General features: G+C 54.3%; 102 protein-coding genes, 1 tRNA gene and 1 pseudogene (1 of these 104 only partly in view). 56 read left to right on the plus strand and 48 right to left on the minus strand.

Annotation, left to right across the window (positions count from 1 at the left end; all coding sequences use genetic code 11):
- The first annotated feature begins 144 nt into the window (after nt 1-144).
- From OSC10802_RS0106715 to OSC10802_RS49030, 5 genes are all read left to right on the plus strand, one after another.
- Nucleotides 145-876 (plus strand): FkbM family methyltransferase, encoded by a 732-nt coding sequence (locus OSC10802_RS0106715; RefSeq protein ID WP_017716014.1) that lies wholly within the window; start codon nt 145-147, stop codon nt 874-876.
- A gap of 351 nt (nt 877-1,227) precedes the next feature.
- Complete coding sequence (locus OSC10802_RS0106725) at nt 1,228-1,437, plus strand: hypothetical protein (RefSeq protein WP_017716016.1); 210 nt, start codon at nt 1,228-1,230, stop codon at nt 1,435-1,437.
- Between the two features lie 330 nt (nt 1,438-1,767).
- A complete protein-coding gene (locus OSC10802_RS49025) occupies nt 1,768-1,950 on the plus strand; it encodes a hypothetical protein (protein ID WP_155968685.1) in 183 nt (60 codons plus the stop codon).
- Between the two features lie 265 nt (nt 1,951-2,215).
- Complete coding sequence (locus tag OSC10802_RS0106735) at nt 2,216-3,775, plus strand: phytoene desaturase family protein (protein WP_026098227.1); 1,560 nt, start codon at nt 2,216-2,218, stop codon at nt 3,773-3,775.
- A gap of 422 nt (nt 3,776-4,197) precedes the next feature.
- Nucleotides 4,198-4,398 carry a hypothetical protein gene (locus OSC10802_RS49030; protein ID WP_155967425.1) on the plus strand — a complete coding sequence of 67 codons (201 nt, stop codon included), beginning with the start codon at nt 4,198-4,200 and terminating at the stop codon, nt 4,396-4,398.
- 329 nt (nt 4,399-4,727) lie between these two features.
- On the opposite strand, the gene OSC10802_RS0106745 is transcribed toward OSC10802_RS49030, so the two are convergent.
- Nucleotides 4,728-5,483, minus strand: a complete 756-nt coding sequence (locus OSC10802_RS0106745) for a COG4705 family protein (protein WP_017716023.1) — start codon at nt 5,481-5,483, stop codon at nt 4,728-4,730.
- Nucleotides 5,484-5,756: 273 nt separating this feature from the next.
- On the minus strand, nt 5,757-5,921 hold the full coding sequence (locus OSC10802_RS49035; protein ID WP_155967426.1) for a hypothetical protein: 165 nt from the start codon (nt 5,919-5,921) through the stop codon (nt 5,757-5,759).
- Nucleotides 5,922-5,930: 9 nt separating this feature from the next.
- Between OSC10802_RS49035 and OSC10802_RS49040 the strand changes: the two genes are divergently transcribed.
- Nucleotides 5,931-6,203 carry a hypothetical protein gene (locus OSC10802_RS49040; RefSeq protein WP_198525073.1) on the plus strand — a complete coding sequence of 91 codons (273 nt, stop codon included), beginning with the start codon at nt 5,931-5,933 and terminating at the stop codon, nt 6,201-6,203.
- Between the two features lie 102 nt (nt 6,204-6,305).
- Here the strand turns inward: OSC10802_RS49040 and OSC10802_RS0106750 are convergent, their stop codons facing one another.
- Complete coding sequence (locus OSC10802_RS0106750; protein WP_017716024.1) at nt 6,306-7,040, minus strand: class I SAM-dependent methyltransferase; 735 nt, start codon at nt 7,038-7,040, stop codon at nt 6,306-6,308.
- A gap of 138 nt (nt 7,041-7,178) precedes the next feature.
- Here OSC10802_RS0106750 and OSC10802_RS49045 point away from each other — a divergent pair, with 138 nt between their 5' ends.
- Complete coding sequence (locus tag OSC10802_RS49045; protein WP_198525073.1) at nt 7,179-7,451, plus strand: hypothetical protein; 273 nt, start codon at nt 7,179-7,181, stop codon at nt 7,449-7,451.
- A gap of 102 nt (nt 7,452-7,553) precedes the next feature.
- Here the strand turns inward: OSC10802_RS49045 and fabG are convergent, their stop codons facing one another.
- Nucleotides 7,554-8,318 carry a 3-oxoacyl-[acyl-carrier-protein] reductase gene (gene fabG / locus OSC10802_RS0106760; RefSeq protein WP_017716026.1) on the minus strand — a complete coding sequence of 255 codons (765 nt, stop codon included), beginning with the start codon at nt 8,316-8,318 and terminating at the stop codon, nt 7,554-7,556.
- A 139-nt stretch (nt 8,319-8,457) separates the two neighbouring features.
- Between fabG and trxA the strand changes: the two genes are divergently transcribed.
- The 4 genes from trxA (at nt 8,458) to OSC10802_RS38980 (ending at nt 11,758) form a co-directional block, all read left to right on the plus strand.
- Nucleotides 8,458-8,775 carry a thioredoxin gene (gene trxA, locus OSC10802_RS0106765; RefSeq protein ID WP_017716027.1) on the plus strand — a complete coding sequence of 106 codons (318 nt, stop codon included), beginning with the start codon at nt 8,458-8,460 and terminating at the stop codon, nt 8,773-8,775.
- A 273-nt stretch (nt 8,776-9,048) separates the two neighbouring features.
- Nucleotides 9,049-9,777 carry a pentapeptide repeat-containing protein gene (locus OSC10802_RS38975; RefSeq protein WP_082218252.1) on the plus strand — a complete coding sequence of 243 codons (729 nt, stop codon included), beginning with the start codon at nt 9,049-9,051 and terminating at the stop codon, nt 9,775-9,777.
- A gap of 518 nt (nt 9,778-10,295) precedes the next feature.
- Nucleotides 10,296-11,096 carry a pentapeptide repeat-containing protein gene (locus tag OSC10802_RS0106775; protein ID WP_017716030.1) on the plus strand — a complete coding sequence of 267 codons (801 nt, stop codon included), beginning with the start codon at nt 10,296-10,298 and terminating at the stop codon, nt 11,094-11,096.
- 275 nt (nt 11,097-11,371) lie between these two features.
- The gene (locus OSC10802_RS38980) at nt 11,372-11,758 is read left to right on the plus strand and encodes a hypothetical protein (RefSeq protein WP_017716031.1); all 387 of its coding nucleotides are present in this window, start codon (nt 11,372-11,374) and stop codon (nt 11,756-11,758) included.
- A gap of 11 nt (nt 11,759-11,769) precedes the next feature.
- On the opposite strand, the gene prmA is transcribed toward OSC10802_RS38980, so the two are convergent.
- Both prmA and serA read right to left on the minus strand, forming a co-directional pair.
- Entirely contained in the window at nt 11,770-12,660 is an 891-nt protein-coding gene (prmA, locus tag OSC10802_RS0106785; protein ID WP_017716032.1) for a 50S ribosomal protein L11 methyltransferase, read from the minus strand.
- Between the two features lie 142 nt (nt 12,661-12,802).
- The gene (gene serA / locus OSC10802_RS0106790) at nt 12,803-14,386 is read right to left on the minus strand and encodes a phosphoglycerate dehydrogenase (RefSeq protein WP_026098228.1); all 1,584 of its coding nucleotides are present in this window, start codon (nt 14,384-14,386) and stop codon (nt 12,803-12,805) included.
- Between the two features lie 340 nt (nt 14,387-14,726).
- Between serA and OSC10802_RS0106795 the strand changes: the two genes are divergently transcribed.
- On the plus strand, nt 14,727-15,242 hold the full coding sequence (locus OSC10802_RS0106795; protein ID WP_017716034.1) for a hypothetical protein: 516 nt from the start codon (nt 14,727-14,729) through the stop codon (nt 15,240-15,242).
- Between the two features lie 61 nt (nt 15,243-15,303).
- Here the strand turns inward: OSC10802_RS0106795 and OSC10802_RS55465 are convergent, their stop codons facing one another.
- Nucleotides 15,304-15,432: a hypothetical protein gene (locus OSC10802_RS55465; protein ID WP_255349121.1), complete on the minus strand. Its 129-nt coding sequence runs from the start codon at nt 15,430-15,432 to the stop codon at nt 15,304-15,306.
- 768 nt (nt 15,433-16,200) lie between these two features.
- Here OSC10802_RS55465 and OSC10802_RS49050 point away from each other — a divergent pair.
- From OSC10802_RS49050 to OSC10802_RS0106810, 3 genes are read left to right on the plus strand one after another with little or no spacing between them, the layout of a single operon-like run.
- On the plus strand, nt 16,201-16,404 hold the full coding sequence (locus OSC10802_RS49050; RefSeq protein ID WP_017716036.1) for a hypothetical protein: 204 nt from the start codon (nt 16,201-16,203) through the stop codon (nt 16,402-16,404).
- Between the two features lie 18 nt (nt 16,405-16,422).
- On the plus strand, nt 16,423-16,587 hold the full coding sequence (locus tag OSC10802_RS49055) for a hypothetical protein (RefSeq protein WP_017716037.1): 165 nt from the start codon (nt 16,423-16,425) through the stop codon (nt 16,585-16,587).
- A 44-nt stretch (nt 16,588-16,631) separates the two neighbouring features.
- The gene (locus tag OSC10802_RS0106810; RefSeq protein WP_017716038.1) at nt 16,632-17,411 is read left to right on the plus strand and encodes a photosystem II electron transport protein, Sll1252 family; all 780 of its coding nucleotides are present in this window, start codon (nt 16,632-16,634) and stop codon (nt 17,409-17,411) included.
- A 173-nt stretch (nt 17,412-17,584) separates the two neighbouring features.
- Here the strand turns inward: OSC10802_RS0106810 and OSC10802_RS0106815 are convergent, their stop codons facing one another.
- The 4 genes from OSC10802_RS0106815 to cysC all read right to left on the minus strand — a co-directional run bounded on the left by OSC10802_RS0106815 (nt 17,585) and on the right by cysC (nt 20,499).
- Complete coding sequence (locus OSC10802_RS0106815) at nt 17,585-17,848, minus strand: RpnC/YadD family protein (protein WP_198525074.1); 264 nt, start codon at nt 17,846-17,848, stop codon at nt 17,585-17,587.
- Between the two features lie 52 nt (nt 17,849-17,900).
- Nucleotides 17,901-18,899 carry an RpnC/YadD family protein gene (locus tag OSC10802_RS0106820; RefSeq protein ID WP_017716040.1) on the minus strand — a complete coding sequence of 333 codons (999 nt, stop codon included), beginning with the start codon at nt 18,897-18,899 and terminating at the stop codon, nt 17,901-17,903.
- A gap of 151 nt (nt 18,900-19,050) precedes the next feature.
- Complete coding sequence (locus OSC10802_RS0106825) at nt 19,051-19,845, minus strand: SDR family NAD(P)-dependent oxidoreductase (RefSeq protein WP_017716041.1); 795 nt, start codon at nt 19,843-19,845, stop codon at nt 19,051-19,053.
- A 120-nt stretch (nt 19,846-19,965) separates the two neighbouring features.
- Nucleotides 19,966-20,499, minus strand: coding sequence for an adenylyl-sulfate kinase (gene cysC / locus OSC10802_RS0106830; RefSeq protein WP_017716042.1), 534 nt, complete (start codon nt 20,497-20,499; stop codon nt 19,966-19,968).
- A 429-nt stretch (nt 20,500-20,928) separates the two neighbouring features.
- On the opposite strand from cysC, the gene OSC10802_RS0106835 reads away from it, so the two are divergent.
- The 4 genes from OSC10802_RS0106835 to OSC10802_RS56330 all read left to right on the plus strand — a co-directional run bounded on the left by OSC10802_RS0106835 (nt 20,929) and on the right by OSC10802_RS56330 (nt 27,215).
- Nucleotides 20,929-22,266: a hypothetical protein gene (locus tag OSC10802_RS0106835; RefSeq protein WP_026098230.1), complete on the plus strand. Its 1,338-nt coding sequence runs from the start codon at nt 20,929-20,931 to the stop codon at nt 22,264-22,266.
- A 522-nt stretch (nt 22,267-22,788) separates the two neighbouring features.
- Nucleotides 22,789-24,732, plus strand: a complete 1,944-nt coding sequence (locus OSC10802_RS0106840; protein WP_017716044.1) for a serine/threonine-protein kinase — start codon at nt 22,789-22,791, stop codon at nt 24,730-24,732.
- A gap of 673 nt (nt 24,733-25,405) precedes the next feature.
- Nucleotides 25,406-26,752 (plus strand): protein kinase domain-containing protein, encoded by a 1,347-nt coding sequence (locus tag OSC10802_RS38995; RefSeq protein ID WP_052334294.1) that lies wholly within the window; start codon nt 25,406-25,408, stop codon nt 26,750-26,752.
- Nucleotides 26,742-27,215, plus strand: a complete 474-nt coding sequence (locus OSC10802_RS56330; protein ID WP_369797056.1) for a WD40 repeat domain-containing protein — start codon at nt 26,742-26,744, stop codon at nt 27,213-27,215. Before OSC10802_RS38995 ends, OSC10802_RS56330 begins: the two co-directional genes overlap by 11 nt.
- 166 nt (nt 27,216-27,381) lie before the next feature.
- Here the strand turns inward: OSC10802_RS56330 and OSC10802_RS0106855 are convergent, their stop codons facing one another.
- Nucleotides 27,382-27,861: a helix-turn-helix domain-containing protein gene (locus tag OSC10802_RS0106855; RefSeq protein WP_017716047.1), complete on the minus strand. Its 480-nt coding sequence runs from the start codon at nt 27,859-27,861 to the stop codon at nt 27,382-27,384.
- A gap of 371 nt (nt 27,862-28,232) precedes the next feature.
- Here OSC10802_RS0106855 and OSC10802_RS0106860 point away from each other — a divergent pair.
- Together OSC10802_RS0106860 and OSC10802_RS55470 are read left to right on the plus strand one after the other, a co-directional pair.
- A tRNA-Val gene (locus OSC10802_RS0106860) sits at nt 28,233-28,306 on the plus strand.
- A complete protein-coding gene (locus OSC10802_RS55470; protein WP_255349122.1) occupies nt 28,307-28,429 on the plus strand; it encodes a hypothetical protein in 123 nt (40 codons plus the stop codon).
- Nucleotides 28,430-28,909: 480 nt separating this feature from the next.
- On the opposite strand, the gene OSC10802_RS0106865 is transcribed toward OSC10802_RS55470, so the two are convergent.
- Nucleotides 28,910-29,644 (minus strand): alpha/beta fold hydrolase, encoded by a 735-nt coding sequence (locus OSC10802_RS0106865; RefSeq protein WP_017716048.1) that lies wholly within the window; start codon nt 29,642-29,644, stop codon nt 28,910-28,912.
- A 463-nt stretch (nt 29,645-30,107) separates the two neighbouring features.
- On the minus strand, nt 30,108-30,362 hold the full coding sequence (locus OSC10802_RS49060; protein ID WP_155967428.1) for a hypothetical protein: 255 nt from the start codon (nt 30,360-30,362) through the stop codon (nt 30,108-30,110).
- A gap of 210 nt (nt 30,363-30,572) precedes the next feature.
- Between OSC10802_RS49060 and OSC10802_RS0106870 the strand changes: the two genes are divergently transcribed.
- The 6 genes from OSC10802_RS0106870 (at nt 30,573) to OSC10802_RS0106895 (ending at nt 34,676) form a co-directional block, all read left to right on the plus strand.
- A complete protein-coding gene (locus OSC10802_RS0106870; protein ID WP_155967429.1) occupies nt 30,573-31,541 on the plus strand; it encodes a ParB/RepB/Spo0J family partition protein in 969 nt (322 codons plus the stop codon).
- Nucleotides 31,542-31,675: 134 nt separating this feature from the next.
- Entirely contained in the window at nt 31,676-31,873 is a 198-nt protein-coding gene (locus OSC10802_RS0106875) for a hypothetical protein (RefSeq protein ID WP_017716050.1), read from the plus strand.
- A 54-nt stretch (nt 31,874-31,927) separates the two neighbouring features.
- Nucleotides 31,928-32,785, plus strand: coding sequence for a TIGR04255 family protein (locus tag OSC10802_RS0106880; RefSeq protein WP_017716051.1), 858 nt, complete (start codon nt 31,928-31,930; stop codon nt 32,783-32,785).
- 5 nt (nt 32,786-32,790) lie between these two features.
- The gene (locus OSC10802_RS44050; protein ID WP_026098232.1) at nt 32,791-33,504 is read left to right on the plus strand and encodes a hypothetical protein; all 714 of its coding nucleotides are present in this window, start codon (nt 32,791-32,793) and stop codon (nt 33,502-33,504) included.
- A 10-nt stretch (nt 33,505-33,514) separates the two neighbouring features.
- Nucleotides 33,515-34,048 (plus strand): hypothetical protein, encoded by a 534-nt coding sequence (locus tag OSC10802_RS0106890; RefSeq protein WP_017716053.1) that lies wholly within the window; start codon nt 33,515-33,517, stop codon nt 34,046-34,048.
- A 373-nt stretch (nt 34,049-34,421) separates the two neighbouring features.
- Entirely contained in the window at nt 34,422-34,676 is a 255-nt protein-coding gene (locus OSC10802_RS0106895; RefSeq protein WP_017716054.1) for a hypothetical protein, read from the plus strand.
- 66 nt (nt 34,677-34,742) lie between these two features.
- Here the strand turns inward: OSC10802_RS0106895 and OSC10802_RS0106900 are convergent, their stop codons facing one another.
- From OSC10802_RS0106900 to OSC10802_RS0106920, 4 genes are all read right to left on the minus strand, one after another.
- Complete coding sequence (locus tag OSC10802_RS0106900) at nt 34,743-37,685, minus strand: glycerol-3-phosphate acyltransferase (RefSeq protein WP_017716055.1); 2,943 nt, start codon at nt 37,683-37,685, stop codon at nt 34,743-34,745.
- A gap of 433 nt (nt 37,686-38,118) precedes the next feature.
- Nucleotides 38,119-38,601 (minus strand): adenosine-specific kinase, encoded by a 483-nt coding sequence (locus OSC10802_RS0106910; RefSeq protein ID WP_017716057.1) that lies wholly within the window; start codon nt 38,599-38,601, stop codon nt 38,119-38,121.
- A 226-nt stretch (nt 38,602-38,827) separates the two neighbouring features.
- Nucleotides 38,828-39,463 carry a CheR family methyltransferase gene (locus OSC10802_RS39005; RefSeq protein WP_155967430.1) on the minus strand — a complete coding sequence of 212 codons (636 nt, stop codon included), beginning with the start codon at nt 39,461-39,463 and terminating at the stop codon, nt 38,828-38,830.
- A gap of 104 nt (nt 39,464-39,567) precedes the next feature.
- Nucleotides 39,568-40,629 carry a photosystem II reaction center subunit D1 gene (locus tag OSC10802_RS0106920; RefSeq protein ID WP_017715231.1) on the minus strand — a complete coding sequence of 354 codons (1,062 nt, stop codon included), beginning with the start codon at nt 40,627-40,629 and terminating at the stop codon, nt 39,568-39,570.
- Between the two features lie 582 nt (nt 40,630-41,211).
- Between OSC10802_RS0106920 and OSC10802_RS49065 the strand changes: the two genes are divergently transcribed.
- Entirely contained in the window at nt 41,212-41,421 is a 210-nt protein-coding gene (locus tag OSC10802_RS49065) for a hypothetical protein (RefSeq protein ID WP_155967431.1), read from the plus strand.
- A gap of 66 nt (nt 41,422-41,487) precedes the next feature.
- On the opposite strand, the gene OSC10802_RS0106925 is transcribed toward OSC10802_RS49065, so the two are convergent.
- A complete protein-coding gene (locus OSC10802_RS0106925; protein ID WP_017716059.1) occupies nt 41,488-41,838 on the minus strand; it encodes a histidine triad nucleotide-binding protein in 351 nt (116 codons plus the stop codon).
- 852 nt (nt 41,839-42,690) lie between these two features.
- Here OSC10802_RS0106925 and OSC10802_RS0106930 point away from each other — a divergent pair.
- On the plus strand, nt 42,691-44,220 hold the full coding sequence (locus OSC10802_RS0106930; RefSeq protein ID WP_026098234.1) for a YifB family Mg chelatase-like AAA ATPase: 1,530 nt from the start codon (nt 42,691-42,693) through the stop codon (nt 44,218-44,220).
- Nucleotides 44,221-44,335: 115 nt separating this feature from the next.
- Here the strand turns inward: OSC10802_RS0106930 and OSC10802_RS44055 are convergent, their stop codons facing one another.
- The 10 genes from OSC10802_RS44055 to OSC10802_RS0106980 all read right to left on the minus strand — a co-directional run bounded on the left by OSC10802_RS44055 (nt 44,336) and on the right by OSC10802_RS0106980 (nt 65,084).
- On the minus strand, nt 44,336-47,212 hold the full coding sequence (locus tag OSC10802_RS44055) for a response regulator (protein ID WP_198525075.1): 2,877 nt from the start codon (nt 47,210-47,212) through the stop codon (nt 44,336-44,338).
- 155 nt (nt 47,213-47,367) lie between these two features.
- A complete protein-coding gene (locus OSC10802_RS0106940) occupies nt 47,368-47,769 on the minus strand; it encodes a response regulator (protein ID WP_017716062.1) in 402 nt (133 codons plus the stop codon).
- A 17-nt stretch (nt 47,770-47,786) separates the two neighbouring features.
- On the minus strand, nt 47,787-53,723 hold the full coding sequence (locus OSC10802_RS0106945; protein WP_232731633.1) for a trifunctional serine/threonine-protein kinase/ATP-binding protein/sensor histidine kinase: 5,937 nt from the start codon (nt 53,721-53,723) through the stop codon (nt 47,787-47,789).
- Nucleotides 53,680-54,042 (minus strand): hypothetical protein, encoded by a 363-nt coding sequence (locus OSC10802_RS0106950; protein ID WP_017716064.1) that lies wholly within the window; start codon nt 54,040-54,042, stop codon nt 53,680-53,682. Before OSC10802_RS0106950 ends, OSC10802_RS0106945 begins: the two co-directional genes overlap by 44 nt.
- Before the next feature lie 88 nt (nt 54,043-54,130).
- On the minus strand, nt 54,131-56,116 hold the full coding sequence (locus OSC10802_RS0106955; RefSeq protein WP_017716065.1) for a hybrid sensor histidine kinase/response regulator: 1,986 nt from the start codon (nt 56,114-56,116) through the stop codon (nt 54,131-54,133).
- Nucleotides 56,117-56,364: 248 nt separating this feature from the next.
- Nucleotides 56,365-56,811 carry a response regulator gene (locus OSC10802_RS0106960; RefSeq protein WP_232731634.1) on the minus strand — a complete coding sequence of 149 codons (447 nt, stop codon included), beginning with the start codon at nt 56,809-56,811 and terminating at the stop codon, nt 56,365-56,367.
- Between the two features lie 22 nt (nt 56,812-56,833).
- Nucleotides 56,834-59,023 (minus strand): ATP-binding protein, encoded by a 2,190-nt coding sequence (locus OSC10802_RS44060; RefSeq protein WP_017716067.1) that lies wholly within the window; start codon nt 59,021-59,023, stop codon nt 56,834-56,836.
- Between the two features lie 149 nt (nt 59,024-59,172).
- The gene (locus tag OSC10802_RS54115) at nt 59,173-63,498 is read right to left on the minus strand and encodes a PAS domain S-box protein (protein WP_017716068.1); all 4,326 of its coding nucleotides are present in this window, start codon (nt 63,496-63,498) and stop codon (nt 59,173-59,175) included.
- Nucleotides 63,499-63,764: 266 nt separating this feature from the next.
- Nucleotides 63,765-64,619 (minus strand): PIN domain-containing protein, encoded by an 855-nt coding sequence (locus tag OSC10802_RS45375; RefSeq protein WP_017716069.1) that lies wholly within the window; start codon nt 64,617-64,619, stop codon nt 63,765-63,767.
- 15 nt (nt 64,620-64,634) lie between these two features.
- The gene (locus OSC10802_RS0106980; protein WP_017716070.1) at nt 64,635-65,084 is read right to left on the minus strand and encodes a helix-turn-helix domain-containing protein; all 450 of its coding nucleotides are present in this window, start codon (nt 65,082-65,084) and stop codon (nt 64,635-64,637) included.
- 508 nt (nt 65,085-65,592) lie between these two features.
- On the opposite strand from OSC10802_RS0106980, the gene purB reads away from it, so the two are divergent.
- On the plus strand, nt 65,593-66,888 hold the full coding sequence (purB, locus tag OSC10802_RS0106985; RefSeq protein WP_026098235.1) for an adenylosuccinate lyase: 1,296 nt from the start codon (nt 65,593-65,595) through the stop codon (nt 66,886-66,888).
- 85 nt (nt 66,889-66,973) lie between these two features.
- On the opposite strand, the gene OSC10802_RS0106990 is transcribed toward purB, so the two are convergent.
- Nucleotides 66,974-67,807: an SH3 domain-containing protein gene (locus tag OSC10802_RS0106990; RefSeq protein ID WP_017716072.1), complete on the minus strand. Its 834-nt coding sequence runs from the start codon at nt 67,805-67,807 to the stop codon at nt 66,974-66,976.
- Nucleotides 67,808-67,893: 86 nt separating this feature from the next.
- On the opposite strand from OSC10802_RS0106990, the gene OSC10802_RS0106995 reads away from it, so the two are divergent.
- Nucleotides 67,894-68,625 carry a M15 family metallopeptidase gene (locus OSC10802_RS0106995; protein ID WP_017716073.1) on the plus strand — a complete coding sequence of 244 codons (732 nt, stop codon included), beginning with the start codon at nt 67,894-67,896 and terminating at the stop codon, nt 68,623-68,625.
- Nucleotides 68,626-68,795: 170 nt separating this feature from the next.
- Here OSC10802_RS0106995 and OSC10802_RS0107000 read toward each other — a convergent pair whose 3' ends face one another.
- The 4 genes from OSC10802_RS0107000 to OSC10802_RS0107020 all read right to left on the minus strand — a co-directional run bounded on the left by OSC10802_RS0107000 (nt 68,796) and on the right by OSC10802_RS0107020 (nt 72,094).
- A complete protein-coding gene (locus OSC10802_RS0107000) occupies nt 68,796-69,497 on the minus strand; it encodes an SH3 domain-containing protein (protein WP_017716074.1) in 702 nt (233 codons plus the stop codon).
- A gap of 434 nt (nt 69,498-69,931) precedes the next feature.
- The gene (locus OSC10802_RS0107010; RefSeq protein ID WP_445727641.1) at nt 69,932-70,660 is read right to left on the minus strand and encodes a TIGR00266 family protein; all 729 of its coding nucleotides are present in this window, start codon (nt 70,658-70,660) and stop codon (nt 69,932-69,934) included.
- Nucleotides 70,661-70,715: 55 nt separating this feature from the next.
- On the minus strand, nt 70,716-71,405 hold the full coding sequence (locus OSC10802_RS0107015; RefSeq protein WP_017716077.1) for a TIGR00266 family protein: 690 nt from the start codon (nt 71,403-71,405) through the stop codon (nt 70,716-70,718).
- Between the two features lie 26 nt (nt 71,406-71,431).
- Nucleotides 71,432-72,094 (minus strand): TIGR00266 family protein, encoded by a 663-nt coding sequence (locus tag OSC10802_RS0107020; RefSeq protein WP_026098237.1) that lies wholly within the window; start codon nt 72,092-72,094, stop codon nt 71,432-71,434.
- 227 nt (nt 72,095-72,321) lie between these two features.
- On the opposite strand from OSC10802_RS0107020, the gene OSC10802_RS0107025 reads away from it, so the two are divergent.
- Nucleotides 72,322-73,791, plus strand: a complete 1,470-nt coding sequence (locus OSC10802_RS0107025; protein ID WP_232731635.1) for an NACHT domain-containing protein — start codon at nt 72,322-72,324, stop codon at nt 73,789-73,791.
- A 468-nt stretch (nt 73,792-74,259) separates the two neighbouring features.
- On the opposite strand, the gene OSC10802_RS0107030 is transcribed toward OSC10802_RS0107025, so the two are convergent.
- A complete protein-coding gene (locus OSC10802_RS0107030; RefSeq protein ID WP_017716080.1) occupies nt 74,260-75,459 on the minus strand; it encodes a LuxR C-terminal-related transcriptional regulator in 1,200 nt (399 codons plus the stop codon).
- A 156-nt stretch (nt 75,460-75,615) separates the two neighbouring features.
- Here OSC10802_RS0107030 and OSC10802_RS39025 point away from each other — a divergent pair, with 156 nt between their 5' ends.
- The 6 genes from OSC10802_RS39025 to OSC10802_RS0107060 all read left to right on the plus strand — a co-directional run bounded on the left by OSC10802_RS39025 (nt 75,616) and on the right by OSC10802_RS0107060 (nt 81,047).
- A complete protein-coding gene (locus OSC10802_RS39025; protein ID WP_017716081.1) occupies nt 75,616-75,966 on the plus strand; it encodes an NfeD family protein in 351 nt (116 codons plus the stop codon).
- Between the two features lie 330 nt (nt 75,967-76,296).
- On the plus strand, nt 76,297-77,130 hold the full coding sequence (gene rsmA, locus OSC10802_RS0107040) for a 16S rRNA (adenine(1518)-N(6)/adenine(1519)-N(6))-dimethyltransferase RsmA (protein ID WP_017716082.1): 834 nt from the start codon (nt 76,297-76,299) through the stop codon (nt 77,128-77,130).
- Nucleotides 77,131-77,212: 82 nt separating this feature from the next.
- Complete coding sequence (gene ispE, locus OSC10802_RS0107045; protein ID WP_017716083.1) at nt 77,213-78,184, plus strand: 4-(cytidine 5'-diphospho)-2-C-methyl-D-erythritol kinase; 972 nt, start codon at nt 77,213-77,215, stop codon at nt 78,182-78,184.
- Nucleotides 78,181-78,522: a DUF3082 domain-containing protein gene (locus OSC10802_RS0107050; RefSeq protein ID WP_017716084.1), complete on the plus strand. Its 342-nt coding sequence runs from the start codon at nt 78,181-78,183 to the stop codon at nt 78,520-78,522. Before ispE ends, OSC10802_RS0107050 begins: the two co-directional genes overlap by 4 nt.
- A 186-nt stretch (nt 78,523-78,708) precedes the next feature.
- Nucleotides 78,709-79,353, plus strand: a complete 645-nt coding sequence (locus OSC10802_RS0107055; RefSeq protein WP_017716085.1) for a class I SAM-dependent methyltransferase — start codon at nt 78,709-78,711, stop codon at nt 79,351-79,353.
- A gap of 215 nt (nt 79,354-79,568) precedes the next feature.
- Nucleotides 79,569-81,047, plus strand: a complete 1,479-nt coding sequence (locus OSC10802_RS0107060; RefSeq protein ID WP_017716086.1) for an amidase — start codon at nt 79,569-79,571, stop codon at nt 81,045-81,047.
- A gap of 230 nt (nt 81,048-81,277) precedes the next feature.
- On the opposite strand, the pseudogene OSC10802_RS56335 reads toward OSC10802_RS0107060, so the two are convergent.
- Both OSC10802_RS56335 and OSC10802_RS39030 read right to left on the minus strand, forming a co-directional pair.
- Nucleotides 81,278-81,391, minus strand: a pseudogene (locus OSC10802_RS56335) (RNA-guided endonuclease TnpB family protein); the annotation flags it as partial.
- 219 nt (nt 81,392-81,610) lie between these two features.
- Nucleotides 81,611-81,859, minus strand: coding sequence for a hypothetical protein (locus tag OSC10802_RS39030; RefSeq protein WP_017716087.1), 249 nt, complete (start codon nt 81,857-81,859; stop codon nt 81,611-81,613).
- A gap of 431 nt (nt 81,860-82,290) precedes the next feature.
- On the opposite strand from OSC10802_RS39030, the gene OSC10802_RS0107075 reads away from it, so the two are divergent.
- Together OSC10802_RS0107075 and OSC10802_RS55475 are read left to right on the plus strand one after the other, a co-directional pair.
- Nucleotides 82,291-82,524, plus strand: coding sequence for a DUF433 domain-containing protein (locus OSC10802_RS0107075; RefSeq protein ID WP_026098239.1), 234 nt, complete (start codon nt 82,291-82,293; stop codon nt 82,522-82,524).
- A 71-nt stretch (nt 82,525-82,595) separates the two neighbouring features.
- Nucleotides 82,596-82,727 (plus strand): hypothetical protein, encoded by a 132-nt coding sequence (locus tag OSC10802_RS55475; protein ID WP_255349207.1) that lies wholly within the window; start codon nt 82,596-82,598, stop codon nt 82,725-82,727.
- Here OSC10802_RS55475 and OSC10802_RS0107080 read toward each other — a convergent pair.
- The 3 genes from OSC10802_RS0107080 to OSC10802_RS0107090 form a co-directional block, all read right to left on the minus strand.
- Nucleotides 82,713-82,925 carry a hypothetical protein gene (locus tag OSC10802_RS0107080; protein ID WP_017716089.1) on the minus strand — a complete coding sequence of 71 codons (213 nt, stop codon included), beginning with the start codon at nt 82,923-82,925 and terminating at the stop codon, nt 82,713-82,715. The two genes, OSC10802_RS55475 and OSC10802_RS0107080, sit on opposite strands and share 15 nt — an antisense overlap.
- Nucleotides 82,909-83,184: a BrnT family toxin gene (locus tag OSC10802_RS0107085; RefSeq protein WP_017716090.1), complete on the minus strand. Its 276-nt coding sequence runs from the start codon at nt 83,182-83,184 to the stop codon at nt 82,909-82,911. Before OSC10802_RS0107085 ends, OSC10802_RS0107080 begins: the two co-directional genes overlap by 17 nt.
- Before the next feature lie 377 nt (nt 83,185-83,561).
- Complete coding sequence (locus tag OSC10802_RS0107090; RefSeq protein ID WP_198525076.1) at nt 83,562-84,761, minus strand: agmatine deiminase family protein; 1,200 nt, start codon at nt 84,759-84,761, stop codon at nt 83,562-83,564.
- Between the two features lie 331 nt (nt 84,762-85,092).
- Here OSC10802_RS0107090 and OSC10802_RS0107095 point away from each other — a divergent pair, with 331 nt between their 5' ends.
- Together OSC10802_RS0107095 and OSC10802_RS0107105 are read left to right on the plus strand one after the other, a co-directional pair.
- Nucleotides 85,093-86,610 carry a cryptochrome/photolyase family protein gene (locus OSC10802_RS0107095; RefSeq protein ID WP_017716093.1) on the plus strand — a complete coding sequence of 506 codons (1,518 nt, stop codon included), beginning with the start codon at nt 85,093-85,095 and terminating at the stop codon, nt 86,608-86,610.
- Between the two features lie 481 nt (nt 86,611-87,091).
- Nucleotides 87,092-87,322, plus strand: coding sequence for a DUF2811 domain-containing protein (locus OSC10802_RS0107105; RefSeq protein WP_017716095.1), 231 nt, complete (start codon nt 87,092-87,094; stop codon nt 87,320-87,322).
- Nucleotides 87,323-87,629: 307 nt separating this feature from the next.
- On the opposite strand, the gene OSC10802_RS0107110 is transcribed toward OSC10802_RS0107105, so the two are convergent.
- Entirely contained in the window at nt 87,630-87,980 is a 351-nt protein-coding gene (locus OSC10802_RS0107110; RefSeq protein WP_017716096.1) for a hypothetical protein, read from the minus strand.
- A 276-nt stretch (nt 87,981-88,256) separates the two neighbouring features.
- Between OSC10802_RS0107110 and OSC10802_RS0107115 the strand changes: the two genes are divergently transcribed.
- Nucleotides 88,257-88,442, plus strand: a complete 186-nt coding sequence (locus tag OSC10802_RS0107115) for a hypothetical protein (RefSeq protein WP_017716097.1) — start codon at nt 88,257-88,259, stop codon at nt 88,440-88,442.
- Between the two features lie 94 nt (nt 88,443-88,536).
- Here OSC10802_RS0107115 and OSC10802_RS44075 read toward each other — a convergent pair whose 3' ends face one another.
- The 4 genes from OSC10802_RS44075 to OSC10802_RS0107130 form a co-directional block, all read right to left on the minus strand.
- Nucleotides 88,537-89,394, minus strand: coding sequence for a lysozyme inhibitor LprI family protein (locus OSC10802_RS44075; RefSeq protein ID WP_017716098.1), 858 nt, complete (start codon nt 89,392-89,394; stop codon nt 88,537-88,539).
- A complete protein-coding gene (locus OSC10802_RS56340; RefSeq protein WP_369797057.1) occupies nt 89,388-89,594 on the minus strand; it encodes a peptidoglycan-binding domain-containing protein in 207 nt (68 codons plus the stop codon). The genes OSC10802_RS44075 and OSC10802_RS56340 overlap by 7 nt, the downstream gene beginning before the upstream one ends.
- Nucleotides 89,595-89,606: 12 nt before the next feature.
- Nucleotides 89,607-90,080: a lysozyme inhibitor LprI family protein gene (locus tag OSC10802_RS39040; RefSeq protein ID WP_017716099.1), complete on the minus strand. Its 474-nt coding sequence runs from the start codon at nt 90,078-90,080 to the stop codon at nt 89,607-89,609.
- A 532-nt stretch (nt 90,081-90,612) separates the two neighbouring features.
- Nucleotides 90,613-91,275, minus strand: a complete 663-nt coding sequence (locus tag OSC10802_RS0107130; RefSeq protein ID WP_017716100.1) for a class I SAM-dependent methyltransferase — start codon at nt 91,273-91,275, stop codon at nt 90,613-90,615.
- 217 nt (nt 91,276-91,492) lie between these two features.
- On the opposite strand from OSC10802_RS0107130, the gene OSC10802_RS0107135 reads away from it, so the two are divergent.
- From OSC10802_RS0107135 to OSC10802_RS0107150, 4 genes are all read left to right on the plus strand, one after another.
- Nucleotides 91,493-91,915 (plus strand): hypothetical protein, encoded by a 423-nt coding sequence (locus OSC10802_RS0107135; RefSeq protein ID WP_017716101.1) that lies wholly within the window; start codon nt 91,493-91,495, stop codon nt 91,913-91,915.
- 110 nt (nt 91,916-92,025) lie between these two features.
- Complete coding sequence (locus OSC10802_RS0107140; protein ID WP_017716102.1) at nt 92,026-92,346, plus strand: nucleotidyltransferase family protein; 321 nt, start codon at nt 92,026-92,028, stop codon at nt 92,344-92,346.
- The gene (locus tag OSC10802_RS39045) at nt 92,343-92,654 is read left to right on the plus strand and encodes a HepT-like ribonuclease domain-containing protein (RefSeq protein ID WP_017716103.1); all 312 of its coding nucleotides are present in this window, start codon (nt 92,343-92,345) and stop codon (nt 92,652-92,654) included. The genes OSC10802_RS0107140 and OSC10802_RS39045 overlap by 4 nt, the downstream gene beginning before the upstream one ends.
- 509 nt (nt 92,655-93,163) lie before the next feature.
- On the plus strand, nt 93,164-97,840 hold the full coding sequence (locus OSC10802_RS0107150; protein ID WP_017716104.1) for an nSTAND1 domain-containing NTPase: 4,677 nt from the start codon (nt 93,164-93,166) through the stop codon (nt 97,838-97,840).
- Nucleotides 97,841-97,911: 71 nt separating this feature from the next.
- Here the strand turns inward: OSC10802_RS0107150 and OSC10802_RS0107155 are convergent, their stop codons facing one another.
- Nucleotides 97,912-98,349 (minus strand): secondary thiamine-phosphate synthase enzyme YjbQ, encoded by a 438-nt coding sequence (locus OSC10802_RS0107155; protein WP_017716105.1) that lies wholly within the window; start codon nt 98,347-98,349, stop codon nt 97,912-97,914.
- Between OSC10802_RS0107155 and OSC10802_RS49070 the strand changes: the two genes are divergently transcribed.
- From OSC10802_RS49070 to lipP1, 3 genes are all read left to right on the plus strand, one after another.
- The gene (locus tag OSC10802_RS49070) at nt 98,336-98,551 is read left to right on the plus strand and encodes a hypothetical protein (protein WP_017716106.1); all 216 of its coding nucleotides are present in this window, start codon (nt 98,336-98,338) and stop codon (nt 98,549-98,551) included. The two genes, OSC10802_RS0107155 and OSC10802_RS49070, sit on opposite strands and share 14 nt — an antisense overlap.
- Before the next feature lie 1,635 nt (nt 98,552-100,186).
- Entirely contained in the window at nt 100,187-100,561 is a 375-nt protein-coding gene (locus tag OSC10802_RS0107170; protein WP_017716109.1) for an AbrB/MazE/SpoVT family DNA-binding domain-containing protein, read from the plus strand.
- Nucleotides 100,561-101,499: a LipP1 family hormone-sensitive lipase gene (gene lipP1, locus OSC10802_RS0107175; protein ID WP_017716110.1), complete on the plus strand. Its 939-nt coding sequence runs from the start codon at nt 100,561-100,563 to the stop codon at nt 101,497-101,499. The genes OSC10802_RS0107170 and lipP1 overlap by 1 nt, the downstream gene beginning before the upstream one ends.
- 216 nt (nt 101,500-101,715) lie before the next feature.
- Here lipP1 and OSC10802_RS0107180 read toward each other — a convergent pair whose 3' ends face one another.
- Nucleotides 101,716-103,194, minus strand: coding sequence for a CoA-acylating methylmalonate-semialdehyde dehydrogenase (locus tag OSC10802_RS0107180; RefSeq protein WP_017716111.1), 1,479 nt, complete (start codon nt 103,192-103,194; stop codon nt 101,716-101,718).
- Between the two features lie 587 nt (nt 103,195-103,781).
- Between OSC10802_RS0107180 and OSC10802_RS0107185 the strand changes: the two genes are divergently transcribed.
- Nucleotides 103,782-104,261 carry a hypothetical protein gene (locus OSC10802_RS0107185; RefSeq protein WP_017716112.1) on the plus strand — a complete coding sequence of 160 codons (480 nt, stop codon included), beginning with the start codon at nt 103,782-103,784 and terminating at the stop codon, nt 104,259-104,261.
- Between the two features lie 370 nt (nt 104,262-104,631).
- Here OSC10802_RS0107185 and OSC10802_RS45380 read toward each other — a convergent pair whose 3' ends face one another.
- Nucleotides 104,632-107,838, minus strand: a complete 3,207-nt coding sequence (locus OSC10802_RS45380) for a DUF4347 domain-containing protein (protein WP_017716113.1) — start codon at nt 107,836-107,838, stop codon at nt 104,632-104,634.
- A gap of 1,527 nt (nt 107,839-109,365) precedes the next feature.
- Between OSC10802_RS45380 and OSC10802_RS0107195 the strand changes: the two genes are divergently transcribed.
- The 5 genes from OSC10802_RS0107195 to OSC10802_RS0107220 form a co-directional block, all read left to right on the plus strand.
- Entirely contained in the window at nt 109,366-110,112 is a 747-nt protein-coding gene (locus tag OSC10802_RS0107195; protein WP_026098242.1) for a DUF928 domain-containing protein, read from the plus strand.
- Between the two features lie 55 nt (nt 110,113-110,167).
- A complete protein-coding gene (locus OSC10802_RS0107200; RefSeq protein ID WP_017716115.1) occupies nt 110,168-112,417 on the plus strand; it encodes a CHASE2 domain-containing protein in 2,250 nt (749 codons plus the stop codon).
- Nucleotides 112,418-112,419: 2 nt separating this feature from the next.
- The gene (locus OSC10802_RS0107205) at nt 112,420-113,379 is read left to right on the plus strand and encodes an MBL fold metallo-hydrolase (protein ID WP_232731637.1); all 960 of its coding nucleotides are present in this window, start codon (nt 112,420-112,422) and stop codon (nt 113,377-113,379) included.
- An 87-nt stretch (nt 113,380-113,466) separates the two neighbouring features.
- A complete protein-coding gene (locus OSC10802_RS44085) occupies nt 113,467-114,171 on the plus strand; it encodes a Crp/Fnr family transcriptional regulator (protein WP_017716117.1) in 705 nt (234 codons plus the stop codon).
- A 185-nt stretch (nt 114,172-114,356) separates the two neighbouring features.
- A protein-coding gene (locus OSC10802_RS0107220) for a CHAT domain-containing protein (protein ID WP_017716119.1) crosses the window boundary here: on the plus strand, nt 114,357-115,343 show its 5' end (the start). Its footprint extends 1,602 nt past the window's final position; 987 of the gene's 2,589 nt are visible here — the first part of the coding sequence; it begins with the start codon at nt 114,357-114,359; its stop codon lies off the right edge, out of view.

The raw sequence follows: 115,343 nt of genomic DNA on the forward strand, positions 1-115,343 counted from the left end.
TCAGAAGGGCAATATATAGCCTTTCTCATCCTTTTTGAGCTACTGAGAAACCCGGTTTCTTTAAGAAACCGGGTTTCTGGGCCAAGTTCATCCAACTGAGAGCCGCTAGAACTGTTAAACTAATGTCGGAAGTGAGGAGGGAGTGTGAGTTCAGGCTATAACGACCGCTTGATAGTTGATGTCGGGATGCATGTGGGGCAAGATACAGAGTTTTATTTAAAAAAGGGATTTAATGTTGTGGCGGTAGAAGCCAATCCGCTAGCAGTCGAAGAAGCAAACAAGAGATTAGCCGGCTATAGTGACAGCGGACAGCTGAAGATATTAAACGTGGGTGTGGGGACAGAGGAGGGCTATTTCCCCTTTTATGTGAATCACACAATAAGCGAGTGGAGTTCCTTTGTTCCAGCACGGGGGATGCGAGGCGGCGCGTATGGCGAAATCTGGATAAGTTGCGTCAAACTCGAAACAATTTTGAAAGACGCAGGCATTCCCTACTACCTCAAGGTAGACATTGAAGGGAAGGAGTTGGAGGCGGTTCACACGCTTTACTCTTTCCAAGAGCGCCCCCGGTATGTTTCTGTTGAGGGTGGTAATGGTGGCATCCTTGAGGGGTTGAGCGGTTTGGGATACGACAAATTTAAATTTATCAACCAGGCAACTGTTCCGCAGATGAAATGCCCTTACCCCCCTCGGGAGGGGAGCTATACAGAGCATTCCTTTGTGCTGGGGGCTAGCGGACTGTTTGGGGAAGAGACTGAAGGGGAGTGGAAAAGCTTTGAAGAGATTGCCAAAGAGATTGACGCTTATTGGAACAAGCCGGATCTAAACCCCATGCAAGATGGCTGGTTCGACCTCCACGCCAAGTTGCCGGGATAAGTTTGTTCAGGGCTGATTTATCCGCTCGTTTCCAGGCTTCCGTCTGGGAATGCCGGTCTGGAGCCTCCACCTCTTTTCTAGGGATAAGCAGCATTATTAGCGCCAGCAGCAAATTAACCCAGTAGCTCGCACAGCCTTAACCGTCACCCCGTATAACATAAGCAATCAACCGCATATTGCAAAATTTTTCTCTCCACCTCCCGGCTCAAGCTGTTTACAGCACTTCGATTGCCGGCACCCAACTGCCCGCAGAAGAAAATTGGTATCCGGGTGAATCGTCTGCAACTCCTCTTTGGGCGCCACCGGCACCCAGGGGAGTCACCTCTTGTAAAATAAGCAATCAACCGCAGATTGCAAAATCTTTCTCCCCAACCCCTGGCTCAACCCGCGCCCTGCACTTCGATTGCCGGCACCCAACTGCCCGCAGAAGAAAATTGGTATCCGGGGGAATCCTCCGCAAATCCCCCGGGGGCACCACCGGCACCTCGGGGCAGTTTCCAGCAAGTGCCCGCAAGCTATGTGCCGGTGAGGGAAAAGCCAATTTCGCCTCCAGGAGGCTAGGGGACTAACCGGCTTTTTTTTGCCAATACTCCCCCAACTTACTCTTTCACTATAGCACGAGCCGGTGCAATTTTATACATGTACTGACAGGATCGCTGCTGGCATGCCTTACAACAGCAGCACAGTGTAATGCGCTTGTGCTGCAACCGGCCTGAACCGGCTGTACGGTTGACTTTAGATTTTCTTAAGGGAAAAACGGCCAAAATCGGCTCTTTTGGTTCGGTAATCCCTACTCGCACCCAACCGATAAGGTTCGGTATCCGAGGAATTGATTGCGCTTTTTTTCGAGAGGCCGGTGGCTTGACAGGTGTGGGGCGGGTTTGGGGGAAAATGGCTGCAAGCTGGTGCCGGTGGGGGTTTGTGGCTTTCCTCTCTGGCGGGATTCTGGGGCTAGGTGCGTTTTGGCAAAACTTTCCCACCATTACATTTTCAGAATACCACAAGCAGGTGCCTTTTTATACCGTGTTGGTACAGTCGCAGTATTTTGTGCTGCGCTATTGCAGGACAATGTGATGAGGTTGTGTGGGGGGATGCGGTTTTGGGCGGGTTGGGGTTGCCTGCCAGACTTCCAGGCAATTGGCAATTGGCAATCTGAGATTTGGGGAGGGCCGGGATTGGGGGATTAGGGGATTTTGAGTTTGGGGAGGGGCCGGGATTGAGGGATTGGGGGATTTTGAGGGTTGATAAAATTCCTGCCGCCCCCTGTATGATTGCCAAAACAGCCAAGACAGCTGTACAATTAACTCGTCCCCCAGTGATAAAATTTCACAAACCGGCAATGGCCGCAGTTTCAGGCGCAACAGATGTAGTGGTAATTGGCACCGGCATTGGCGGGTTGAGCTGCGCCGCCCTGTTAGCGCGGTATGGCTTGGAAGTGATAGCCTGCGAGAGCCACTCGGCTGCCGGCGGGGCGGCGCACGCTTTTGAGCGCAACGGATATATATTTGATTCCGGTCCTTCGCTGTATTCCGGACTGTCTTACTGCCCGTCCTCAAACCCCTTGCGGCATGTGCTGGACGCTATTGGGGAAAAAGTGCCTTGCGCGACTTACGACACTTGGGGGTGCTGGCTGCCGGAAGGGAATTTCAGCACTGCTGTGGGTGCTGACCAGTTTTGTGAGGTCCTCGAAAGGCTGCGGGGGAAACAGGCGGTGGCGGAATGGCGCTCGCTGCAGCGGGCGATGGAACCTTTCGCCAAAGCTGCAACCGCACTCCCACCGGCAGCGGGGCGCTTCGACTGGGGGGCAATGCTGACGGTGGGCAAGTTTGTGCCGGCGCTGCTGCCGCACGCGGCTAGTTTTCCGATGCTGAGCGGACCGTTCAGCCGGATTGCAGATAATATTGTTAAAGATCCCTTTGTCCGCAACTGGCTTGACTTGCTGTGTTTCCTGCTTTCCGGACTGCCGGCAAATGGAACGAGCGCCGCTGAAATGGCTTTTATGTTTGCTGAGTGGTATCGCCCTGGCGTTTTGCTCGACTATCCCCTGGGGGGGAGTGGGGCGATTATTGACGCCCTGGTGCGCGGTTTGCAGAAACACGGCGGCGAACTGATGCTCAACGCTCATGTGGGAGAAGTGCTGGTGGAAGGGAACCGCGCGGTTGGGGTGCGCCTGCGGGGCGGTAGGGAAATCCGGGCGCGGCGGGCTGTGGTGTCGAATGCGTCGGTTTGGGACACGCTGAAACTTCTCCCACAAGGTTCGCTGCCGCAAAGGTTTCGGGAAGAAAGGCAGGCGACACCGGCATGCGACAGTTTTATGCACCTGCACTTAGGGATTGACGCGCAAGGTCTGCCGGAAGACCTCGCCTGCCATCACATTATTGTTAATGACTGGGAAAAAGGGGTGACGGCAGAGCAAAATGTGGTGGCGGTGTCGATTCCGTCCCTGCTGGACCCGTCTCTGGCACCGGCAGGGAAGCACGGGATTCACGTTTACACGCCGGCGACGGAACCTTACGCGCTGTGGGAGGGGCTCGACCGGCGCAGTGAGGCGTATGCCAAGTTGAAGGAAGAGCGGGCGAAAGTGATGTGGCGGGCGCTGGAGCGGTTTATTCCCGATATTCGCCGCCGGTGCGAACTGGCGCTGGTGGGAACACCGCTGACGCACGAGCGGTTTTTGCGCCGGCACCGGGGCTCCTACGGACCGGCAATTCCGGCAGGCGCAGGTTTCTTTCCCGGATCTGGAACGCCGGTAGACGGGTTGCTGTGCTGCGGCGACGGTACCTTTCCGGGGATTGGCGTGCCGGCGGTTGCGGCTAGCGGGATGATGGCGGCGAATACCATCGTGCCGGTGGGGAAACATTTGGAGATGCTGGAGGATATCCGGCGAGCTGGCTGTTAGTGATATTGCCGGTGGCTGCCCTCACATTACTATATATGGTTTGTTACATATGGCTGTAGGGGCGGGTTGATTCGAGAGGGTTGTGCCGTAACCAAGGGTGCCGGCGGGGAATTTTCCCGCACCCGTTTCCCAAATGTCCAAGTTATCTCCCAGTTAGGGAAGATATCTACAAACCCGCCGCTCCATCGCCTCCATCCTTAATGCCGGCGGGGAATGTTCCCGCACCCGTTTCCCAAATGCCCCTGCTGACAGAGGCAAGGCAAGTTCAAGAGCTGGCGGGTTTTGAACTTGCCTTTTCTCTATCTTCCGACATATCTAATTTACTTCTTTAGACAGAGGCGCGTCAAGAGGTTTTCCCCCTTTTTTCATAAAGAAATATTAAAATACTGTAACACAGTGTAAAGATATCAGGGGTTCGCAGTTTGCAAACCATGCCGTCGGATGGCATCACGCACCCCTCGCCCAAACCTGAAGTCACCGGCATGCCTCCAGCACCGTCTCTCTTCTGGATGCTTCCCACCGGCACCCCAACACCGGCACCCAACACCGGCACCCCAACACCGGCACCCCAACACCGGCACCCTGCAAGCAGCCGCGAAATATTGGCGATAATCTCCGCTTAAAGATAGCCTGTAAAAATGCCCCGTCAAGGTATCTGTGCTGGAAAAGCTTTGCGTTTACATCCAACGCCGGCATTTACAAGCGTTCGTCGAGAAAGGCGGAAAAACGGGAGTTGCAACGATTGTTGCCGGCGGGGGGAAGTTCCAACAGGAAAGAGTGCTTACAAACCGCCTCTTCAATCAGCATTTCTTGGTTTCTATAGCGTTTCTCAGTTGGATGAACTCTAACCCAGAAACCCGGTTTCTTTAAGAAACCGGGTTTCTCAGTACCTCACAAAGGATGAGAAACGCTATATCTGTTTTCTCTCAAAATAAAATGGCTATTGGACAAATTAATCCTCGTTAGACACTTTTGCCAAAGCCAATCTTCTCTGCTTTAGCGTTGTGATGGCGATACAGACTCCCAGTATTGATGCCAGGACTATAGATGAGCCGATCGTCCCAAAAGCGAGGCCACCTTTTTCGTGGGTTTTGGTCAGAACATCCCCCAGCGTTGCGCCAAAAGGTCGGGTGAGGACAAAGGCAACCCAAAATAGCATGACTGGAGAAATTGTGGTATAATAATGCGCTGCCAAAACCAGGGCAAGCAAACTAGCAATCAGGAGCGCTCCTCCTGCAAATCCAAGTCCCGAAGAATCGGCAAGGAAATCCCCCAAGGCAGTTCCCAGAGTATTTGAAAATAGAATGGCAGTCCAGTAAAGCAGCTCCACTTTTGGTGTCCTGACATTATTAACAGATAGAGTCCCAACAGTGAATCGCCAGAAGGCAAAAACAGCCAAGAGAATAGTGACTAAAATTGCAGAGCCTGTAGCGTAGCCAAGCCCTAAAGTGCGATCCATGAAATCTGACATCGTTGTCCCGGCTGTGCTGGTTGAAAGGATGACAGTCCAGTAAAGTAATGGGTGATAGCGTTTCGATATCAGTTGAGTCACAAGAGTTATCAAAAACACTCCAATCAATATCAGAGAGCTGATCGCATAGCCCACATTTAGCGTCATCGACAAAAGATCACCTGCCGTTTCTCCCAGAGTGGTCGCACAAATCTTCATAATCCAAAAAAAGGCAGTGATCTGTGGGAGTTTGTTCATAATTTATCCTGCTGGCTCTTGAGCTTATCTGAACGTGGAACTTCATCGCAGAGAGAAAAAGTCAACCTCTGAGAAATATCTGGCAGCAAATGAAAACCTCTGACCTTGTAAATATCTCTGCCGATATCGATGGGGTTGCTTTTTACCAGAAATGCCTTAGAATTCTTGATTAGCTGTATGTTACCTCCGCCGGCGCTTTACTTTTGTGACTAAAATCACTCTCATGTGCGATCGTCGTTACTGCACCAGAGCCTCAGAATGGTCGCACTTCGCTTAAGCGCTCCTCGCCAGCTGACAGCGTCCGGTTGGCGAAAGGTAGCCTCTAGCACTGTTTATGTTGCTGGATGCTTCCCACCGGCACCCTGACACCGGCATTTCCCCCGCCACTAGCAGCGGACAATTGCCGGCTGCCGGTGTAGGACCGGCAGGAAAAAACATAGCTGAAATTTGGCTTTGCCTAGAAAAGATATCCGCCACAAGAAAAAGCGCTCGTGCCGGTGGGGAGTGTTCAGACACGCTATCCCAAATGCCGGTAGGGGCGGGTTCGCCAAAAATATCTGCCATTCAGGGAAGATATTAATAAACCCGCCCCGGCACCGCCCGAATGCCGGTGGGGGGGTTTATGCAGGATATCTGCCGGTGGCAAAGGATATTGGCAAAACCGGCCCCTACAGATACTGCTGGCAGAAAGCCACCACCCGCACCCTCTGGACTCGCTAGCGGAGTCGCTAACGCACCCTACCAACTAAGTCCCTTGCGAACCCAATCCAAAATCCTGGCATCCAAAATCCTGGCATCCAAAATCCAAAATCGATTGCTATTTTACACCGGCTTGCGAGCGATAAATGCTGCGTGAGCTTTTGGCAGCTCGTACTGACCGTAACTGCGCACAATCTGAACCCCGAACCCTATATGCTGAAGAGTTTCAGCAATATCTGCCGCTTTGTGCAGTCGCAAATAGTGCACTTCCTCATCCCGCCTGTAGCAGTCTCCCACCTTGCGAAAAGTGATGATTCGCCGGCTCAACATTGCCCGCTCTGGATCTTCCTGTTTCTCAACAAGGACTGTCCAATCCTTGCCCTCAGTAAACCCTTTTACCGCCTCTCCCGGCACAATTTGTCCTGGCTCAGCAATATCAAAGATAAAAACACCTCCAGCAGCGAGTGCGCTGTAAATGCGGTGGAACAGTTCGAGCAATTTTATGCCGTCGCTCTCCGCATCAAACAGGTAGTTGAGACACTCACCGATTGAAGTAACGGCGTTGCAAGAGGGAAGATCGGTGTTGTACAGTGACTCAACTCGAAACTCAGCCTCTGGCACTCTGGTTCGAGCAATTGCAATTAGGGACTCAGAAACATCGACTCCAAGAATCTGATAGCCAGATCTCACGAACTCTAATGCTGACAGTCCGCTTCCGCAGCCCAAATCTATCAATAGACCTTCCCGTATGCCGTTTTTAGCCAGCAGGTTCAGGATGCCAGGAGCTGATTTGACAGCGTAATCACTGTAACCCACATCGTGAATATACGCGAGATCTTCCTTGTACCACTGGTTCATTTATTTATAGAATAAGATTAACAGCAGATTGCAGCTGAGTGAGGTGCAGGTATTCTATCACGTCAGGTTGAACGCCACTAGCAGCGGACAATTGCCGGCTGCCGGTGTAGGACCGGCAGGAAAAAACATAGCTGAAATTTGGCTTTGCCTAGAAAAGATATCCGCCACAAGAAAAAGCGCTCGTGCCGGTGGGGAGTGTTCAGACACGCTATCCCAAATGCCGGTAGGGGCGGGTTCGCCAAAAATATCTGCCATTCAGGGAAGATATTAATAAACCCGCCCCGGCACCGCCCGAATGCCGGTGGGGGGGTTTATGCAGGATATCTGCCGGTGGCAAAGGATATTGGCAAAACCGGCCCCTACAGATACTGCTGGCAGAAAGCCACCACCCGCACCCTCTGGACTCGCTAACGGAGTCGCTAACGCACCCTACCAACTAAGTCCCTTGCGAACCCAATCCAAAATCCTTGCATCCAAAATCCTTGCATCCAAAATCCTTGCATCCAAAATCCATCAAGCCATCACCATACCGCCATCCACATTAATTACCTGACCGGTGATATAACCGGCAGCGGGATCTGCAGAGAGAAAGCGAACCAAACCGGCAACTTCCTCAGCCTCACCATAGCGCCCCAGAGGAATAAACTTTAAAATCTCCTCAGACTTGAGGGATCTCGTCATATCCGTGGTGATAAATCCGGGCGCAACGGCATTGACAGTAATGCCGCGACTGGCTAATTCCTTAGCAATTGTTTTAGTAAACCCAATCACACCGGCTTTAGCGGCGCTGTAGTTCGCCTGTCCGGGGTTGCCCATTTGACCGGCAACCGAAGCAATGTTTATAATCCGACCGGAGCGCTGCTTGAGCATGACTTTGCTCACCGCGCGCGTGCACAGGAAGACACCGGTGAGATTGAGGTCAATCACCGCTTGCCAGTCTTCAGGCTTCATGCGCAGCAGCAGGGTGTCGCGGGTGATGCCGGCATTGTTCACCAGCACATCGACACGCCCCCACTTTTCCATTGTAGCGCTGAGCATTGCCTCAACTTGCTCAGCTTTCGAGACATCCGCCTGAACCGCAATTGCACTCCCACCGGCACCGGCAATTGACGCCACAACCTCCTCAGCCGCAGCGCTGGAGCTGGCATAGTTGACAGCAACCTTCGCTCCCTCCGCAGCCAGCGCCAAGGCGATCGCGCGACCGATCCCCCGCGAAGCGCCGGTGACAACCGCCACGCGATCGCGCAACCGCTGCAGATTCTCTGGCAATACTTCCATCCCAAAATTCCCCGATAAATGTGTCCAACTATACATCATACGGGAAAAGGGGCGCGCGGCGCGAGAGGGGCGGCGAGCCTTTCCGGATAGCTATCATAGAAATATTGAGGCTCAAATGGTACAATAGTGATTTAGTCCTATGGCAGTTAAAAAGCAATTCAACAGCTTTCAAGAATTACTCGCGGAATCCGACGTGCCGGTGCTGGTGGACTTTTACGCGCCCTGGTGTGGCCCGTGCCAGATGATGGCTACCATTCTCCAGCAGGTGAACACCCAGCTGAAGAACCGGCTGCGGGTAGTGAAAATCAACACCGACAACTATCCCGAGCTCGCCAGCGAGCACCGCATTCACGCGCTGCCGACCCTGGTGCTGTTCAGGAATGGCCAGCCGGTAGACCGCATTGAGGGGGTAGTGCAAGCCCCACAGCTGATTCAGCGCTTGCAAACCTTAATATAAAGGGCAGTTTGCCGCAACACCGGCTCCCACAGACAAGGGCTATCAACAAAGAGCACCAGACTCGCTCACCGGGGGAGACTCCCCCAAGAGCGCCAACAGTGCCGGCTTGAGCCTGCAGCCGAGAAAAGGAAAAAAAATTAAGAAAGCCGGTCAGCGCAGAATTTAGGCTCACAATAGATAGATAAGCGTGCAGATTTAGTAGGTCTGAATTTGCCGACCTACCACAAAGAAAGAAAAATCAGCAATAGCCGAAAAATCGGGGCAAGGAAGTAAATGAAGATAAAATTGGGAATACTAGCGCTCGCTACTGTTTTAACAACTCTGGGTTTAGCCTCTCAAGCCAGATCGCAAGATTCTTTGCTGCAACGGCTGAGGACTACAGGAGAATGTCGCGGATGCGACCTGAGGGGGATGTCCCTGAGGGGGCAGCGGTTTAATATTCCCCTAATATTTGAGAAAGCCGACTTGAGGGGAGCCAACCTGAGCGGTGCCATCTTTACATTCGCCGACCTGAGCAATGCCAATTTGGCCGGTGCCGACCTCAGCGGATCGGACTTGAGGGGGTCCCTGCTGGCCGGTGCCAACCTCAGCGGTGCCAATTTAGCCGGTGCCAACCTCAACGGTGCCAACCTTAACAGGGCGAATCTGGAGGATGCCTCTCTCGCCAATGCCAACCTGACCAACGCCCACCTGAGCGCTGTGATGCGGCGGGCGAACCTGAGCGGCGCTACACTGAAAGGGGCTCAAATGAGCAGCGCCACCCTGGAGATGGCCAATCTCAGGGGTGCCGATCTGAGTCCGTTCAAAGGACCCCAGCAAGCCGATATGGAAATTCCAACCAATTTGCGCTATGACCTGAGCACCTGTATTAAGCGCCCTAACAGGAGTGACTACAGTTCATGTACCGTTAGACCGGCGAATTTGAACGGTGCCGACCTCAGGGGTGCCAATCTCACCAGCGTGGACTTGACGGGCGTTAATATGCAAGGCGCAATGAAATAGGTAAATTTTTGCTGGAGATTTGTGAGTTCTAAATTATGTTTGCCAAACCCGAATTTAGAATTAAAAATTTCTCAAAGGTGAGCGTTCGATAAAAAGTGAAGTCACAAGAAACCGGCTTTCTTCTGGTGGCTCAGCCGGAAAAAAAAGCTGGGTCAAGATTCCCGGGTTATTGCCCCGGAGCCGTTAAAAAAATTACTTTATAAAGCCGGTGTAATTCTCAGGGCTGCCCGCTGACACCGGCACAGGAGAGCCGGTTCAAGGGACTCTCCCCCTCCCGCGTTTCCCCGCTAGGGAACGCCCCTGTTTTCTCTTGTGTCCCCCTCAGAGACCGGCGCTGCGGATTCAGAAATATTTGTTTGGGAAAATGTTCCCGATCCGTCTGAAGCCTCAAGTAAAGAGGGAGTAATTTGACGCTCTGGAGTTCTGGCCGGCGGAACGCCCGGTTCAGGGCTAGGAGCGGTAAGCGTTCCAAGTTTCCCGTCAGAGGAACATTGGGGCTGACACAGGGGGAAAAAATTATGGCTGGAAGTCCCGAACATATCAAACGGTTACTAGAAACGAAACAGTGTCCGGGTGGCGATCTCACAGACGCCAACCTGTCTGGCTTTAATCTGATTGGTGCCTACCTCGACGGTGCCAAACTGTCGTGTGCCAAGCTCAATGGTGCCAACCTGAGCAGTGCCAACTTGAGCGGTGCCGATCTGAGTTCTGCCAACTTGGTGGGAGCGAGCTTAGTGAGTGCGGACCTCAGCGGTGCTGACGCCAAGGCGATCAACCTGCTAGACGCCAAACTGAACGGTGCGGACCTCAGAGGTGCCAAGTTAGGTTTTGCCAATTTGGTGAGCGCCAACCTGGAAAAGGCCAACCTGAGCGGTGCCGGCATAGAGGGGGCAAACTTAATTGATGCCAACCTAGAAGGAGCCAACCTCTGCGGAGCCCACCTCCAGGGGGCCAATCTGGGCAGTGCGGTGCTGGTGGGGGCTAACCTGTGGAATGCCGACCTCAGCGAGACGCGCCTAGTGGGTGCCGACTTGAGCGATACTAACCTGAGTGGGGCGAACTTGTCGAGCGCCAACCTGCTGAATGCCAACCTGAGTGGGGCCAACCTGACTGGGGCCAACATCAGTGGGGCCAACCTCGGTGCGGCAAAGCTCGACGGTGTGATTGGGCTGTACCCAGACAGCCCGGTTGCTGTGGCCCAGAATCCGCCGCCCGGATCGGGCGTGCGGCATTCAGGTTTTTCCTACCCCTATTTGCAGTTGGGTTCGCAACAGAAACACTCCAACAGTGCCGGTATATCGCGCCCGGGGTTCTCGTAGGGGCGAGTTTTTTTTCAGCGGTCATTTATAGTGCTTTTGAGTTGCATGAATTACGCATCAATAACCCGGTTTCTTTAAGAAACCGGGTTATTCAGTACCTGAATAATCTGAAAAACGCGATAATCTAAAATCCCAAACCAAAAATCCAAAATCCAAAATCTAAAACCCCAAACCCGGGCATCCAGACATGCTCATTGCTCGTCTGCCGGCACGCCGTTCGTAGTTGGGCTTTAGCCCAAAGGTTAGTAATTGGGCTTTAGCCCAAAGGTTCGTAATTGGGCTTTAGCCCAAAGGTTAGTAGTTGGGCTTTAGCCCAAAGGTTCGTAATTGGGCTTCAGCCCAACCGGCACACAATAAGGGACGCCCACCGGCACTTTTTTCCCCTCAGCAACTACCAGTTCCGCCGCCCGATTTCCTACTGGGACGTGAAGCGCCACGGGGCAATTGTCGCCCTAGTTGAGCTGTTAGTGGTGCTAGCGGCAACGCTCTACATTTTCCCCCGCACCCAGTCGTTGACAGGTCAGGGATTGCTGGCTATAATTAATATTATATACGCGACCGGCTACTTCTGCTTTTACCTGCGAGAGAGAGTGCCGGTGGGACGAGCGAGAAGCCGCAAGAAACCGAGTTTCTTTAAGAAACCCGGTTTCGGGAACAATTAATTAAAAATTTATCAGCTGCGGCGGATATTGAAACAGCACCAATCTTGCCGCCGCCAGAGGGTAGCGACGATCCAGCCGTGCTGTTCTAGAGTGTCGGCGACCGGCTTAGCTTGCTCCAGCAAAACGCCGCTAATAATGCCCCAAGTCGTGGGTTTGGCGATAGCGTCCAGCTGCGGGGTGAGGTCAATAATCACTTCCGCCAAAATATTGCAAACAAAGCCATCCACCGGCCTGTCGGTTAATTTAATCAGGCGGTCCACACTGCCCAACTCCACAACCATGCGCTGGGAGGTTATCCGGTTGAGTTCGCGATTTTGGCGAGCGGACTTTACCGCCAGCGGGTCAGTATCCACAGCGTAAACCTTGCGAGCGCCCAGCAGCAGGGCGGCGATGGATAAAATGCCGGAACCGCAGCCAATATCCGCCACCACGGCATCGGTTTTTTCCGCGCCCAGGCGCATTTCCAGCGCCTCCATGCACAGCTGAGTCGTGGCGTGGGTGCCGGTGCCAAAAGCCACACTCGGATCTAAGCGCAGCAGGAGCCGGTCTGACTTTTCGGGTAAGGGGAGCCAAGCTGGGTGAACCAGCAAGCGGTCCCCAACTTCCAGCGGGTGCCAGTATTGCTTCCAGCTGCTCGCCCAGTCTTCCTCATCGATCAAGTGCCACTGCATCGCCGGCGGTGGCCAACCCGCGCAGAGCGCGTCTTGGCGCAGCCACAGGGACAGCGCCGCCAAGTCCAGCAGCTGCGCCCCCTCCTCGGGCAAGTAAGCGGACACCAGGCAGTTAAAGCCTTTTATCTCGCTAGCCGTACCCTTACAGCCAAAGCCTTCCAGCCGCCAGAAAATTAAATCTTCCAGCGCTGGATCGCACAGAACCCGAATTTCCCACCAGCTGTGTGCCAAAGTTAATGCCCCCTATTTTAGAGGCTAGGGGCTAAGTTAATTATGAATTCTGAATTCTGAATCATTAATTATAACTGATAATTCCTGATTCAGCACCCACAATTTATCCCTCAGCGGACCCCAGTCCCTAGTTTCTGTGTCCCTACAGCCTGACTGTATGGGCTTCCCGAATGCCCGCCACTTTAGTAATCTCAGTCAGAATCCCGTCAGGGAGGGGATCGTCCAGGCTGAGAACCATCACGGCATCGCCGCGCACGATTTTGCGGCCTACTTGCATACTGGCAATATTTACATTAAAGCTGCCCAGAAGAGAACCGATTTTGCCGATAATCCCCGGCATGTCTCGGTGGCGGGTGAACAGCATGTGCTGGGTGGGGGTGACGCCGATCGGGAACTCGTCCACGGCGGTGATGCGAATTTCGCCATCGCCGAGGACAGCGCCGGTCACGGAGTGGTCGCCCAGAGAGCCCTTGGCCTCCAAGTGCAGCGAGCCGGTGTAGTCGCGAATCGAGGCGTCCCGGGTTTCAACCACGCGAATGCCCCGCTCTTTGGCTTCCAGGGCGGCGTTGACATAGTTGACCCGCTCCCGCAGCGCTTGGGCGAGGAGGCCTTTGAGGGCGGCGACGACCACCGGCTGGCTTGCAGAGCTGGCCAGCTCTCCCTGCAGCCGCACCGTCAGGGACTCAACCCGCCCGCCGGCCAGCTGGCTGACCAAGTTGCCCAGGGTTTCCGCCAGCTGCATGTAAGGTTTGAGCTTTTCGAGCACGTCGGGGTACAGCCCGGGGATATTCACCGCCGAACGCGCCGGCAGCCCCAGCAGCACGTCGCGAATTTGTTCCGCCACGTCAATGGCCACATTAATCTGAGCTTCTGCGGTGGAGGCTCCCAAGTGGGGGGTGAGGACGATTCCCCCTTCCAGCCCGCGCAGTGGGGAATCCGCTTCCAGCGGTTCGTTTTCGTAAACATCGAGCGCCGCACCGGCAATTTTGCCTTCCCTGAGGGCTTGGGCCAGCGCCGCCTCGTCAATGATGCCGCCCCGGGCGCAGTTGACGATGCGGGCGGTTGGTTTCATTTTCGCCAGCGCCTCAGTACCGATCAGGTGGGAGGTTTCCGGCGTTTTGGGGATGTGCAGGGTGATGTAGTCCGCTTCCCGCAACAGCAGGTCCATATCCACCAGCCGGCAGCCTAGCTGCTCAGCCCGTTCGGTGGAGATGAAGGGGTCATAAGCGAGGAGCTTCATGCCCATCGCTTTCGCCGCCGCCGCCACATGGGAGCCAATTTTTCCCAGCCCCACGATGCCGAGGGTTTTCTTGTAAACCTCCGCGCCGACAAAGCTCTTGCGGTCCCACTTGCCGCTTTTGACGGACTGGTTGGCGTCGGGGATGTAGCGGGAGAGGGATAGCATCATGGCCAGGGCGTGCTCTGCAGCGGCAATGGTGTTGCCTTCTGGGGAATTGACCACCACAATCCCTGAGCGGGTGGCTGCCGGCACGTCCACATTGTCTACGCCCACACCGGCGCGCCCGATGATTTTCAGCTGTGTGCCAGCTTCAATCACCGCTTTGGTGACGCGGGTGCCGGAGCGGATCATCAGGGCGTCGTACTCTGGGATCGCCCGCACCAGCTCTTCTGGCGACAGATTTGTTTTTACGTCTACCTGGGCGACTTGCGACAGAATGTCGATGCCTACTTGATCGATGGGATCGGAAACGAGAACCTTTGGCATGGTTGGCTTCTGAGGTTGCAACAGCTTGGGGTGAGATGGCGCGCGAAAGGCTATAGCTCTGGGCTCTCGGCGGACGATTGCGCTTGCCGGCAGCCGGAAATCCTGCATGGCAGGAATATTCTGCAGTAGGTCATTTTAACTGTATTGCTGCCTGCCTGCCTTAGATTGTTTGAAAGTTTTTATCTTCTGCGCCCCCCGAGGTGCGTCCCCCCTCCCCTGCCGGTGGCTCCACGCATGCCGGTGGCGAACAGCGTGTCAGTCCCGATCTAAACGTACAATATCTCCAAGGACGTGCGCTCCCACTCTCACTCAGGCCAGACCGCCCTGCGAATCATTGCTTATGAACTATCTCGTCGCTGTACTGCCAGACCGCATCAAAGCAGAAGCCGCTTATGTCGCTCTAGAGAAAGAAGGCTTGCCGGCCCCTCAAGTGGCCATCCTGGGCAAGGGCTATCAGAGCGCTGATGAATATGGCTTGATCGATCCCAATGAACAAGCCGCCAAACAAGCCAAGCTGATGGCCACCTGGCTCGTGCCGTTTGGCTTTGCCGCCGGCTTCACCTTCAGCTCGATCACCGGCTTGGATACTTTTGCCTGGGCCGGCGAGATCGGCAATCACATCATTGGCGGGTTGCTGGGGGCTGTCTCCGGCGGAATGGGCAGTGTTTTTGTCGGGGGCGGTGTCGGTTTGATCTTCGGGGGCGGTGACGCTTTGCCCTACCGCAACCGCCTCAATGCCGGCAAGTACCTGATTGTGGTCAGGGGTTCTGAAACCCTCACCCGCCAAGCTACCCGCATCCTCCGCCAGTTCGACCCGGAAAATATCCAGGGCTACGCCGATCCGGGCAGTGTCTGAGTTCGGGCCACTCTGCGGACGTCCGGGCTCTGGCTGGATGTCCGGGAAAAGGCCGGCAGCGCTACGGTGCCCGCAGTGCCGGCGGATTCGCCCCTGCCGGTGTGGCGGATTTAACCTCAGGAATATGGCGCTTCAATCCCACTCTCAAACAATCTTGCCTTAAATCGGACAGCTCGCTCCTGAAACTCACAGGAATTCAGAACAGCTCGCGGTATAAGAAGTTACACGAATAAATGTTACGCCGGCAAGCCGCACGCAACAAGGCAGACTTTCTCCGCCTCTGGCAGGGAGACATCCAGGGCGCTGACAAACCTTTTGCCCGGGAAAAGGGGAAAGGTTAACGGGGTAAATAGGGCTAAAAAACTTTACCGTATCTTCACAATAAAGCCACCTGAATTCACACGGATTTCACACGGTTTGCTGGGAATATCAGCTAGACTTTAAACGGGTGGCCTCTAAAAGAATTCCCACAGCCGCCGCCCGTCTTGTTGGTCTGTCGGGAGCGAGCTTTCCCCTTCTCGCTCCTCCTGGCCCAACTCACAGTGCCGGGCTCTCTCCTGGCTCCTGTTAAAAAAATATTTAAATCGGTTAAGAACTCTTCCTCTTTCACGAGTTCTTCACAGGGAAGGTGATACCTTATTAACTGAATGACAGCTTATCAAAAAGTTAATGCCAGTCAGGAGCCTGAATTCTCATAGAGGTGATGTGGTGAGTGGAGCGAGCGGGTTTCATCTGAGTGAGGTACTGAGGAACCCGGTTTCTTAAAGAAACTGGGTTTCTGGCACGCACTTCATCCAACTGAAAACTGCTATATTTGCGCTGCGAGGCTGACCGCAAGGAGTCCGCTGGCCAAAACCTATTTGCTATTTCGGCATCGGGGCGACCGGCGAATATCGCCAGGCTTGAACATTCTGGCTGTCATCCTGAAACAAAAACCCCTACTTTTTTTTGTCGCTATATGAAAATCAACACTGATGTCACTCTCAGACCGGCTTTAACTGTCCCTCTCTCCCAAAAAAATCGCAAGCATTGGTTCCAAAACGCGGGAGAGACATTTGCCAACCTTTTGAGGAGCCTTGTGTTCGCCATGCTGCTCGGTGTAGCAGCCTTGCCCCTTTATTTGTTCGCACTCCTGCTGCCAAATGACAGCGAAGATGATTGATCTGTTCCCGCTGTTGGGGTGCGTCTCACCGGCACGCAAAGCCCCAGCCCCACCGGTTCGGTGGCCACTTGGAAAGCTGGGCTGGCTGGCACCGGCACTTGTCCGGGCTGGGGGCTAGCTGATGGCAAGCAGTATGGGCAAGATCGGTGGTGGCGAGATAAACTAGAAAGTAGAATCTATTAACTCTGAAGCCAAAACTCGAAAGCTCAAAACTCAAAACTGCTTAGATGCTGCCAAGGGAAGAACTGTTAAAAGGTGTAGAAAATCGAGAGGGCGTGGCTCGCGCTATCGACCAAGCTGAGGGGGCGCTTAAAACCTGGGAAGTTGTCGGGACGGATTTTCTGTCGCCGCCGGTGCTGGCGGAAACCCAGCAGGTTTTCAAGCGCCTGACAGAGGTGCAGGCAATCGCCTGGGGGGGCTACCCGCAGGCAGAACGGCAGCGTCTGGCGATCTCCCGATCGGAACTGCCGCTAGAGCAGTCGCAGGTGGCTGTTGCCGCACTGGAAATTGCCGGCAACTTCCTGTTCGATACCGCCACTCACCGCGACTTTCTCGGGGCAATGCTCGGATGCGGCATTGTCCGAGAAAAAACCGGCGACATTATTGTGCTGGGCGAACGGGGCGCGCAGGCGATTGTGGTGCCAGAAATGGTAGAATTTCTGGAGATGAATCTCAAACAGGTGCGCTCGGTGCCGGTGAGAACTCAGCGAATTGACCTGAGCGAGCTGAAGGTTAAAGAACCCAAGAAGAAAGAGTTAACGACAGTGGAGGCTTCCATGCGCTTGGACGCCCTCGCTTCCGCTGGGTTTGGCATGTCCCGCAGCAAAATGGTCGATTTAATTGCCGGTGGCGACGTGCGCGTTAACTGGAAAGAAATTACCGAAGCGAGCCACATCCTGAAACCGGGAGATTTAGTCGCCATTCGGGGAAAAGGACGCCTGGAAATTGGCGAAATGTCTGTGACTAAAAAAGACCGCTACCGCGTCGGGCTGACGAGGTATATGTAAATTGGGAATATAGCGGTTCTCAGTTGGATGAACGATGGCCCAGAAACCCGGTTTCTTGAAGAAACCGGGTTTCTCAGTACCTCACTAATCTGAGAAACGCTATATCTGGGGACAGGCGGGACAGATGTCCTGCGCCTGTCCGCCGGCTGAGTTTCCCGACGGCATGAGGAGTGTCAGTTTTCAGCTAGGTTTGGCGGCAGCAACTGTTGAAATTCAGGCACAGATTCAATTGTTACCGCCTGCCGGTGAAGCTGTTTCAGCTTCGCAGCGTCCTCGATGCGATTAATCGCCTCGCGCAGCTGTGCCGGCACCTCTTCAAACCGCATCTCCAAGATTTCAATCACGGACTCGCGAGCATTTTGCTGGATTCCCCGCTGGATTCCTCGCTCGATTCCCGCTTGCATTGCCCTTTGTTCAATCCGGCTGAGTAAAGGCATCGGCATCTCCTCCTGATAGCGTGTCAGTTTTTCTTCAAAGCTGCGCTGCCGGTTAATTTTCAGCTAGGTTGGGCGACAGCAACTGCTGAAATTCAGGCACAGAGCCAATCGTTACCGCCTGCCGGTGAAGCTGTTTCAGCAAAGCCGCGTCCTCGATGCGATTAATCGCCTCGCGCAGCTGTGCCGGCACCTCTTCAAACCGCATCTCCAAGATTTCAATCACGGACTCGCGAGCATTTTGCTGGATTCCCCGCTCGATTCCCGCTTGCATTGCCCTTTGTTCAATCCGGCTGAGTAAAGGCATCCGCATCTCCTCCTGATAGCGTGTCAGTTTTTCTTCAAAGCTACGCTGCAGTTCCTCCGGCAAGGCCATCATCCAGTCAACCAGCCGGAAGAGCTTCTCAATCTGCTCTCTATTATAGTCCCTTTCAAAGAGACCTCGAACCAAGCTCCACTTCCACTGCTCTCGCTCCTGCGGAGTGCCGCGTGTGGCTTTGGTCTTCAGATGAGCCATCACCATCACTGCAAAGGGATTGGCGCTTTGCTCCAAAGTCTGCCACTGCGCTTGATAATCCAACAGTTTCACCACCGGAAACTTCAGACTCAGCTCACAGCCGCCCAGAGCGTACCCATAAGAGGAGGGACGCCAAGACGCTCGTTCGTCACCCAACACCCCTAAGCTTATCACAGGGCGCTCATACCGGTCAAATGTCCGGTAGTGATACTGGTACATCCGCCTAGCAAAATTTGACTCTTCCTGGCTCTGCACCTCTATATGAATCAAGACCCAGACTTCCGCACCGTCGCGCAGCCAGACTTGGAACAATTTATCCGCGATTCGCTTCCCCGACTCGGATTCCCGCAGGATTTGCTGGAGTTCTTTGTCCAGCGATTGAGGAGCCCGAGTCCAGTCAACTAGGTCGTGGACTTGTGGGAAAAAGAAGGCCATAAACGGATCTAAATATTCCTCGATCGCTTCCTTCCAGGGGGTGTCATAATCAGCCTGGGGTTCGATTACGCTAAAAGACTCACCTGTTGTTTCTTCAGTCATAAGCTGTTAGAATTTTAACCTGCTTTTCCGTTAAAAGGAGGCAGAGCCGACCGATTGCGTTCCCAGCCCGAGGCTGGGAACGAGAGAAGGAAAAATGCACACACTTTGCACACTTCCCGCTCTTGCAGGTTGCCCCGGCAGGGAGTTTAGCCTATTGCCTTGTGCCGAAACTTCTAAACTGTTTCTCCACCGCACTCACGAGGGTTTCTCGCGGCAATAACCGGGGTAAATTCACAAGCACTTGATTTGCCAAACCGCCGGTGACGGCGGTGGGCTGGTCTTTTTCCAAAGCTTGCAGGGCTTCCAGCACGACTTCTTCTGAAGAAGCGTAGCGCCAGACTGAGGCACCGGCTGCCGATTCCAAAAACCCAGCGTTTTTTGCAAAGTTCGTCTCAGTGGGTCCGGGACAAACGGCGAGAATTCGGACGCCACAGGCGCGATTCTCCGCCCACAGGGCTTCGCTGAAACTGAGCACAAAGGCTTTGCTGGCGGCGTAAACTGACAGGTAAGGCAGGGGTTGAAATGCGGCAGTGGAGGCAACATTGATGATGGCTCCAGACCGGCGCTGCTGCATTTGCGGCAAAAATAAATGGGTTAACTCCACTAATGCTACAATATTCAGCTGAATCATCTCTACCTGCCGGTGAAGCTGCCGGTCTGCAAAGGCACCCCAGTCTCCAAAGCCGGCATTGTTAACCAGCAGGTCTACCGTGAGTCCTTTTTGGGTTACGGCTTCAAACACAGCTTTGGCTGCGCCGGGCAAGCTGAGGTCTTCCACTAAAACCTCTACTTTAATCTTAAAATCCTCTCCCAGCTTCTGAGCGAGTTGCTGGAGTTTTGCTTCTGAACGAGCCACCAAAATTAAATTCGTCTGGCGCTTGGCGAGTTCCCAGGCAAAGGTTTCTCCGATTCCAGAGGATGCGCCGGTTATTAAAGCGGTTTGCATTGGACTTCCTATTACAAAGAGAGCGTAGGGGCGGGAGGTACGGGCGGGCGGTACAGGTGGGACGCCTGTACTGCCGGCCCAGTATTTTAACAAATCTTAACACAAGGGATGCCGGTGCGGTCACTGGGCGACATAACCGGCAGAAAACAAGTGCAGCCAGACCTTAGCCAGACTTTCGTCCTCACTCTCGACATCGGTGTGACACTCGACATCGGGGTTGAGTGGCGGTTCATAGGGATCGTCAATGCCGGTGAAGTGCTTAATTTCTCCCGCCCGCGCTTTTTTGTAAAGCCCTTTCACATCCCGCCCCTCGCACACTTCCAGGGGCGCATTGACGTAGACCTCCACAAAGTCCCCAATTCGTTTTCTCACCTCGTCGCGAATCTCGCGGTAGGGCGAGATAGCCGAAACCAATACAATCACCCCGTTCCGGGTCAAAAGATGGGCCACAAAGCCGATGCGCCGGATATTTTCGTCGCGGTCTTCTTTACTAAAACCCAACCCCTTGGTGAGGTTCTGGCGCACAATGTCACCATCAAGAACCTCTACCCGATAGCCCTGCCATCGCAGCTTTTCCTCCAACCTCTGGCTGATTGTGGTCTTGCCGGCACCGCTCAGACCTGTAAACCACACCGTCACGCCACGCTGTTCCATTTCCACTGAACTCTCGACATTTTGCGATAGACTTCAGTTTTATTTTGCATCCCACCGGCATTCCACGCCTACCTATAAGTCTCGCTCCCGCAGTCGGGAATCCGTCCTTTCAGAGCAAATCCGTTCGCACAGTTTCTTTCGCACAGTTTCTTTTGTCCGCCGGCGCAGCAGGCTGGAAAAGCTAATTCCTTAACATTTTCTCCTTATTCCTGAAACCCGCCGCTCTTTTTAAAGGAAAGTCATCCTACGGAAAATAAAGGAGCCTCTCTCTCAGGCGTCCTGGGAAAAAAGAAAATTTGGGGTGCGGGAATGTTTGGGAGAGGTTTGATAAGATAGGTGAAAGTGTGGGGGCGCAACATGTCGCGGCAGACCGGGTGCCGGCTGCCTGTTGCGGGCACCCTAAAACCAGTAGCAGATCGGGAGGGTTGTGTGTCTAGACTCAACAGTCGCGCTTATGAAATCCTGTATGCGGAAGTAAAAAAATGTGCCGGCAGCGATCCTGCAGGCCAAGTGCAGCGAGATATTGTCCTGAAGCGGTTAGACAAACTGCGCGAGCAAGATGGCTCACCGGCATCGGAAGAAGAACTGCGCGAGACAGTAAGCGATATGTTCCCCAACTTTAGTGAGAGGGTGCTAAAAGCGGCTGCCGGTGCCAACCGTCGGGCTGGCGTGTGGGGGATAATCCCGCTTGCCGGTGTGCTAGTTGCGGGGGCTGCAGGGTTGGTTTGGGCCGTAAATTTGCCGTTTCCGATGATTCGGCAGCCGGTGGCAAAGATAGCACCGATATTATTGCTGCCTAGTTTCTATAGCATGGATTCTGACTACCGTCAAGCGATTTCTCTGGTAGAGCAAGCAGACCAGCTAGTGAACAAAGCCACCGGCCCAGCTGACATCGAGCTGGGGGAAGTGAAAGTCAAAGAGGCGCAGAAACACTTGGACGGGCTGCCGGTGTGGTTTTTGGGTTACAGCCCACAGGTTTATTGCAGCTTGTTTGGCTGTAGCTGGCGGTTCACCTTCGATGAATTCCAAGCAGCGCGTAAAGAGGTGGGGCGGATGGAAGCGAAGGTTTTCCAAGAAAAGAACGCTCTTCCGCAGTTGAAGACTGCGGAAGAGGCGCTGTTGGCGGCCAAACAGGAATACGAGCGAGCAAAACCTGGAGCGGAGCAACAAAAAGCGCTAGCGGCGTGGCAAGCGGCTTTAGATCGGATGAGAGAGATCCCACCGGCAACGCTTGCGGAAAAAATCGCCCAACCCAAATTGGAAGCAGCCGGGCGGGATTTTCAGGAAGTGGTGGGTGACGCTGCCGGTCGAACGCGCACAAACACCTTAATCGAAGCTGCTAAAACATTTGCAATGGCGGCGGCGGAATCCTCGCAAAATCCACCCCACACAGCAGAAGAATGGGAGCAGATTGCCGATTTGTGGGAGAAAGCGATTAACCAACTCAATAGAGTGCCGCTGGAGGATGCCGGCTATATTGACGCCCAAAAGAAACTGGCTGAATACACTAAAAATCAGGGGGTGGCGCAGACTCGAAAAAAAGCTGAGTCAGAGTCTCTGGGAGCGCTAAACCGGGCCAAGAGACTGATTGCAGAATGGCAAAGGCTGGCGGGTGCTTCTAGCCCAGATAGAGGGAACCTAGCCAGCCAATTGCAGGAAATTATCAACGAGCTAGAAACAGTGAGAGCAGGGACAACCGCCTATTCAGAAGCTCAAGACCTGCTAAAATTTGCGCGAGAGACGCTGAAAAAGCTGCAATCCACGTAGTGCCGGTGCAATTTTTGTCCGTTTCGGGGCAGGGAAGAGGGCATAGATTGCCATTCCCCAGGCAGCGGCAGCGGTTGCCCCGGAACGCTATTTACTATTTTCCATTCATTTAAAGGGAATTCTTGCCGAAAGCGGATTTAACTCTCACTCCCGAACTGTCTGCCCCGAATATCATGCCCTTGAACTGCCGCAATTCAGTTGCCAAGGCCCAAGGCCCAATGCCCAATGCCCGATCGAGAGAGATAGGAGCGGTATTCAACGTGATGTGCTATAAGTGATATCAGTCCCCCAATCGGGGGACGACAGAGGAAACACTTTTATTCAGGAGGGGAAGGGAGGCGGGGCGCGGGGGTACGGGGCGGCGAGGGGATGGGGGGTGAGGGGTCAAATACTTTCCCCAAACAAACAAGAAAAAACATACCCTTGAAAGCACTCTCCATTCCCGTCCGTTGAAACAGCCTCAGGGAGGGGAAAGGCTGGGGAAAACTGAAGACAGACACAATTGGTTGATTCCTTCGCAGTATGACGCATTGCCTAAATCCCAGCTGCCCGAAAACGACCGACAATCCGAAGGGGACAAAGTTGTGCCTGAGTTGTGGGTCAAAGTTACTGCTGAATGACCGCTACCGCGCTATTGAGCTGCTCAGTGAGGGGGGATTTGGGAGGACGTTCTTGGCTGTGGAGGAAAAGCGGCACTCGCGGAGCTGCGCGATCTTTCAGTTGCTGCCGGCACCCCAAATTCAGGGGAATCCCGAAGCAATGGCCAAGGCTGCCGAGCTATTTGAGCAAGAGGCGCGGCGACTGCTGGCGGTGGCGGACCAGCATCCCCAGATTGCCTCTGTGTTCGGCTATTTTCAGCAAGAGCGCAGCCTGTATCTGGTGCGGCAGTTTATCGAAGGACAGGACTTGTGGCAGGAACTCGAAGAGCAGGGAGCTTTCAGTGAGGAACAGGTTCGGGACTTGCTGGCGGATTTGCTGCCGGTGCTGCAATTTGCCCACGAGCGGAATGTGATTCACCGGCACATCAAGCCAACCAATATTCTGCGGCGCAGTGCGGACCGCCGCCTGGTGCTGATCGATTTTGCCTTTCCCCACCTGCTCACAAGCCATTTCACCAGAACGGGCGCAAAAGTTTGCGCCGAAGGGTACGCACCGATTGAACTGATCCGGGGCGGCTTCGCTCACCCAGCCAGCGACCTCTACAGCTTGGGAGTCACCTGCATTCACCTACTGACTCAAGCCTCTCTTGACGAGCTGTTTGACCCCCTGGAGGGCCGGTGGCTGTGGCGAGATCCGCTGCGCAAAGCGGGGAGAAGCGTCAGCGCTCAGTTGGGGCTGGTCTTGGACAGGATGCTCAAAGAGTCGCTCAAGGAACGCTATCAGTCTGCCTCTGAGGTTCTCGCAGACTTGACTGCGGTGTCGTCCAGACGCCCATCCGCCGCGCCTGCTGTGACGCACCTGAAGCCCGACACACTGCCGCCGGTGACGCCGGTTCAAGTCACTCCGGCATCAAAGCTGCTGCGCAGGGGCGCTACAAAGCTCGCTCCGAAAACCTGGAAATGCTCGCACACCCTGACTGGGCACTCGCGCTCTGTGAATTCCGTAAGTCTAAGTCCAGATGGGCGACTGCTGGCTTCTGGCAGTGCGGACAAAACCGTCAAGCTGTGGAACACCGGCACCGGCGAGATGCTGCTCACCCTCACCGGCCATACAGACGATGTGAATTGCGTCGCCTTCAGTCCGGATGGCAGAATTCTAGCCAGTGCCGGTTTGGACAGGACGGTCAAGCTGTGGCAGGTGTCGGTTGGCAAACTGTTACTTACCCTCACCGGTCATTCCGACTGGGTGCTCTCAGTTGCCATCAACCCCCGATTCCCGCTCCTCGCTTCCGGCAGCTGGGACAAAACTGTCAAACTCTGGCACCTGGCAACTGGAAAACTGCTGCACACTCTCACCGGCCATTCGGGCGGGGTGCGGTCGGTGGCCTTCAGCCCCGATGGCCAAACCCTGGCCAGCGGCAGCTGGGACAAGACGGTGAAACTGTGGCAGCTGGGCACTGGGAAACTGCTGCACACCCTCACCGGCCATACCGAACCCGTGAGCTCAGTCGCCTTCAGCCCTTGCGCCACCACTCTCGCCAGTGGCAGTGAGGACAAGACGGTGAAACTCTGGCAGCCCGACACCGGCGGGCTAACCTCTGGAGCGGCGCTAATCAACACCCTCACGGATCACGCCAAGTGGGTCAATGCCACTGCCTTCCACCCGCGCTCCCCAATCCTTGCCAGCGGCAGTCGCGACCAGACTATCAAGCTGTGGCACTTGCAGACCGGCAAACTGCTGCACACCATCTGTGAGGATTCCTACTCGGTTAACTCCGTCTCCTTCAGTCCCGACGGTCAAATCCTCGGCAGTGGCAGCGAGGACAAGACGGTCAAGATTTGGCGCACAGTCGGGGCGGGGTTATAGCAGGGGCGGGGCAAGCAGACTATTTTTGCTTGCCGCAGATATCTCGGGTGAACCCGCCCCTACAACCGGCAGGCACCTGCGGATACCCCCCGCCCACAAGCGCTCTCAAAACCAGTCCCGATCGGCTTTTTCGCAAATCTCGGTCATGCTTGTGCCTGTTGAGTGCAGGGCCGGTGGGGCTGGGGCTAGCTGATATATTTTCCGATTAAATGATTTTCACAAATACCCGACTTTAGACCGGTTTTGTATATATGCTTTCTTCCGGATATTAGAAAATTTACCCAAATTTGGCCCCGCTCCGGTGCGGCTGATCTGCTTTTCGGGGTGAAATTGCCCCTGTCGTTGGCCACCCTGACCCGCACCTGACCCTTTTTCGGGGCCAATTTCTCAAAGTGAGATGATTTACGGTTAAATGATTTTCACAAATTCCCGACTTTAGACCGGTTTTGTATATATGCTTTCTTCCGGATATTAGAAAATTTCTGTTTGGGCTGCCCTGTACAGCTCCCGCTCACCCTATCTTTGGCCCACAAGGGGCTGGTGATTCCCCATTGGTCTGGGAAATGGGGGGTGAGGGTGAGAATCTTGGCAGAGATGGCACGCTCACTCGCGCGAATGGCTGATGGGTGGGGAAGATTTACCATAGATTATATCTGCCCGATTGCTTTTGCCTATGAGCTATTGCCTCAATCCCGACTGCCAGAAGCCCCAGAACCCAGCAGGCAATAAATTTTGCCAAAATTGCGGGTCAAAATTGCTGCTGAGAGGGCACTACCGAGCCATCAAACCCCTCGGTCAGGGGGTGTCCAGCAGGACTTTTTTGGCTGTGGATGAGGACATCCCCTCTAAACCCACCTGCGCGATCAAGCAATTTTTCGCCGCAGAAACCGGCACAGAAAGCCCGCAGAAGGCGGCTGAGGGATTTGAGCGGGAAGCGCTGCAGCTGGACAAACTCGGCCTTCACCCCCAAATTCCCCGGCTGCTGGGGTTTTTTGAGCAAGACGGGCGTCAGTATTTGGTGCAAGAGTTTATCGAGGGGGAAAATTTGGCCGGTGCGCTGGAGGAGCGAGGGCCATTCAGCGAAACCGAGATCCGGGCGCTGCTGGAGGATTTGCTGCCGGTGCTGCAATTTGTGCACAGCAATTCTGTGATTCACCGCGACATCAAGCCAGAAAATATCATTCGCCGCCGGCAGCCGGCAATGCGGCTTGTTTTGGTGGATTTTGGCTCGTCTAAATCCCTCACCCCATCTGCTTCGCTCACAAGTTCGACGATTGTTGGCAGTCCGGAATATATCGCCCCGGAACAGCTGGAGGGGCGTGCGGTTTTTGCCAGTGACCTCTACAGTTTGGGCGTCACTTGCGCCTACCTGCTGACTCAGACTCCGCCGTTTAATCTGCGTCACGGCAAAGAGTGGGTGTGGCGGCAGCACTTGCCCCGACCGGTGAGCGCAACTCTTGGCCGGATTATTGACAAAATGCTGTTTTTGTCAGTACAAGGTCGGTACGGGGCTGCTGATGAAATTCTTAAAGATTTGAGACTGCCGCCACCGGCATCTTGGCAGTGCGTGGAAACGCTCACCGGCGCTGCCGGTCGGGTCCGCTCTGTGGCGCTCAGTCCCGACGGCTGTCGGCTGGCCGGTGGCATTGAGGACAGCAGCATCAAAGTCTGGAATTTGGGCACCGGCAGCCCGCCTGCCGTGCTGAGCAGTTTGCTGTTCGGGCATGCCGGCTGGGTGAATGCGCTGGCGTTCACTCCCGACGGGCAACTGCTGGTCAGCGGCAGTGGCGACAAGACTGTCAAGATTTGGAATTTGGGCTTAGGCTCGCTGGTTCGCACGCTTGGCGGTCTGTTTGCTAAGGATTACGGCTGGGTGTATTCCCTGGCGGTTAGCCCGGAAGGGCAGTGGGTTGCCGGCGGTTATGGCGACAAGACGGTAAAAATCTGGAATTTGGCCACCGGCTTGCCTGTTGGGGACGCTGACGGGGCACTCCGCCTGGGTGGAGTCGGTGGCGATTAGCGCTCAAGGGAATATTTTGGCGAGTGGCAGTGGGGACAAGACGGTGAGGATTTGGCAGCTTAAGGGCAGTGCCGGCTTTTCGGGGGCGACTGCTGCGCACACGCTCACCGGCCATGAGGAAACGGTGCGCTCTGTGGCCATCAGCCCGGACGGCGAGCTGGTGGCCAGCGGCAGCAGTGACTGTACTGTCAAGCTGTGGCACACCGGCACTGGGGAATTGCTGGGCACTCTGACGCATTCTGACTGGGTGAGTGCTGTGGCGATCAGTCCGGAGGGTGAGATGGTTGCCGGTGGGGGGAGGGATGGCTGCGTGCAGCTGTGGAATCCTTTTACTGGTATGCCGGTGGCTTCCCTCACGCAGCATTCAGCTGGGGTGAGCGCTGTTGCTTTCAGTGGGGATGGCCGATTCCTCGCCAGCGGCAGCGCTGACGGCACTGTGAGAATTTGGCGGGTGGTGTTTTAGGATATCGAGTTCCGCCGGCACGGCGCGGGAAAGAAACAAAAGCGATCGAGCGGACGCGATACTATATAATCTGCGCTGCCATTTGTATACTGTTCGGTGGAGCGACGGCAATCAGGAGCTGGGCAATGGGGATGAGTAATGCGAGCGTGCCCTACCGAACTTGATATCACGCTTCTTTCTCCAAGGGCTCGGTTTCTGCCGGCACAGGGCGGGAAGCGGTGTGGCGGAATCCCATTAGCTGCAGGTAGTCCCAACCGCGCTGCATGGCCACGGGCCGGTTAATGCGCTGTGAGATCCACTCTGCGACTTTGCGGCTGTTCCACAATCCGCCATCGGGAGCCGGTCCGTGCAGGGCTTGCCGCAATTCGGCTTGTTGGGCGTCGTCTAGCAAGGGTTCGGCACCGGGATTTTCGTGGCGGCGGTCTGTCAGCCCTTCTGCGCCTGAGTTGTTGTAACGCCGGGCTATTTTGCGAATCCAGTCGGAGCAATAGCCGGTGACTGCTGCCACTTCCTCGGTGCGTTTTCCTTGTGCCAGCAGCCAGATGATGTGATAGTGGGTGCGCTCTACGGGGTCTTTGGCCTTGCGGTAGCGGGTTTCGAGTTCTTCCACACTCAGGTGGGGTTGGATGGTGAGGCGTCTGGGCATAAGGAAGAGTTGCACCTTAACGGCATTTAATAAGTATAAAACCGGAGTGTATATTAATTATGCCTCCTGCGAGCTGATTTTTGGGAAGTCCCGCAGGGGTGAGGTGCTTCTGTGCCGGCGTGCCTGTGGGCTGCCAGACACCACCAAAGGCTGTCTCCCCTCTTCCGAATCCGTTACATCTGTTATATAATGGGCGGCTAGTCTGTGCTGGCGACAAGCCACCGCTAGGGGGTGGCTGTTGGCGGAGCGGGCTGTGATGGGGTAATCTGGTGAGACGGGGTGCGCCGGCGGGGTGTTGGGAAAGTTTAGAAAATTTTTAGGTTTTACCCCTTGCGCTTGCAGGTGTTCCTGTGCTAACTTTAATAACTGTCGGACGCATAGCTCAGTTGGTTAGAGCACCACGTTGACATCGTGGGGGTCACTGGTTCGAGTCCAGTTGTGTCCATTGTGTGAAACCCGCTCTACTGGCGGGTTTTGGCGTTTTGAAGGGGGCCGGTGGGTGATGGAATGCCGGCTGTTGCGCGGGTGCTCGCTGTGCGGTGCCGGCAGAGGGTGCCGGTGGCTGTAAGAGGTGGGTTGGCCTTTTGTCGCCTGGTGTGGGAATCAGGATGTTGGCAAAACGAAACCGATTACTCGCACTGATATGAGAAACCCTATATAGCGGTTCTCAGTTGGATTAAGTGCGCATAAGAACCCCGGTTTCTTTAAGAAACCGGAGTTCTGGGCACCTCACTGATATGAGAAGCGCTATAGATCCCGATCATTAGTGATATAGCAGTAGCCACTTAGATTAGGACATTAAACCTTCAGGCCCGGCGTTAGCGCAGCGGCGCGTTAGCGCTACGCCGTACCTACGGCTATATCCCAGCAGTAATATGGGTTAGAACAATAGGATCTGGAGTGCGGGGGGGCAGGCCGAAATGTACGAACCTAAGTGCATACTGCTATAGCAATAAACTGTCAGTTTAGGACAAGGCATCTCACTTGCTAGTAGGGAAAGGGATTGGAGGGAACGCCTGTCCTACGTCCGTGCCCTAAGTGGCTGCTGCTATAATACTGAGGCAAGGTGTTCGGGGCGAGACAAGTGCGGGCAATGTCCTCCAGGCAGTTCTATGGCATCAACTCCCAAGCGCTTAGGTGCAGCGTAGCGTGACCATGCGGGAGAAATTATCCGGTCATCAGTACAAACGATATATTTACAGTCTACTTTTGGGAAAGATTTTAGGGGACTGGTCTCAAAAATATAGGCCATTGATTGCTGCGACCGGCTTTTTGAGAGCGCCCAGCGCATTACGTCCGGTTGGCAATCGTGATAAAAAAGTTCCATTAATACTGCTTCATCTGAAAAGTCTTTACCCAGAGAAACTGGATTAAACAGGTCAGGCTCATCACCGAATAGGTTGAGTTGGCTTGACTCTGTTGGTTTGTAATTTAATGAGTTTAGGCTGTCTGAATCGAGATTGTGGGCAAATTGATCAAGTGTGCTGGTTGCTGGGCATGGAATAAGCGCGGTAAGGAAGACCAGTTGACGTACTTGATGGGCTTCTGCAACAAGGGGAATAACTGTCCCTGCCATTGAGTGACCAACCAGCACAATATCACCATCCGTTTTTGGCAGCGCTTGAACGACTGTATCTGCCATTTGCGATAAACTTGCAGAGGCATCTTCTATTGGCAAATCCATTGCTACGGTCTTGTGACCTTGCGCTTCTAAGTAAGGGATTAACAAATCCCAACACCAAGCGCCTTGGAAGGCACCGTGAACTAGACAAAAAAGGCTCATAGCGATTTCAGGTAAGTTTTTCGACTTGTGCTTAACTTATAATTTACATCTCGGAGTTATTATTCAGCAAGCTTCACAGGTATCGCCGGCGGCGTAGCCCCTTCATCTTTGTGCCGGCTGACAGTCAGAATCCCGCACCCAATCCAGCGGCTTTCCTGCGACATTAGCGCAACTCTTGGGATGCAGCTCACAAACTATAGCGGTTTTCAGTTGGATGAAGTACATGCCAGAAACCCGTATCTTTAAGAATACGGGTTTCTCAGTACCTCACTTTGGATGAAAACCGCTATATTCGGACTCATTAGATCGAGGAAATCTTGTCCCAAGGGTTGCTGTAGCTCCGATAGCCAGAGGAAATCTCTCACCTCCCGTTAGCTCACACAACTGTATGAACCTCACATAAATAAATCAGCGGCGTTTCTGACACTCCGCCATTCCCTTCAACTCGATAAAATACCACCGGCTAGCACCTACCGGCTGCTGCCTTCCCGTGGCCAAAGACGAGAGCGCGTGCCGGCGCACCGGCATCATCTGGTATCCCCAAAGCTGGGGAAACGCTTGACACTGGCCTTGACACTGGCCCTCGTTTGTAGTTGGGCTTTAGCCCCACCCGTTTGTAGTTGGGCTTTAGCCCCACCCGTTTGTAGTTGGGCTTTAGCCCCACCTGTTTGTAGTTGGGCTTTAGCCCCACCGGGGCATCAACGAAACAAAGCCTCACTGCCGTTAGCTGTTAATTTATCCGGATATTTTTGCATAGTCGCACCGGCATTCACCGCAGCGACAAGCGCCGGCGAGTTCCTGGAGCCGGTGTGCCGGCGTCTTTGAACTGGAGTCGGGGATTGAAGAGAGCTTAAGATTTCTCAACAGCACATTTATAACGCCGCTCCAGACGCGAAAATAAAATAGTCCCCCAGGCGAAATGAAGGAAATGAGTCCAAAGCTGTCCCGACGATCTTCGTCATCTGGCCCCCCTGAAAAGCCTGAAAACCCGACTGAGAATGGCTTTGAGGCAGATAGCGCACCCGATCGCAGTGCCGCTCAATTTGTCCCCATTGAGCTGATTAGCATGCCCGAATCCCAACCCAGGCGGTATTTTGATCGAGCCGGCATGCAGCAGCTGAGCGCCAGCGTCAAAGAACACGGCATCCTGCAGCCGATAATCGTGCGCCCTGTGGGGGAGAAGTATGAGATAGTGGCGGGGGAGCGGAGATACCGGGCGGCGATTGAGGCGGGGTTGACCGAAGTGCCGGCGCTCGTGCGGGAGATGTCTGACGAGCAAGCGGTACAGTACGCTTTGGTGGAGAACCTGCAGAGGGAGGATTTGAACCCGATAGAGGAAGTTGAAGGAATTTTGCAGCTACTGGCGCTGAAGCTGAAAACTGACCGGGAAGGGGCAATCTCGCTGTTTAACAGAATGGCCAACGTCAAGCGGGGGTTTACGCACAACGTTGTGCGTAATGAAGAACAGCAGATAGTAGAGGAGGTGTTTGCCACAATTGGCAGACTCTCGCCGGATTCATTCAGAAGCCACCGGCTGCCTCTGCTAAAACTTCCTGATGACATCCAGTCGGCGCTGCGAAAGGGACGCATCGAGTACACCAAAGCTCAAGCCATAGCTCGGATGAAGGAGCCAGAAAAACGTCAGGACTTGCTGGAGAAGGCCATCGCCGAGGAATGGTCGCTCAGCCAAATCAAAGAGCAGGTGGCGCTATTGACCGAAAAGAAGTCGCCCGACACTGTTAATCCTCTATCTGCCCGCCTGGACGCCACTTACAACCAAATCAAGACCAGCATGAGGAAAAACCCAGAGTTTTGGGAAAACCCTCAAACCCAGGAGGGATTTCAGGCGCTGTTGACGGTGCTCGAAACGTTCCTTTCGACTGCCTCTCAAGATTGAGTAAGGGAGCGTGGTGCTGCCGGCTCTACCTGAGATAGCAGAAGCATGGTGTGGGTGCCGGCTTGGGAGCCGGTGCTGGATGGGAATTTGGCTCGTGGTAGAACATTAACGTTTTATAAACCAATAAACGTTGAATGCCGAATTTCTGTATAATAAATTTCAGGCAGAAGAGGTTTGTCACGAGCCAAGAGGCTGCTGGCATCACAGGCTACACCCTGGGCCGGTTGCAGGATTGGCGACACAAGGGGGGGTGGATGGCGGCTTGGACTGAGGGCCGGTGCGGGGTGCCGGTGGGGTTGGATGTCATCTCTCTCCGGTTGCCAAGCATTTAAATCAGCTCTTGGCTGAATCATACGAGGTTAAGCTACATCATAGAATATGATTCTATGGAGCTGCTTGTTCAGGAAACTAGAGGAGACAGCGTGACAGTCAGCATGGACACCAGGCAATTGCTATCTTATGACCAACCACCTGTTAGTGAGGTGATTTGCAGTGTTTTGTTTGACCCTATCGAAGCCTTACTTACTCCCCATATTGGCTTGTTATGGCAGAGGTTTCAACCTGACTACCCGTTTTGCCATGAGGTTCCTCCAGTAGAACCCACGATAGAAGTTTTCAATCATCAAGTTGCTGAACCTCGGCTGGAACTTACTGACATTCCTCCTTTGCCAAGAGTATGGTTCATTAGCTCTGACGAAACAAAGGTTGTCCAAATACAACGCGATCGGCTGATTCATAACTGGAGAAAACTTAGTTCAGATAGTGAGTATCCCAGGTATAAAAATATTATCAAAGGATTTCAAGAGCATTTAGGAACCCTTACATCCTTCCTGCAAGAAGCCGAGTTAGGTGAAATTCAGATACTTCAATATGATCTAAGCTATGTCAATCAAATTCCACAAGGAGAAGCATGGGAAACTCTTGAAGATATAGGTAAAATTTTTCCGGACTTTAAATGGCAAACAAATCCGTCTCGATTTCTTTCAAAACCTGAAAAGATTGATTGGGATCTAACTTTTGATTTGCCGGATGAAATTGGCAGATTACATATATCGATCAGGAATGTGATTTTTAAAAACCATCCAACCCTCTTATTTGAATTAACTGTGCGTGGGATTGGCAGTTATAATTCTAGGGGGTCACTAGAAACTTGGTTTGATATCGCACATAAATACCTTGTGCAGGGATTTGCTGATTTAACTGATGAGAAAATTCAGACGGATATTTGGAAGCGAAAAGGGTAAAGCTTATGACTCTGATGATATCTCAATTTCAGGAACTAGAACGGGAAGATGAAGGAATTACCTTCGCAACCCTGTCAGCTAAGCAGAGAAAGACGCCTACTACTCCTATCACAAAAGTTATTCCACGCTCACTGTCACAGACCTCGTATGAGCTTGGAAATGCTGGAGCTAGAAATTATTATGCGCACAGCCGCGAAATAGCTGTGTACGATTTGTTAGCTCAACCTGTTGAGCATCAACCTAATGTTTCTCCACAAGAGCGACTGGGTAGATTTCTATCAGCTTCGATAAGCAATTCCTCAGAAAATTTACCTCGCCTATACAAAAAGAGTGAAGCGGCTATTCTTCCTCAAAAACGCTGTCACGGTGTTCGAGTATATCTTGACTCGCTAAAAAAAGAAGCAAGAGTCACAGGAGAAACAGAATTTTCAGAAAAAGTTCTCGATCTATCTTGGTCAGTGTGGGAAAAACTCAAAAATCTTTTTGAAGCAAGAGGGCAGTGCTTAGAGGTGCCTGATGCTTGTCCAGGTTCAAGAGATAACTTCATGTACACCTGGTCAAAAGCTGAACACTATTTAGAGTGTGAGATTTTTGGCACTGGTGAGATAGAATTTTTCTATCGCAATAGAAAAAATGGAGCTGTTTGGGGAGAAGATACGACCCTTGAACAGGGTTTTTCAAAGGAAATTTTTGACAAAGCTTCGCTCTTTATCGAATAAGTTCTTCAGAATGGATTCAGTTGGATCTAATTTAACTCCAATCCCAGATGCTTGTCGCGTCCTAAGACTTGCTAGACCGCCCAAAGACTTTGCAGAAAAAGGCAATATTTTATCGCTCCAATTGGAAGATGAATTTACTCTGTCGTCAGAGGATAAAAAATCAATTCCCCCCCATCTTAGCGTTTGGGTTGACTCTCTTACAACACCTGATCAAGCCTACGAGTTCTTTGCAGACGGCTCGCCTCGCAAATTAGTTCTCCGTCTTAAAGTTGATGAGATTCGTAAAATTCAGGGAAATTCTGGGGAAGACGTCTATGCTAACTTGTTGAATGTTATCTGGGTTTATCTGTTTTCTGAAATCAATGGCCAGCGTGTTAGAGATTGCCGTCCTGGTGCTGATGGGCATTCTGGAATCACAGGACTTGATGAGAAATCCGTCCCCGATGGATTAAATAAGAGGCTGCAGAAGAATCTTCGCAAGGATTTGCGAGCCCAGTTAGCGGAACTTGCATCTAAAGATTATTTCCATCTCCCTAACATATAGCTCATAAAGCATTAAACAGATTTTTGCCGTTTCAGTATTTTGGCAAACCTCCTAAAACAAAGCTCGCCAGCTCCTTTCACCCACAAAACTGGGACTTTAATCCTCGTCTCGCAGTTAGGACACTCCGACAGCAACGGCAACTGGTGCCGATCCGGCTTTGCAGGAGCTTCGCTAACCCACCCTTGCCCTGTCTTAAACTGCCACTCAATCCGGTAACATCGCACCTCGCCGTAGCAAGCCCCACACAACCGAATGGGGCTGTGATTCATCCCCACTTCCGGCGGTGGCTACATCTGAGCCAAGCGACCGGCTTTCCCCCCAGCAGCCTTTCTAAGTCCAGCCTTTAACGGAGAACTCTAAACCTAAAACAGCCATGACTCCCAACACACTTAAACAATTAAAACAGCAAGCGGATACCCTAACTCTAGAGGAACAGCTGGAATTAATCACCTATCAAGCCGAAAAAGCCCGACAAGCGCAACCAACTGCCAAACCTCGACAGCGATGGAGCGAAATTCGCGGCTTAGTTCCCGCACCGGCATTAGGCGAAGAAGCGCAAACCTGGGTTACCCGAACTAGACAGGAAGCAGGCGAACACCGAGAAAGCCAATTAAAATGCAAACAGTAACAAAAGTAACCCCAAAAGGCTGGATACGCTGAATCCGACACCCATCATATTGGATTACCTCCCCCCTCAAAGAATCTCAACAACACCCCTCGCCCCATCAACCCGCACCCACTCCCCATCCCGCAACAAATCAGTCGCACTCTCCACATCCATCACCGCCGGCATCCCATACTCCCGCGCCACAATCGCACCGTGCGACAGACGTCCCCCCACCTCCGCAATCAGCCCACCGGCACGCGCCAGCACCGCCGCCCACCCCGAATCCGTATACGGCACAACCAAAATCGTCAGCCGGTCAATCTCCCCCATCCCCTGCAAACTGCGCAAAACCCTCACCCGCCCCTCCACAACCCCAGGACTCGCACCAATTCCCCGCAACTGCCGGCGAGCTCGCCCCTCACCCCTCACCCGCAAAGGAGCCGGCGGCGCATTCCCATAAACCACCGGCGCAACCCCACTCAACTGCCGGTCCTCCTCCAACAGCCCTCGCCGCAGCCCAATCAGCTCAGCCAACCGGCACTTCAACCCCTCATCCCCCGCAACAGCCCGCCGAATCTCCTCCAACTCCAAGAAAAAGATATCCCCCCGCTCCCCCAAAATCCCCGACTCCAGCCAAACCCCCTCCAAACCCACAAAACTCCACCGCAACTGAGCCAGCAGCCGGCTGTAAACCTCCGTCACCCGCCCCTTCAGATTCACCCGCGCCCCCACAGCCCCCACCTTCCATCCTCTGCGCCCTCTGCGCCTCTGCGGTTCACTCCCCCCCTCTCCCGCACCGGCACGCAAAAACTGCACAAACAACTCCCGCACCGGCTGCGGTTCCTCCTTCCACCTCGGAACCGCAATATCCGTCGCGCAGTCGCTCAGATACCCGTATCGCTCCACCAACCCCTCAAACTCCTCAAGCACCCTCTCACCCCCCGGCAATTCCCCCAGCCGCGCAAAAACCGCCCCGCTATCCGAAATCAATTCCTCCGTAACTTCCCGCAGCAGCCCCTCCCCAAACGCCCCCGCACGACAAGCCGCCGCAAGTTCCCCTATCGCTCGCGTCGCCGCAATCTCCGGCAAAAGACTTTTATCCAACTCCCCATCCGGCACCTTCAGCACCGCCTGCCGCAGCGCTAGACTAAGCGGAGCCAGTATGCTATAATATGTCGCTCGCTTCAGCGCCTCCAAAATAGAATCGGCACGCTGCAAAAGAGCCGGTGGCGACACAGGAGACACCGGCTTTGCCAGATCCTCCAAAACCGGCATAAAATACTGCCGGCAATCCCGCTCAAAATCCTTTTCCAGCCGCAACTCCCGCCCCATCAACCGCAGCAACCCCGGCAATTGCCGCAAAGTTGAACTCAGCGGCGGCTTGCTAAACCTAGCCCCCCGCGTCAGGAATTCCAGACTTTCCGGAGGCAGCCCCATCCGCAGAAAAATCTCTCCCAAGAGGGATGCATTAAAATACGCCCGGGAGTAATGCAGCGTCGCCGTTTCATTGAAATCCAGCCCCGCCGCACCGGCACCCAGCACCAGCGTAAAAATCTCCCCCCAGACACCGCACGTCAGAGGGCGATTAATCGACCAAGTGAGCGGGCGAATCAGTCCCGGAATCACTTCCGCCGCAATCTTGCGCGTCCACACCGGCACCAGAGTCGTCACCGGTCGCGCTTGCAGCAGCCACAAGTGCCGCCCATCATAAGTCCACTCAATATCCTGCGGAACCCCCCGGTAGCGCCTCTCCAAGTGACGCGCCAAAAAAGCCACCTGCTGGATCAGAGCCGGCGGCACATCCCCAGCGCCCTCCATTTCCAGCAGCTTCCCTGGCGGCATCACCCAGCTTGTCGCCCCATCCACATCCTCATCCCGGACAAAAACCCGATACTGTTCCGGCGTCACCCGACCGCCAACAATGCGAGAGCAATCTCCCGGAAGCGCTTCAATCGCCACCGCCTCCCCCTGCCGGTATATCGGGTCGCGGCTGAACGCCACCCCAGAAAAAACTCCGCGAATTTGTTCCTGAACCAGCACCGCCATCGCATCTTCCCGGAGGTGGCGATCGCGGCGGTAAGCTTGCGCAGCGGGCCGGTCATAGGACGCCAAACACCGGGCGATCGCATCCTGCAATTCCTCCCGGCTGCTAACATTTAAAATACTTTCGTACTGACCGGCAGCCGAAGCAACTTCCGAGTCCTCCCCCACAGCAGAAGAGCGCACCGCCAGCGGCTTGTCTGGTGCCGGTTGCAAAAAATCCACAAGCGGTTGCGGATCGTCACCCGGCGGAAGCACCCATCCTGCCGGCACAGGGTAGCCCCAGCGCAGCAACTGGGAGAGCGTCGCCGCTTTCTCACCAACTTTCCCGGCATCCAGCTGCCGGTGGAGCGACACAATCGCCCTATCGCCTCGAAAAAAGCGAAACATTTTCTGCGAATTTGCCTGTGAATGTTCTGCGGGTAAATCCAAATCATCCGGGATATTGCGGTAAATCCAGGCGAGCAAAAGCGCCAGAGAGATTGCGCCGGCAAACCGAGCCCCCTCGTGCGGGTGCCGCACAGCCAGAATCAGCGGGAACAGCACCAAAACCGCCAGCCTTCCCAACTGTCGCTCTCTGAGAATAGTAAAGCTAATGCTCCCAATCAAGAATACCAAACCGGCGGCTGCTGGGTCATGGACGATAAAGCCCCAAACCGCATTCGTCGTGCCGGCACCCTTGCCTATCCAGTAGCGCCCCAGAACCAGAGCGATGAGAGAAATTAACTCCCACTCCGGGTTGGATGGGAAGAAAAACCTAGCCAGCAACACCGCAGCAATCCCCTTGCCGGCTTCCGAGAGCACCGCCAGAATCCCTGCCAGCCGCCCACCGTGGTAGAATGCCGCTGACACACCTATATTGCCGGTGCCCAGTTCAGCCAGTTGAGAGCCGGTGAGGGCTTTAGTAATCCAAGCAATCAGAGGAAGTCCCCCCAAAATCGGGCAGACTGTGAGGATAAGCAGAGCGCCCCAAACTTGCGTCAGTGTCATGGATTTACGGCTACCACACCCGGACTTTACAGAGATTATAGCAATTTTGGATTTGGGATTTTCTAGGAACTTTTGTCGAGAGTGAGCAGGGAGTTGAGAAGCTCGCGCAGGCGGGCGAAAGTCTATCGCCGTCAATTTCTAAGAGACTGTTGGCGAATTGATAGGGGGATCAAACCCCACCCCCAACCCCTCCCCGTTAACGGGGAGGGGAGCTTTCTGCGAACCCAAGTCCCCCCTTTCCTCGAAAAAACCGCGCAGATTGTGAGAGTCTCGCTCTACTCTTAGCCCGCGCAGGCGGGCTTTGTTTGTGTAGCCGCGATTTCCAATCGCCGGGGAATTAGCAAAAAGCATAGCCCCTCACGCAGCCGACAAAAGTCTCTTTGTAATCGCCAGGTCTTCCAAGCTAATGCTAAAACTTTCAGCGGATTTTCTATCACAACTTGTACCCAATCTGGCGGAGAAAATCTTTGCGCTTCCTCACATCCTCTGGCCCTTCTACACCCTTAGGAGAAAACCCGTCCACAACCCCAACGATGCCGCGCCCCTGGTCAGTTTCCGCCACAATCACCTGCACCGGATTTGCCGTCGCGCAGTGGATATTGCAAACTTCTGGGCACTGCTTAATCGCATTCAAAAAGTTGATAGGAAACCCCTCTCTCAGCAGCACAACAAACGTGTGACCGGCAGCAATCTCTTGAACGTTCTTCGTGGCCACTTCTTGCAAAGCCTCGTCATTGCCGGTGACACGAATCAAACAGGGACCAGACGCCTCGCTAAAGGCAATGCCGAATTTCACATGCGGCGAAGTGCCGACCATAATCTCGTACAAATCCTCAACCGTCTTAATAAAGTGGGAGTGCCCGATAATGATATTGCACCCCTGAGGAATCTCTACAGCAACTGATTTGAGTTCCATTGTTTTTCCTCCCTAGATGGCGGGAAACTCAATCGCGACATTCTTAAATTATAGCATTTTTCCCGCCAAATAGCACAGCTACTTTATCAATTTTAATATAACCCGGGACTGCCAGCCTTGGGTTGCGGGGTGCCTTGCGCAAAGCGGAACGCACCCCACTCACAAAAAATCCCCTAATCCCCTAATCTCGGCCCAACCCTCATTCCCAGACCCAGGCGAGAATGCCCTAATCCTGACGCAACTTATAGCACACAGTTTTGTCCAATCGCACCGGCTGAAAGATGTCATCGAGCGTTACCGCTGTCTCACCGGCACCCAGAAACAGGTAGCCATCCGGACTCAACACGTCCCGCACCTTTGTCAGGATAGCCTTTCTCGTGGGGATGTCGAAATAAATCAGGACGTTGCGCATAAAGATGATATCCATCACCGGCAGTGGTGGCCACTCGCCCGCCAAATCGATCTGGCGAAAATCTATCGTGCGGCGGATGTCATCTTGGATTTGCCACTCACTGCCCTGCTGCTGGAAGTACCGGCGCAGGAGTGCCGGTGGCAGTCCGCGAGTGACCTCGTGCTGGGAGTAGCGCCCAACGCCTGCGCGGGAGAGCATCTCAGCGGAGATGTCACTGGCCAGGAAATGTACCGTCGGGCCGGTGAAAATAGGGAAATGCTGGCGCAGCAGCATGGCGATGCTATAAGGTTCCTGCCCGCTGGAACAGGCGGCGCACCAGAGATTCAGGGTGCGGTTGCCCGATCGCTTCTTCAGCAGCAGGGGCAGCACGAATGTCTGGAGGGCTTCAAAGGGGTGGGTATCGCGGAAAAAGGACGTCTCGGTTTCCAGCATCGCCTCGGCGACTCGCACATCTATTGAATATTAAAAATGAAAAACAAAAAAGCGCCCCCTTTTGGAGAGCGCTTTTTTTATTGTAGAGACGCGATAAATCGCGTCTCTGGGGGGGGGAAAACTTAGCCCTTGATCGCGGGAGCTTCAACGCTGGCCAAGTCGAGGGGGAAGTTGTGAGCGTTGCGCTCGTGCATGACTTCCATACCCAGGTTGGCGCGGTTGATGACATCGGCCCAGGTGTTGATAACGCGACCTTGGCTGTCAATCACGGACTGGTTGAAGTTGAAACCGTTCAGGTTGAAGGCCATCGTGGAGATACCCAGAGAGGTAAACCAGATGCCGATGACCGGCCAAGCACCCAGGAAGAAGTGCAGGGAACGGCTGTTGTTGAAAGAAGCGTATTGGAAGATCAAACGACCGAAGTAGCCGTGGGCTGCAACGATGTTGTAGGTTTCTTCTTCTTGACCGAACTTGTAACCGTAGTTTTGAGACTCGGTTTCAGTGGTTTCGCGAACCAGAGAGCTGGTCACGAGAGAACCGTGCATCGCAGAGAACAAGCTACCGCCGAACACGCCGGCAACACCCAGCATGTGGAAGGGGTGCATGAGGATGTTGTGCTCAGCTTGGAACACCAACATGAAGTTGAAGGTTCCGCTGATGCCCAGGGGCATACCGTCGGAGAAGCTGCCTTGGCCGATCGGGTAGATCAGGAAGACTGCGGTAGCAGCAGCAACCGGAGCGCTGTAAGCCACGCAGATCCAAGGACGCATGCCCAAGCGGTAGGACAGTTCCCACTCACGACCCATGTAGCAGAAAACGCCAATGAGGAAGTGGAAAATCACCAGCTGGTACGGACCACCGTTGTACAGCCACTCATCGAGAGAAGCCGCTTCCCAGATGGGGTAGAAGTGCAGACCGATAGCATTCGAGCTGGGGACAACAGCACCGCTGATGATGTTGTTGCCGTAGAGCAGGGAACCTGCAACAGGTTCGCGGATGCCGTCGATGTCCACTGGGGGAGCGGCGACAAAGGCGATGATGTAGCAGATGGTGGCGGTGAGCAGGGTGGGGATCATCAGGACGCCGAACCAACCGACATAGATGCGGTTTTCGGTGCTGGTGATCCAGCTGCAGAACCGTTCCCAGACGTTGGCGCTTTCGCGACGCTGTAAGGTGGTGGTCATTGATTTATGAGTGCGTTATTGATTTTTCAAGGTTCGCGGTAGCGTTTTCTCTACCGTTATTACTAGATTACCCACCTTGTTAAGGTTTGTAAAGGGGTTTAACTTAATTCTTACTTATAGTAGCGATAAGTTTTACTTATAGTAGGGCGGGGTGGACATCTGATCTGGCCGGCAGGCCGGATGTGCCGTGAATGGGGCGGTGGTTTGGGGGGTATGGGGCACGATCGGGCATTTCCCTTCCCCGGGGCTGCCTAATTTCGGCCAATCGAACGGAGATGATATAGCAGTATGCACTTAGATTAGGACATGGGCATCATCGCATCACCGCATCATCGCATCATCGCATCATCGCATCACCGCATCACCGCATCACCGCATCATCGCATCATCGCATCACGCAAAAGCTGGTAGGGGCGAGTTTACTAACATCTGGTATAGCAGTATGCACTTAGGTTAGAACATTAGACCTTCAGGGGGTGCGGGACGCCTGCCCTACCTCTATATAGCAGTAAGCATTTAGGAAACGTACATTTCGGCCTCCCTTGCTCCAGAGCTCCCGAAGCTTCTATTGTTCTAACCAATATGACTGCTGCTATAAAACCCAGAGACATCTTGGGTGAACCCGCCCCTACTTACCCCATGCGCATGAGCCCCATGCGCATGAGCCCCAGACGCCATGCCATTAGTGTCCTAACCAATATGACTGCTGCTATATTACTCCCCCTAGGCGTGCAAGCCCGCCTGGGGGGTAGGGGTGCCCGGTTGCTCCCACAATTGGGCAACGCCAGCTAAACAGTCCAGGCGAATCCAAAATCTAAAATCCCCAATCTAAAATCAACAATTCCTGCCCACCGGCATTTATCCGGGAGGCCATTTCATGTGGCGTCCGCCCAAAATGTGCAAGTGCAAGTGATAGACGGTTTGCCCGCCATCCTCACCATTATTAATCACAATCCGATAGCCATTTGTTAGCCCCACTTGCTTTGCAACGCGCTTGGCAGTCAGTAGCAAGTGCCCCATGAGGGCGTGGTCTTTCGACTCTGCATCGGAAAGTTGAGAGATCGGCTGCTTGGGAATCACCAAGATGTGCACCGGCGCTTGCGGGCGAATATCTTTGAACGCCAGCGCCAAATCGTCCTCATAAACAATCTCCGCCGGCACTTCCCGGCGAATAATCTTGCTGAAAATCGTCTCTCTGGTTTCAGTCATAAGCACGTTTGTAGTTGGGCTTTAGCCCAAGGTTTGTAGTTGGGCTTTAGCCCAAGGTTTGTAGTTGGGCTTTAGCCCAAGGTTTGTAGTTGGGCTTTAGCCGAAGGTTTGTAGTTGGGCTTTAGCCCAAGGTTTGTAGTTGGTCTTTAGCCCAAGGTTCGTAGTTGGTCTTTAGCCCAAGGTTCGTAGTTGGTCTTTAGCCCAAGGTTCGTAGTTGGGCTTTAGCCCAAAGGTTCGTAGTTGGGCTTTAGCCCAAGGTTCGTAGTTGGGCTTTAGCCCAAGGTTCGTAGTTGGGCTTTAGCCCAAGGTTCGTAGTTGGGCTTTAGCCCCACCATTTGCAGGTGCGCTAATGCGCCACCGACACTCGTTGCTGCAGCCGTTTAGGGAGCATCCCGTTTTTGCCCGGGATGTATGATTGATTATAGCAGCAGTCATATTGATTAGAACAATAGAAGCTTCGGGAGCGGAGGAGCAAGGGAGGCCGGAATGTACGTTTCCTAAATGCTTAATGCTATATAGACGTAGGCCAGGCGTCCCGCCCCCCTCAAGGTCTAATGTTCTAACCTAAGTGCATACTGCTATAATATTATAATCAACCGCCAAGACGCCAAGAACGCCAAGAGAAAGTTTCTTGGGGTCCTGCCCGGAGGGAGCCGCCGTTGCGTCCTGTGGCGTCCTTGGCGGTTAACTCCCCATTTCATCATGTTCCAATTGCAAAATTTTGTTAAAAATTGTTGCCGGCCTATTGCTAAAATTGCTAATCTGTGAGTGGGCGAGACAAACACCACAGAACAGTGTGGGGCGCTATGAACGCACCATACTACAGTTTATAGCAGTTTCAAGGAAATCAGCGTGCTAGCTAGAGTTTGGAGTGCATCAATCGTTGGCATCGACGCCGTTAAAGTGGGGGTAGAAGTCGATGTATCGGGCGGGTTGCCGGGAATTGTCGTCGTAGGGCTGCCGGATACCGCCGTGCAAGAATCTCGCGAAAGGGTGAAAGCAGCCCTCAAAAATGCCGGCTACGCCTTCCCCATGCGCAAAATCATAATTAACCTGACACCGGCAGACTTGCGCAAAGAAGGTCCGAGTTTCGACTTGCCGGTCAGCGCCGGCATTTTGGCCGCATCCGAACAAGTCAGTCCGGAACTGCTGGGAGATTATCTCTTTTTGGGGGAACTCTCCCTCGACGGCAGCCTCAGACCGGTGGCCGGCGTGCTGCCCATCGCCGCAGCGGCGCAGAAACTGGGCGTCACCGGCTTGGTTGTGCCCACCGGCAATGTGCGGGAAGCAGCTGTGGTCAAAGGGCTGGAGGTTTATGGCTGCCAGCACCTGTCGGAAGTGGCGGATTTGCTGAACAGCCCGCACCTATACGCGCCGGTGCGGCTGGACGGTCCGTCAGAGCTGGCCAGAACCCAGTTTGCCGGCCCGGATCTCAAAGATGTCAAAGGCCAAGCCCACGCCCGCCGCGCCCTGGAAATTGCGGCTGCCGGCGGCCACAATCTGATCTTTGTCGGGCCACCGGGCAGCGGCAAAACCATGCTCGCCAGACGGTTGCCGGGAATCCTGCCGCCGCTGACATTTGAAGAAGCGCTGGAAGTCACACAAATCCACTCCGTTGCCGGTCTGCTGAAAAATAGGGGCTCCCTGATTGGCGATCGCCCCTTTCGCAGCCCGCACCACTCGGCATCTGGCCCCTCCCTGGTGGGCGGCGGCAGCTTCCCGCGTCCGGGGGAAATCTCTCTGGCCCACCGGGGTGTGCTTTTTTTGGACGAAATGACAGAATTTAAGCGCGATGTGCTGGAATTCCTGCGCCAGCCCCTCGAAGATGGCTGCGTCACGATTTCTCGCACCCGGCAATCGGTGAGCTTTCCCGCTCAATTTACCCTGGTGGCGAGTGCCAACCCCTGCCCCTGCGGCTATTACGGCGATACGGTGCAGCCTTGCACCTGTTCGCCGCAAAAAAGGCAGCAATACTGGGCTCGGCTTTCAGGTCCGCTGATGGATCGCATTGACTTGCAAGTGGCGGTGAACCGGCTCAAACCGGAGGAGATTACCCGACAGCCGGCAGGCGAGGAGTCTGCGCCAGTGCGGGAGCGGGTGCAGCTGGCCCGCGAGCGAGCTCGCAAACGATTTGAGGAAGAGCCGGCGCTGCGCTGCAATGCGGAAATGCAAAGCCGGCACCTGCGCCGGTGGTGCCAGCTGGATGAGGCTTCCCGCAACTTATTAGAAGCAGCAATTCGCAAGCTAGGACTTTCGGCGCGGGCCACCGATCGCATCCTGAAAGTCTCGCGAACCATTGCGGATCTCGCCGGAGATGAGGAGCTGCTTCCCCAGCACGTTGCTGAAGCGATTCAGTACCGCACGATTGATAGAATGTTATAGGGAATATGGGGCTATGGGCTAGGGGCTAGGGGCATGGAAAATACCCGATGAAGTCGGGTGCGTTCTGCTGTGCGGCTCGCACCCTAAAAGGGCTAAAGCCCTACTACAAACCTATTCACTTCTTCAGCAATTTAAGAATCTTTTCAAACTCGAAGTTATTGGCTAAATCGGCTAGAGTTATCGCCAGCGGAGCGTGTTCAGGAGGAATGTCTTCCAGCAATTTCAATATTATATCATCGCTGCCATAGCGTGCTGCCTGGCTCACCTCTCCCACCCACTCAGGCGACATCTGCGCCAGGTGGGGGCTCAGGTCTGCCGGTGTGGGAATCGCTTCGGTGTTTGGCTTGCCGGCTTTGATATTGCTGCTTTCTTCTTCATAAATATACAGCACCCCTAAATGCTGGCCTACTTTTTGCAAAAGATGGTCTCTTTGGAAAGGTTTGCGAATAAAATCATCGCAACCGGCTGCCAAAATCTCCGAGCGCTCTCGCTCAAAGACGCTGGCGGTCAGGGCAATAATGGCTGCCGGCTCCCCTCTCAAATGGGATTTAATTTGTTTGGTCGCTTCGTAGCCGTCCATCACCGGCATTCGCATATCCATCAGAATTAAGTGCGGCTGCCAACTCTCCCAAACCTCAATGGCTTCCTTGCCATTCTCGGCTTCTCGCATCTGGAAGCCTGCGGAGGTGAGAATGTGCGCCAGAAGCAGGCGGCTTTCGGGTCGGTCGTCTACCGCCAAAATGCGATATTGAGGCTGGTTGGGCGCGAGGTGGAGAATCTTGCGGTGGGGAAGCTGAGCCTGGATTTCAGTCGAGTCAGCGGGCTTTACTTGGATATCAAAGGTAAAGGTGCTGCCCCGACTCACCGCACTGCTGGCGGCGATATCTCCCCCCATCAGCCGCACGAATTTTCGGCTGATGGGCAAACCTAAACCGGTGCCTTGCTGGGATTTCCAGCCCGTTTCGGTTTGGGCGAAGGATTCAAATAATTTGTCCATTTCTTCTAGGGCAATCCCGGGGCCGGTGTCTGAAACTTCAAAGATAATTGGGCGCGGGGCATTGGGCGCGGGGCATTGGGCGCGGGGCATTGGAGATTTTGGATTGGGAATTGAGAATTGATTGTTTTGCTCGGTGTCCGATGCCTGATGCCCTACGCCCCATGCGCTATCCCCCACTCTCACCCGCAGCGTGACGCTGCCTTCTTGCGTAAATTTGATGGCGTTTCCCAAGATGTTAATCAAAACCTGGCGCAATTTGCCCTCATCGGAGCGCACAAATTGGGGGAGGTTTTTGTCGGTTTCAAAACTCAGCTGCAACCCTTTTGCTTCCGCCTTCAATTGCAGCATCTGTTTCAAACTGTCAAGCAGGGCAATTAAATCAAAGCTACTTTCATGCAGCGGGCTCTTGCCGGCTTCGATTTTGGACATTTCTAGAATGTCGTTGATCAGTTCCAGCAGGTGAGAGCCCGCGCCGTTGATAATTTTCAGCTGTTGCTGGTTTTTGGGGGACAGGGATTTGTCGGCGCTCATCACTTGCGTGAACCCTAAGATAGCGTTGAGCGGCGTGCGCAGTTCGTGGCTCATATTTGCCAGGAATTGGCTTTTGGCTGTGCTGGCGGCTTCTGCGGCTTCTTTCGCTGCGGCTAATTCTACCTCGGTTTGTTTGAGTTCAGTAATATCGATTTCAATTCCATCCCAAACGGTTCCCCCATCGGGGAGCCGGCGGGGAGCGCAGCGAAGCTGCAACCACTGAAGATCGCCTCGCTCTGTTCGCTTGCGCAGCTGCATCTCGAAACCGGCTAGGGTGCCGGCTGACTCAGCGAGCAGCTGCTGCAACAGCAGGCGGTCCCCCTCAACCAGTGAAGCGTACAGCAGCGCCGGCTCTTGCATGACGGTTTCAGGAGCGATTCCGAACAGGCGCTCCACACCGGCACTGATATAGGAGAAGTAAATTCGCCCGCTCGGTTCTTGAACCAGCTGGTAGATGAACCCTTTCGGCAGGCGATCTCCGAGAGAGCGCAGCACCGACTCGCGCTCTTGCAGGGCGAGTTCTACTTGTTTGCGATCGCTAATTTCCATGACAACCGCTCCCACACTAGACGGGAGTTCCTCCGAGTCAGGAATAGGAAAGCACGAAACGAGCCAGTAGCGTCTAAACCCTTGCTGGTTAGAAATATTGCAGCTTATTTCCACATTTAAAATCGTTTTTTTCTCACTCAGCGCTTTCTCGTAGAGCGGTTCCAGCGCCGGTGCCAGCTCGGGCAAAACTTCCCGAATCGTTTTCCCAATATGTTCCTCGGCGGATAAACCGCCGATCTGCGCCAGAACTTGATTGATTTGCCTGAATCGCATTTGCCGGTCGGCAACGCACAGTCCCACCGGCGCAGAGGTAAAAAAAGCATTCAGCTGAGCTTCGCTGCGCCGCAAGGCTTCGGTTCGCTCGGCCACTTGAGTTTCTAGAGTGCGGCTGTAGTCTTTTAATTTTTTCTCTGCCTCGGCAAGTTGCGCAATTAAGGCGGCTTGTTCGCGGTTGGCGTGTTCCAGAGCCCGATTCAATTGCAACAGTTGGGAATTTTTTTCGGCCAGTTCTTTTTCCTGCAAATAACTTTGCAAGGCTTCTCTGACCGTCAGGCGCAAGTCTTCCGCCTGCCAGGGTTTGGCCATATAGCGGTAGAGCTTGCCGTAATTAATCGCATTGGCAACACCGGATATATCCGCTTGCCCAGTCAGCATGACCGTGCGAGTTTTTGGCGACATTTCGTGGGCCCGCTTCAGAAATTCGTCCCCTTTCATATCCCGCATGATGTAGTCGGCAATCACAACCGCCACCTCGCACTCATCTTGCAACAGTTCTGAGATAACTTCCAGCGCCTCATTCCCGCCTTCAGCGATTTCCAGCGAGCACTCATCGCCAAATGCGGCTTCCAGTTCGATTTTCAAACTGTCTAGAATCGTGGCATCGTCATCAACGCAGATAATGAAAGGTGAATTCATAAAAATTAAGGGTTTCGCTCTCATCTACAGTTGGCAGCGGGGATTAAATAGCTCTAGCAGTTAGAAATGATTTGGCCATCCCTCTCTCTTTTCTTTCCTTGGCGCTCCTTCACGGCGGCGGTTCCCCAAACCTAATCCCCAATCCATTATACCCGCTATAACAACTCTCCCTCCAGCGCCAAATTAATCGCCGATATTAATTCCTGACTCTTCCAGGGTTTGTACAAGCAATGAGAGAGCGCCGCGTACTGCTTGGCCTTTTCGATCGCCTGCGAATCCGCTTGGCCCGTTAGCATGATGGAACTGATTTCCGGAAATTTATTGTGAACTTCAATTAAAAGCTCATCTCCTTTCATTCCGGGCATTAACCAATCGGAGACTATCGCCACAATCGCCACCCCCTCCTCCCGCAGTTCCTCTATCAATTCTAGCGCTTCCTCGCCACTCTCTGCAAATTCGTAAAGAAAATTCTCTCCAAAGGCAGAGCGGAGCTCTATCTCCAAACTGCTCAAAACCATCACTTCATCATCAACGCATAAAATCGCTGTTTTGGACATGGCTGGATCTCCTGGGTTCAAGTCAGGGGCAAAAATACGCTAAAGGTCGTTCGCCCCGGTACTGATTCTACTTCAATTTTTCCCCGGTGCTTCTCCTCGACAATTTTCTTAACAATATGCAGCCCCAAACCGCTGCCTTCTCCGGGGGGCTTGGTGGTGAAAAAGGGCTGAAAGATTTTCGGCAGGATCTCCGGTGGGATGCCCCGCCCGCTGTCGGTGATGCTGACTTGGATGCCGCCCTCTCGCCGGCGGATGTCAGCGGTTAGCGTCCCCTGACAGTCCATCGCTTGTAAAGCATTGTGAATCAGATTCGTCCAGACTTGATTGAGTTCGTCGGGGTAGCACAGGACAGCCGGCACGCCCTCTTCATAATTCTTAATCACTTGTACGCCCTGTTTGAGCTGGTTGTGATAGAGCGTGAGTACAGTTTCAATGCCTTCTACAATCTGCGCCTCCACTGGAATGCCTGTCATATTATACCGGGCGTAGGTTTTTAAGGCAAACACGACTTTGCCGGCCCTTTCGGCAGCGGTGGCAATGGTGCGGATGCTGGTTTGGGCGTTCGCCACCTGGTAGGCAGTTTTTAAGATCGTTTCGCCCTCCGGATCTCTTAACAGCGGCAGGAAAGGCTCGATATTGTCCCAAACGCCGGTGCCCAGTAAAAGATTGGCAACGGAGGCGGCGTTCTCGATGCTGTGGGATTCCAGCTGCTGCGCCAAAGCCTTTTTGATTTGCCGCTGCTCGCGCGTGGACAGGGGAGCCACCGGCTGGCTTGCGGCTCGCAGCAGTGCCAGGAAATGACCTTGAGATGCCGGTTCGAGCCGCTGCCAAAAAGCCAGAAGCGGCTCCAGGGAGTCATTCCAGAAACAGGCCAGATTTCTGGCCGACGAGGCGATCGCGCCTAAGGGCGTGTTAATTTCGTGGGCGACTCCAGCAACCAGCTGTCCTAAAGCCGCCATTTTTTCCGATTGAATCAGCTCTTCTTGCGTCGCTTTCAGAGATTCCAGAGCGCTTGTCAGTTCTTGAGTGCGTTCCGCCACCCGATCTTCCAGAGTGCGGCTGTAATCCGCCAAAACTTTCTGAGCTCGCACCCGATCGGTGATGTCGTGAAAAGCGTTGAGAGCCGAGATAACATTGCCTCGTTCGTCGAAAACCGGAATGCTGCGCACCTCAAAGAGGAAACTCTTGCCCTCTGCGCGAAACTCCAAATCGTCAACTGTAAGGGTTTCGCCTTTAATCGCCCGCATAGCGGGAAGTTGCTCGGTGGGGTAAAGCCGGTCAGTTCCAGCAACATAAATGTGATACGCTTCTGACAGCTTTTCGCCGGCAGCCTGTGGTGGAGCCTCCAGGAGCAGCAAGCGCTTTCCGGCTGTATTCATGTAAGTGACTTGCCCTGTGGTGTCGTGAACCGCAACTCCCACCGGCATTGCTTCTAACAATTGCGCCAGTTTGGCTTCACTCGCACGCACTCGCGCGTACAGTTTTGCGTTTTCAATCGAAATCGCCGCCTGCGCCGCCAGCAGAGAGAGCACTTCCAATCTGTCCGGCGTAAATGCGCCGGCGGTGAGATTATTTTCCAGATAAAGCACGCCCACCAATTTGCTCTGATTCAGCAGCGGCGAGCACAGCACCGATTTCGGCTGCTGTTTGCGGATGTAAGCGTCGCGCGTGAAATTGCCTTGCTTGGCGGCATCGCTCAAAACGACACTTTCTGTGGTGCGAATCACATAATTCACAATTCCATAAGACAGCACAGCCGTTTCGCTGCTGTCACCGGCGCTTTCCAGAGAGATAGAGCGCCAAACCGCACCGGCATCTGAGTCACTCGCAACGCACCCCTCAATCACCCACCACTGCTCGTCTCGCTCCATCAGCAGATAGCCTTTTTCCGCCCCCGCATTTTCCACCGCCAATTTTATCAGTTTAGCCACCAAACTGTCCAGCGCCATCTCTTGAGAGAGCGTTTGCGAAGCCTTCAAAATGCTGGTCAAGTCCAAAGCAGCCGTGACGGTGCCCCCGCTGGTGGCAGACGAAATAGTGACAGCAGTTTGAGTTGAACCCGACGACTTAGCCACAAAAAACTGCGGGTGCTGTTCTTGCAAATCCCTGACCTTACCCGCCGCCCCCCAGAGCGTGTAACAGTAGTGAGCTTTCGTCATATAGGTTTGGGCAATTTCTTCCAAACCCCGCTCCAGATAAAACTCTGCAGCTCGCTCATACGAGAGCGCCTCTTCGTGAAGATATCCGTGTTCCCTGGCTCCTTTAATCGCGCGATCGTAAAATTCCCCAGCTTTCCAGTTCTCTCCCAGAACTCTCGCCTTTTCCGCCTCTACAAGATCGTATTTGTGCAGGTAATTCGCCGGCGCGCTAACCGCCCAACCGCCGATTCGGTTTTGGTTCTCTTCTACCACCTTCAGGTATTCTACCTGCTGGCTGGGATCAGCGGTGGCACAGATTGCCAGCAGCGCCAGAGAATAGTAAAAAAGAATTTGGCCGCGAAACTGCAGCGAAGAGAAGGCCACCTCGCACTCAGCCACCAACCGGGCGCTGGCTGCCGCTTGTTCGGGATCGTTAAACACATAGCAGAGAATGGTTTTAGCCAGCTGCACGCACAGCACGAAAAACCTGTGATTCTTGGCCAGATAAACCGGCACCCGTTCAGTCTCATCGAACCATTCCCCTATCAGCTTTTTGGGGTCGCCGGCTTGGCCACTCAAGTTCAGCGCCAGTTGCCCCCATATCTGGTTGTACTGGAGCTGAATTCCTTGTTTCAGCTTGTGAATCAGACTTATGGACTGCGCGTGTTTTTGGCAGGCGCTGGCTAAATTTTCTCCCACGAACAGCGTAATGGTGCTGTATTCCATCGCCGAATAGCAAGTGTATTCCAGATCCCCAACTTCTAGCCCCAATTTAAAAGTGGCCCGCAAGCCCTCTATGCATTCAGCCGCCGGTTCCTTCCAGTGCCGGATAAAAGCATTAAAGACGTGGCCCACCTTACATTTGGTGTCAGCGCTGTCAAACTTATCCAATAACCTTACCCCCAGCAGGCCCAGCTGGTAGCCCAACTCGATATCTCCCAGCACCCCGCAAAGATTAGAGCCATAATAAGCGTAGGCAAAAGGAGCCTGGGGCGAATTTCCATACTCAACCGACAGCTCCACCATTGTAATGGCCATCTGGGGCAGGAGTTCCGGACTCACAGCAACTGTCGTCCCCCAGATATTCATCAAAAGCTGCATGGCAGCCAATTTATACGGATCGGTCATCGCAGGCAGGTTGTATAAATCCGCCACATTCAGATTTGGCAGGTTTTGCAGCTGCGAGCCAGACAGAGTAACCCCCAGCATTTCCAGCACTTCCAGCGTGGTATCGAGGGCAGTTCGCGGCTGGTTTTGGCCGCTGTAAGACTGTATCCGGATTTGATAGACCTTAATTTTTTCCAGCAGGGATCGAGCGGTCTGCAAAATCTCCTGAGAGAGTCTTTCCACTTCCTGATAGTGCAGCTGTAAATATTCTGCTTCCAGCGCTTCCACCGAAAGATTCAGCGTCAGCTCATACCAACTCTCCCACCGGCTTTCTCCCAAAAGGTCCAGCCCCTTCTTAAAATACCTGCCGGCTGACTCATACGCCGTTGCCGACTTGGCTTTTTTCCCGGATCTCCCATTCAACTCGGCTAGCTTGACCTTTTCTGTCTCCCCCTCAATCAAGGGGCTGCCTTCATTCAGCTGGTTGACGATATCAAAAATCCGGTCTTCCAGGTGTTCTGACGGAGTGCTGGCTAAAAGCAGCCGGCCAATTTGCAAGTGCGTCGCCTGTTTTTGGCTTTCCTCAATTAAGGAATAAGCCGCTTGCTGCACGCGATCGTGCGGGAATTTAAACTTGGCCTCACCGGCGAGCGTCTCATCTGCCGGTGTCACCGTTTTGTAATTGGCATTCAAAGGAACAGCCAGCCCCTCTCGCAGCGCTGGGAAGAAATCCCCCAAAACAGCTGCCGGCGGTTGCTCGCAGATCACCGCCAAAGTGGCGAGGTCGAAGCTGTTGCCAATGCAAGCCGCCAGCTGCAAGACGGTTTGAGTCCTGGGTGCTAATTTGCCAATCTTCCCCGCCATCAAAACCACCGCACTGTCGGTGATGTCCTTGGCTTGGATTTGGCCCAAATCCCACTGCCACTTGCGCTCGCTGCGAGCGAAGGTTAGCAGCCCTTCCGTGTGAAGCGATTTCAAAAATTCAACCGTAAAAAACGCATTGCCCTGGGTTTTCTGGCCAACCAAATCGCTCAGCGGCTGGCTCTCGCTGGGCGAGCACGCTAAAGTCTCGGCAATTAAAGCGCTGACATCGGAATCGCTCAAGTTGTCCAAATGAATCCATGACACCAGCCCCGATTCTTTTTCGATCTCTTCTAACGTCATGACCAGCGTGCCGGTGGCGTCCACTTCGCTGTCGCGATACGCGCCCAGTACCAGCAAATGCCCAATCTCCTCATCGCTCATTAAGGTTTTGAGCAGGCTCAGCGATGCCCCATCCGCCCACTGCAAGTCATCGATAAATAAGACCAGGGGGTGTGCCGGCTGGCTGATGGCTTTGATAAAATTTTGACAGACCAAGTTAAACCGGTTTTGCGCTTCTTGCGCGCCGACTTGGGCCACCGGCGGCTGCGGGCCAATCGCTCGTTCCAGGTGGGGGATCGCCTCTATCAAAACCTGTCCGTTGCTGCCAACAGCCCCCAGGATTTTCTCTCGCCACTCGTTTAATACGGCGTCATTTTCCGCCAGCAGCCGGTCGCACAATTCATTAAAAGCTTGCGAGATGGCATAATAAGGAATGTTGCGGTTGTACTGGTCAAACTTGCCGGCGATGAAATTCCCGCGTTTGGCGGTAATCGGTTTGTGCACCTCACTGACTGCTGCCGTTTTGCCGGCACCGGCAGCCCCCGTCACCAGCAGCATTTCCCGGGTGCCGGTGCTGACTCTCTCAAAGGCCGCCAGCAAAGTTTCTATCTGGATATCGCGCCCGTACAGTTTCTGCGAAATATGAAATTTATCTGAAATATCCGCAGCCCCGAGAGGGAACGCATCTATTTCCCCTTTTGCCTGCAATTGCTGCAGGCACACCTCTAAATCTGCTTTTATACCGTCAGCTGACTTGTAGCGATCTTCGGCGTTTTTTGCCATCAGTTTCAATATTATCTCGGAAACCGCCGCCGGGATGTCCGATTTCACGGCGTGGGGCGGGCGCGGCTGTTTGGCAATGTGGCTGTGGACTAATTCAAGCGGATCGCCACTCTGAAATGGCTCGCACCCCGCCAGCAATTTGTAAAAAGTCACGCCCAGGGAGTAAAAATCGCTGCGCCAGTCGATCGCCCGATTCATCCGTCCCGTCTGTTCGGGCGAGATGTAGGTGAGAGTCCCTTCCAAGACATTAGGGCTTCTAAACGTTGAGTTTTCCCGCGACAGGACGGTGGAGATGCCAAAGTCGATAATCTTGACTTGTCCGGTGGTGGGGTTGAAGAGGATGTTGCTGGGATTGATATCTTTGTGTATAATATTAGCAGCGTGAATGTCGCCTAAGATTTCCGTGACAGATATCGCTAATTTCAAAAACTCCGCTAATTCGATCCGCCCCGCCAGTCCCAGCCGCTCCAAAGAGTCGCTGCCAAAGTCTTCTAAAATCATCACCGAGCGCTGCCCGTCACTTTCCAGGGCGATCGCCCGCACGGCACCCGCCACCTTTAAGGAGCGCGTCAGTTCATATTCCCGCTTGAACCAAGCCAAACGCTCTGGCGGCGGATAGGGCTCTTTGAGCATTTTCAGGACAGCCGGCTCCCCAGACTTTCCGACGCCCCGATATACCAGGGAATATTGGCTTTCATAGAGCTTTTGTGTGATTTGTATTCCTGCAACCGTCAGCATTTTAGTTGTGCGGATTAATACGTTTAAGTTTTGGAGAGCCGGCACTCAATTCAATGGAGGCGCGACCTGTCGCGTCTTGACGCTGGCTCTGCGTGCGGCAGTCGCGGCTCTGCGATAAACCGCGTTCCCGTTCCCCTGCCCCAGTGGGAAATTTGCGCTTTTCGCCGGTGGGCGAGCGCTGTTGCGGCACCCTGAATTGCCTCTGAATATAGCAGAGCCAAATGATTTCTGAAATCCTCTCTCTTTTCTTTCCTTGGCGCTCTACCCAACGGGAAGCTGCTGGCGCATCTATGGCGTCTTGGCGGTTTCTTAAAAAGGCAATCCTCCTGAGGTTGGCCTTGGAGCGGGGGGTAAGGGCAGGCACAGTGCCACTCGCACTACCCCTTTGGGGTTGGGACAAATCAATTAGACGCGCTATCGCAGAAAATCATATCACATGCCCCACGCCCGATTCAAATCTTTCCCCGGCGTCCCACCAGAGTGGCCACCGCCGCCGCCAGCTGCGCCGGCTCCACCGGCTTGGGGATGTGTATCTGAAAGCCGGCAGACAGAGCCCGCGTGCGGTCTTCTGCCTTGGCATAAGCCGTGAGGGCGGCAGCGGGAATGCGCCACTCCTTACCCGCTTCCATCGCCCTCAGCTTGCGAATCAGGCTGTAACCGTCTTCTCCCGGCATGCCAATATCGCTCACCAGCACATCGGGTTTGCAGCGTTCGATTTCCGCCAGCGCTTCCCGGACAGAGGCCACAGCCGTCACCCGAGCGTCGTGCCCTTCGAGGACAGTGGCGATCAGCTCGCAGGTGTCGGCATCATCCTCCACCAGCAGCACCCGCAAACCGGCCAGCGGGGATGCGGGCGCAGGGTTTGCGGGAGGCGCGGGCTGTTTTTCCCCGCCGCCGGGTGCCCTGCTCCCTGCCCCCGATTCCGCCAGGGGCAGCCTGACGGTAAACATTGCCCCCTGTCCAGCACCGGCACTGTCCGCGCGGACGGTTCCGCCGTGCAGCTCGACCAGGTGGCGCACCAGCGCCAGCCCCAGTCCCAGCCCGCCGTAGGATCTGGTAGTCGTGCTGTCTGCTTGGCGGAAACGCTCAAAAACGTAGGGGAGAAAGTCAGGGCTGATGCCAGCGCCGGTGTCTGTTACCTTAATCTCCGCAAAGGACTCAGCGCCGCGCAGCGTCACCGCCACTCGCCCCCCCTTAGGGGTGAATTTGATAGCGTTGGAGAGCAGATTCCAAATAACTTGCTGCAAGCGCTCGCGATCGCCTGAAATCGGCCTGACTGTCCTGTCAATCTCCACATGAAGCCGAATGTTCTTAGCCTCAGCTGCTGGGCGCATGCTGTCAATCGCGGCTTCTACGGTTGGTGCCAGGTTAACAGAGGCCATATTGAGGTTGAGCTTGCCACTGACAATCCGCGAGACGTCCAGAATATCCTCAATCAGTTTCACCAGCGACTTGGTGTTGCGCACGATCGTCTCCAGGGCGTGAGAAACCGTCGCCTCGTCAAACTTCAAGTTGCGCAGCAGCTCAGCCCAGCCGAGTATGGCGCTCAGTGGCGTCCGCAGCTCGTGGGAGAGTGTGGAGAGAAACTCGTCCTTGAGCCGGTTGGCTTTCTCCGCCTCGGCGCGAGCCGCCCGCTCCCGCTTTAGCAACCTGTCGCGCTCTTCGGACGCCCGCTTGCGCTCGCTGATATCCCGAGCCACCACCAGAGCTGCTGGCAAACCTTTATAAGTAAAGGGAGATGCTGTTACCCCCACATCCACAACTGTCCCATCCAGCCGGACAATTTTTTCTTCCAAAAGTGGCGCTTGCTTTCTTTCTTGCAAAATCTGCCGGATGCGCTCTTTGACGATTTCGTGACAGTCTGGGTGGATGAAATCTAGTATTGGCTTTCCCAGCAGTTTTTCGGGACTGGCTGCGCCGAAAAGTTTGAGGCCGGCGCTGTTGATAAAAACAATCTTTCCCTCGCTTTGAATAAAAACGGTATCCGGCAATAATTCTACCAGGAGCCGGTATTGCTCTTCGCTTTCTTGCAGCGCCTCCTGAGCGGCTTTGCGCTCCGCTCTCTCCCAGGTTTCCCGCAGCGCCCGCATCACCGACGGCACAAGGCGCTCCAGCCGGTGCTTCAGCACATAGTCCGTAGCGCCCTTTCTCAGGGTTTCAATTGCTAGCTCCTCACCCAAAGCCCCGGACACAAAAATGAATGGCACTTCCGGACAGACTCGCCGAGCAATTTCCAAAGCCGATATGCCGTCAAAATTCGGCAGCGAATAGTCTGAGAGAATCAAGTCAAAGCTGTCTCCCTCCAGTGCCGCCAGAAACTCCTCGCGCCCCTCCACCTGAACCAGCTCGCAGTCAATCCCCCCATCAGTCAAGTTCGCGCCGATGAGTTCCGCGTCCAGCAGGCTGTCTTCCAGAAGGAGAATTCGCAGGGGTTTCATAACAATCTTTCCTTTCGCCTTTCTCTCATCACCGTTTATAATATATAATATATAAGCATATATTTTATTTCGCTTTTCTTAAATCTTTCTGTTTATTTGCATGGGGGCTGGCAGCCTTAGGGCAAGCGGACAGCTATTAAACGGAAATGCCCGACCAGAGCCGGAATTCCGTTTAATTGCCTCTTATTAAGCTGCTGTCCGGCTCTCTTGTGCCGGCAGCGCTATAGAGAGGGGAAACGAACTGCAACTCACCGCCGGTGGGAGGGCGCGCTGCCTGGGGGCGGCTGATTGAGGACCGCCCAAAACAGCCCCAGTTCCTTGAGCGCCTGGATAAACTCTTGGAAATCGACCGGCTTGACCACATAGGCATTGACACCTAAATTATAGCTCGATACCAGGTCTTGCTCCTCGCGCGAAGAGGTGAGCATCACCACGGGAATGGGTCTGAGGGCTGGGTCCGACTTCATCTGCGCCAGCACTTCCAGCCCATCGACTTTCGGCATCTTTAAATCCAGCAGCACTACAGCGGGGTTGCCGAACGCCCGCAGCCGGTACATGCCGCGCCGGTAAAGATAATCCAGGGCGTCCTCCCCGTCTCGCGCCACCACAACTTCGTTGGCGAGATTGTTTTCAGCCAGCGCCGCCAGGGTTAACTCAACGTCATAAGGACTGTCCTCAACCAGAAGAATTCGCATTAATCCCTCCATGATTATCCCCCTATTCTAGGAGCTTTGGCAGTGAGAAGTAGAAAGTAGCGCCCCGATCGGGGGCACTTTCCGCCCAAGTTCGCCCCCCGTGCCGGTGGACAATCCGGCGGACATTGGCCAGCCCGATGCCGGTGCCCTCGAACTCGGAAGCGCTGTGCAGGCGCTGAAACACCCCAAAGAGTTTTTCGGCGTACTTCATATCAAATCCCACCCCATTATCGCGCACAAAAAATCCCACCTCCCGCTCAGTTTGGCTGCTGCCGATTTCAATCTCAGCTCGGTCGCACCTCCGCGTGAACTTCACAGCATTATACAGCAGATTGCGCCAGACTTGCCGCAACATAGAAGCGTCCCCCCGCACTGCGGGCAAGTCCTTAATTTCCCACCCAATGTTGCGCCCTTCTGTTTCTGGCTGGAGTTCGCGCAACACTTCTTGAAGGAGCCGGTTCATATTCACAGCGCTCTGGCGCATTTCGCTGCGCCCCATCCGAGAGAAGGCTAGCAAATCGTCAATGAGATTGCCGGCATGTTTGGCTGTTTCCATGATAGTATTGAGATAGCGCATAGCCGTTTCATCCAGACCGGCTGCCGCCCTTTTTTGCAGCAAGTCCGCGAAGCCGCTAATGTGGCGGATTGGCGCTCGCAAGTCGTGGGAGACAGAATAGGAAAAGGCTTCCAGCTCCTTGTTGGATTCTTCCAGCTGTGCCGTGCGCTTTTGCACCAGGAGTTCCAGGTTCTCGTTGAGCTGCCAGATTTCTTCTTCGGCTCGCTTGCGCTTGACGATTTCGCCGATCAGCTTGGCGGAAGTCTGCAAGCGGTTCTTCGCCATTTCGATAATATAAGCCGGTCGGGGTTCGTAGGCGCTAGCCTGTTGCTGGAGCTCCCCGACAGTGACGCCGTAGCGCTCTGCAAGTTCTTTCAGTCTCTCAGGATCTTTAGGCGGATCGCCATAGCCAAAGTTAATGCTGCCGACAATTTCCTCACCGGCATAAATCGGCACAGCATACAGCCGGATGCCGCCGGCACATTCAATATCCACCGGCTGTCCCGTTTCTATAGACGGCTTCGAGGCGTGATTCCAGCAGGATTCGTGACAGTGCCACTGGCCGCAGGCCAGCGCCTCTCGATCATCGCCGGCAGCGCACAGCCGGCGAGAGGCGCTGTCCATAAACCGGCACCACCCGGAAGAAAAAATGCCCATCGCATAGTCGCCATTTGTCTCGTAAACGGCAGAAGAAGTTTGCAGCAAATCGAGGCAGTCACCGGCAATATCGTGGAGGACTTCCGCACCGACAGCATCTAAAATCGTGCGGTTCGTGTTGAGTTCAGTCAGGTCGCCGTAAGGCTGCCGGTACGGCTCCGCAACTTGCGGGTGTTTCTTCGTCAGGAGCCACTCAATCCGCTTCAGCCGGTCTTCTGCCTGCTTGCGCTCCGTGATGTCGCGCATCACCTTGGAGAAACCTCGCAGAGTGCCGGTTTCACCGAGCAGTGCCGAAATCGTAACCGTCGCCCAAAACTGCGTTCCATCTTTCCGCACCCGCCAACCTTCGCATTCAAACCGGCCTGTTTCTGCTGCTATTTTGAATTCTTGTTCCGGCTTGCCCAGCTGAATATCTTCAGCGGGGAAAAAACAAGAAGAAGGCCGACCGATAATCTCTTGTTCCCGATAGCCGGTAACGTTTTCTGCCCCTGAGTTCCAACTGGCAACATTTCCTGCCGGGTCTAGCATGACAATCGCGTAGTCCCTCACCCCTTCCAATAACAAGCGGAAGCGCTCCTCACTTTCCCGCAACTCTTCCTGCTGTCTTTGGATTTGGCGCAGGTTGAACTCAGCTTGCTTTCTAGCCAAGTGCAGCTGCTCAGTCAGCCAGCTGGCCGTCAGACCGACCAGTGTGAATAAAAACAGCAGCACTGCGTTTATCAGGGGGGAGTTAGGAAAGTGGGGGAGAGGAGACAAAAATAAGTAGGCGAGCGCTATAATGCTGAGAGCTGTAGCTAGCAACCCGGAGAACAGACCGCCATACCAAGCGCTGACCATCACGGCTGCAGTAAACAGCAGCAAAGGGCTGGCGTCCCCAAGCAGCGGCGCGAGCAGCAGCCGCGACAGCAGGGCTAGCGCAACAGTTAATATAGGGATGCCGTAGCGCCGCACTGGGGAGCGGGTGGCTTGCGAGCATCCCGGTTGTGCAAAGAAGCCCATATGAATGCGATAATGATTTTAGCAGGGGGTAGGAGGAGAAGATTTTTTGCCAGCTGAATCCCGGAAACGGGATTGAAACGCTTCGAGCATATTTCGCCTCCGTGGGAGCGGCAGTCTTTGCCGCATACTTCCATGATATAAATATCAGGTCAAGCTCCGAGACTGCCGGCTCGTCCCGCCAGGGAAGCCACCGCCGCTGCCAGTTTCGCCGGCTCCACCGGCTTGGCGAGGTGGATCTGGAAGCCGGCACCCAAAGCCTTTTGGCGATCTTCTCGTCTGGCGTATGCCGTCAGCGCCACAGCGGGCACTTGTCCCCCTCTCTCAGCGGGGAGCGCCCGAAGCTGGCGCATCAAAGTGTAGCCGTCGGCAGCCGGCATGGAGATGTCGCTCACCAGCACATCGGGCGGCAACTTGGCTAGCGCGTCAAGCGCCTCAGACGCTGAGGCGGCTGCTGTCACCGAGGCTCCATACTCTTCCAGTGCGATGGCCACCAAGTCGCGGGTGTCGGTGTCGTCATCCACCACCAGCACCCGCAAGCCGGAGAGGGGGGTTGCTGGCGTGGGGGACGGCACCTCAGGGCCGGTGCCCTGCGCCCCGCGCCCGGCGATCCATTGCGCCAGGGGCAGCCTGACGGTAAACGTCGCCCCCAAACCAGCGCCCTCACTGCTAGCTGCCACCGTTCCCCCGTGCAGTTCCACCAAATGGCGGACGATTGCCAGCCCCAGTCCCAGTCCGCCGTAGGTGCGAGTGCTGCTGCTGTCCGCTTGGCGGAAGCGCTCAAAGACGTGAGGCAGAAAATCGGGGTCTATTCCGCAGCCGGTGTCGCTGACCTGAATTTGCGCATAGGGCAGTGGATTTTGGATTTTGGATTTTGGATTTTGGATTGGGGATGTGGGATTTTGGATTTTGGATTTTGGATTTTGGATTGGGGATGTGGGATTTTGGATTTTGGATTTTGGATTTTGGATTGGGGATTGATTGTTTTGCCCGGAGATTGCGGCCTCATCCCCCATTTCTACGGAAAGTCGCACTTCGGCACGCCCCCCAGAAGGGGTGAACTTGATGGCGTTGGAGAGCAAATTCCACACCACCTGCTGCAGGCGCTCCGGATCGCCGCAGACCGGCGCAGCTGTTGGATCGAGCTGCACTCTCAGCGAGATAGACTTCGCCTCTGCTGCCGGGCGCACGGCATCCAAGCTGGCCTCAATCACCGGCAGCAGTTCGACTGGGCGAACGTTCAGCTGCAGTTTGCCGGTAATAATCCGCGAGACATCGAGGAGATCCTCAACCAGTTGAGACTGGGACTTGGCGTTGCGCTCAATTGTCTGGAGCGCCTTCTGTACCGTCGCCTCGTCAAATTTCTGCGCCTGTAGCAGCTTCGCCCACCCGAAAATGGCCGTCAGGGGCGTGCGCAACTCGTGGGAGAGGGTGGCGAGGAACTCATCTTTCATGCGGTTCGCCGCCTCCGCAGCAGCGCGAGCCCGTTCTGCCACTGAGTACAGCCGCGCGTTTTCAATGGCTAAGGCGGCGCGGTCGGCTAAATTTTGCGCAAAAGCGAGGTCAGTCGCAGTGTAGCGGCGACCTGACTCGGCTGCGATAAAAGACATCGCGCCCAGCGTCTTGGAGTGAAGTGCCACCGGCACGATCATCACCGAGGATAAGCCCACCTGGCGCAGGATTTCCAGGTGCTCCGCATCGCGGGCGGAGGCCAGTAGCAGTGAGTCGGGAATCTCGGGGTAAAGTTCTGACTTGCCGGTGCGCAGCACCTGGGCCACGCCGCGCGGCTGGTTCGGGTCGTAGGGGTACCGGCGCTGCAATTCGCGGGCCCACTCTATCTTCGCTGGGTTGACATGGGCGACCGCCACCGGCAGGACCGAGCCGTCTCCCTCAATGATGTGGACGGCACACCACTCAGCGATCTGGGGGACGGCGAGTTGCGCCACCCTCTCCAGGGTAATCGAATAGTCTAGCGAAGACGCCAGCACCGCGCTCGCGGACGCTAGAAAGCGCTGCGCTTCCTCTGTCCGCTTGCGCTCTGTGATGTCCACAAAGGCACCGACGCTCCCTCTGGTTTTGCCCTCCTCGTCAAACAGCGGCGCGGCGCACTCCAGCAGGTTGACGATTTTTCCGTCTGAATGCACCACCTCGACTTCAATGTGAACTTCGACGCCATGAGCGGCTGCGTACTGCATGGGCAGCTCTTCTGGAGCTAGCTCCCTGCCATCCTTGCAGACTTTAAAGTTGGAAGGTTTTTCCCCCTGTGCAGCGCTGAGGGAGGCATTCACCTCTGAGGAAATCCCCAAGAATTTGGCAAAATAGGGATTGACCCGGATATTTTTGCACTCCGCATCTTCGGCAATTCCAATTCCGATGGGCATCACGTCCAGCAAGGTTTGCAACTCCGCGACGCGCCGCTGCAAGTCCTGGTTGAGTTTTTTTATTTCTTCTTCAGCCTTCTTGCGCGCATTGATATCGCTGGTTAAGGCAAAAAATCCTTTGACTTCCCCGCGCTCTCCTAAATGGGGAATGTAACTGGATTCTACATAGTAAGAGCGGCCTGGTTTATAGGAAATGGCGCTCTCAAAGGTGACTCGACGCCCTGACAGCGCCGCTTCTACATGAGGGCAAATTTTTTCATAAGCCGGCTCGCCCAGAACTTCTTTAATCGCTTTTCCGATAATTTCTGTGCGGTCGCGCCCGAACCAGGTTTCGTAAGTCTTATTGATGAAAACATACCGCTGTTGCGAATCGACGTAGGAAATGACCGCCGGCAGGCTGTCTGCGATCAGGCGGATTTTTTCTTCGCTTTCCCTGAGGGCTTGTTCCGCTTGGACGCGGTGGGAGATGTCTGTGCAGGAGCCGATATAGCCGAGAAAGCTGCCGTCGGGCGTGAAGCGCGGGGTGCCGGTGTCCAAAATCCAGCGGTACTCACCGTCAAAGCGCTTCAGCCGGTATTCCACTATGAAAGGTTGACGGGCGTCAAATGCTGTGGTATATGTGTCGAGACAGCGCTGCAAGTCGTCAGGATGGACGCCCTCAGTCCAGCCACTGCCGGTCTCTTGTTCTAACGTCCTGCCGGTGAAGTCCAGCCAGCTTTTATTCAAGTAATGGCAGAGCTTGTCGCTGCCAGCCATCCAGATGAGAACGGGAGCTGTGTCGGCTAGGCTGCGAAATCGTCTCTCGCTTTCTTGCAGCGCCTCTTCCAGTTCCTTGCGCTTGCTGATGTCGCGCTGAGTCCCCCAGGCTCGCACTAAAAAGCCATTTTCCACAATCCCCAACAGATTGTTCAAGAAATACTTAGGATTGCCCTCCCTGTCAAACTCGTGGCTTTCTGCATCCACCAGCCTGTAGCTAGAACGGATAAAGTTCCGCAGGTATTCGAGATTGTGCCGGTCTGAACTGGGGAGCAAGTCGCCCACCCTCGCCCCGACAATCTCTCCCACAGATGAAAAGCCATACATCTGAGCCATTGCGCTGTTGCACTCAGCCAGGTAGGCGTATTGGTAACACTGCTGAATTTGCTCATCTTCTGGAGATTCTGTTGAGATTGGCACTTCCAGCTCAAATCGCCAAATCCCTTCTGTACTCTGCTCGACAAAACTCCGGTAGCGTTTCTCGCTCTGTCGCAGCGCCTCCTCCAGCTGAGTGCGGCGGGTGATGTCGCGGAAGAACCACACCCGACCGCAATATGCGCCGTCCGCACTTTTGACCGGCGCGCTGTAGCGATCGAGGGTGCGCCCATCTTTGAGCGGGATTTCTTCGTGACTTTCTGCTTCCGGGTGCTGGTAGAGATAGGCCACTCGCGCCAAAAACTCCTGCGGATTGACCAGCTTGCCCTCAACGGCTCGCAGCGCCGCCGCATCCGACCGCGCTGCCATGACTTCTTCTGGTATTTCCCAGATGTTGACAAAAGGCCGGTTGTATGATATAATTTTACATTCTTTGGAGACAGTTAGAATGCCGTGAGTGGGTGCCTCGGATTGAGACTCTTCTGGATTGCAGCCAAACATCTCCGCCATGCGCCCGCTGACGTAAGTCGTCCGCCACTGGGCGTCAACTGCCCAAATCGCCTCGTTCGCCGTCTCGACGATGCGCCGGTACAGCTCGGATCTTTCCAGCAGTTTTGACCGGCTCGCCGCTGCTCGCTGTCTGGCGGCGCGCAGTTCGTCCCTCAGCGAGCCGGTGGCCAGCGCCACCAGCCCGCAAACACCGAGCTCGACGAGAGTGCCGGCGGCTGCGCTGTGTGAGGGAAGCGCCGGTGTGAGGCAGCAGGCAATGGCCAAAGCCGACAGTGCGGTGGCCAGCAGCCCAGGCCCCACGCCGCCATACCAGGCACTGAAGGCGGCAGCCGCCACAAACAGCGCCACAGGGGTTCCTAAAAGCGGCCACAGCATCAGCGTCAGTGCGAGTGCGCCAGCTACGGTTAGCAGGGCCAAACCGTAGCGCCGCAGTTGGGGGGGGGAGACTCTCAGCATATTCCTTTCGGCTCGGTTCCGATAGAAGCGATGCGCGGAAGCGCCGCAGCGCGGATTGTGGGCTGTGGCATCTGACTGCCGCTATTGCTCAATGGGCTTGACCTGATTATCGCCTAGAAAATGGCAGGACGGTTCTCCCTGTAGGGATAGAGCCTGTCTCCGGGTGGGCGCGGTTGGGCGTGGCTCTGAGATATAGCGGTTTTCATCTGAGTGAGGTACTGAGAACCCCGGTTTCTTAAAGAAACCGGGGTTCTTATGCGCTATATTTACAAAAGCCGGTTGCTTCCGGGGGAGTCATCGCTCTCAGGCTGCTGCTCTTCAGGCTGTGCTAGTTCTTGCTCCAGGAGTTGAAACGCCCGGACATCCTCCGCTGATAAATTCCCCTCAATTTTCTCATCTTGCTGCCTGAGAATCTCGCCCCGGCCATCTTTAGCTGCTATCGTTAGCGTTTGCTCTTGCTGCCACAGCCGGTATCGCTCGTCCTCTAGAAATCGGCTCCCATCTGCTGCCGGTATCCCTCTCTGACTCAAGGCTTTTTTGGCTGTTTGTAAAACCTCACGGCTGTATTGATAGAACAAAACCTGACTGGCGAACTTCGATAGATTTGCCTTACGATCCAAAAAATCCAGTAAGTCCGCTACAGTCTTTTTGGGATTTCTGTACTTGCCAGACTGTCGCCGCAAGACTTGAACGATTGACTCCGGTGTCTCATCAAAGAGGTCACTCAAAAACTCATCGGGCGTCTGCGCTTTAATGTTCCAATAAGCCAGAGCAGCTGTTGGGAAGTCGGCGATATTATCGGTAACAATGACATCAGCATCTGCCTTTACAGCAGCCGCAAGGACATGACGGTCTTTTGGGTCATTCCTCATCAATTGCTCTAACCCAACAGGGACTTCAACCATTGCTTCAGGAAAGGCAGCTTTCATTATCTCCTCAAGACTCATTGCTTTCTCAGCCGAGATTTTACCCGCACTGACAAGGTTGCCCATCGCCTCATCCAGGATTTTCTGCGACCAGTAGGGTATATACAGACCGGCCTCGGCGGTGCAAAGCAGGACGTCTCGCAGGTACATGGGAAACAGAACGCAGGCATCTAAAACAACACCAAGTTTAGCCATTTTAGGGTATAATTATTAGCTGTCCTCGTACAAACCGGATTCCTCGGTCATCTCGATTAGCTCATCGAGCAGTTTACCGCGCTTCATGTCCCGCTTTTCTTTGTAGGCCATTAAGTCCTCAAAACGAACGCGCCGGTGGGAGCCGACTTTGATGTAGGGAATTTCTCCCGCTTCCAGTAACTTGACCATAAAGGGTCGCGATACGCTCAAAATATCAGCGGCTTCTTGCGTTGTCAGCTGGCGTTCTGGAGTCAGTACGGAAATATGCTGGCCTGAGGCTATCGCGTGAATGACCTGTCGCAGGATGCGATAAACAGACTCCGGAATTAGAACTTCTTTCCCGTTACTTCCGACGAATTTGGCGTGTGAATCTTCTGAACTCAATAGTTGATCTAATTGCGCGATTGCGTCCGCTTCCGCTTCCTGCATGGTCACTGGCTCAAGGGGCACTTTTTTTTTGGTCATGGCAGTATTTCTATGTCTTTGTGGGTGAGCGGGGAGAAAATATCCCCAGTGGGGACCGCACCGGTGGGCTAAAGCCCAACTACGAACTTTTGGGCTGAAGCCCAACTACGAACTTTTGGGCTGAAGCCCAACTACGAACTTTTGGGCTGAAGCCCAACTACGAACTTTTGGGCTGAAGCCCAACTACGAACTTTTGGGCTGAAGCCCAACTACGAACTGTTGGGCTGAAGCCCAACTACGAACCTTTGGGCTGAAGCCCAACTGCGAACTTTTGGGCTGAAGCCCAACTGCGAACTTTTGGGCTGAAGCCCAACTGCGAACCTCGCACCGGCTGCCGGTGCTCCCAGCTGTTCCTTCTACTGTAACACCGCTCCGGCGATAAAAGCAAGATCCGAAACAGACGAAATAATCAAAAGACTGGCGGGCCGGCCCGCCGGCACAAAAGCATTTCCTGCAAGGGAGGTGTCGAGGGGCTGTACAATAAAATGGTTGTGCTATGTGGCGGACTGTGATCGAGCGGTATACGTTGCCCGAGATGGGCGAACTGTGGACTGATACCTATAAGTTAAAAACCTGGCTGCAAGTGGAAATCGCCGTTTGCGAGGCTCAGGCGGAGCTGGGTTACATCCCAGCTGAGGCGGTTGAGGAAATTAAGGCCAAAGCTAACTTTGACCCCAAGCGCGTCCTGGAAATTGAAGCCGAAGTCCGCCACGATGTCATTGCCTTCTTGACAAATGTCAGCGAGTATGTTGGGGATGCCGGTCGCTACATTCACTTGGGGCTGACGAGTTCGGACGTGCTGGATACGGCTCTGGCGCTGCAGCTGGTGGCCAGTTTGGATGTGCTGCTGTGCCGGCTGGAAGATTTGAGCCAAGCGATTCGCTACCAAGCCCAGCAACACCGGCACACCGTGGCCATCGGTCGCTCCCACGGGATTCACGCTGAACCGATCACCTTTGGCTTTAAGCTTGCCGGCTGGCTGGCGGAAGTGCTGCGCCACCGCGACCGGCTCGATCGCTTGCGCAGCCAAATCGCTGTCGGGAAAATCTCTGGCGCGGTGGGAACTTACGCCAACATTGACCCCCGCGTAGAAGCGATCGCCTGCCAGAACCTGGGACTCGAACCCGACACCGCATCGACGCAGGTGATCTCCCGCGACCGGCATGCGGAATATGTGCAGCATCTGGCGCTCCTCGCCGCCTCCATTGAGCGGTTTGCGGTGGAAATTCGCAACTTGCAGCGCACAGATGTTTTGGAAGTTGAGGAATTTTTCTCCAAAGGGCAAAAAGGCTCCTCCGCTATGCCCCACAAGCGCAATCCCATTCGTTCTGAGCGCTTGACCGGCATGGCGAGAGTCGTGCGGGGTCATGCCGTTGCGGCGTTGGAAAATGTCGCCCTGTGGCACGAGCGAGACATCTCTCACAGTTCTGTGGAGCGGATGATTTTGCCTGACGCTTGCACAATAACGCATTTTATGCTGCACGAAATCACCGACTTGGTGAAACACCTGCTGGTCTATCCCGAAAACATGCAGCGGAATATGAATGTTTACGGCGGCGTGGTGTTCAGCCAGCGGGTGATGCTCGCTCTAGTGGAAAAGGGCATGCTGCGGGAAGAAGCGTACAAAATTGTGCAGTCGTGCGCCCATCAGGCGTGGAACAAACCCGACGGTAATTTTCACGATTTGATTGCCAAAGATGCCGGTGTGATGGCGCTGCTGAGCCCCCAAGAAATCGAGGCGTGTTTCGACCCGCAGTACCAGTTGCGGCACCTTGACCAAATTTACCAGCGCTTGAGTATCTAGCCAGGAGTGAAGAAAGCGGGTTTCTTTAAGAAACCCGCTTTCTAGCAAGTAGCGTTACGCGCTTCGCGCTAACGCACCCTACGTTCTATTTGACCTCTACCGTGAAAGAATAATCGTATCCCTTGAAATTAGAATCGAGGTTCAAGAGGTAGTCCCCGGTAGCCGGCAGCTTGCCAGTCCAGCTCTTTTTCCCACTGGTGTCACCCCCGCCGCCCAAGTCTTGTTGGCGATTTTTGTCACCGGGGGCAAAGATGAAGGGCAAGGAGCCTTTATTAACGGTCACAGTCATCGTCTGACCTTGGTTCGCCTTCAGCAAATACTCGTGGCTGCCGGTGCCGATAAAGCGATCCGAAATAGTGACTGAACTGCTGTTGGGGGCGAAGCTTATCCGCTGGCGCTTCTGGTTGCAGGTGCTTTCTGTGACCTTTTTGGAAATCCAGCCAGCGGGTTCGCTAATCTCAAACCAGCCATTTTTCTCAGTTCTCACCGGCACCAATTTGCCATTTTCGATTTTGCCCACGATATTGTTTGGCTTAACTTCCGGACTAGAGCGAACATTCGTCGGCGGGTTGGGGTCAGCAATTTTAACCATTGTAACCTCGCACAGCTCTGGCTGTGAGGCTTGCGCTTGAATTGCCTGCGTTGTGGAAGCGGGAGCCGCAGGAACTGGGGCAATCGCAGACTGCGTCGCCGGTGACTCAGCGTTCGGTGGCTGTGGGGAGCAGGCAATACTGAGCAAACTTAACAGACACGCCATGCTGGCGGTTTTCAGCCAAACAGAGTTAAACGAAATCTCGCATTTGTGAGAATCTTTCATAAGGAAGTGATGCAATTGTGTGTGATTGGCGGCGGCTGCGGGCAGCGGGACGGAGGGCTGCTGGTGCCGGCTCGCATTTGCTGCCGGTGTGGGGTTTCCCACATCTCCCGTCCAGTTAAAATTGATCTACTACCCTGATTCCAAGACAATTTCCGGGAAGAATTCCTTCGGCGCGATATTAAAAACTTATGAAGCCCCATCGCTGGACAGAATTTTTGACCCTCACCCTGCTTGTGTCGCTAGGGATTGTGTGGCGCAATCTCACTCCCTACCCACGGTCAGCTGCGGCCACATCGACGCAACCTCCAGAGACAAGATCGATATTACCTCAGAAGATTGCTGAAAAGCAAGTGCCAGATGAGGACAGGCTGGTGGATATCGGCACCGTGAATCCCAATATCCGGCTGGATATCCGCTACGCCACAACCAATAACTTCTTGAAAAGGCAACTGTATAAGGAGGCGCGGTGCGCGCTGCGGGCTGGCGTGGCGCAAAAGCTGTCGCGGGTTCAAGAAGATTTGCAAAAAAGGGGGCTGGGTTTGAAAGTCTATGATTGCTACCGCCCCCTGTCGGTGACAGCGCAAATGTGGGAAGTCCTGCCCGACTCCCGCTACGTGGCCAATCCCGCCAACGGTTCCCGCCACAATCGCGGCGCTGCTGTTGACCTGACGCTGGTGGACAGCAAAGGCGCAGAACTGCCGATGCCAACTGAATTCGATGATTTTACAGACAAAGCCGCCAGGGATTACCCGGGGAACGATGTCAGCCCCGAAGCGCAAAAAAATAGCCAGCTGCTTGAGGAGGTGATGCAGAAACACGGGTTTGTCCCCCTGCTGACGGAATGGTGGCACTTCGATGCAGCAGACTGGCAAAAGTTTGCAATTCTTGACATTCCTTACGAGGCAATTCCCAAGCCTTAAAAAAACCGGGTTTCTTCTACGAAACCCGGTTCCTGGATTCTATTCAGGGTTAACAATTACTTTATATAGCGGTTCTCAGTTGGATGAACTATGGCCCAGAAACCCGGTTTCTTTCAGAAACCGGGTTTCTCAGTACCTCACTAATATGAGAAACGCTATAAATCTAGCTCTTATTTCAGCTGCACCAAAAACTCGTACTCGAATCCCTTATAATTTGAGTCGAGTGTTAGGGTGTAGTCACCAGTAGCTGGAAGTGTGCCAGTCCAGCTAGTTTTGCCACTGTAGTGCCCTCCCCCGCTCAGGTCCCTTTGGCCATTGGGGTCATTCGGGGGATAAATGAATGGCAAGGCACCTTTCTGAACGGTTAAGGTCATGGTTTGACCCTTGTTGGCGCGGATGATATACTTGTGGCTGCCACCGCCGACAATCCGACCTCTGACAATGGCAGAATTGCCTTGTGCGGCAAAAGTAATTCGCTGGCTAACTTCGGAACAGCTGCTTTCTGTGCGGTTTTTGGCAACCCACCCCCGCACGGGATCGGTAATGCGAAACCAGCCGTTTCTTTCTTCAGCGACAGAAACAAAGGTGCCGTTGTTGAGTTTCCCGACAATGTTCCCGTCAGCCACTTGCGGGCTGGAGCGGACATTGAGGGGCGGGTTGGGATCTGCTACTCTCGCTTGAGCGATCTTGCAGCCCTCTGTGGGTGGGGTGATAACGATTGGGTTAGATTGGGCAATCTCCACCGGCGCGTTTGCACGAGTTGTGCTGCCGGTACTGGGTGCCGGTGACTTGGACTGAATTGTTGCGCTCGCTACTCCGACTGCAGTGGAAAGCCCCGCCAAGACGGATACTATTATTTGGGCCCGTTGCATCTCGCGTATACCTCCTATCTATAGTCTTTAACTGGGGAAGAATTCTGTTTAAAAAGCAGCCGCTTGCAGTTGGAGACTTACAGGAGAGCGGCTAAGTTTCCCGGAGAGTTTTAAGAAAACTTAACTTGGCGGCTTGCAGCCGTATAGGGCGGCAGACTAAAGTCTGCCGCTATACAAACAAAGCCCGCCTGCGCGGGCTAGGAATCAGAGGGCTGATGAGCGCGGATTTTCTGGCAGGCATTTGGGATTGCGGGGCGAGCGAACTCCGCAAAAAAAAGCCGGTTGCCCTTCCCACGAGGAACGAGGCAGAGCCTCTGAAGGTGCGTTCCCAGGCTCCGCCTGGGAACGAGGGAATGGCATACAGCCTGTAGGGGCAGCCCCCCGTGGCCGCCCCCGATTTCTAGTTCCTTCAGGTTTTCTTTATAAACACTGTCTTAATCGCTGCTGCTGCTGCTGCTCGTCTTAATTGGGCGGAAGGCATCTAAAAAATTCAGCAAAGGATACAGATTGCGCGACTGCACCCACAACCGGCCTTGACCGCGAAACCGGCACACCAGTCCCTCTCCGCCAAAGATGCCGGTTTTGAGTCCCTTAAAGGACAGCCCTCCGAGCATTTCAACATTATAGTTCAGAGAGTCTTCAAACGCCACAATATAGCCGGTGTCTACGACATAATCACCGGCTACCGGAATTTCCACAATCCCCCCATAAGAACTGAACCAGATATCCCCAGAGCCGGTCGCCCGCATCAAAAACAGGGACTCCCCGCTAAAGAAGCCTTTCAATCCTTGGAACTTGGTATCAATTGTCACAGTCGGGCTGCAGGCGACAAATCCGGAAGATTGAATCATCAACCCGCTGCCGGTGAGGCAGTAATGCTGGATGTCTCCGGGGATTCCTGGCGAGACATACAATTGTCCCGGTCTGCCTTCAGCGGTGAACTCACTCACAAATAGGGACTCGCCACTAACCAGCCGGCCCAACCCTTTTAGCAAGCCCCCTTTTACTTTGGATTTCATTTTGACGCAAGCATCCATCGCCGCCATCGCCCCCGATTCCACGAGAACGGTTTGATTCGCCTGCAGGTCTAAGCGCAAGGAAGCGTAAGAAGGTGTGTGTTCAATTTCGTAAGCGATTTCACCGGCCATAATTGCAACTCCCAAAAATAATTACCTGTTCACCCCTCAGTAGGGTGCGTTCCGGAGGAACGCTACGAAACTATTGCGATTTCACCGGCAGCTGGCTGCCGACAAGCTGGCCAAACGCATTGGGATTGTGGGTTTGGCAAAAAACGCGACCCTGCCCTTTAAACCGGCACACCAATCCTTCCCCACCGATCCCCAACAGGGAGCCAATCCAGCTAGACCCCGATTTAGTCACAGTAAAGGTCAAGCTTTTCTCAAAGGCAACGATATGGCCGGTGTCAACAATATATTCTCCGTCCACCGGCACTTCATAAATCGCCCCGAAAGAACTGAGCAGGACAGTGCCGCGCCCGCTCACGTCCAGCCAAAAGATATTCTCTCCGGAAAAGAAAGATTTAAATCCCTGCCATCCCAAATCTATATCCACACCCGATTCGCTAGCGAGGTAAGAGGTTGCCTGCACCACCAAGCCGGTGCCCGATACTTGATATGCTAGAAGATCGCCCAGCAACTTGGGGGCCAAAAACACCTCGCCACCGGCAGTCGGGGAGCGGAAGACACTCAAAAATAAAGACTCGCCGGCAAGCATGCGCTTGAGTCCGCCCAAAATGCCACCGCCTTTACCTTTGCGGAGGGTTGTGCTAGCATTAATATAGCCGCTCATGGCAATCATCGCGCCGGCTTCTGCCATTAATTCTTCACCGGCATTCAGGGTAACGCGGGCAATAGCGCAGTCCGGTCGCTGCAAAATTTCGACATTCATCTCGCTGAAGCTCTCCTGAAACGGAATTAACTAAATTTGGGCCCGAGAAATCTGACTAACCCATCAATACTGCGAGACTGTAAATAAATCACGCCCTGACCGGAAAGCCGGTTGACGAAGCCTTCTCCTGACGTGACCGAGCCAAATAAACCGCCCGCCAGACCTGTGCTCATTTTAATTCCGGGCTCGTAGGCCACTAGATGGCCACTATCTACCACAAACTCGCCGGTGATCTGCTTCTCGGTGATGCCGCCGTAAGCGCCAAAGAAAACCACACCGTTACCGCTTAATTGGAGCTTGAACAGCCCCTCCCCGGCAAACCAGCTGGCAAAACCGGCCCACCCCACCCCCATGCGGACGCCGGGGGTGTGGGCGATGTGCGCCCCCGGTTGAAAACAGATGCTATTCCCGCGCAATTCGATGCAGGCGATGTCGCCAATTGCCGGTTGGGTCAAGACGAGTTGCTTCGGTTGCCCAGCTGCATTGGTAAAAGTATTGACGAAAAGGGATTCGCCGCCAAAGAATTTTTTGAGGAACGCTGAGAAGAAGCCACCTGAGAAGTGAGTTGCCATCGAGATTTGGGCGTCGCTGCTAATCATAGCGCCGGCCTCAGCAGTGATGCTCTCACCCGGATTCAGGGTGACGAATATTGCGGCAAAGGATGGTTTGTATCGGATTTCATGTCTCACGCTCGTTCACTCCTCCAGCCAGATACTGGAAATACCTACAAGGGCAGCTAGGTGTTTTACGGACTTCCTCTGCTAATTTCTCTCCCGCTCTTGGCTTGTCCTCCTCTTTCCCTCTCGCCCTCCTGAAAAACAAGAGAAACTAGGCGAATATTATATAATTATACCCTTTGCCTGCCATTCTCAGCCAGATAAACAAGCCGCGCCAGTGTCTCAAGTCCACCTGTATAGTGTCAGTGAAGCGTAACGAACCGTCGCCCCCCATGCCAAGAGTGAGCCCCGCACTGATATCCCTGCTGACAGTTTTGCCCAGTGGCGCAGTCAGCCTGCTGAGCAGCCAACTGTGGAATGCCCTGCCCTATGTCTGGAGCGTGCTCTTGGCGCTGACTGCGGTGTCCGGGATGGTGTGGGCGATTGCCAGCTTGCTCCCACCGGCACCGCCGAAGGACAGACAAATCTTCCGGAAGCGGCAGCAGTTGCTGGCGGCGGTCAGTCAGGAAGTCACGGCGAGGTTAAAGCAGTCCGCGCACAGCGCCGTGCTGGCGAACCTGGTCAAAGACGAAGAACTCCAGCGCGTTCGTCCGAATGCGGACGTGAAAATCGGCGGCAGTCCGCGTTTCCAGCTGCAGCCAGAGGACAGGATCGCCAAAGTGTTTGAGGACACCGGCAGCAAGCTGCTGATTTTGGGGGGTGCCGGTGCCGGCAAAACCACCATGCTGCTGGAGCTGGCGCTGGAGTTGTGCCAGCGGGCTGAAAGCGATACCAGTGCTGGGGTGCCGGTGGTGCTGCACCTGTCCTCCTGGAAAAACCAGTGGCAGCCGGTGAGCGAGTGGCTGGTGGCTGAACTCAGCTCCAAGTATGGGGTCCGCACCGAGCTGGGCCGGCGGTGGCTCTACGCCGGCGAGTTGCTGCTGCTGCTCGACGGGCTCGATGAACTCGAAGCAAGCCGCAAAGAGCAGTGCATTGAAGCGATCAACCGGCTGCTGGAAGACAGCCCCCAGCCGCCCCAAGTTGCCGTTTGCACGCGATACAACGAGTATAAAAACTGCCCGTCCAGACTGCGGCTGAATGGGGCAATTTTTTTGCGCCCCCTGACGGACGCCCAGATTCGCGCTTACCTGCTGGCTGCCAGAAGTCGAGAGCTGTGGTATAATATCGAGAGTGAGCCGCACCTTTTGGCGCTGGCGAGGACGCCCCTGCTGCTGAGCGTGATGACTTTAGCCTATGAAGAAATCTTAATCCATTCTTGGAAACGCATTACTTCCAAGGAAGACTTGCGCAAGTATTTGTTCAACGCCTATATTCGCCGCATGCTGGGGCGGGAGATTAACCCCCGCAAGCAGCCCAGCCCAGAAAAAACCCGGCACTGGCTGAGCTGGCTGGCTAAAAGGATGGAACAGGAGAATCAGGCGGAATTTGTGATTGAGAAAATCCATCCCGACTGGTTGCAAACTCCCCGCCAGAAACAGCTGTACCGGATTGGCGCAGCGCTGGCGTGCGGGTTCATTCCCGGTTTGGCTTTCATGCGACATTTCGTGCTGCGCCTGATTCTTTGGCGCAGTGGGTATATTCCCTGGAACTGCGCCGGTTTCCTCAACTACGCCGCAGAGCGACTGTTGGTGCAGCGTGCCGGTTCGCGCTACCAGTTCACTCACAAGTTGCTGCAAGAGCATTTCGCCGAGATGCCCTTAGATTCTTGAGTGGGGTTTGGGGTTATACCAATTTTGGATTTTGGATTTTAGATTTTGGATTTATAGCGGTTCTTAGCTTGATGTACTGTGGTTCATAAACCCGTTGAGCGTAGGGGCAGTGCCCCCGTGCCACTGGTGTCAACTTAAGCTCCCGGCGATTGGAAATCGCGGCTACACAAACCAAGTCCGCATGACAAGGACTTAAGAGAAGAGCTAGAATCTTAAAACCCTTGCCTTGCGGGTTTTGTCTGTATAGCTGCGGTTTCAACCGCCTAGAGACTGCGGGACACAGCTTAAGTTGACACCAATGTGCCACCCACGGAGACCGCCCCTACGGAGTTTCTCCGTAGCACACTAATCTGAGAAACGCTATAGCCAAAATTGGTAAGCGGTTACGATTTTAATCTGCTTAGTACAGAAAGGAGTCAGAGCCTCCTGAACTGCGTTCCCAGGCAGAGCCTGGGAACGAGGAAATACCTACGACCTAAAATCTGACACCACCCGCATCACCTGGCTCACAAATTCTGGATACCGGCGCTTCACCCATTCTGGAAAAGCCAATTGCGGCTCGTCTGTCAGCTGGCGCTCCAGCAGCTCAATAATGTCATCCACCTCGTTAACTAAATCAAAGACGAGGAGATCGAAAGGGAGTTGGTTATTGATATTGAAATCGAGATTTAAGAAGTGTTCGATATCAACGTCCTGTCCCAACCCCAGGACAAAAAACTTGACCGTCTTGTGATGTTCAATGTGGGCGCAAGCTTTGGCGAGGCAATCTACAAACTGCTGCTCGTCATTAAACTGGCCATCTGTATAGATGATAAAAAAAGCCCCGCGATTGTTGGGCTTTCCCTCTGCCAGCCAAGTGTCCAGACATTTTTCCAGCGTTGGGCCAATAAAAGTTTTGGTCTTGGGCTGGTTCGCGCTGAACAGCTCCCACACCTGCGAGGCGTCCCGGATGGCCATCGGACTGGGATCAACTTCAGGGCGGCTAAAGAAGTAAATCGAAACGCTATCGCAAATCGTCTGTCCTGATTCTTGCCGGCGGCTGTTTTGGCCAGACAGAATCGCCGCCACATGACCCTCCACCACTTCTTCGAGGTACTCATAGCGGGTTTGGCTGCCGGTATCGGCATCCTTTCTCACCATCGAGCCACTCCGGTCAATCAAAATAAAAACGTCCCGGTTGTAGAGGGTGGAAAACGGCGGTTCTCCCACCGGCACTGGTTTGCCCTCACCCCCCATACTGGGAGAATCCGAGTCGGGAGAGGGGGGAGAGATGCCGGTGCTGTCCGCCCATACAGACATTTTGCCCTCACTCCGCCAACCCCCCTCTCCCGACTGGGGGGAGGGGGGAGATATGATGGCGGGTGCGAAATCCGAATCCTCCCCTGAGGCATCGCTCGACGCACCGGCAGCCTGGCTGACTAATTCAGGCTTGTACTTGCCGAAAAGGGCGATTAACTCCGGACGTTTGCACCGGCGTTTAGCGGGCCATTTATTTATTATAGCAAATTCCTTGCAGATATTCTCAATGTGTTTTCTGACGGTTGCTTCCGTAACCGTCAGCGCAGCGGCGATCGTGGCATCCGTCTCGCCTGCTAAGAGCTTCAGCAGCACTTGCTTGCGCCGATAGGTCAGCCTTTCAAAAACTGCCTCGAACTGTCTTCGATCCATGCACAATGTACCCCCATGCTTCTATCATATCGCAAGCGGGGCTCACAAATGTGTGTCCGCCCCCACTTGTGAATCTTTGTACACAAAAGCCCGCTGTGTCTGGCACAGGATGTTATATTAAAAGCAGGTAGCACTTCTACGGAAGGGATTCCGCTAATGGATACTTTATTCATTTCAAAAGTTGAAATGTTCCCGCAAGCCCAAGTGGGCACTGTCGAAGAAGCAATTTCCTACAACCGGCGGGGACGAGTCAAATTTGACGGAACCTACTGGCCGGCTCGCTTCTACGATGCGGACTGCAAAGCAATTGTGGGGCCAGACGAGCTAGTCTCCGTGGTGGCTATTCAAGGCATTACGCTGCTGGTGCTCCCCCTGGAGCCGGTTGCCGGGAACTCTTGGGCCACCCAGAGACCGGCTCCTGATGTAGAGCGCCGAGTCGGGTCGGTTATGGAAGCAGGTTCCTTCGATCCGCTGTACTGGGACGATGGTTGGGCCGGCGAGCGATGAACATATTCATGTGCGAGGGGGGTGCGGTCCGCCCATTCTAGTCTTAGGCGCAACTGCACAAGCTCGTGCGGAACGCACCCTAGCAACTAGAATTAGGGTGCGTTCCGCTCATTAGAGTCCTGGAACTGCAGCGCCGGTGCGTTCCGCACCCCAGGAACTGCAAGTAGGGTGCGTTCCGCCAATTCCAGTCTTGGGCACAACTGCACAAGCTCGTGCGGAACGCACCCTACAATTAGCACTCGATGACCGCATATCGGGCACCGGCATGAAAATCCCACGCCCAATCACCCATGCCCCACGCCCCACGCCCCACTCCCGCCGCCATCAGCCATGACTCTCCAACCTCGCAAACGATTCGCGCAACACTGGTTGCGCAGTGAAAAAGTCCTCGATCAAATCATCCGTGCGGCTGAATTATCCGGGCGCGATCGCGTCTTGGAAATTGGCCCGGGCACCGGCATCCTGACGCGGCGGTTACTGCCGGTGGTTTCCTGTGCTGTCGCCGTGGAAATTGACCGCGACTTGTGCCAGCACCTGGTCAAACAGCTGGGTAAAGCGGACAACTTTTTACTCCTGCAAGGGGATTTCCTCTCCCTGGATCTGGACGCCCTGCTCGCCCCTTTCCCAACCTTCCAAACGCCGAACAAGGTAGTGGCCAATATCCCCTACAATATCACCGGCCCGATTCTAGAAAAACTCCTCGGCACCATTGCCGCACCGAATCAAACACCTTACGATACAATCGTGCTGCTGGTGCAAAAAGAAGTCGCAGAGCGGCTGTACGCCCACCCCGGATCGAGAGCTTTTGGCGCTCTGTCGGTGCGCGTGCAGTATTTGGCCAGCTGCGAGTTAATCTGCAGCGTGCCGCCTGGGGCTTTCCAGCCGCCGCCAGAAGTGGACTCAGCGGTGGTGCGCCTGCGCCCCCGCCCCACAGAACCCCCGGCATCTCATCCCCGACAGATGGAGACGCTGATTAAACTGGGCTTTTCCAGCAAGCGCAAAATGTTGCGAAATAATTTAAAAAGTATAGTGGAGCGCGACGAGTTGAGTCACTTGCTGGAACAATTAAATATAGACCCGCAAGCCCGCGCCGAAGACCTGAGCGTCGCTGACTGGGTGCGCTTGAGCAATCAGCTGCAGCTGGCCGATCGCACCGGCTTTTGAGCCAGCAGTGACGGCAACCCCCAATCGGGACACCGAAAATCCAGGCATTTCCTAAACCTTTCCGCCCTTTCCGCCCCTTACCATGCAGTCCTACTCCCTAATTGCCCCAGCGAAAATTAATTTATATTTGGAAATCCTCGGCGCTCGCCCCGACGGCTATCACGAGCTGGCGATGATACTGCAAAGTGTGGGTTTGGCGGACACGATTGACCTGCGCCTTAATGGGACTGACAAGTTCCGCCTCCACTGCGATCACCCGCAAGTGCCCTTGGGCGAAACTAACCTGGCCAGCCGAGCCGCGAAACTGATGGCTGAGCAATTTCGGGATGTGTTTGCGAATTATGGTGGCGCTGATATCACTATCCACAAGCGCATTCCCGTAGCAGCCGGTCTCGCCGGCGGGTCAGCAAACGCCGCTGCGGTCCTGGTGGGGCTGGATTTGATGTGGGAACTGGGTTTAACTCAGTCGGAACTGCAGGAACTCGGAGCCCGGCTGGGGTCAGATGTCCCCTTCTGCATTGCCGGCGGAACGGCACTGGCTACGGGGCGGGGTGAGGAGCTAGACCCCCTGCCCCCGCTGAGCCACCTCTGGGCCGTGCTGGCAAAGTACCGCAGTCTGGAGGTTTCGACGGCTTGGGCTTACCGGACCTTCCGGGAGCAGTTTGGCAGCACCTACGTTTCGGACCCCGAAAGTTTAGAAGACCGCCGGCAGCGGGTACACTCTGGAGGGATGGTGGGTGCGGTCGTGCGTCGGGACAAAGCCAAAATTGGCCAACTGCTGCACAACGATCTGGAGCGATCGGTGCTGCCGGCTCACCCCCAAGTGTCCCAGTTGCGGCAAGCCCTGCAACTCCCCGGTGTCTTGGGCGTGATGATGTCCGGTTCAGGACCGACTGTCTTCGCCCTCACAGAGTCGGAAGCGCAGGCACTGCAGGTGCGAGAGCAGGTTAAAGCGGCGATTTCTGACCCCGATTTAGACCTGTGGGTGACTGAGGTCAGCAGCACCGGCATTCAGCTGGCATCCCCCCACCCCCATCCGCCTGAAAAACCATGACTGACTTAACTCCCGCTCCCAACCCCCAACCCCCATCCCCCTCTCAGCCCGGAGCGCTGCGCTGTGCCGGCGGATCTGTGGTGGCCGGTGCTATGGCATCTGCCTGCTATTTCCTGACTTCTTCCATCGCCCAGACTTTTGCCAGCAAGCCGGTGCTCTCAGATAATATTACGGTGCTGAATATTGCCTCTGCTGTGCGCACCCTCGTTGTCGGCCTCAGCGCTCTGGCCACCGGCGTTTTCGCCCTAGCCTCTTTGGGGCTGATGGCTCTCGCTGGGCAGATCCTGATTCAGCAACTGGGGAAACAGCCGGCACCCCCTGAGGACGCCGGGCAGTAAGAGCCTGTCGCTCACGCAATTCTCAAGCTCGCCAGGGGTGAGAAACCGGGTTTCTTTCGATCGGCCACAATAAACCCGGTTTCTGGCAGCCTTGACTTTTTTTATCAACCGCCTAAAAGGCGTACTCTGCCATTAGGGACGATTGCATTCTGGCTATAACAAAGATTCCCAGGAGAGTGTTGATTGGTGGAAAAACTCGCTAGCAAGTACGAATATTCTTATCACGACAGCAAGGCCAGATTTCATCATCCGTATTTGGTAAAACCCCTTTTGGAAATGCTATCCGTTGCAAAGCCGGCTGAATCTGACAAGGTGCGGGTGCTGGATCTGGGCTGCGGCAACGGACGTTTGAGCCATCTGATGGCAGAGCAAGGGTGTGAAGTTGTCGGTCTTGACCTGTCGGAAGGGGGAATCGCCATCGCGCGACGAACTTTCCCAGAGTGCAAATTTATTCAAGGAGATATTTACGAGCTCCCTGACGACCGGCTGCTCGATTCATTTGATACTGTCACTGCAGTTGAAGTGATTGAGCACTTAATGTTTCCCAGGGAATTGGTCAGGTACGCCCAAAAATGCCTGAAACCCGGTGGGCGTTTAATCCTGACCACACCCTATCACGGCTACTTAAAAAACGTGGCGCTGGCGGTGACAGGAAAAATGGACAAGCACTTTACCGCCCTTTGGGATATGGGTCACGTTAAGTTTTTCTCTGTGGCCACCCTGAGGGCTTTACTGCAATCGGAAGGGTACAGGGATATCAAGTTCAAATTTGCCGGCAGATTTCCCTATTTTTGGAAGTCAATGCTGTGTTCTAGCACGCCGGTTAAGTAATTTAGATGGCTGTGCTGAGAGCTTGTTTCTCTCGTTCCCAGCCTCAGGCTGGGAACGCCCTCTGGAGGCTCTGCCTCCTTTCAAGGGAAAAGCAGGTTAAAAGCCTAACAGCTTATCATCTGTTTCACCGGCTTTCTTGATTTGATATACTGGAAACCGCTTGCCGAGGCTTTCAGACCCACACCGGCTATAGAGTAAATGAGGACAGCGTAACAGTGAGTAATATCGTCTTTACTTCTGCCCACCAGCTCGCTGACGCGATCCGCAAGCGAGAGATTTCAGCCGTAGAAGTTCTGGACGCCCATTTAACGCAAATCGCCAAGCATAACTCAAAACTCAACGCGATTTGCACCCTCGATGAAGCGCGCGCCCGCCAACGCGCCAAACAAGCGGATGAAGCCCTAGCGCGAGGTGAGAGCTGGGGCGCGCTGCATGGAGTGCCGGTGACAGTGAAAGACATATTTGAAACAGCTGGACTGCGCACCACGGCTGGCTACAAGCCTCTCAAAGACTATATTCCCCAGCGAGACGCAACAGCTGTCGCTCGCCTCCGCGCTGCAGGAGCGATCCTTGTCGGAAAGACAAATCCGGCTGAACTGGCCAGTGACTGGCAAGGCATCAACGATCTGTTCCCTCGCGTCAATAATCCTTGGAATCTCAACTTCACCCCTGGGGGCAGTTCCAGTGGGAGTGCCGCTGCCATTGCTGCCGGTTTTTCACCCTTGGATATAGGAGATGACGTTGGCGGTTCCATTCGCCAGCCGGCTCACTTTTGCGGGATTTTTGGACTCAAACCAACGGACCGTCGCGTTCCCACAACAGGTCATATCCCTGAAGTTCCAGGAATGCCGAGGTGTGTCCGGCAGATGCTTGCGATTGGCCCGCTCGCCCGCTGTGTGGAAGATTTGAGCCTGTGCCTGCAAATCATTGCCGGTCCTGACCCATCCCAGCCTGAAATTCCCCCAGTTCCCCTCGACACGCCCACTGACAAAACTCTGCAAAATCTGCGAATTGCTTGGACAGGTGAATTTCCTCTCTTGCCGGTGAGTTCAGAAATCAAATCAGCGATTCAGTCAGTCGCTCAGAGACTTGCTGGTGCTGGAACGCAGATGGAGCAGTGGGTTCCTGCCTTTGATTTTGTTGCGGCTTGGCAAGTCTATTTCACAGTCGCATGTTACAATTTTCTCTATGCGCAACCCGCCATGCTTGATGACGCTCGCAAGCAGATTCCCGTTCTATTTCGTGAGGGAACTCAGGGCGAACCCGCGCTGCGAAACCTCAGCAACGTTCCGGGAACAATACTGCCGATTGCTTTAAATCCAACCTTGAAAGGTTATTTTGAAGCTTTAACTGAGCGCGACCGGCTGATTGCCCAGATGGATGGGGAATTAGCGCAATGGGACGTGTGGCTGTGCCCGGTTGCAATGACGCCGGCATTCACCCACCGCGCTAAGGGCGAAGCGGTTGAAGTGGAGGGTAGAAAAGTCCCTTATCTGATGGCATCGGGTGCATACACAGCCCCATTCGCTCTTACCGGGCATCCGGTCGCTGTTATCCCCATTGGGCGCACCAAAGACGGGCTGCCAATTGGAATGCAGATTGTCGGCCAGCGCTGGCGAGAAATGCAATTGCTTGCGGTGGCTAAGCAACTAAGCGCCGCGATTGGTGACTTCCAACATCCATCTGGTTATTGAGCGGTTTATCATACCAATTTTGGATTTTGGATGCCCAGATTTTGGATTAAAAACCCGGGCATCCAACATCTAAAATACAAAATTTGCCTGAAACGAGAAACCCGGTTTCTTTAAGAAACCGGGTTTCTGGGGCGCAGTTCATCCCACGGAAAACCGCGATAAGTATTTCGGCTCAACTCCCTGTTGGCTCACTGCCGGCAAAATTGACTGGTGTGGAGCACCTGATACATTTACGCGACATTATCCGGGATAACCCCGGACAACGCAACGATAGCACTATCACCCGTAAAAGTGATAGAGGCGGTATCCCGCAAAGCTTTCAGGAAGATCCCGAAAGCACTATGAACGCGAACGTTTCAGGTCGGTGTTTTGGCACCTACTTAAACCCAGAGCGCTTTCACGCTCAGCGCCGATGACAGCTGCTTTAAGCTCAATTTCTTGTTTCGCTTGGCAACCGTGTCGGAAGTCTCAAAGACGGATAAGAAATCAAGCACTATTTTCAACTCGAGCGGTCGGCACGGTTCGCTAACGTATCTCATTATACCGTGTCCTACTGCTTTGCGTCAAGAATCCAGGATTAAAACCTGCTCCTCACCGCAATCCGGAATCCAAGCCACCCACTCGCTGGCTGAACACTGGCACAGCAGCAGCGCTTCGTCAAAACTGAAGGCGCTGGGAAGATCGAGCAATTTTACCCATGTACCGGGTTGCAGTTCCTCCAGCCACTCGTGCCGGTCAGTGTTTCTCGCACCGGCTAGGGGGTGAGTGGCCAACCGGCTGTTGAATTCTGGCTTGCGGATGTCGAGTTTCATGGTTTTTCCCTCCACTTACACAGCTCACAGCTAAGGCTCTCCGACCGGCTTTTCCGCAAAACAGTCTTAGCGAGTGGGCTAAACTAAAATCTTTTCTGTAACAAATGCTACAAACGCTCACTTTCCCAAGTCAAGCAATTGTTGTATAAATTTACAAGCGCCTGAGCGACACTCTTGTGGGCCTATTGTGGGCATCTTGCCGGCATCTGGGGAGTGCGAGTTGAGCCAGCAAACATACCTACTGCCTGCCGGTGGGGGCGCGAACACTCTCCCTTTTGAGGGATGGCAGAATTCAGCTGTTGCGGTAGGTATTTTGGCTGCCGGTGGGCGTACCGGCGGTGCGGCGGTTGTGCGGACAGTGCGAGGTGCCGGTGCTTGCGATGGGTTGTATTATGGAGGCAGTAGGTTTAACCCATTATCTAGCTTTCCTAATGAACCAGTTACCAAACCTGCTGACTCGTATCACCCAAACTCCTGGTCAGTGTGGCGGTCGTCCTTGCCTCGAAGGCATGAGAATCCGAGTCAGCGACATTTTAGAGATGCTGGCTGAAAATGTCAGTGTCCAAGAAATCTTGGAGGATTTTCCTGATTTAGAACTGGAAGACATTCAAGCTTGCTTGCTATTTGCGGCACGGCGTACCGATTTCCCTCGATTGACTGCATGAATATTTGGATTGACGCTCAGTTACCGACCGCGTTAGCTAGCTGGCTAAACAATACATTTGAAGTAAATGCAATGGCGCTGCGAGATTTGGGATTGCGAGATGCTAAGGATGTCGAGATATTGGAGGCACCGGCAGCAAAGGGCACCGAAGCGAAATGCAATGAACCTGCCAGCCGGTGTCCTCCAGTCTCAGTCCGGCATTGACTTGGCAATTTTCACAAGAAGTCTCAATGCCTGATTTACAGAAGCCGAATCGCGAAAGACTTCGGCTACGTCTGGATCGAGAATTACAACGTTGCTGGACTTCCTGAAAGCCTCGTAATACTTGCCGCGCACACCTCCTGAAAAATCGTACTCAGGAAGCATTTCATCATCAACTGGTACTTCATTCTCCTGACTCATAACTTCTCCTCTCTTGTCGAGTTGCTAAACGGGCACTGATCAGACGCACTTCCCCCTCCCTCTCAGTATGCGATACAACCAAAAGACGGTAAATCGCTGACTGACCCATCGTTATAAAACGAAACTCACCCCTTGAATGAGCGGGGTCATCAATAGTGACAGCCAAGGGATCTGCGAAGACTGTCACCGCTTCTTCAAAAGACACACCATGCTTCCTCTGATTGGAAACGGCTTTGTCAAGATTCCACTGGAACTCCATAGCTAAAGTATACTCTCAGCTGTCATTTTAGTTGAACAGTTTGAAGTACAGTGAAAGATTGATGACTTTTCTACATTGTAGCATAGCATTCAGCACCCACCCATCCCCTAGGAGGCTAAAGTAGGGGCGGGTTCACCCAAAATGTCTCTACGCAGTTCAGATGTTAGTAAACCCGCCCCTACAAACTTGGCGATTAGAGAAACGGGTTTGGGGCGTTAGGTCTGTTCCATCTTACACTGGTAAACATTCCAGATTTGGTTATTGCGCTTTGGCCTTCCCAATTGCATCCTCACCGATAACCCAAGCAACCTAAAGGCTGAGGTCAGCGGCGGTTGATAAGTTCGCAACACGCCGCAGATAACTGTTAGGCGGCGCAGCTATTTGTGAGGCTGCTGGAGAGTGACGCAATGGATGCCACCCCCACCAGAGGCGATTCCATCAATATTTAACTGCACAACTTGACGCCCTGGAAACAATTTGCCAAGAATTACTCTGGCGTTGGCATCCGCCTTGGAATCGCCAAACTCAGGTGCAATGACAGCCCCATTCACCACATAAAAATTAATATAGCCGGCGGCAAAATTTTCGCTGCTGTAATTAGAGCGGATTTTGCTCGGCGCTTCCAGAGTCACAACCTCTAGCTTGCGACCTTTTGCGTCGGTGGCGGCGTTCAAAATTTTGAGGTGTTCCCTGGTGACATCATAATCGAATGATTCAGAATCAAGTTCTAGACCGGCAGCGACAACACCAGGACGAGTAAACCTAGCATAGAAATCCGTGTGCCCATCAGTAATATCTTTGCCCTTGATTCCAGGGAGCCAGATAATCTTTTGCAAACCTAGCAAATCCTTAAGCTGGCGCTCACATTCATTTTTCCTTAAGCCCGGATTGCGATTGCTGTTCAAAATACAGCTCTCAGTGATAATTGCCGTACCTTGACCATCTACTTCTATCCCTCCTCCCTCAGCAACAATAGAAGTATTGATCAGCTCTGCGCTAGCTAACTCAGCAACACGTCGGGCAACTTTGGCATCGTTCGTGTGTTCCTGTTTGTTACCCCAGCCATTAAAGTTGAAATCGATGCCAGCAACTTCACCTTGTAAATTCAGCAAGAACACTGGACCTGTATCTCGAATCCAGATATCATCTAGTGGGCAAACCTGGAGCTTAACGCTCGCCCCACACAGTTTTGCCGCCAGGGATTGTTCTTGGGGACGCACTAACAAGATAACAGGCTCGTAACGAGCAATAGTGCGAGCGATCAGTGCGATGTTTTCCTGAATACTCCTTAAGGATTTCTTCCCCCAAATTTCAGCTTTAGCTCCGAAAGCCATCCATGTATTTTTGTGGGGGTCAGCCTCATCAGGCATAAACCATCCTTGCGTCCGGCTTATTTTTGGAGTTGATTTGTTTGTCTCAAGTCGTGATTGCATCCTAAATCCAGCTAAATTGCCACTCTCAACGATGGCAGCAGAAGATGCCATGAAATTCAAAAAATTACGGCGCTTCATTTTTATAGATATGGCGATACCCGCTATATTCCCCAAGGTCAACCGGATCTCTGTCTTGACCGGCATCTAATTGTGCCTCTATTTGCTCCCTCACCCGCCGGCAGTTGTGGCCAGTCCCCTTGCCCATCGGTTGACGGTGGCAAATACCGCGCCCAACGACAAGGGAAAGTGCTCTTCCGCCCGTCCCGTCTGATTTCTGACTCAACTCCTGTTCCGCTTACAAATTAACAGAAGAATAACATAACACCGGATACTCTGTCAAGTCAAGCACCTGGGGAGAGAAATATATTTTTCCCCTCGTTCCTCCTAATTCCCAGCCTCAGGCTGGGAGCGCCGCTTTTTCGGCTCCGCCGACAAAAGTTGCAACTTGGGTGATAATATAAAGAAAAAACCATCAATGACCACCGGCATTTGGGTACTCGGCGACCAGCTGTGGGCTGGACAAGCCGCACTGCAAACGTCCTCTGGGGCAAACCAAACCCCCGCAATCCTGATTGAATCCCTGCACCACGCCCAAGAACGACCCTACCACCGGCAAAAATTGGTGCTCGTTTGGTCAGCCATGCGCCATTTTGCCGAGGAATTGCGCCAGTCTGGCTTCGCTGTTACTTACATCCGCGCCACTGGTGACTTTCAAACTCCCCTGCAAGATTGGATTAAAGCCAACGGCATTACTGAACTGCGGGTGATGGCACCGGCGGACCGGCCCTTTGCCCAGCTGATTCAAAACCTGCAGCTACCCTGCCAGCTGACTCTCGTTCCCAACAACCATTTTCTCTGGAGTGAGGGGGAATTCAAACAGTGGGCGAAAAAGCGCAAGCGCTTTCTCATGGAAGACTTCTATCGCGAAGGGCGTCGCCGGTTTGGCATTTTAATGGATGGGGAAAAGCCGGCTGGCGGACAGTGGAACTATGACAGGGAAAATCGCAAACCGCCCAAAGGCAAGCTGAACACGCCAAGCGCCCTCTGGTTCGAGCCAGATGAGATAACTCAGGAAGTCATCGCACAAGTAAAATCTCTCAATTTCCCCACATACGGAGACGCCGAACCCTTTCGCTGGGCTGTTACCCGCGCACAAGCGCTGCAGGTGCTAGACCACTTTATTCACCACCGGCTGCCAGCTTTTGGCCCTTACCAAGATGCGATGGTGACGGGTGAGGAAACCCTGTGGCATTCCTTAATTTCCCCCTACCTCAACATCGGTTTGCTTCACCCCCTGGAAGCGATCCAAGCTGCAGAGCGCGCCTATCGCGAAAACGGTCTGGATCTGTCTAGCACAGAAGGGTTTATCCGTCAAGTGATGGGCTGGCGGGAATACATGCGCGGGGTGTATGCTCACACGGATGCCGGCTACCCGCAGCGCAACTGGTTCAGCCACACCCAGCCCCTACCGGCATTCTTTTGGGACGCGGAGAAAACGGACATGAACTGCTTGCGGCAAGTCCTGAGCCAGATCCAGCGCACCGGCTACGCCCACCACATCCAGCGGCTGATGGTGCTGTGCAACTTCGCCCTGATTGCCGGTCTCAACCCCCAGCAAGTCGAGCAGTGGTTCCACGCCGCCTTTATCGACGCCTACGACTGGGTGATGCAAACCAATGTCATTGGCATGGGGCTGTTTGCCGATGGGGGCGTGCTGGCGTCCAAACCCTACGCGGCGTCGGCCAATTATATCAGCAAGATGAGCGACTACTGCAAAAACTGCGCTCACTCTCACAAAGAGCGCACCGGCACCCGCGCCTGTCCCTTCAACTTCTTTTACTGGGACTTCCTCCACCGGCACCGGGACAAGCTCGCCTCCCAAGGTCGCATGAGCTTCATTCTGGCCAACCTCGATCGCATGCCCCCGGAAGAACTAAAGCAAATTCGCCAGCACGCCGCCGCCTGGCACGCTGCCATTAGCAATAAGCAATAAGTAATCAGGCGCGGGCGAAAAATTAGCAATTCTTATTTTTCGCGGCACTTTTCCCCACAGATTCCACAACCATTCCACAGTTGGTCAGAACGTTTTCCACAATTTAGACAGGGTTTTCCACAGGGGGAGACGGCAGGATCGAGTCTTGCTGTTCGGTTGGGGATTTCTCCGGCGCAGCGCCGGCAGGCTCCCCAGCTCTCGCTTTTTGTTAAGTTTTGTAACAAAGATCGGGCTGAAAGGCTGATTCTGTCGTAAATCTTTTTTTTTAATAAAGGCGGCTGTAACATTTCGCAGCATTGACAGCACTACCCCCTGATAGCGCACAATGATTCGGCGCACCCTAAAAATGTGCTGTGCGGGTGGGAGCTATCAGAGCCACTTACCCGATCTGGCCGGTGCCCACATCCGCCCCGACAGCGGTGGGAGTGAGGGCAGTGACCAGTAAAGGCCAGGGAGAGAGGTAGTTGACAGAGGAGAGTTTATGAACGCAAGCATCAGCATACTGGCAGAAATCCCTGAAGAACTGCACGAATCGCTCAAAAGCTACTTGGACACGCATCCGGACTGGGATCAAGACCGGGTTTTTTCTGCCGCTCTGTCACTGTTTTTGCTGCAAAATGGAAGCAGTGGCACCCCTGAGGCGTCGCGAAGCTACCGTCAGGCGGCTCGGGTGTATCTGGAAGCGCTGTTCCAGCAGTCGGCCATCCATTGAGAGCGAGCCATCTCGCAAGAGTGAGTGGGGCGCGGCTGCGGCAGGGTGCCAGCTAGCCACTCATGCAAATAACCGCCCGAAAATCCATCCAGCGTCTTAGATACTCTTATCGTGGGTGTGGGCATTAGCGGCCTGAGTCTGGCCCACGCAATGCAGGCCGGCCAGTCACCCACCGGCAGCCGCCGGTTAATTTTTAGGTCAGCCGGCAAAAGGTTAAGAAACCCGGTTTCAGGTTAAGAAACTCGGTAACTTCGGCGAAATCGGGTTTCTGGTATCCTGTTAGAGAAACCAAGTTTCTGGCATCTTCTCAACTGGTTTTGTCGAAGAGGGAGTTAAAGGTTGACTGCAAGGCTTGAATGTCTGCAACTCTTGCCACTAAAACATTTTCCCGACCGGCATCTTTCAGGCGCTGCTGCCAATACTGGATGCTGTCGGAGTTCTTCATCCAGTAGTCTATTACGGTGTCAACGACCCGATCCACTTCCCAACCTTGCGCGGGAGCAACGGTTTCGACGGATTGAATAAAGGTGTCGAGCGCACACTTGTGAGTTCCCACATATTCCAGGCGCGGGCGCGGTTTTTTCTGTAAAATCTCTTGCTGTTGGTTAAAGAAATACAGGATGGGGGATATCCCTAGGATGTCAAAGGTGTAATTCATGGCGACCTCCTAAATGGGCTGTCTATTAATAGATGTCATAGCAGTTTGGAAAAAACCCAACAGTTATATCGGTTACAGTTAACAGCAAACTTATTAAGTTCTGTAAAGGACTTGGCGGCCTGTTCCTGACGCCGGCCTGCCGGAAGCGGGCTGAGGGGGTGAGGGTGAGCGCAGAATCAGGGGTCAGGGGGAGGTAAATCCCTGATTCCGGGCCACTGCCGGCTTGAGATATCTCAACATTTCGTATAAAAAGTTATTGAAACTTTATAGAAATTAATGTATAGTGGCAGTCGCCGGCGTGCCTGGGTGGTGCCGGTGGGAAGGCACCTCTATGCGCAGGAGGCTAAGAGTCCGCTGTTTGTCCTCCCCCTAGCGGTGCCGGCGGGGGCTGGCTGCTTGCGAGCGATTCTCGGGGTGCTGGGTGCTCTGGCGGGGGTGGGGATGCTGTTCAGCTGGCGGTAGGGGGGAAGTCTTCCCGAACAGGCGGGAGGCCGGTCCTGCATTCTTCTTATCCCCCCTCTCCGCAAGCGGAGAGGGGGTTAGGGGGTGAGGTTCTTTACGGACAGCTCACAGGAGCCGGTCGGGTGCCGGTGTTAATGCGATTCAACCCGCTGAGGTTCATCAAGGCGCTGGCATACTCAATCTTGTTGCCCACTTTTTTGCCCCGGCGAACCTTGAGAATGCTCCCACCCAGCAAATCCCACCCTACAAATTCTTCCCCCGCGCTTCTGATGGTATCCTTGGGATTGAAAGGCGGTTCCGAAACTTCCACAGCTCGACCGGCTACCGTATTGCCACTGATATCCCCACTCATGCAAATCGTGTTCCCCGAGTCAATTTGCCCGAGGGTGCCGGTGAGTTTATTCCCTTTCTTGCGGAACCGGAATTCATAGCCTCCCGCCTTCAGTAACTCGTCATCGCTCACATTAAAAGAAGAAAATTTAGCGCTGACGTAGCGGTAATTCCCGTCTGGCAAACTCGCAACAGTCGAGGTCCTCACCGGCGGCTGACTTGTGCTATTCCCCTCCCGCTGGGACAGATACTTCTCTAAATCTGCAGTGCGCTCCCGAGTCAGCTTTTCCAGGCACCCATTGAGAAAAATCGGATATTCCCGCCCATCTGGCGAGACAGGGATTTCAAACCGGCAGCTGTCATCGCGAAACTTAATCCACATCTCCTCCGCCTCAATCAGCAGCTTCTTCGGCTCGCCGGTTTCCCCTGACAGGACTTTTTGATAAACCTCATTCAGCCGTTTGTCTGCAGCTTTATAGGACTGATCCGCACAAAACTTCATGTCATTGGTTGTCGTTGCATTCTTGCAATCAATCTGTTGGGCCAGCCCGTTCCCCGGTGCCAGGACTGTCAAAAAAGCGAACCAGACCGTGAGGGCGGAAATCGTGCGTTTTCTTAGCATAGTTTACCTTTTGCTTTCAAAGGGCTTTCAAAATGACAGGACAACAGCTTTGCCCAAGTTTTATATCCAAAAAATCCGTCTGCGGGAAGGTACGCTTTCGGCTGAAATTCCCTCACAGGCGCTCCGGCTGTCGGGCAAAATACGCCCACATTTTTGACAGTATTTAGCGAGGGCTTTTGCTCGCCCAACAACCTTTGCAACTGTTTGACCTCTTACTTTATCGAGCCGGTTCTTACAGCCGGCGGTGCGGTGGACCCGGAGCGAAAAGAGAGATATTTCTCCAAATCAGCCGTGCGCTGTTTGGTCAGCCGCTCTTTGCATTCGCTGAGAAAAGCGCTATAACCCGTTCCATTTCGCGCCGGGTAGGTTTCAAAGGCGCAACTGGCGTCCCGAAACTTAATCCATGTCTGCTGGATATCAACCAGCTTGTTTTTCTGGTCAGCGCTCAACCCAGAAACAACTTTTTTATAGACGTCATTCAGCTGTTTGTCAGCGGCTTCATAGGACTTTTGAGCGCAATAGTTGATTTCCGGCGTTCCGCGAGGATTGCTGCAATTTACGTTAGCCTGTGCAATCTCGTCCCCTTCGCTGGACTTTGACTTAGCTGGGAATAAGGCCAGTGCCATCGCTACCAGGATAAACGTCAGGCGTCCCCGCCTGACCGGCATTGTTAGTTTTCTCAGCATGGTTTCCCTGTGGGTTTGAAATTTTAGGACACTCCCAAGCATAAAGCATGGGGCGTGGGGCGTGGGGCGTGGAGCAAAACAATCAATCCAAAATCCGGGCATCCAAAATCCGGCGTCCCTTCCTCTCCCCACCTTCGAGCAATCCCTGATTTCCCCTAATTTTGCCTTATCTGCTGCCGGATGTCATTAGCTCTTAACATCTTGTAACGCTTCATCCAGCTGCCGGCTCTCGGAACGGTCCGTTCCGGAACCGGCAAGCCGCAGCCGGCAGAAATTATTTTGCCTAACCCCTTGACATTTCCCAGAAGCTTTGATAAGATAAAATCGATGAGGAAGAACTACTCAAGCCCCAACCTCAAGAAACCAGGTTTTGCAGGAGTGACCTGGTTTCTCCCCGGCGTATATAGCGAGTCTAAATCATTCGTGCAAATTTCAGAACCCCGGTTTCTTTTAGAAACCGGGGTTCTGGGACCCCAGCAGGTGCGCCAATCATTTAGAACGGCTATAGCCCCCGACTTGTAGAGACAGGGGTTTATCGTTTGAGCGCCAGAGTCAGCCCATCCGCAATGGGAACCAAGCTCAGGGTAACTCGTTCATCGCGGTGCAACTTTTCATTAAAGGCTCGGATGGCTTGAGTGTTGCTATCCTGAACTTGGGGGTCAGCAACTTGTCCGCCCCAGAGAACATTATCAATAGCAATCAAGCCGCCGGTGCGGACCAGCTGCAGCGATAGCTCAAAGTAGCCGTCATAATTGTCTTTATCGGCGTCGATGAAAGCGAAATCAAATGTTCCCGCCTCACCGGCAGCGAGAAGCTGGTCGAGGGTTTGCAGCGCCGGCGCGATTCGCAAATCAATTTTGCCAGCCACACCGGCAGCTTCCCAGTACCGGCGAGCTGTGGCGGTATACTCCTCACTGACATCGCAAGCGACAATCTTTCCCTCAGGGGGAAGAGCGAGGGCGACGCACAGAGAACTGTAGCCGGTGAAAACTCCGATTTCCAGGGTTTTTTTGGCCCACAGCAGCTGCGCGAGGAGCGCCATAAACTGCCCCTGTTCCGGTGCTATTTGCATGCGCGCCCGAGGGTGGCGGGCGGTTTCTTCTCGCAGCTGGCGGAGAATTTCTGGCTCCCGCAAAGAAACCGATAGCAGGTAATCGCAGAGCCGGCTGTCGAGGCCAAGAGTCTTGTTTGACATGGTGGGTTGGAAAATCCGAGTATATAAAAGTCTATATAGCAGTTCTAAATAATGTGCGCAACCGCTCTTGGCCCAGAACTCCGGTTTCTTTAAGAAACCGGGGTTTTGAAATTTACATGAAGGTTCTTGACGCGCTATAGCAGCGCCGGCAGCATTTCAATCCCCGAATAAACGGTGCAAAATATGATCTAGAGGGAACACAGGAGAAAGAAAGCCGATGGTGAGACTGATCTTGATAGCGATTTTAGCAGGATTGCTGGCCGCCTGCAGCGCTGTTGGCCCTGGACCGAGCATGCAGGTGGTGCAGCAGGCAATTGCGATGCAGCTCAGCCAAACTCAAGGGCAACTGGCGCAGCAGCTGGGGCGAAACCAGCCGCCGGAATTGCAAATCAATCGGGTGGCGATTGCCAAGATGGAACCCTTACAAATTCAACAGTTACCGGCATTCCGCGTCAGGGGGACCTATGAGATGACTGTCAAGCTACCCGCCCAGAAAGTGACGCAGCGGGAAACACCTTTTGAAGTCTACTTGCAGCGGCAAAAACAAGCTCAAACCTGGCGTATGGCTCGCCGGGTTGCCGGCAGCGACAGCGAGCCGGTTTGGGCGACCTATTTGATTAAGCCAACCGGCTATCAGTAAACAGACAGACTCCAGGGGCGGGGGTAGCCTGAGATGCTCAAAGAATTGACAGACCCGCCCCACCTCGGCTAAACTAACAATATAGATTCAACACAATTAAGGAGTGGGCTATGGCTCTTAATTTGAATTTGCTCCGGGCAAAGCGAGAAGAAATCCTGAAACTGGCTGCCCAGAACGGCGCGTACAACGTGCGGATATATGGGCCGGTGGCGCGGGGTGAGGTTCCCCCAAACGGCGATGTGGATTTTCTTGTTGAATTAGAACCTGACCGGAATCTCCTCGATCTCGGCGGCTTTCTAATGGACTTACAAGAGCTGCTCGGTTCCGAGGTTCATGTGACAGAGGAGGAGGGCTTGCGGCAAAGCATCCGCTATGGAAAAGAACAAGGAGAAAGAATAAATCGCGTATTAAAAGAGGCGGTAGTGGTGTGAGAGACGATAGGGAATGGCTGCAGGATATACTCAGGGCGACCGAACGAATCGAACAGTATTCTAGCCAAGGGCGAGAAGCCTTCGACCGGCAGGAACTGATTCAAGTCTGGATGATTTACCACTTGCAAATTATTGGCGAGGCTTCTCGGGCTTTGTCGCCTGAAATTAGGCAGCAATATCCCGAAGTCCCTTGGTCAAAAATTATTGGCTTGCGGAACATCCTGATTCACGAGCATTTCCGCATTAAATTGCAAGTTGTCTGGTCTATTGTAGAAGGCCAGTTGCCAGACCTGAAGCTTGCAAGTTGAAGCAATTTTACAGCAGCTTGGTGAAACGGAATGATGGGGCAACCGCGCCGGCATGCCAGCTATAGCAGTATGCACTTAGGTTAGAACATTAGACCTTCAGGGGGGGCGGGACGCCTGCCCTACGTCTATATAGCAGTAAGCATTTAGGAAACCTACATTCCGGCCTTCCTTGCTCCCCCGCTCCCGAAGCTTCTATTGTTCTAACCAATATGACTGCTGCTACAGATGGGGAGAGGGCCTGCCGGCGCAGCCCATGTTACATCTCGTAAAAAACTCTTGACAGCAGTCGAAAGAAGTGATATTGAACCGGCAGCCGAACAATCAGTCTTTTTTGATTGGAGCTTAACGCCAGACTGCTCAAAGCCCTAAGTTGATAGACAGCCAGCTTTTCCCCGGCAAAAAAGCGATCTGCCGGATTGAATATCCGAGAAAATTTTTAGTGACAAAATTCCCGATCTTTAACCGGCGAGTCAGTATGCAGATGGGCAAAAGGGAGAGCAGAAGTTACTATGAGCGACCCGCAACGTCCAGATGAAAGTACCGCCTATAACCAGAATTCCTTCCAGACGCTATTACGGGCAATTGAGCTGTCTCAAGGGCAATTTTCCCTTATTTTAGTGCGCTGCAACTACGCTGACTTGCGAAAGCAGATGCTGCGGCAACTGCTGGCTCAATGCCCGATTGAGCTGCGACAGATAGTTCTCGATGAGTCTGCCAGCACCCTGTATAAAACCATACAGACAGAACTTGGTGAGGAGCAGCCACCGGCGCTGATGGTATTTGGTTTGGAGTCAGTCCGTTCCATTTCCACAATGCTGGTTTCGACGAACCAAGTGCGAGAAGAGTTTCGCAAAAATTTTCCCTTTCCGCTGCTTTTGTGGGTGAATGATGAAATTTTGCAGAAGCTGATTCGGCTAGCGCCCGATTTCGAGAGTTGGGCCACAACCGTTGAATTTGGGCTGCCGGCACAGCAACTGGCTGAATTGTTGCGGCGAGAGACGGACAGAGCCTTCGCCAAAGCGCTCGATGCCGGCGCGGGGCGCTTCCCCCACAGTTGCGACCTCGATCCGGCGATTGACTCCCCCGATCGCGGGGAACTGCAGTCAGCTCTCAACGATCTGGTTTGTCGCGGACAAGCCCCAGAGCCAGATATCGAAGCCAGCGCGCAATTTATTTTCGGTCGGGATGCGCACCTGAGCGGTCGGATGGAGCAAGCTCGACTGCATTATGAGCGCAGTCTGGCGTTCTGGCAGCAAACCGATCGTTTAGAGCGACAGGCGTGTTTGCTGTTCCATCTGGGAGCGTGGTGGCACTCCCGGGCGGAGGTGCGTCGGGCTGAATACCTGCCGGCGTACCGTCTCGCCAGGGATTATTTTAGCCAGTGCGTTGCGGCACTGCAACAGGCCGGCAGCCCCTGCGCCGTGGCGAAGTTTATCAACGCTTTGGGAGCAACGCTGCAAAGACTGCAGCAGTGGGAGGATCTGGAAAGCGTTGCTGAAATCGCCGTCGGGCTGCACCAAACCTGCGGCGATCCCATGCGGAGCGCCGGCGCATACGGTCTTGTGGCTGAGGTGGCGCTGGCAAAATCAGCCCCGATACAAGCCAAGGAATACGCCGAGATGGCGCTGGCAATCCATACCTCCAACTGCTCTCTTGCCGGTGAGTGTGCCGGTAATTATAACACAAATTTGGGCTGGGCGCAGCGACACTGCCATTCTTGGTATTTGTTATTGCTCGCCGAGGCGCAAAGGCATCTCGGTGAGGTTCAGCCGGCACTGGAAAACTTAGAAACCGCCCGAGCGAACACCAGTCCCCAGTGCGATCCCCAGCAATACATCCGCATATTGGAATCGCTGCGCCAGCTGTACTGTCAGCGGGGGGAATATCTCAACGCTTTTCTTTTGAAGCAAGAGCGGCTAAAGATTGAGCACGAGTGCGGGTTCCGCGCTTTTATTGGTGCGGGGCGGCTCGGGCCCAGGGCCCGACCGGCGCTCAACATAGCGCCGCCACTGATAAACGACCCGCCCTCCGTCGCGCCAGAGATTGCAGCGTCTGACCGGCACAGAGAGGTCCAGCGCTTGATAGAAGAGCGAATTAGCCGGACTGACCGCAAACTGACGGTGATTTACGGTCCTGCAGGAGTTGGCAAGAGTTCCATTTTGCGCGCCGGGTTAGTGCCGGCACTCAAACAGGCCCCTGTCCGCCAGCGCCACGCCCTGCCGGTGGTGCAGCAAACTTACACCCACTGGGTGAGGGAACTGGGGAACGCTCTCCAACAGGCGCTTGCGGAAGTTCCCGGCGTCAAGAAGGGAGATTGCCCCTCTGCCCCCGAGCCAGACCATTCAGCAGGAGCCATTCTCGACCGCTTGCGCAAAAATGCCGATTGCCATTTGTTAACCGTCCTGATATTCGACCAGTTTGAACAGTTCTTCTTCGCTTGCAAAGCGCCGGCCAAAAGGCTAGAATTCTATGAATTCTTGCGAGAGTGCCTGAATATCCCTTTCCTGAAAGTCATCCTTTGCCTGCGAGAAGATTATCTCTCGTATTTGCTGGATTTCAATCGCCCGCCCGACAGGGAAGCCACCGAGAGCAATATCCTGTATCGAGAAACACTGTATTACTTGGGCAATTTAAACGTCGATGATGCCAAATCAGCTCTCCGCTTAACAGGAAACACCAATTATTATTTAGAGCCGGCACTGATTGATAGAATAGTGGGGGATCTGGCTGGAGATACGGGAGAGGTGCGCCCGCTCGACCTGCAGCTAGTGGGGCTGCAGCTGGAAACAGAGAAGATATCAGCGCTGGCGCAGTATCAAAACCGGGGGGGCAAGGAAAAACTGGCCGAGAGATTGTTGCAAGAAGCCGTCAGAGACTGTGGGCCTGAGAGCGAGTGGGTTGCCCGAGAGGTTTTGTACTTGCTAGCCAGTGAGAACCGCACTCGCCCTTTAAAGACTCGCGCTGAGCTAGCAGCCGGTTTACAGGCGCTGGGCGTAAAAGCCTCAGCGGCTCAACTGGATTTGGCGCTGACGGTTTTAACCGGCACGGGGCTGGTGTTTGTGGTGCCAAACATCCCCGACCGATACCAGCTGGCTCACGAGTATTTGCTGCCTTTGATACGCCAGCAGCAACAGCCTGTCGCAGTCGCGAAACAGAAAAGGCACAAAAAGCTCGCCTTTCGCCCCCAGTCCGAGATCAATCGGGCGCTGGGTCGAGCGCGCCGGAGAGCGGGACTGTCTTTGATGGCAATACTAGCAGCGCTAGCGGCGGTATTTGGCTGGCAAGCCAAACTGCAAACTCAGCGAGCGGAACTCCAAGATATTCAACAGCTCAATCAGACTTCAAAAGCGCTGTTTCTTTCGGGGAAACAGCTGGAGGGATTAATCGCCAGCGTCAGGGCAGGCTTGCAAATACTGGAGACAGAAGCGCCGCCGGATATCAAGACGGAGACGGCAGACCGGCTGCGGCAAGCCCTTTCGGAAATTCAGGAGCGCAATCGTTTTGAGGGGCATACCGGCAGGGTTTTGGATGTGAGTTTCAGCCCCGACGGCGATCCCCCGCCTGGGGAAAGGCACCGGCTTTGGAAGCCCCTGCTGGCGACTGCCGGTGCGGACAGGACCGTGAAACTCTGGAGTTCAGCCGGTGTTCCGCTGAAAACGTTGCAAGGTCACAGCGATCGGGTGAGCCGGGTGAGTTTTAGCCCCGACGGACAGCTCCTCGCCTCGGCGAGTGATGACACCACGGTGAAACTCTGGAGGCGTGACGGCACTTTTGTCAGAGACTTGAAGCACAGCAAGCCGGTGAGTGCGGTGAGTTTTAGCTCCCGAGGACAGGTGATTGCCTCTGGGGGCAAGGACAAGACGGTCAAACTTTGGAGCCGCGACGGCAAGTTGCTGAAAGTTCTCAATCACGGCGACTGGGTGTTTGATGTTAGTTTCAGCCCCGACGGACAGATGATTGCTTCTGCAGGAAGGGACAAAACCATCAAACTTTGGAGCCGCGACGGCAAATTGCTGAAAGTTCTAAAAGGGCACAATAAACCGGTCTGGGCTGTGAGTTTCAGCCCGGACGGCAAGACAGTAGCTTCTGCCAGTGAGGACAAGACGGTCAAACTCTGGAACCTTGACGGCAAGTTGCTAGCCACTCTCGAAGGGCACAGCAGCAAAGTCCAGAGCGTCAGTTTCAGCCCCAGCGGCCAGATAATTGCCTCTGGCAGTTCTGACAGCACCGTCCGACTTTGGAGCCGTGACGGCAGCGTTTTGAGAATTATAAAGGGGCACACCAGCGCTGTCAACAAAGTGAGTTTCAGTCGGGCCGGCACCCTCGCCTCTGCCGGTGATGACGCCACCGTCCGGCTGTGGGGCTTCAATAAAGAAGACGCGCTGTTAAAAATACTGTTGGAACACAGCAAGAGTGTCTCGGGTGTGAGTGCCAGCCCCGACTGGGTGTCCCTTGCCTCGGCGAGCGCTCCCACTGCTTTCAAACTCTGGAGGCGTGACGGTGGCAATACCTCTGTCCCGGCGAGTGATAGCGCAGCCGCCCGACTCTGGAAGCGTGAGGGAACTTTGGAGAAAATTCTCAACGGGGATCGCGAACAAGTGTGCCCTGAGGGTTTTAGTCCCAACGAACAGATCCTGGCTGCTGGAAGTGCGGGCGGCACTGTCAAACTCTGGAAACTTGACGGACACTTGCTGAGAGCTCTGGAGGGGCATGGCAATCACATCTCGCCGGTCAGTTTCAGTCCTGACAGCCAAACGATCGCCTCAGTCCGTGCCGGCACGGCAGTGAAGCTCTCCATCGAGGACTGTAGCTGGCCCAGAGCGCTTGAAGGGGGCGGAGATACTGCTAGCAATGTGCGTTTTAGCCTGTCGGGCCTGCTGATTGCCCCTGCCGGCGATGATGGTACAGTGAAACTCAAACAGCCCCACCGGCAGGTTCCCGACGGGAGCGAGGCATATAGTGCGGGGATTTTGCGGGTGAGTGCCAGACCACAAGGCCCCACGAAAGCCCCTGCCGGTGCGGACAAAACTGTGAGCCCCCCGAGCGCCAACAGTGAGGAGTTGAATTTGGATCTTTATAATTTAGTGGGGCGCAGTTGTGATTGGCTGCGCGACTATCTCAATAACAATCCCCGCGTCAAAAACAGCGACCGCTACCTCTGCGACGGCACCGGCTCTCAAAAGTAGAGAGGGGCAATGCCGGCGCATTCGCCAGGGTGCGTCTCCCTTTGGGCGCTCTCCGGGACAGCCCCCTGCTCTCACTGCCCAGAGATTTGCACAAACACCGTCCTGTTTCGAGGTCCGTCCAAGTCAAAGAACAGCACAGATTGCCAAGTCCCCAGAGCCAATTGACCGTCCGCAATTGGGATCGCTTCACTGCTGCTGAGCATCAGAGCCATCAGGTGAGAGTGGGCATTCGCCGGTTCATCCGGGGGCACATCTCTCAAGTGGAGGTCATTGTGCAGGTAGGTTCCTGAAGGGGGCGCTAATTTTTCCAGATGCGCCTTAATGTCCACCAGCAATCGCTCTTCATTTTCATTGATAGCCAGCGCTGTCGTTGTGTGCCGGGAGAAGACCAGAAGCTGGCCATTTTTGACCCCACTCGCCTCCAGCAGCTGCAACAGCTGTGGGGTAATATTGTAAATGCTTATACCACTGCCGGTTTCTACTTCAATTATTTTATTGATTATCTGCATCTCTCTCCTGCTGCTAGAGCGGGCTGTTTTTTGGTGCCGGTGCGGCTCAATTGCGCCTCTGGGCGTTCCGGCGGATCTGGGACTGATGCCGGTGCCCTCGGGAGACAGTGGCAAGCTGAATTCTACCGGCGGCGGGCCGGCAGAAGTTTTTTCCCCTCTCCCATGTGTCGGAGGCGCAGTCGGGCAGCGACCTATTATATAACGTATGTAACGAAGGGGGGAGAGGAGCAGCTCGCATGCCTGCCATGCGAAAATACGATCGCCGGGTTTGAGCCGGTTCAGGGCAGGGGGAAAAATAGGGAAGGGATAGCTCCGTTTTTGCAGATAAGCGCGTTTCTCGTATTAATGAGGTACTGAGAAACCCGGTTTCTTAAAGAAACCGGGTTTCTGGGCCTAACGTTCATCCAGCGGAGAACCGCGCTTATAGCACTCGCCAAATTGGGAGCGGACATTGACGGTCCGAGAGAACGCCTGCCCTGCGGATCAATCCCTCCCAGGACAGATATCTTGCCGGTCCAAAAGGTCTAACCACCGGCGGCACCCCCACCGACTTGGGCAAAAAAACTCGTGTCCCCTCCCGCCCCCCCGCAAAGGGAACAGAGAGCGGCTAAATTCTTTCTAGCTGGCAGAAAGTCCCCCAAATAACCGCAGCGGTACGCTGGCGGAAAATGGCAAGATTAAACGGGGAGCATATTTATGTCCTGCGGCGCTTGCGTAAAATTTAGGATCTTTTCCTAATTGGCGCGTAAAAGCTATGCGAGTGGGGGAAACCTTCTAAGGCCGGCTCTCGCCTGCCAGACGGTGGCGGCGGTTTGATTGCCGGTGTCAGTTTCTCTGAAACTTCGCCTTATGCCAGGAACCCCGCAGCTTAAACGCGCGACAACCTTGACCTCCCCCCCCGTACCAGCGGGTTGCGTTCCACACCAGATTGGCAGCAGAAGTAGGGTGCCTTCCTCTCGATCCTTTGTTTCAATCCCGTTTCCAAAGATTCGCTGGCCAAAAATCATCCGCTCCTACCCCCTGCTGAAATCATTGTCGCATTCATTTGGGCTTCTTTGCACAGCGGGGATGCTCCCGATCCTTTTACAGAAGTCGTGGGCGCTGCCAGTGGGAACTCCCCGGCCAGCCTATTTCCAAAAGTGGTGCGCTGCCAGAGCGCCGGATCGGGGCGGGAGGCAATTCAGCCAAAGCATGACTTATCCGGTGCCGGTCTCTTGCCGTATTGACTTTTCCTACTGTCTGGCAGATAATGCTACTGTCTGGAATCAAATCGCCCCGGCTCTCAATCGACCGGCATCCATTGTGTCCGGGCGGCACGCCGGCAATCCAAAGCGTGTCAACTTAAGCTGTGTCCCGCAGTCTCCCGGCGGTTGTAGCCGCCCTTGGCGGCTTCCCGCAGGGTAACCGCAGCTATACAGACAAAACCCGCCTGCGCGGGTTTTAAGATTGTAGCTATTCTCTATAGTCCGCGTAGGCGGACTTGGTTTGTGTAGCCGCGATTTCAATCGCCAGGAGCTTAAGTTGACACCAGTGGCCGGCAATCCCTCCCCGCCAGCAGGGTGCGCTCCCCGAGCAACCGCACCCTACTGATGGAGTAATCTAAATCGCAGAACGCACCCTGCCCGATCGGCTGCACCAGCTTTTCGGGAGCGAAATTGGCGGGAGCAATGTTTAGTTTGTCAAGCTCGTGCGGGGGCGGACACCCCCACGCGCTTGCGTTACATTAAGCGCCGGCACCGGCAGCCGGCCAACACGAGAGAGCCGTGAGAAATTTTCATCCCCATTTGGGGAACTTAATGATAGAATCACACTAGAAGTAGGGAAAGCGTGAGCAGTAATGGTTAAAGTAAAAAGCCCCACCCCCCTCACCGGGGAAGACCTGATCAAAAAAGTCCGAGAGCTAGCCGACGTCAGCAAAGAAGAAAAAGCGCGAGCCTGCGGCTACTACACCCTCACCAAGAACGGTTTGGAACGAGTCAACATGATGAAGTTCCTCAACGCCCTGATTGATGCCGAGGGGATCGACCTGGATGGCAAGCAAAAAGGGAATGGGCGCGGCGGGCGCACCGCTAGCTACCGGATTAGCGTGCAGTCCAACGGGAACTTACTGATTGGCGCTGCCTATACAAAACAGATGGAACTCAACCCGGGGGATGAGTTTGAAATTTCTTTGGGACGCAAGCACATTCACTTGAAACAAGTGGAAGCTTAATGCCCCTAGACCCGCAAGTTCAAGAATTCTTGGAGCAATTCGACCGGCTGGGATTGCCTCCCCTCTCCAGCCTGGAGCCGGTGGGAGCCAGAGAAATAGCCGCCAAACTGCGGGGCAAGCCACTCAAACCGCTAGCGGTTTTCCGCGTGGAAAATCGCGCCATTCCTGGCGCGGATGGGGATATTCCCGTCCGCATTTACACCCCAAAAAGCAGCGCCCCACTGCCGGTGCTGGTCTATTTCCACGGCGGCGGTTGGGTGCTCGGCGATTTGGACGCGGCGGACCCAATCTGCCGCGCCCTGGCGAATGGGGCGGAGTGTGTGGTGGTGTCCGCCGACTACCGGCTCGCACCCGAACACAGGTTTCCGGCAGCAGCGGAAGATGCCTTCGCCACCACGCGCTGGGTGGCGCAGAATGCCGGTGAGATCGGCGGCGATCCCGATCGAATTGCGGTGGCAGGGGATAGTGCCGGCGGCAATTTAGCTGCGGTGGTGGCGCTGATGGCGCGAGATAGGGGCGATCCCCATCTGGCGTACCAGCTGCTTATCTACCCCGTCACCCAGTACAGCTTCAGTAGCGAATCCTACCGGCAGTATGAGCGGGGTTGCGGCTTGAGCAAAGAGGAGATGGTGTGGTTTTGGGAGCATTACCTCTCTCGCGCCGCAGACGGAAAAAATCCCTACGCTTCGCCCTTACTTGCCGGCAGTTTGAATCACCTCCCGCCGGCGCTGATTGTCACTGCTGAGTGCGACGTGCTGCGGGATGAGGCGGAAGCCTACGCCGCCCGACTGGAGGCGGCGGGAGTGCCGGTGCGGCTTTGGCGCTATGATGGCATGATACACAGCTTTATCGGCTTAGCGCCGGTGGTGGACCGGGGAAAGCAAGCCCTAGCAGAAATTGCCGGTCAACTGCGCTCTGACTTAGGTGTCAGGTGTTAGGTGTTATAGCAGCAGACAGTCAGTTTAGGACACTGGAATACGAAGTATAGACGTAGGTACGGCGTCCGCCGAGCCCCTAGGTCTGTGGGACAGGCGAGACGCCTGTCCTACGTCTTAATCAATATGACTGCTGCTATATCGCGGTTTCCCTCGTTCCCAGCCAGAGCCTGGGAACGAGAGAAATCTTGCCTGTCCCCTAACCCCTAATCCCTAAAATCAAAATTGGCGCGACCAGTTTTTAGGCCAGCGCTCAACCACCACCTTAGTTTGGGTAAAAAACTCCACAGCGTGGGCACCTTGCCCGTGCAAGTCGCCAAAGAAACTTGCTTTCCAGCCGCTGAAGGGAAAAAATGCCATTGGCGCGGCTACCCCAATATTAATGCCAATATTGCCGGCTTCTGCTTCGTAGCGGAATTTCCGCGCCGCCGCCCCACTGGTAGTGAACAGACAAGCCATATTCCCCCACTCACCCCGATTCACCAAAGCAATCGCCTCATCAATCGTGTCCAGGTGAATCAGTCCCAGCACCGGCCCAAAAATTTCCGTTCGGGCAATCTCACCGGCAGGGCTGACATCCTGCAAAATCGTCGGCTTAACAAAATTCCCCCGTTCATAACCGGCAATTTTCGGGTTGCGCCCATCCACCAGCGCCCTTCCCCCCTCACTCACCCCCTTTTCAATCAGCCCCTCAATCCGGCTTTTACTCTCACGAGTAATCACCGGCCCCATTTGGACTCCCTCATCCAAACCGCAACCCACCGTTCTGCTTTTAGCTGCCCCCACAATTGCCTCTGTAAACGTGTGGCGAGCCTCCCCCACCGTAACCGCCAGCGAAGCAGCCAGACAGCGCTGCCCAGCACAGCCAAAAGCGCTGTCCGCCGCAATCCGCACCGTCGTTTCCATATCCGCATCCGGCAAAATAATAATTGGATTTTTCGCACCCCCCTGGCACTGAGCGCGCTTGCCATTCGCCGCAGCCCGACTGTAAACATACTGCGCCACCGGCGTCGATCCCACAAAACTAATCGCCCGGATAACTGGGTGGTCTAAAATAGCATCCACCGCTTCTCTGCCACCGTTAACCAAATTCACCACCCCCGCCGGCAGCCCAGTTCGCTCCAGCAAATCGAACACCTTTTGCATCGTCAGCGGCACTTTTTCCGAAGGTTTGACAATATAAGTATTGCCGCAGGCGATGGCATAGGGTAAAAACCAGAACGGAATCATCCCTGGAAAATTAAATGGCGCAATCACAGCCGCCACTCCCACCGGCTGGCGCACTGTCATCTCGTCAATGCCGCGAGCCACATCTTCCAAATTCCGCCCCTGCATCAGCATGGGAATGCCGCAGGCGACTTCCACATTCTCAATCGCCCGGCGCATCTCCCCCGCCGACTCCGCCAGCGTCTTTCCGCATTCCAGGGTAATCGTGCGCGCTAAATCCTCAAAGTTCTCTTCTAATAGATTTTTGAGCTTAAACAAATATTGCACCCGATCGGCTGGCGGAGTTTGCCGCCAGGCGGGAAAGGCTTTTGCCGCCGCTTGTGCGGCGCTCTCTACCTCAGCTGCCGGTGATAGGGGCACCTGAGCGAGCACTTCAGCTGTAGCGGGGCTCACAACATCCAAGCAGTCTTTTGCGCTGGAGGCGCACCACTTTCCATTAATGTAGTTCTGTAAACGGTGAGGGAAGGTCACGGCTATCTCTCTAGAAACGGTTTAAATATTTTCATATTTACACGAATCCGCTTACTGCTGGCCCACTGGACTCTGGGCCAACCCAACAGGGCTTCTCACGCCTATTGACTGGGCCATAATTGCCGCTTGGTTTTTCAGGGAAAAAATTTAATGCAGGGGGGGTTGACAAATCTCTATCCATAAAGGTAGTCTGGATCTGTCTTAAGAAAGATGCCCGCAGATATTCCATCGCTTTATAAGGAGTTCCATGCTGTAAGCCGCAGCTTAACAATCCAGAAGGGGATTCATGTCAGCGATTAAACTCGTGGAAGTGGCCACCTCTCAACGCAAGCCGGTGCGAGGTTGAGCCAGCTAAGGCAACCTGGTGGGAACGCGGGACGCTTTCTGTAAAGGGCGCTCCCACTGTACCGCCCACTCTCAAACTCGAAAGGGGTGACTTTACAATTAACACCCAAACCAAAGATGTCAAGGGATAGGATGCTGCTGGCTCTTTTTAGGGTGAGGGGCTTCCCTCAGGTTCGTCTAGCCTTTGATTTGCAGGGGCTTTGCTTTTTCGTGAAAAACTACAAATCTTAAAGTCAAGAGACATGCAGAAAGTAACTTGGGCCTTAACCAGTTTAGCGGGGCTGGCGATTGTTACGGGAAATGGGGTGCCGGCTTTAGCGCTCCCCAACCCATCTCCAGTCGCTCAACAAACAAACACTTGGAAACCCATTGCCAGAATTGAACAGCCGAGCTTTCCCATAACAGTCGAACTGGTGAATGAGACGGGATTGGAACTGAATTATGATTTTACAGACAACTCACCAGATACAGTCCCCCAGAATCTTCCTGTGGATGGGAGGGTAAAGCTACAGTGGAAAGATCCGGACCCAAATCTTTCCATTAGCCAGTCCGCACCGGGAACGCAGGCGGTAGTAGCCCCTTATTTTAAGTTTAAATTGACTCCTAACTCGAGCAATTCAATCACCATCATTATCACCCGAACGAATGAGCCTAACCTCCTAGGAGATGACATAGGTCAAGTTATTGATATTCAAACAACTGGAGGCATATTTATCTATTAAAGCCGATTTCGGTTGAATACGCATAAGACCGCTCAGTCAGGGGATTGGGCAGTAGGCGATGGCGGATCGCGCAAAAGCTAATCCCCCTCCCCGGGGTTCTAATTGCGGCAGTTCAAGGACAGGATATCACTGGCTGCAGGATTAAAAGGCAATAGACAGTCAGTTTAGGACACTGGTCGGAGGGAACGCCTGTCCTGCGACGTATAGGCGTAGGGCAGGCGTCTCGCCTGCCCTCCAGGTCTCTGGGACAGGCGAGACGCCTGTCCTACGTCCTAACCAATATGACTGCTGCTATATCACTGATCGCCGGCACAGCGGCTGGCACAGCGCAGCGCCAACCGGCACGGTCAGAGGAGTGCGCCGTTCAGCTCTAGATCGCGGTAAAGTCCGCAACCCCGATCAGGTTCGCGCTCACTCCCACAAGCGACGCCAGCAGCTCCCCAGTGCCGGCAATACTGATTGAAGTCGCCCCCGCACCGGCGGAAACCGACAGCTGCCCGAACGTCAAACCGCCGGCCAGTGCCAGAAAATCCGCGCCATCTAGGAAGTCGGTGATTATATCACTTCCTTTGCCAGATGTCAAGATAAATTTATCGCTGCCTTGGCTGCCGGTCAGGGTGTCGCCGCCCAAATCCCCGCTGAGCAGATCGTCTCCCGCGCCGCCGGTGAGGGCGTCACTGTCCTTTCCGCCATACAGGGTGTCACTGCCCTCACCGCCATCGAGACTGTCAGCGCCGGCATTGCCGAACAGCAAGTCACTGCCCTGGTTTCCCAGGAGGCTGTCACAGTTATCCCCCCCCAGGAGGATGTCATTTCCGCTGCTGCCGGCTAAAGTGTCGTCGCCTGCACCGCCGAGGATGGTGTCGCTACCGGCACCGCCGGAGATCCAATCCGCTGCGGCGGCACCGGCAATGCTGGCGCTGCCGGCAAAACCGCTCAAATCCAGACGCTCGAAGTTTTTCACAGAAACGCCGCTGATATTTGTCAGCTGGCGGGCGGCGTCGCTCAAATTGAAGGTAACAGAATTGCTGCCGGTGCCGCCGGTCAGGACGAAGGTGTCCGCCCCCGCGCCTCCGTCCACGCTGTCGCTCTGCTGCAAGTTAGCCCAGCTAGAAGTGACGGTATCGTCCCCACCGGCAGCATCAATATTATCTGTCTGCGGGGTGGTGACAGACGCCTGGTTGGGGTTTGCCGGAACGGAACCGCTGGCGCTGATGGTGTGGGTGTGGGCCGTATTTGCGCCCGGGAGGTAGGTGCCGCCTGCCGGTGGGGTGAGAGTCAGCACCACCGTTTCCGCCGGTTCTGCCGCACTGTCTGCCAGTATTTGCAGGGGGATATTCGCCGCCGCACTGCCGGCGGGCACAACCACCGCCCCCGACAGGGCAGTAAAATCAGTGCCGGTGGTGGCACTTCCCGCAACCGTGTACGGCACGCTCAAGTCAAAATTCAGCGCTTGGCTGAGTTTAACTTGAATATTGGCAGTGGCGCTGCCGCTGGCGGGCTCGTCACTGCTGGAAGCGGTGCTGGCAAACTCAACCTGAAACTGCTCAAAGGCACCGATATCAGGACTGACGCGGGTCACGCCCCGCTGATCCAGCGGTTCTGCGGTAGCGCCGGCATTAATCGCGGGACTGCCGGCGAGCAGGGCGTGAGTGGGAGTGGGCCCGCCATTATCTTGCAGTGGCCCGAGGAGCGGGTCAGCGATGGTGATATTCGGCGTGACATTGGCGTCGTTGAAGAAATCGGTGAGTTTGGCGGGATATTGGAGATTATTTCCCCCGTCGGTTAATTGACCGCTGCTGTGCTGCAGGATGCTCCAAGGATTGCCGGCAGTGTTATTGGCAAAAATCGTGTTTTTGAGAGTGACCGGCTGATTTTGGGTGACTAAGCCCCCGCCCACCCAGCCGGCGTAATTGTTAGCAATGGTTGTGTTGGCGATAGTGGTGGGATATGCAGCTTCGGTGGCGATGGCTATCCCGCCGCCGTCCCCGGTATAGTCTGTGGCTTCTGCCCGGTTCCCGGAAAAGGTACTGTTGGTAATATTGACCGAGGCTTTTTCTCCCACCCATAAGCCGCCGCCTTGAGTGGCGGCAACATTGTTTGCAAAGGTGCAATTGCTGACCGTCAGCGGCGCGTTGCCCTGCCGCACCGCACCTCCGTTCCCCCGATTTCCTTTGGAGTCTTTGGTGACGGAGTTGTTGACAAATGTGCTGTTTTCAAGAATTACTTGGTCTGGGCTGGCGGCGTAGAGTTGGGCTGCGCCCCCTTCGCCGGCTGCTTTATTGCCATCAAACAAACTGTTGCTAATGCGAATTGTGCCGGCGTCTGGATTGTTGATGTCACTGGCTAGGTCGGTGTAAATGGCACCGCCGACACCCCGGATGAAACCGACGGGATCGGTATCATCGACAGCACCGGCTGTGGTGTCATTGTGGGTGAATTTGCAGTTTTCTACAGTCAGCCCGCTGGTGAGGCTGTTAATGGCTGCGCCGTTGATTCCCCTGTTATTGGTGAAGTCGCAGTCGCTGACTGCGAGGGTGCTGCCGCGCACAGCTATTGCGCCGGCACCTCGCTCGTCGTTGTCGCCGGTGCCGTCATTGCTGTCAAATGTGCTGCCGGTGACTGTAACGGTGCTGGCGTGAGAGCCAAAAATTGCGCCGCCTCCTTTGCGGGCGACATTGTTCGTAAAGTGGCAGTTTTCTGCGGTTAAGCTGCCCTGGTATTCTGTGAGGATGGCTCCGCCCTGTTCGGGGGTGTGAGCGCCGGTGAGGGTGAGATTTTTTACGGTCAAGCTTTTGCCGGTGGCGACGCGGAAAAGGCGGGTTGTGTTGCCGCCGCTGAGGGTGACTGAACCGCCGCCGTCAATGACGGTGTTTTCGCTAATTAGCTTTTCGCTGGTGAGGGTGAGTGTCACCGGCGCGCCGCCAGTATTAAAGGTGATGGTGCCGCCGGCGGCTAGGGCGGCTGTTAGGGCGGCTTCGGTGACACTTTCTGGGGTGCCGGTGCCAACAACTGTAACGCCGGCTACAGAGGGGTACTGGGCCATTACGTCGGGCTGAAACGCTAATGGGGTTTCAATTTCACCTTGCTGGAACTCTAAATTCCAGTTCCCGCCAGCAGCGGCACTGCCGGTTAAGTCTGCGGAAGCGGCAATATCTGCGCCAGTTAAGTTGCTTAATTGCGAGACGAATTTCGCGCCGTCTCCGGCGGCGACATCGCAGCCATACAGGAGGATGTCTGCGCTGTCTGCCAGTAGGTCGCGCCACTGTTGCAATTGGCTTTTGTACTGTTGTAGGGTGTCTGAGTTGAGGGAGGTGTTTCCTAATTGGAGATGTCCGGGACTTCCGTGAGAAAAGATATGAACTGCGTCGATGGAGCCGTGAGCGGAGGCATAGTTTTGCAAGCCGGCGGTAATTTGCTCAATCCCATCTCTATCGGGCTGGAGAATGATGGCTTCCGCTCCGTCTGAAACACCGGCTGCGAGAGATTCGCTGTTTTCGACGCCGGCGTCAATGAAGACGAGGGTTTTTGATTGGGGGTTTGGGATGGTATTGATTTGGCTGAAATTGGCAGACATGCTGGTTATTCCAGGGAAACTTTGGCTGGCAGATGCACCCGGAGCGTGTGAGAGTCAGGCGCGTTCGCCTGCAACCTTACCCTGCAGTAGGGTGCGTTTCCCTTGGGAAACGCACCCTTCTTCTCTAAGTAATTTTTTGCGCTATTTCTAGCTTAAGGCATATATCGATAGATGGAGGAGACGGAACGATGATATTTTTTTATTCAAGGTGCTGTTTAATTTGAAAATTCTGATTTAAGATAAATTTACTCCTTGGGATGGAGGAAATTTTTGTGTTAGTTTGGTACACTGCTAAAACAAAGTAAAAAAGCCGAGGTTGCCAGACCGGCTGTGACATGGGCATTATCGCATCATCGCATCATCGCATCACGCAAAAGCTGTGAGTCTTCCCCATGCGCCATGCCCCATGCGCCATGCCCCATGCGCCATGCCCCATGCGCATGCTATTCATGCCCTAATCTAAGTGAATACTGCTATAAATACTGGGGTGTCTTCTTCCGGAGCGCTACTTCTCCTATCTTTCCTGGGCGCTCTAAGCTGTTACGCTTTTAACCTGCTTTTCTGCTGTATGGTATCGGAGCCTCCAGATAGCCTTAAAAGGTCGATCCTAGAAAGAAAAAATAGAGATTAATAGTGCGATTTAAATATACTAATGTTTCCCTAGCGGGCAAGCGGAAATGCGCATCTTGGCGTATTGGCGGTTTGTTAAAATAAAGAAACTAAATTTCTTTCAGAACCCCGCGCGCTGGGCTGGGCCATGTTAGGCGGAATTCTGCCGGCTTTCTCAGTCGTAGGGTGCCTTTGGCTCGGGAGGCCGGCTTAGAAGGAGGGATCTCCGATCGGTTTGGCACTTCACCTGCTGATTGTTTTAAAATTCAGTGGGGGGGATATTTTAAATATTCCCAGCTTGTTTCGACTCGGGGAGCCGCAGCTACAGGGTGCGTTCCGCTCGGGGCTTGCCCCCCACTTGTCCGGAGGACTAGACGCTCGGTTGTGCACCCCACCTCCCGGGGGAAGACAGGGCCTTCTCAATAATTAACGTCAAGTCACAATTTCAGAGTTCCTTATTGAGAAAATTCTCGGGTTTTATATTTTTTAATAAAAATTTTAAACTATTTACGTTACGAGAAGTGATGTTCTGGCAAGGAGTTGAGGGATTTGTCCTCTCAAAAGGGGTGGTGTGGGGCAATGGCAGTGGGATTATAACGTAATTTTGAATAAATTGTGGGTCGGAAGTAAGGCGGGCAAAATATCTCTTGGGACTTGAGGGCAAGATTCATGTTGCCCGCAGACTTGTACAAATTTGTTTGGGGTGCGGGAGCGGGAAGCTATTTACAGGCAAGGCAGAGTTGGAGTAGAGTGAATACAGGTTAGCTTCTATCTGAGGTATGTTAGAAGTGTGACGCCTGATACCTCGAACGGCAGAGGCGCGAGTGCCTTGAGCCGCGCTGCCCGCTCTGCTGTCCAGTGCGGGGGTTGCGTTACCACCAGGCAGCCTATAATTGACTTAAAGGAGATATACCGATTATGGTTTGGCTAAAATCTCTTCAGTCTATGGGAATACTTGCCGGCGTGCTAGCGCCGGCGCTTGTAAGTGTGGCTAGCTTGCCACCCCAACTGCAGGCAGAGTATCGCCCTGACGGGAGAATCAGTCTGGAATTCCCGCCGGCGGCAGATCGGGGGGCACCGGCGCGAACAGCCGGCGGAGGAGTGAGAGGGGAGAACTGTATGGAGCAGGGGGCAACGCCTCTGACGGCACTGATGCCGGGCAATAATGTCTGGACAACAGTGGTGGCCAATCCGACACTTTTTGTGTACGTTCCCAAAACGAATGCCAAGGAAGCGGAATTTTCTGTGCTAGACGCCCAAGGGAAAGACGTATATCTGGAAAAAGTGAAACTGACGGGCGAGGCGGGAGTGGTGAAAGTGACCATGCCGGAAAGCGCAGAGCTGAAAACTGGCAAGGACTATACCTGGAGCTTCTCGATAGTTTGCAATGCGCAAGAAAGAAGCGGTGATATTTATGTCAGGGGAGTGCTCCAGCGCACGGAACTGAGTGCCGGCCTGAAGAGCGAGCTAGAGAAGGCAGCGCCCTTGGAGCAGGCCCAAATATATGCCAAGGCTCAGGTGTGGAACGAGACGCTGGCGCTCTTGGCTCAGTTGCGCAATTCCTCCCCACAGGAATGGGAGCAGCTGCTCAAGTCAGTGGGGCTAGAGGCAATCGCCCAAGCACCTTTTATTGGTGTGAGTGCGGCGGAGTTGCTGCCGAGATGAATGAACTGCAGGTTAATTCATTCCCGTCGGTGTCCTTTAATGTGGGCAATCTTTGATGTGGGCAACCTTAAAGCAGCCTCTTTGGCAGTGGCGCGGCGTGTGGATTACCGCCCCGGTGGTGGCGGGACTGGTAATCCTGCTGCGCTTTGCCGGTTTATTGCAGTCTTGGGAGTGGGCGGTGTTCGACCAGTACATGCGCCTGCGACCGCTAGAGCCCAGGGACGACCGGATCGCGATCGTCGGGATTGATGAAGCTTCCGTGCGCGAGCTCGGGCAGGCGATTATCCCGGATGGTGTCTACGCCGAGCTGATCGAGAAGCTGAAAGCCCGGCAGCCCTTGGCCATTGGTCTGGACATCTATCGCGACCAGCCGGTACAGCCCGGTCACAGGGAGTTGGTCAGGGTATTTGAATCGACTCCGAATCTGGTTGGCATCCAGAAAGTGGTTGGGGATAGCGAGCGCTCGACAATTGCCCCGCCGCCGGCGCTAAAGGCCAAAAATCAAGTCGGTGCCAATGACCTGATCTTTGATGCCGATAAAAAAGTGCGCCGGGGCCTGATTTACGTTAAGGCTCGCAATGGGGAGACGGTTTACAGCTGTGGGCTGTATCTGGCTTTGCTGTATCTGGAAAAACTTGGCATTGGCCCCCAAAAAATAGAGGGGACGCAGAATTGGCAGCTGGGCAAGACAGTGTTTGTCCCCTTTGAAGCCGATGACGGCGGCTATGTGCGAGCGGATGCCAATGGATTCCAGATATTAATGAACTACCGGGGACCGAGCCGGTACTTCGAGACAGTCTCGATCGCAGATATACTCAAAGACCGGGTGCCGGCAGGCTGGGGGCGCGACCGCATCATACTAATCGGTGCGGTGGGCGAGAGCTTCCAGGATTTGGTCTTCACCCCTTACAGCAGCAGTTTGGTGGGCCTGCCCGAGCGCATGGCTGGGGTAGAAGTGCACGCCAATCTCGCCAGCCAGATCCTCAGCGCGGCCCTGGACGGTCGCACCCCAATCAAAAGTTGGTCGGAGCCTGCCGAGTGGCTGTGGGTATTGCTGTGGAGCTCAGTGGGAGCCACCCTGACTTGGGCAGTGCGATATAAAGGTGGAGTCAAAAAGTTCTCAATGTCTCGGGCGGCGGCTCCTTTTCTGGCAGGCGGCGCTTTGGTGGCTGGAAGCTTTGGGGCTTTTTTGTGGGGCTGGTGGATACCTGTGGTGCCGCCGTTAGTGGCCCTATTTGGATCTGTGGCAGTCGTCACGCGCTACATTGCCGAAACCGCCGGCGATATTCGCAAAACCTTCGGGCGCTACCTGAGTGACGAAATCGTCGCCACTTTGCTGGAAAATCCGGAAGGGCTGAAACTGGGCGGCGAGCGGCGGAAAATCACCATATTCACCTCGGATTTAAGAGGGTTCACTGCCACATCCGAAAGACTGCCCCCTGAAGAAGTCGTGAAAATCCTCAACTTCTATCTGGAGCGCATGGCGGATGTCATCACCCAGTACCGGGGCACCATTGATGAGTTCATGGGCGATGGGATTTTGGTGCTGTTTGGTGCCCCCATTCCCAGAGAAGACGACGCCGAAAGAGCGGTGGCTTGCGGGGTGGCCATGCAGCTGGCGCTCGTCTCAGTGAACGAACAAATGAAGCGGTGGGGCTTGCCGCCTCTAGAAATGGGCATCGGCATCAACACCGGCGAAGTCGTCGTCGGGAATATCGGCTCGGAGAAACGCACCAAGTACGGCATTGTGGGCAGCCAGGTGAACCTGACTTACCGCATCGAATCTTACACAACAGGTGGCCAAATTTACATTTCAGAACCGACCTTAAAAGAAGCCGGCCCAATCGTGGAAATCAGGGGGCAAAAGCAGGTGCAGCCAAAAGGGGTTAAAGAGCCTATCACCATCTATGATGTAGGGGGGATTGGCGGGAAACACAACTTGTTCCTCCCTCAAGAAGAAGAGGAGTTTTTTCCCCTTTCGGACAAAATATCGCTACAATATGTGGGACTGGATGGGAAACACGTTGGCAGTACCATGTTCAGGGGAAGTATAGTTAAGCTGTCGGCGAAGGGCGCTGCGGTGCTCTCCCACAAGGGTGGGGAGGAGGTGCCGGAACCCCTGACCAATATAAAGCTCAACCTGTTAAGCGCCGAAGACCCCGCACAACCCAGCGAAGATGTCTATGCCAAGGTTCTGGATGTGCCGGTGGAGAATGGAAGTTTTTATATTCGTTTCACCGCCAAACCGCCCGCTGTACAAGCTCGGCTGGAAGCTGTCTACAAATCCCTGGCGGCGAAAAGCTAGTTTTGGCCCCAGTCGCATTGGCGCAGGACAGGCGTCTCGCCTGTCCCCTGGACAGAGCGGCGGCGCAGGACAGCGTCTCGCCTGTCCCTCCGTATTGGATGGGACAGGCTCGCTCACCTCTATCAACAAGTGACAACTCACAACTGACAAGAACGATGAAATTAATTTTTTTAGGTTCGGGGTCAGCTTTCACGATAGGAGCAGACAATTTTCAATCGAATATGCTCTTGGTCAGCGACCGGGGGAAAAAACTTTTGATTGACTGCGGTTCGGATATCCGATTTTCTTTGCATGCGGCGGGCTTTTCCCATCCTGACATCACGGATATTTACATCAGCCACTTGCATGCGGATCATGCAGGGGGACTTGAATACATCGGGTTCAGTACGAAATTTGACCCGAGATGCAACCGGCCCAATCTCTATCTGAGCAAAGATTTAGCGAGCGATCTGTGGGACAGGACTTTATCCGGAGGCATGCGGTCTATTGAAGGGGATATTGCTGATTTAGAAACTTTTTTTGAGGTTCACTCAATAGGCAGGAACGGGCATTTCAGCTGGGAAGGAGTAGAATTTAACCTGGTAAAGGTGGTTCACGTTAATAATGGATATTTTATCATGCCGGCTTACGGGCTATTTTTTGAAGTGAGCGGGGTGAAAGTCCTGTTGACGACGGACACGCAGCTGTGTTTAGATGAACTGGGTGAATATTACGAGCGAGCGGATATGATTTTCCAAGATTGCGAAACCTCCCGATTCCCCAGCAGCATTCACGCCCACTACCAAAAATTGCTGGCCCTGCCAGAAAAAATCCGAAATAAAATGTGGCTGTACCATTACCAGCCGGGGGCACTTCCTGATGCCAAGAAAGATGGATTTTGCGGGTTTGTGAAGCGAGGCCAGACGTTTGAACTGTCAGAATTTCTCCTGAGTTCAGACCGGCAGCTAGCAGTTCAGGCATAGACAGGGCGAGCCCAACTCTGTCACGAAACGCGAGCCGTCAGGGGCAAATCATTTTCAATAGTAGAACGTAAAAAACCGCCAACAAAGATGAACGACCCAATCAGCTTAATCCGAAATTTCCTGCTCTCCGACAAAGAATTAATGGAGAGCGCGATGGAAACGGTGGAGCTATCAGACGGTCAGGTGCTTTTCCATCGGGGTGATATCGGCGACGCATTTTATCTCATCCAAACAGGGCAGATCCGGATTTTCACCCTCGATCAGGAGGGAAAGGAAATCACGCTCAACACCCTGTCAGCCGGTGAAACTTTAGGTGAGCTGGCACTTGTGGACGCTCAACCCCGCTCGGCTAGCGCCAGTTCTGTCGGTTGCAGCAGCCTGCTGCGGCTCAACCGGGACGACTTCCTGCGGCGAATACACAACTCTCCCATCTTAACTAACTGCATTATCCAACTCCTGAGCGGACGGGCTCGCCACATGACCGAATACATCGAGCGCCTGGGACACTGGGCGCGGATGATTATCGATGGGCAATACAATCAAGTCATCAAGGCGATCGAGGAAGTAGATCCCAAAGGAGATCGGGCGCTGGCTGCTGTGGCCGGCTCCATCGGACAGATGGTGAAAGCCGTGCAGGAACGGGAGGAAAATCTGCGCAAAGAAGTCGTTCAACTCCGCATCGAGATTGACGAAGAAAAGCGGAAGCGACAGGTGGACGAGATTGTGAACAATGAGGCGTTCGATAAAATGCTCCAGCTCGCCAAACAGCGGCGCAAATCAAATCCGACATGAGCCGGCACAGGCGGGGGACCGGCGGGGGGACAGGCGGGACGCCTGTCCTACGTCTGGACTCCTAGGAATTTTGGATTTTGGATGCCAGGATTTTGGATTCAAAGAGATGGCAGTAAAGCCCTTTCAAAAATATAAAAAAAGACGGTGTGTCCAACTTTGTGTCAGGAGAGGAAAAAGGAAAACGCATGAAAAATTGGCAGGGTTTAATTATCTATTTGGGGATTTTCACCGGCTTTCTGGGCGGCGGCAGCGTGCTGTCAAGCCCGACCAATTCCCACCGGCAGCCCGATCCTGCCAGCGCTCCCCTTCCCCATCTAGAATCGAAGGCAGCAGAGCAACAGGCGCAGCAACTCTATGAAGCTGGACAGTATGCAGAAGCGAGCCGGCTGCTGCAGCAGATAGCCGCAGATAGCGCCGCCAAAGGGGATGAACTCGGTCAGGCGATGGCGCTGAGGAACCTGTCTTTAGTTTACCAAAAAACCGGACAGTTGCCGGCTGCCAAGCAGGCGATTGCAGACAGTCTGAACCTCCTGCAAAAAACCGGATCGAGCCGGCAGCGCACGAGACTTCTAGCCCTAACATTAGAAAGCCAGGGGCAGTTGCAACTGTCTCTCGGCCAGCCGGAAGACGCCCTGGACACCTGGAAACAAGCCGGCGCAACCTACAGAGAAATCGGCGACAGCACCGGCGTCACGAGAAGCCGGCTAAACCAGGCTCAAGCCCTGCAAGCCTTAGCGCTGTACACTCAGGCTGTCAAAACCCTGAAAGAAATTAAAAACACCCTACAGGATGAGCCAGATTCTCTCCTGAAAGCCGGCGCACTGCAAAGCTTGGGGGAGGCGCTGCGCGTCGTGGGTGACTTGAATCAGTCGCGGGAAGTTTTGCAGAAAAGTTTGGCAATAGCGGAAAAATTGCAGGCGCGTCAGGCAATAGCCGCCACACTCCTCAGTTCGGGAAACACAGCGAGAGCGCAGCATAAACCCGAAGAAGCCGTAGATTTATATCAGCGCTCACTAAAGGAATCTCCCTCACTCAATACGAAGATTGAGGCGCAACTGAACCTGCTGAGCCTCTCAGTCAGCCAGAAGAAATGGTCAGACGCTCAACTCTTAGTACCGCAAATTCAGTCGGATCTGAGAAATTTGCCCCCCAGCCAGACCGCCATCTACGCC

Source organism: Kamptonema formosum PCC 10802 (assembly GCF_000332335.1).
Taxonomy (GTDB): Bacteria; Cyanobacteriota; Cyanobacteriia; order Cyanobacteriales; family Oscillatoriaceae; genus Oscillatoria.

What these genes read in the sequence shown, in the direction of transcription:
- OSC10802_RS45375 (WP_017716069.1), bottom strand. Translation starts at nt 64,619, where the DNA reads ATGGCTAAACTTGGTGTTGTTTTAGATGCCTGCGTTCTGTTTCCCATG.
- OSC10802_RS0107150 (WP_017716104.1), top strand. Translation starts at nt 93,164, where the DNA reads ATGAGCGACCCGCAACGTCCAGATGAAAGTACCGCCTATAACCAGAAT.
- OSC10802_RS0107170 (WP_017716109.1), top strand. Translation starts at nt 100,187, where the DNA reads ATGGTTAAAGTAAAAAGCCCCACCCCCCTCACCGGGGAAGACCTGATC.
- OSC10802_RS0106925 (WP_017716059.1), bottom strand. Translation starts at nt 41,838, where the DNA reads ATGACTGAAACCAGAGAGACGATTTTCAGCAAGATTATTCGCCGGGAA.
- OSC10802_RS0106795 (WP_017716034.1), top strand. Translation starts at nt 14,727, where the DNA reads ATGAACTATCTCGTCGCTGTACTGCCAGACCGCATCAAAGCAGAAGCC.
- OSC10802_RS0107015 (WP_017716077.1), bottom strand. Translation starts at nt 71,405, where the DNA reads ATGAATGTCGAAATTTTGCAGCGACCGGACTGCGCTATTGCCCGCGTT.
- OSC10802_RS0106735 (WP_026098227.1), top strand. Translation starts at nt 2,216, where the DNA reads ATGGCCGCAGTTTCAGGCGCAACAGATGTAGTGGTAATTGGCACCGGC.
- OSC10802_RS44055 (WP_198525075.1), bottom strand. Translation starts at nt 47,212, where the DNA reads ATGAATTCACCTTTCATTATCTGCGTTGATGACGATGCCACGATTCTA.
- OSC10802_RS44060 (WP_017716067.1), bottom strand. Translation starts at nt 59,023, where the DNA reads ATGGGCTTCTTTGCACAACCGGGATGCTCGCAAGCCACCCGCTCCCCA.
- OSC10802_RS0106920 (WP_017715231.1), bottom strand. Translation starts at nt 40,629, where the DNA reads ATGACCACCACCTTACAGCGTCGCGAAAGCGCCAACGTCTGGGAACGG.
- OSC10802_RS0106895 (WP_017716054.1), top strand. Translation starts at nt 34,422, where the DNA reads ATGACTCCCAACACACTTAAACAATTAAAACAGCAAGCGGATACCCTA.
- OSC10802_RS0106960 (WP_232731634.1), bottom strand. Translation starts at nt 56,811, where the DNA reads ATGCGAATTCTTCTGGTTGAGGACAGTCCTTATGACGTTGAGTTAACC.
- OSC10802_RS0106825 (WP_017716041.1), bottom strand. Translation starts at nt 19,845, where the DNA reads ATGCAAACCGCTTTAATAACCGGCGCATCCTCTGGAATCGGAGAAACC.
- OSC10802_RS0107110 (WP_017716096.1), bottom strand. Translation starts at nt 87,980, where the DNA reads ATGAATTACACCTTTGACATCCTAGGGATATCCCCCATCCTGTATTTC.
- OSC10802_RS0107085 (WP_017716090.1), bottom strand. Translation starts at nt 83,184, where the DNA reads ATGGAGTTCCAGTGGAATCTTGACAAAGCCGTTTCCAATCAGAGGAAG.
- OSC10802_RS38995 (WP_052334294.1), top strand. Translation starts at nt 25,406, where the DNA reads ATGAGCTATTGCCTCAATCCCGACTGCCAGAAGCCCCAGAACCCAGCA.
- trxA (WP_017716027.1), top strand. Translation starts at nt 8,458, where the DNA reads ATGGCAGTTAAAAAGCAATTCAACAGCTTTCAAGAATTACTCGCGGAA.
- OSC10802_RS0106855 (WP_017716047.1), bottom strand. Translation starts at nt 27,861, where the DNA reads ATGCCCAGACGCCTCACCATCCAACCCCACCTGAGTGTGGAAGAACTC.
- OSC10802_RS0106750 (WP_017716024.1), bottom strand. Translation starts at nt 7,040, where the DNA reads ATGAACCAGTGGTACAAGGAAGATCTCGCGTATATTCACGATGTGGGT.
- OSC10802_RS0106820 (WP_017716040.1), bottom strand. Translation starts at nt 18,899, where the DNA reads ATGACTGAAGAAACAACAGGTGAGTCTTTTAGCGTAATCGAACCCCAG.
- lipP1 (WP_017716110.1), top strand. Translation starts at nt 100,561, where the DNA reads ATGCCCCTAGACCCGCAAGTTCAAGAATTCTTGGAGCAATTCGACCGG.
- OSC10802_RS0106890 (WP_017716053.1), top strand. Translation starts at nt 33,515, where the DNA reads ATGGATTCAGTTGGATCTAATTTAACTCCAATCCCAGATGCTTGTCGC.
- OSC10802_RS39030 (WP_017716087.1), bottom strand. Translation starts at nt 81,859, where the DNA reads ATGAAACTCGACATCCGCAAGCCAGAATTCAACAGCCGGTTGGCCACT.
- OSC10802_RS0106910 (WP_017716057.1), bottom strand. Translation starts at nt 38,601, where the DNA reads ATGGAACTCAAATCAGTTGCTGTAGAGATTCCTCAGGGGTGCAATATC.
- OSC10802_RS0106900 (WP_017716055.1), bottom strand. Translation starts at nt 37,685, where the DNA reads ATGACACTGACGCAAGTTTGGGGCGCTCTGCTTATCCTCACAGTCTGC.
- OSC10802_RS44050 (WP_026098232.1), top strand. Translation starts at nt 32,791, where the DNA reads ATGACTCTGATGATATCTCAATTTCAGGAACTAGAACGGGAAGATGAA.
- rsmA (WP_017716082.1), top strand. Translation starts at nt 76,297, where the DNA reads ATGACTCTCCAACCTCGCAAACGATTCGCGCAACACTGGTTGCGCAGT.
- OSC10802_RS0107000 (WP_017716074.1), bottom strand. Translation starts at nt 69,497, where the DNA reads ATGCAACGGGCCCAAATAATAGTATCCGTCTTGGCGGGGCTTTCCACT.
- OSC10802_RS0106995 (WP_017716073.1), top strand. Translation starts at nt 67,894, where the DNA reads ATGAAGCCCCATCGCTGGACAGAATTTTTGACCCTCACCCTGCTTGTG.
- OSC10802_RS49025 (WP_155968685.1), top strand. Translation starts at nt 1,768, where the DNA reads ATGGCTGCAAGCTGGTGCCGGTGGGGGTTTGTGGCTTTCCTCTCTGGC.
- OSC10802_RS44075 (WP_017716098.1), bottom strand. Translation starts at nt 89,394, where the DNA reads ATGCTAAGAAAACGCACGATTTCCGCCCTCACGGTCTGGTTCGCTTTT.
- OSC10802_RS55475 (WP_255349207.1), top strand. Translation starts at nt 82,596, where the DNA reads ATGGCGCTGCGAGATTTGGGATTGCGAGATGCTAAGGATGTCGAGATA.
- OSC10802_RS0107155 (WP_017716105.1), bottom strand. Translation starts at nt 98,349, where the DNA reads ATGCAGATAATCAATAAAATAATTGAAGTAGAAACCGGCAGTGGTATA.
- OSC10802_RS44085 (WP_017716117.1), top strand. Translation starts at nt 113,467, where the DNA reads ATGAACGACCCAATCAGCTTAATCCGAAATTTCCTGCTCTCCGACAAA.
- OSC10802_RS0106875 (WP_017716050.1), top strand. Translation starts at nt 31,676, where the DNA reads ATGCCGAATTTCTGTATAATAAATTTCAGGCAGAAGAGGTTTGTCACG.
- OSC10802_RS0107105 (WP_017716095.1), top strand. Translation starts at nt 87,092, where the DNA reads ATGAACGCAAGCATCAGCATACTGGCAGAAATCCCTGAAGAACTGCAC.
- cysC (WP_017716042.1), bottom strand. Translation starts at nt 20,499, where the DNA reads ATGGAACAGCGTGGCGTGACGGTGTGGTTTACAGGTCTGAGCGGTGCC.
- OSC10802_RS0107195 (WP_026098242.1), top strand. Translation starts at nt 109,366, where the DNA reads ATGGTTTGGCTAAAATCTCTTCAGTCTATGGGAATACTTGCCGGCGTG.
- serA (WP_026098228.1), bottom strand. Translation starts at nt 14,386, where the DNA reads ATGCCAAAGGTTCTCGTTTCCGATCCCATCGATCAAGTAGGCATCGAC.
- OSC10802_RS0107115 (WP_017716097.1), top strand. Translation starts at nt 88,257, where the DNA reads ATGTATAGTGGCAGTCGCCGGCGTGCCTGGGTGGTGCCGGTGGGAAGG.
- OSC10802_RS0107080 (WP_017716089.1), bottom strand. Translation starts at nt 82,925, where the DNA reads ATGAGTCAGGAGAATGAAGTACCAGTTGATGATGAAATGCTTCCTGAG.
- OSC10802_RS0106880 (WP_017716051.1), top strand. Translation starts at nt 31,928, where the DNA reads ATGGAGCTGCTTGTTCAGGAAACTAGAGGAGACAGCGTGACAGTCAGC.
- OSC10802_RS0106980 (WP_017716070.1), bottom strand. Translation starts at nt 65,084, where the DNA reads ATGACCAAAAAAAAAGTGCCCCTTGAGCCAGTGACCATGCAGGAAGCG.
- OSC10802_RS0106840 (WP_017716044.1), top strand. Translation starts at nt 22,789, where the DNA reads ATGACGCATTGCCTAAATCCCAGCTGCCCGAAAACGACCGACAATCCG.
- fabG (WP_017716026.1), bottom strand. Translation starts at nt 8,318, where the DNA reads ATGGAAGTATTGCCAGAGAATCTGCAGCGGTTGCGCGATCGCGTGGCG.
- OSC10802_RS0107185 (WP_017716112.1), top strand. Translation starts at nt 103,782, where the DNA reads ATGCAGAAAGTAACTTGGGCCTTAACCAGTTTAGCGGGGCTGGCGATT.
- OSC10802_RS0106940 (WP_017716062.1), bottom strand. Translation starts at nt 47,769, where the DNA reads ATGTCCAAAACAGCGATTTTATGCGTTGATGATGAAGTGATGGTTTTG.
- OSC10802_RS49050 (WP_017716036.1), top strand. Translation starts at nt 16,201, where the DNA reads ATGAAAATCAACACTGATGTCACTCTCAGACCGGCTTTAACTGTCCCT.
- OSC10802_RS39040 (WP_017716099.1), bottom strand. Translation starts at nt 90,080, where the DNA reads ATGCTGAGAAAACTAACAATGCCGGTCAGGCGGGGACGCCTGACGTTT.
- OSC10802_RS0106870 (WP_155967429.1), top strand. Translation starts at nt 30,573, where the DNA reads ATGAGTCCAAAGCTGTCCCGACGATCTTCGTCATCTGGCCCCCCTGAA.
- OSC10802_RS0107050 (WP_017716084.1), top strand. Translation starts at nt 78,181, where the DNA reads ATGACTGACTTAACTCCCGCTCCCAACCCCCAACCCCCATCCCCCTCT.
- OSC10802_RS54115 (WP_017716068.1), bottom strand. Translation starts at nt 63,498, where the DNA reads ATGCTGAGAGTCTCCCCCCCCCAACTGCGGCGCTACGGTTTGGCCCTG.
- OSC10802_RS0107030 (WP_017716080.1), bottom strand. Translation starts at nt 75,459, where the DNA reads ATGGATCGAAGACAGTTCGAGGCAGTTTTTGAAAGGCTGACCTATCGG.
- OSC10802_RS0107095 (WP_017716093.1), top strand. Translation starts at nt 85,093, where the DNA reads ATGACCACCGGCATTTGGGTACTCGGCGACCAGCTGTGGGCTGGACAA.
- OSC10802_RS0107075 (WP_026098239.1), top strand. Translation starts at nt 82,291, where the DNA reads ATGAACCAGTTACCAAACCTGCTGACTCGTATCACCCAAACTCCTGGT.
- OSC10802_RS45380 (WP_017716113.1), bottom strand. Translation starts at nt 107,838, where the DNA reads ATGTCTGCCAATTTCAGCCAAATCAATACCATCCCAAACCCCCAATCA.
- OSC10802_RS0107135 (WP_017716101.1), top strand. Translation starts at nt 91,493, where the DNA reads ATGGTGAGACTGATCTTGATAGCGATTTTAGCAGGATTGCTGGCCGCC.
- OSC10802_RS39025 (WP_017716081.1), top strand. Translation starts at nt 75,616, where the DNA reads ATGGATACTTTATTCATTTCAAAAGTTGAAATGTTCCCGCAAGCCCAA.
- OSC10802_RS0106815 (WP_198525074.1), bottom strand. Translation starts at nt 17,848, where the DNA reads ATGCCTTTACTCAGCCGGATTGAACAAAGGGCAATGCAAGCGGGAATC.
- OSC10802_RS0107130 (WP_017716100.1), bottom strand. Translation starts at nt 91,275, where the DNA reads ATGTCAAACAAGACTCTTGGCCTCGACAGCCGGCTCTGCGATTACCTG.
- OSC10802_RS38975 (WP_082218252.1), top strand. Translation starts at nt 9,049, where the DNA reads ATGAAGATAAAATTGGGAATACTAGCGCTCGCTACTGTTTTAACAACT.
- OSC10802_RS0106955 (WP_017716065.1), bottom strand. Translation starts at nt 56,116, where the DNA reads ATGAAACCCCTGCGAATTCTCCTTCTGGAAGACAGCCTGCTGGACGCG.
- OSC10802_RS0106775 (WP_017716030.1), top strand. Translation starts at nt 10,296, where the DNA reads ATGGCTGGAAGTCCCGAACATATCAAACGGTTACTAGAAACGAAACAG.
- OSC10802_RS0106865 (WP_017716048.1), bottom strand. Translation starts at nt 29,644, where the DNA reads ATGAGCCTTTTTTGTCTAGTTCACGGTGCCTTCCAAGGCGCTTGGTGT.
- OSC10802_RS0107200 (WP_017716115.1), top strand. Translation starts at nt 110,168, where the DNA reads ATGTGGGCAACCTTAAAGCAGCCTCTTTGGCAGTGGCGCGGCGTGTGG.
- OSC10802_RS49065 (WP_155967431.1), top strand. Translation starts at nt 41,212, where the DNA reads ATGACTGCTGCTATAAAACCCAGAGACATCTTGGGTGAACCCGCCCCT.
- OSC10802_RS0106745 (WP_017716023.1), bottom strand. Translation starts at nt 5,483, where the DNA reads ATGAACAAACTCCCACAGATCACTGCCTTTTTTTGGATTATGAAGATT.
- ispE (WP_017716083.1), top strand. Translation starts at nt 77,213, where the DNA reads ATGCAGTCCTACTCCCTAATTGCCCCAGCGAAAATTAATTTATATTTG.
- OSC10802_RS0106810 (WP_017716038.1), top strand. Translation starts at nt 16,632, where the DNA reads ATGCTGCCAAGGGAAGAACTGTTAAAAGGTGTAGAAAATCGAGAGGGC.
- OSC10802_RS49035 (WP_155967426.1), bottom strand. Translation starts at nt 5,921, where the DNA reads ATGTTTTTTCCTGCCGGTCCTACACCGGCAGCCGGCAATTGTCCGCTG.
- OSC10802_RS0107140 (WP_017716102.1), top strand. Translation starts at nt 92,026, where the DNA reads ATGGCTCTTAATTTGAATTTGCTCCGGGCAAAGCGAGAAGAAATCCTG.
- OSC10802_RS0107090 (WP_198525076.1), bottom strand. Translation starts at nt 84,761, where the DNA reads ATGCCGGTCAAGACAGAGATCCGGTTGACCTTGGGGAATATAGCGGGT.